The organism is Streptomyces lavendofoliae (genome assembly GCF_014649735.1).
GTDB lineage: Bacteria > Actinomycetota > Actinomycetes > Streptomycetales > Streptomycetaceae > Streptomyces > Streptomyces lavendofoliae.
Genome location: NZ_BMTP01000014.1, coordinates 1 through 112,721, shown reverse-complemented (window position 1 = coordinate 112,721; position 112,721 = coordinate 1). Strand labels below are relative to the sequence as shown.

At 72.2% G+C, this 112,721-nt stretch carries 110 protein-coding genes, 1 tRNA gene and 3 pseudogenes (1 of these 114 running past the window's edge); 67 read left to right on the top strand and 47 right to left on the bottom strand.

Annotated features, from left to right (window positions below; genetic code table 11):
* On the bottom strand, positions 1–415 hold the 5' portion of the coding sequence (locus IE109_RS24875) for an NUDIX domain-containing protein (RefSeq protein WP_189553494.1). 113 nt of this gene lie to the left of the window's left edge; 415 of the gene's 528 nt are visible here — the first part of the coding sequence; its start codon is at positions 413–415; its stop codon lies beyond the left edge, outside the window.
* Between the two features lie 86 nt (positions 416–501).
* On the opposite strand from IE109_RS24875, the gene IE109_RS24870 reads away from it, so the two are divergent.
* Positions 502–2,160 carry an FAD-binding dehydrogenase gene (locus IE109_RS24870; RefSeq protein ID WP_189553492.1) on the top strand — a complete coding sequence of 553 codons (1,659 nt, stop codon included), beginning with the start codon at positions 502–504 and terminating at the stop codon, positions 2,158–2,160.
* Here IE109_RS24870 and IE109_RS24865 read toward each other — a convergent pair.
* From IE109_RS24865 to IE109_RS24850, 4 genes are all read right to left on the bottom strand, one after another.
* Complete coding sequence (locus tag IE109_RS24865; RefSeq protein WP_189553490.1) at positions 2,157–2,534, bottom strand: nuclear transport factor 2 family protein; 378 nt, start codon at positions 2,532–2,534, stop codon at positions 2,157–2,159. The genes IE109_RS24870 and IE109_RS24865 overlap by 4 nt on opposite strands.
* On the bottom strand, positions 2,531–2,956 hold the full coding sequence (locus tag IE109_RS24860; RefSeq protein ID WP_189553488.1) for an ASCH domain-containing protein: 426 nt from the start codon (positions 2,954–2,956) through the stop codon (positions 2,531–2,533). Before IE109_RS24860 ends, IE109_RS24865 begins: the two co-directional genes overlap by 4 nt.
* 53 nt (positions 2,957–3,009) lie before the next feature.
* Positions 3,010–4,407: a GntP family permease gene (locus IE109_RS24855; protein WP_189553486.1), complete on the bottom strand. Its 1,398-nt coding sequence runs from the start codon at positions 4,405–4,407 to the stop codon at positions 3,010–3,012.
* A gap of 320 nt (positions 4,408–4,727) precedes the next feature.
* Positions 4,728–5,240 carry a gluconokinase gene (locus IE109_RS24850; RefSeq protein ID WP_189553484.1) on the bottom strand — a complete coding sequence of 171 codons (513 nt, stop codon included), beginning with the start codon at positions 5,238–5,240 and terminating at the stop codon, positions 4,728–4,730.
* 145 nt (positions 5,241–5,385) lie between these two features.
* On the opposite strand from IE109_RS24850, the gene IE109_RS24845 reads away from it, so the two are divergent.
* The 4 genes from IE109_RS24845 (at position 5,386) to IE109_RS24830 (ending at position 9,614) form a co-directional block, all read left to right on the top strand.
* Positions 5,386–6,087, top strand: a complete 702-nt coding sequence (locus IE109_RS24845; protein WP_189553482.1) for a FadR/GntR family transcriptional regulator — start codon at positions 5,386–5,388, stop codon at positions 6,085–6,087.
* 205 nt (positions 6,088–6,292) lie between these two features.
* Positions 6,293–7,759 (top strand): amino acid permease, encoded by a 1,467-nt coding sequence (locus IE109_RS24840; RefSeq protein WP_189553480.1) that lies wholly within the window; start codon positions 6,293–6,295, stop codon positions 7,757–7,759.
* A 140-nt stretch (positions 7,760–7,899) separates the two neighbouring features.
* Complete coding sequence (locus IE109_RS24835) at positions 7,900–8,988, top strand: S-(hydroxymethyl)mycothiol dehydrogenase (protein WP_189553478.1); 1,089 nt, start codon at positions 7,900–7,902, stop codon at positions 8,986–8,988.
* Positions 8,985–9,614: an MBL fold metallo-hydrolase gene (locus IE109_RS24830; RefSeq protein ID WP_189553476.1), complete on the top strand. Its 630-nt coding sequence runs from the start codon at positions 8,985–8,987 to the stop codon at positions 9,612–9,614. The genes IE109_RS24835 and IE109_RS24830 overlap by 4 nt, the downstream gene beginning before the upstream one ends.
* On the opposite strand, the gene IE109_RS24825 is transcribed toward IE109_RS24830, so the two are convergent.
* Together IE109_RS24825 and xylB are read right to left on the bottom strand one after the other, a co-directional pair.
* On the bottom strand, positions 9,598–10,527 hold the full coding sequence (locus IE109_RS24825; RefSeq protein ID WP_189553474.1) for an RluA family pseudouridine synthase: 930 nt from the start codon (positions 10,525–10,527) through the stop codon (positions 9,598–9,600). The two genes, IE109_RS24830 and IE109_RS24825, sit on opposite strands and share 17 nt — an antisense overlap.
* A 22-nt stretch (positions 10,528–10,549) precedes the next feature.
* Complete coding sequence (gene xylB / locus IE109_RS24820) at positions 10,550–11,989, bottom strand: xylulokinase (protein WP_189553472.1); 1,440 nt, start codon at positions 11,987–11,989, stop codon at positions 10,550–10,552.
* Between the two features lie 83 nt (positions 11,990–12,072).
* Here xylB and xylA point away from each other — a divergent pair, with 83 nt between their 5' ends.
* Entirely contained in the window at positions 12,073–13,242 is a 1,170-nt protein-coding gene (gene xylA / locus IE109_RS24815; RefSeq protein ID WP_189553470.1) for a xylose isomerase, read from the top strand.
* A gap of 77 nt (positions 13,243–13,319) precedes the next feature.
* Here xylA and IE109_RS24810 read toward each other — a convergent pair whose 3' ends face one another.
* Together IE109_RS24810 and IE109_RS24805 are read right to left on the bottom strand one after the other, a co-directional pair.
* Positions 13,320–14,567 (bottom strand): ROK family protein, encoded by a 1,248-nt coding sequence (locus tag IE109_RS24810; RefSeq protein ID WP_189553468.1) that lies wholly within the window; start codon positions 14,565–14,567, stop codon positions 13,320–13,322.
* Positions 14,568–14,646: 79 nt separating this feature from the next.
* Positions 14,647–14,731: transfer RNA gene (locus tag IE109_RS24805), tRNA-Leu, on the bottom strand.
* A 142-nt stretch (positions 14,732–14,873) separates the two neighbouring features.
* On the opposite strand from IE109_RS24805, the gene IE109_RS24800 reads away from it, so the two are divergent.
* The 3 genes from IE109_RS24800 to IE109_RS24790 all read left to right on the top strand — a co-directional run bounded on the left by IE109_RS24800 (position 14,874) and on the right by IE109_RS24790 (position 17,546).
* A complete protein-coding gene (locus tag IE109_RS24800; RefSeq protein ID WP_189553466.1) occupies positions 14,874–16,205 on the top strand; it encodes a M20/M25/M40 family metallo-hydrolase in 1,332 nt (443 codons plus the stop codon).
* Between the two features lie 176 nt (positions 16,206–16,381).
* A complete protein-coding gene (locus IE109_RS24795) occupies positions 16,382–16,615 on the top strand; it encodes a chaplin (RefSeq protein WP_189553464.1) in 234 nt (77 codons plus the stop codon).
* A 139-nt stretch (positions 16,616–16,754) separates the two neighbouring features.
* The gene (locus IE109_RS24790) at positions 16,755–17,546 is read left to right on the top strand and encodes a chaplin (RefSeq protein ID WP_189553462.1); all 792 of its coding nucleotides are present in this window, start codon (positions 16,755–16,757) and stop codon (positions 17,544–17,546) included.
* A 70-nt stretch (positions 17,547–17,616) separates the two neighbouring features.
* Here IE109_RS24790 and IE109_RS24785 read toward each other — a convergent pair whose 3' ends face one another.
* The gene (locus IE109_RS24785) at positions 17,617–17,805 is read right to left on the bottom strand and encodes a DUF5703 family protein (protein ID WP_005319466.1); all 189 of its coding nucleotides are present in this window, start codon (positions 17,803–17,805) and stop codon (positions 17,617–17,619) included.
* A 47-nt stretch (positions 17,806–17,852) separates the two neighbouring features.
* Between IE109_RS24785 and IE109_RS24780 the strand changes: the two genes are divergently transcribed.
* Positions 17,853–18,512, top strand: a complete 660-nt coding sequence (locus IE109_RS24780; RefSeq protein ID WP_189553460.1) for a hypothetical protein — start codon at positions 17,853–17,855, stop codon at positions 18,510–18,512.
* A gap of 151 nt (positions 18,513–18,663) precedes the next feature.
* On the opposite strand, the gene IE109_RS24775 is transcribed toward IE109_RS24780, so the two are convergent.
* Both IE109_RS24775 and IE109_RS24770 read right to left on the bottom strand, forming a co-directional pair.
* A complete protein-coding gene (locus IE109_RS24775; protein WP_189553458.1) occupies positions 18,664–21,042 on the bottom strand; it encodes a helix-hairpin-helix domain-containing protein in 2,379 nt (792 codons plus the stop codon).
* Positions 21,039–22,022 (bottom strand): aldo/keto reductase, encoded by a 984-nt coding sequence (locus tag IE109_RS24770; RefSeq protein WP_189553456.1) that lies wholly within the window; start codon positions 22,020–22,022, stop codon positions 21,039–21,041. The genes IE109_RS24775 and IE109_RS24770 overlap by 4 nt, the downstream gene beginning before the upstream one ends.
* 165 nt (positions 22,023–22,187) lie before the next feature.
* On the opposite strand from IE109_RS24770, the gene IE109_RS24765 reads away from it, so the two are divergent.
* Together IE109_RS24765 and IE109_RS24760 are read left to right on the top strand one after the other, a co-directional pair.
* The gene (locus IE109_RS24765) at positions 22,188–23,240 is read left to right on the top strand and encodes an LLM class F420-dependent oxidoreductase (protein WP_189553454.1); all 1,053 of its coding nucleotides are present in this window, start codon (positions 22,188–22,190) and stop codon (positions 23,238–23,240) included.
* 296 nt (positions 23,241–23,536) lie between these two features.
* On the top strand, positions 23,537–24,322 hold the full coding sequence (locus tag IE109_RS24760; protein ID WP_189553670.1) for a ferritin-like domain-containing protein: 786 nt from the start codon (positions 23,537–23,539) through the stop codon (positions 24,320–24,322).
* Positions 24,323–24,340: 18 nt separating this feature from the next.
* Here IE109_RS24760 and corA read toward each other — a convergent pair whose 3' ends face one another.
* On the bottom strand, positions 24,341–25,339 hold the full coding sequence (gene corA / locus IE109_RS24755; protein ID WP_189553669.1) for a magnesium/cobalt transporter CorA: 999 nt from the start codon (positions 25,337–25,339) through the stop codon (positions 24,341–24,343).
* A gap of 53 nt (positions 25,340–25,392) precedes the next feature.
* On the opposite strand from corA, the gene IE109_RS24750 reads away from it, so the two are divergent.
* The 4 genes from IE109_RS24750 to mshC all read left to right on the top strand — a co-directional run bounded on the left by IE109_RS24750 (position 25,393) and on the right by mshC (position 28,858).
* Entirely contained in the window at positions 25,393–26,079 is a 687-nt protein-coding gene (locus IE109_RS24750) for a histidine phosphatase family protein (RefSeq protein ID WP_189553452.1), read from the top strand.
* A 64-nt stretch (positions 26,080–26,143) separates the two neighbouring features.
* Positions 26,144–26,734, top strand: coding sequence for a DUF3090 domain-containing protein (locus tag IE109_RS24745; protein ID WP_084897554.1), 591 nt, complete (start codon positions 26,144–26,146; stop codon positions 26,732–26,734).
* Positions 26,698–27,525 carry an SCO1664 family protein gene (locus IE109_RS24740; RefSeq protein WP_189553450.1) on the top strand — a complete coding sequence of 276 codons (828 nt, stop codon included), beginning with the start codon at positions 26,698–26,700 and terminating at the stop codon, positions 27,523–27,525. Before IE109_RS24745 ends, IE109_RS24740 begins: the two co-directional genes overlap by 37 nt.
* Positions 27,526–27,628: 103 nt before the next feature.
* Positions 27,629–28,858 carry a cysteine--1-D-myo-inosityl 2-amino-2-deoxy-alpha-D-glucopyranoside ligase gene (gene mshC, locus IE109_RS24735; RefSeq protein ID WP_189553448.1) on the top strand — a complete coding sequence of 410 codons (1,230 nt, stop codon included), beginning with the start codon at positions 27,629–27,631 and terminating at the stop codon, positions 28,856–28,858.
* A 72-nt stretch (positions 28,859–28,930) separates the two neighbouring features.
* On the opposite strand, the gene IE109_RS24730 is transcribed toward mshC, so the two are convergent.
* The 5 genes from IE109_RS24730 to IE109_RS24710 form a co-directional block, all read right to left on the bottom strand.
* Entirely contained in the window at positions 28,931–30,040 is a 1,110-nt protein-coding gene (locus IE109_RS24730; protein WP_189553446.1) for a PAC2 family protein, read from the bottom strand.
* Positions 30,041–30,401: 361 nt separating this feature from the next.
* Positions 30,402–32,012 (bottom strand): glycerol-3-phosphate dehydrogenase/oxidase, encoded by a 1,611-nt coding sequence (locus IE109_RS24725; RefSeq protein WP_189553444.1) that lies wholly within the window; start codon positions 32,010–32,012, stop codon positions 30,402–30,404.
* Between the two features lie 15 nt (positions 32,013–32,027).
* Positions 32,028–33,554, bottom strand: coding sequence for a glycerol kinase GlpK (glpK, locus tag IE109_RS24720; protein WP_189553442.1), 1,527 nt, complete (start codon positions 33,552–33,554; stop codon positions 32,028–32,030).
* A 32-nt stretch (positions 33,555–33,586) separates the two neighbouring features.
* Positions 33,587–34,378: an MIP/aquaporin family protein gene (locus IE109_RS24715; protein ID WP_189553440.1), complete on the bottom strand. Its 792-nt coding sequence runs from the start codon at positions 34,376–34,378 to the stop codon at positions 33,587–33,589.
* Between the two features lie 234 nt (positions 34,379–34,612).
* On the bottom strand, positions 34,613–35,377 hold the full coding sequence (locus tag IE109_RS24710) for an IclR family transcriptional regulator (RefSeq protein ID WP_189553668.1): 765 nt from the start codon (positions 35,375–35,377) through the stop codon (positions 34,613–34,615).
* Positions 35,378–35,613: 236 nt separating this feature from the next.
* Here IE109_RS24710 and metH point away from each other — a divergent pair, with 236 nt between their 5' ends.
* The 4 genes from metH (at position 35,614) to IE109_RS24690 (ending at position 43,723) form a co-directional block, all read left to right on the top strand.
* The gene (gene metH, locus IE109_RS24705) at positions 35,614–39,126 is read left to right on the top strand and encodes a methionine synthase (RefSeq protein ID WP_189553438.1); all 3,513 of its coding nucleotides are present in this window, start codon (positions 35,614–35,616) and stop codon (positions 39,124–39,126) included.
* 166 nt (positions 39,127–39,292) lie between these two features.
* Entirely contained in the window at positions 39,293–39,994 is a 702-nt protein-coding gene (locus tag IE109_RS24700; protein WP_189553436.1) for an HAD family hydrolase, read from the top strand.
* 477 nt (positions 39,995–40,471) lie between these two features.
* Complete coding sequence (locus IE109_RS24695) at positions 40,472–42,070, top strand: ABC transporter substrate-binding protein (protein WP_189553434.1); 1,599 nt, start codon at positions 40,472–40,474, stop codon at positions 42,068–42,070.
* 63 nt (positions 42,071–42,133) lie between these two features.
* Positions 42,134–43,723, top strand: a complete 1,590-nt coding sequence (locus IE109_RS24690; protein ID WP_189553432.1) for an ABC transporter substrate-binding protein — start codon at positions 42,134–42,136, stop codon at positions 43,721–43,723.
* Between the two features lie 88 nt (positions 43,724–43,811).
* Here the strand turns inward: IE109_RS24690 and IE109_RS24685 are convergent, their stop codons facing one another.
* Both IE109_RS24685 and IE109_RS24680 read right to left on the bottom strand, forming a co-directional pair.
* Complete coding sequence (locus tag IE109_RS24685; RefSeq protein ID WP_189553430.1) at positions 43,812–44,483, bottom strand: response regulator; 672 nt, start codon at positions 44,481–44,483, stop codon at positions 43,812–43,814.
* 17 nt (positions 44,484–44,500) lie between these two features.
* Entirely contained in the window at positions 44,501–45,406 is a 906-nt protein-coding gene (locus IE109_RS24680) for a RecB family exonuclease (protein ID WP_229891528.1), read from the bottom strand.
* Positions 45,407–45,641: 235 nt separating this feature from the next.
* Here IE109_RS24680 and IE109_RS24675 point away from each other — a divergent pair, with 235 nt between their 5' ends.
* The 3 genes from IE109_RS24675 (at position 45,642) to IE109_RS24665 (ending at position 48,568) form a co-directional block, all read left to right on the top strand.
* A complete protein-coding gene (locus tag IE109_RS24675; RefSeq protein ID WP_189553426.1) occupies positions 45,642–46,889 on the top strand; it encodes a site-2 protease family protein in 1,248 nt (415 codons plus the stop codon).
* A gap of 18 nt (positions 46,890–46,907) precedes the next feature.
* Positions 46,908–47,795: a tRNA (adenine-N1)-methyltransferase gene (locus IE109_RS24670; RefSeq protein ID WP_189553424.1), complete on the top strand. Its 888-nt coding sequence runs from the start codon at positions 46,908–46,910 to the stop codon at positions 47,793–47,795.
* Positions 47,796–47,980: 185 nt separating this feature from the next.
* Positions 47,981–48,568, top strand: coding sequence for a hypothetical protein (locus IE109_RS24665; protein WP_189553422.1), 588 nt, complete (start codon positions 47,981–47,983; stop codon positions 48,566–48,568).
* 4 nt (positions 48,569–48,572) lie between these two features.
* Here the strand turns inward: IE109_RS24665 and IE109_RS24660 are convergent, their stop codons facing one another.
* A complete protein-coding gene (locus tag IE109_RS24660) occupies positions 48,573–48,884 on the bottom strand; it encodes a ferredoxin (RefSeq protein ID WP_189553420.1) in 312 nt (103 codons plus the stop codon).
* 232 nt (positions 48,885–49,116) lie between these two features.
* Here IE109_RS24660 and arc point away from each other — a divergent pair, with 232 nt between their 5' ends.
* The 5 genes from arc to prcA all read left to right on the top strand — a co-directional run bounded on the left by arc (position 49,117) and on the right by prcA (position 54,843).
* Positions 49,117–50,883 carry a proteasome ATPase gene (arc, locus tag IE109_RS24655; RefSeq protein ID WP_189553418.1) on the top strand — a complete coding sequence of 589 codons (1,767 nt, stop codon included), beginning with the start codon at positions 49,117–49,119 and terminating at the stop codon, positions 50,881–50,883.
* A 269-nt stretch (positions 50,884–51,152) separates the two neighbouring features.
* Positions 51,153–52,664, top strand: a complete 1,512-nt coding sequence (gene dop / locus IE109_RS24650; protein WP_189553416.1) for a depupylase/deamidase Dop — start codon at positions 51,153–51,155, stop codon at positions 52,662–52,664.
* Between the two features lie 168 nt (positions 52,665–52,832).
* Positions 52,833–53,051, top strand: coding sequence for a ubiquitin-like protein Pup (locus tag IE109_RS24645; protein ID WP_016325855.1), 219 nt, complete (start codon positions 52,833–52,835; stop codon positions 53,049–53,051).
* Positions 53,052–53,201: 150 nt separating this feature from the next.
* The gene (gene prcB / locus IE109_RS24640) at positions 53,202–54,047 is read left to right on the top strand and encodes a proteasome subunit beta (RefSeq protein ID WP_189553414.1); all 846 of its coding nucleotides are present in this window, start codon (positions 53,202–53,204) and stop codon (positions 54,045–54,047) included.
* A gap of 34 nt (positions 54,048–54,081) precedes the next feature.
* The gene (gene prcA, locus IE109_RS24635) at positions 54,082–54,843 is read left to right on the top strand and encodes a proteasome subunit alpha (RefSeq protein ID WP_189553412.1); all 762 of its coding nucleotides are present in this window, start codon (positions 54,082–54,084) and stop codon (positions 54,841–54,843) included.
* Positions 54,844–54,897: 54 nt separating this feature from the next.
* Here the strand turns inward: prcA and IE109_RS24630 are convergent, their stop codons facing one another.
* A complete protein-coding gene (locus IE109_RS24630) occupies positions 54,898–55,878 on the bottom strand; it encodes a LacI family DNA-binding transcriptional regulator (protein ID WP_229891527.1) in 981 nt (326 codons plus the stop codon).
* 319 nt (positions 55,879–56,197) lie between these two features.
* Here IE109_RS24630 and IE109_RS24625 point away from each other — a divergent pair, with 319 nt between their 5' ends.
* The 11 genes from IE109_RS24625 to IE109_RS24575 all read left to right on the top strand — a co-directional run bounded on the left by IE109_RS24625 (position 56,198) and on the right by IE109_RS24575 (position 67,533).
* A complete protein-coding gene (locus IE109_RS24625) occupies positions 56,198–57,478 on the top strand; it encodes an MFS transporter (RefSeq protein WP_189553410.1) in 1,281 nt (426 codons plus the stop codon).
* 9 nt (positions 57,479–57,487) lie between these two features.
* Entirely contained in the window at positions 57,488–58,849 is a 1,362-nt protein-coding gene (gene pafA / locus IE109_RS24620) for a Pup--protein ligase (RefSeq protein ID WP_189553409.1), read from the top strand.
* Between the two features lie 189 nt (positions 58,850–59,038).
* Positions 59,039–60,019 (top strand): FKBP-type peptidyl-prolyl cis-trans isomerase, encoded by a 981-nt coding sequence (locus IE109_RS24615; RefSeq protein ID WP_189553407.1) that lies wholly within the window; start codon positions 59,039–59,041, stop codon positions 60,017–60,019.
* A gap of 46 nt (positions 60,020–60,065) precedes the next feature.
* Positions 60,066–60,437, top strand: a complete 372-nt coding sequence (locus tag IE109_RS24610) for an FKBP-type peptidyl-prolyl cis-trans isomerase (protein ID WP_189553405.1) — start codon at positions 60,066–60,068, stop codon at positions 60,435–60,437.
* Positions 60,438–60,573: 136 nt separating this feature from the next.
* Positions 60,574–61,530 carry a helix-turn-helix transcriptional regulator gene (locus IE109_RS24605; protein ID WP_189553403.1) on the top strand — a complete coding sequence of 319 codons (957 nt, stop codon included), beginning with the start codon at positions 60,574–60,576 and terminating at the stop codon, positions 61,528–61,530.
* Between the two features lie 16 nt (positions 61,531–61,546).
* Positions 61,547–62,503: a helix-turn-helix transcriptional regulator gene (locus IE109_RS24600; RefSeq protein WP_189553401.1), complete on the top strand. Its 957-nt coding sequence runs from the start codon at positions 61,547–61,549 to the stop codon at positions 62,501–62,503.
* A 73-nt stretch (positions 62,504–62,576) separates the two neighbouring features.
* Complete coding sequence (locus IE109_RS24595) at positions 62,577–62,825, top strand: hypothetical protein (RefSeq protein WP_308431389.1); 249 nt, start codon at positions 62,577–62,579, stop codon at positions 62,823–62,825.
* A gap of 20 nt (positions 62,826–62,845) precedes the next feature.
* Entirely contained in the window at positions 62,846–63,043 is a 198-nt protein-coding gene (locus IE109_RS24590; protein WP_189553398.1) for a hypothetical protein, read from the top strand.
* Between the two features lie 208 nt (positions 63,044–63,251).
* Positions 63,252–63,533, top strand: coding sequence for a Sec-independent protein translocase subunit TatA (tatA, locus tag IE109_RS24585; protein ID WP_189553396.1), 282 nt, complete (start codon positions 63,252–63,254; stop codon positions 63,531–63,533).
* Between the two features lie 49 nt (positions 63,534–63,582).
* Positions 63,583–64,539: a twin-arginine translocase subunit TatC gene (tatC, locus tag IE109_RS24580; protein ID WP_189553394.1), complete on the top strand. Its 957-nt coding sequence runs from the start codon at positions 63,583–63,585 to the stop codon at positions 64,537–64,539.
* A 174-nt stretch (positions 64,540–64,713) separates the two neighbouring features.
* The gene (locus IE109_RS24575; protein ID WP_189553392.1) at positions 64,714–67,533 is read left to right on the top strand and encodes a DEAD/DEAH box helicase; all 2,820 of its coding nucleotides are present in this window, start codon (positions 64,714–64,716) and stop codon (positions 67,531–67,533) included.
* 63 nt (positions 67,534–67,596) lie between these two features.
* Here the strand turns inward: IE109_RS24575 and IE109_RS24570 are convergent, their stop codons facing one another.
* Together IE109_RS24570 and IE109_RS24565 are read right to left on the bottom strand one after the other, a co-directional pair.
* Positions 67,597–68,049 carry an ABA4-like family protein gene (locus IE109_RS24570; RefSeq protein WP_189553390.1) on the bottom strand — a complete coding sequence of 151 codons (453 nt, stop codon included), beginning with the start codon at positions 68,047–68,049 and terminating at the stop codon, positions 67,597–67,599.
* A complete protein-coding gene (locus IE109_RS24565; protein ID WP_229891518.1) occupies positions 68,046–69,026 on the bottom strand; it encodes a hypothetical protein in 981 nt (326 codons plus the stop codon). Before IE109_RS24565 ends, IE109_RS24570 begins: the two co-directional genes overlap by 4 nt.
* 121 nt (positions 69,027–69,147) lie before the next feature.
* Here IE109_RS24565 and IE109_RS24560 point away from each other — a divergent pair, with 121 nt between their 5' ends.
* Positions 69,148–69,867: a MerR family transcriptional regulator gene (locus IE109_RS24560; protein ID WP_189553388.1), complete on the top strand. Its 720-nt coding sequence runs from the start codon at positions 69,148–69,150 to the stop codon at positions 69,865–69,867.
* Positions 69,868–70,246: 379 nt separating this feature from the next.
* On the opposite strand, the gene IE109_RS24555 is transcribed toward IE109_RS24560, so the two are convergent.
* Together IE109_RS24555 and IE109_RS24550 are read right to left on the bottom strand one after the other, a co-directional pair.
* A complete protein-coding gene (locus IE109_RS24555) occupies positions 70,247–71,098 on the bottom strand; it encodes a siderophore-interacting protein (RefSeq protein WP_189553386.1) in 852 nt (283 codons plus the stop codon).
* Between the two features lie 49 nt (positions 71,099–71,147).
* On the bottom strand, positions 71,148–72,053 hold the full coding sequence (locus IE109_RS24550; protein ID WP_189553665.1) for a 5'-3' exonuclease: 906 nt from the start codon (positions 72,051–72,053) through the stop codon (positions 71,148–71,150).
* A gap of 178 nt (positions 72,054–72,231) precedes the next feature.
* Here IE109_RS24550 and IE109_RS24545 point away from each other — a divergent pair, with 178 nt between their 5' ends.
* Together IE109_RS24545 and IE109_RS24540 are read left to right on the top strand one after the other, a co-directional pair.
* On the top strand, positions 72,232–72,774 hold the full coding sequence (locus tag IE109_RS24545) for a helix-turn-helix domain-containing protein (protein ID WP_189553384.1): 543 nt from the start codon (positions 72,232–72,234) through the stop codon (positions 72,772–72,774).
* Complete coding sequence (locus IE109_RS24540; protein ID WP_189553382.1) at positions 72,774–73,502, top strand: helical backbone metal receptor; 729 nt, start codon at positions 72,774–72,776, stop codon at positions 73,500–73,502. The genes IE109_RS24545 and IE109_RS24540 overlap by 1 nt, the downstream gene beginning before the upstream one ends.
* On the opposite strand, the pseudogene IE109_RS24535 reads toward IE109_RS24540, so the two are convergent.
* Positions 73,420–74,494: pseudogene (locus tag IE109_RS24535) on the bottom strand (TDT family transporter). The gene IE109_RS24540 and the pseudogene IE109_RS24535 overlap by 83 nt on opposite strands.
* A gap of 70 nt (positions 74,495–74,564) precedes the next feature.
* On the opposite strand from IE109_RS24535, the gene IE109_RS24530 reads away from it, so the two are divergent.
* The 4 genes from IE109_RS24530 to IE109_RS24515 all read left to right on the top strand — a co-directional run bounded on the left by IE109_RS24530 (position 74,565) and on the right by IE109_RS24515 (position 79,082).
* Positions 74,565–75,464: a LysR family transcriptional regulator gene (locus IE109_RS24530; RefSeq protein ID WP_189553380.1), complete on the top strand. Its 900-nt coding sequence runs from the start codon at positions 74,565–74,567 to the stop codon at positions 75,462–75,464.
* A gap of 342 nt (positions 75,465–75,806) precedes the next feature.
* Entirely contained in the window at positions 75,807–76,250 is a 444-nt protein-coding gene (locus tag IE109_RS24525) for a hypothetical protein (protein ID WP_189553378.1), read from the top strand.
* Positions 76,250–78,424, top strand: a complete 2,175-nt coding sequence (locus IE109_RS24520) for a DUF6571 family protein (protein WP_189553376.1) — start codon at positions 76,250–76,252, stop codon at positions 78,422–78,424. Before IE109_RS24525 ends, IE109_RS24520 begins: the two co-directional genes overlap by 1 nt.
* Positions 78,425–78,449: 25 nt before the next feature.
* Positions 78,450–79,082, top strand: coding sequence for a hypothetical protein (locus IE109_RS24515; RefSeq protein WP_189553374.1), 633 nt, complete (start codon positions 78,450–78,452; stop codon positions 79,080–79,082).
* A gap of 51 nt (positions 79,083–79,133) precedes the next feature.
* On the opposite strand, the gene IE109_RS24510 is transcribed toward IE109_RS24515, so the two are convergent.
* The 3 genes from IE109_RS24510 to IE109_RS24500 form a co-directional block, all read right to left on the bottom strand.
* Complete coding sequence (locus IE109_RS24510; protein ID WP_189553373.1) at positions 79,134–79,814, bottom strand: gamma-glutamyl-gamma-aminobutyrate hydrolase family protein; 681 nt, start codon at positions 79,812–79,814, stop codon at positions 79,134–79,136.
* Between the two features lie 57 nt (positions 79,815–79,871).
* Positions 79,872–81,314: an ethanolamine permease gene (eat, locus tag IE109_RS24505; protein ID WP_189553371.1), complete on the bottom strand. Its 1,443-nt coding sequence runs from the start codon at positions 81,312–81,314 to the stop codon at positions 79,872–79,874.
* Positions 81,315–81,489: 175 nt separating this feature from the next.
* Positions 81,490–82,236, bottom strand: coding sequence for a FadR/GntR family transcriptional regulator (locus IE109_RS24500; RefSeq protein WP_189553368.1), 747 nt, complete (start codon positions 82,234–82,236; stop codon positions 81,490–81,492).
* 78 nt (positions 82,237–82,314) lie between these two features.
* Here IE109_RS24500 and IE109_RS24495 point away from each other — a divergent pair, with 78 nt between their 5' ends.
* From IE109_RS24495 to IE109_RS24480, 4 genes are all read left to right on the top strand, one after another.
* Entirely contained in the window at positions 82,315–83,685 is a 1,371-nt protein-coding gene (locus IE109_RS24495) for a glutamine synthetase family protein (protein ID WP_189553366.1), read from the top strand.
* A 269-nt stretch (positions 83,686–83,954) separates the two neighbouring features.
* Positions 83,955–85,319, top strand: a complete 1,365-nt coding sequence (locus IE109_RS24490; protein ID WP_189553365.1) for an aldehyde dehydrogenase family protein — start codon at positions 83,955–83,957, stop codon at positions 85,317–85,319.
* Between the two features lie 3 nt (positions 85,320–85,322).
* The gene (locus tag IE109_RS24485; RefSeq protein ID WP_189553363.1) at positions 85,323–86,105 is read left to right on the top strand and encodes a 3-oxoacyl-ACP reductase; all 783 of its coding nucleotides are present in this window, start codon (positions 85,323–85,325) and stop codon (positions 86,103–86,105) included.
* Between the two features lie 75 nt (positions 86,106–86,180).
* Positions 86,181–87,077, top strand: a complete 897-nt coding sequence (locus IE109_RS24480) for a DUF2510 domain-containing protein (RefSeq protein ID WP_189553361.1) — start codon at positions 86,181–86,183, stop codon at positions 87,075–87,077.
* Between the two features lie 83 nt (positions 87,078–87,160).
* On the opposite strand, the gene IE109_RS24475 is transcribed toward IE109_RS24480, so the two are convergent.
* Entirely contained in the window at positions 87,161–88,363 is a 1,203-nt protein-coding gene (locus tag IE109_RS24475) for an amino acid deaminase/aldolase (protein ID WP_189553359.1), read from the bottom strand.
* A gap of 170 nt (positions 88,364–88,533) precedes the next feature.
* Here IE109_RS24475 and IE109_RS24470 point away from each other — a divergent pair, with 170 nt between their 5' ends.
* The 3 genes from IE109_RS24470 to IE109_RS24460 are packed head-to-tail and all read left to right on the top strand — an operon-like array spanning position 88,534 to position 91,848.
* Complete coding sequence (locus IE109_RS24470) at positions 88,534–89,916, top strand: hypothetical protein (RefSeq protein ID WP_268251484.1); 1,383 nt, start codon at positions 88,534–88,536, stop codon at positions 89,914–89,916.
* Positions 89,913–91,091: a type VII secretion-associated serine protease mycosin gene (mycP, locus tag IE109_RS24465; protein WP_189553357.1), complete on the top strand. Its 1,179-nt coding sequence runs from the start codon at positions 89,913–89,915 to the stop codon at positions 91,089–91,091. Before IE109_RS24470 ends, mycP begins: the two co-directional genes overlap by 4 nt.
* Positions 91,092–91,113: 22 nt before the next feature.
* Positions 91,114–91,848: an SseB family protein gene (locus IE109_RS24460; RefSeq protein ID WP_189553355.1), complete on the top strand. Its 735-nt coding sequence runs from the start codon at positions 91,114–91,116 to the stop codon at positions 91,846–91,848.
* 2 nt (positions 91,849–91,850) lie between these two features.
* On the opposite strand, the gene IE109_RS24455 is transcribed toward IE109_RS24460, so the two are convergent.
* Positions 91,851–92,225, bottom strand: a complete 375-nt coding sequence (locus IE109_RS24455) for a DUF1844 domain-containing protein (RefSeq protein ID WP_189553353.1) — start codon at positions 92,223–92,225, stop codon at positions 91,851–91,853.
* A gap of 356 nt (positions 92,226–92,581) precedes the next feature.
* Here IE109_RS24455 and infC point away from each other — a divergent pair, with 356 nt between their 5' ends.
* The 10 genes from infC to IE109_RS24405 all read left to right on the top strand — a co-directional run bounded on the left by infC (position 92,582) and on the right by IE109_RS24405 (position 103,426).
* Entirely contained in the window at positions 92,582–93,217 is a 636-nt protein-coding gene (infC, locus tag IE109_RS24450) for a translation initiation factor IF-3 (protein WP_189553663.1), read from the top strand.
* 101 nt (positions 93,218–93,318) lie between these two features.
* On the top strand, positions 93,319–93,513 hold the full coding sequence (rpmI, locus tag IE109_RS24445) for a 50S ribosomal protein L35 (protein ID WP_041128339.1): 195 nt from the start codon (positions 93,319–93,321) through the stop codon (positions 93,511–93,513).
* A gap of 102 nt (positions 93,514–93,615) precedes the next feature.
* Positions 93,616–94,002: a 50S ribosomal protein L20 gene (gene rplT, locus IE109_RS24440; RefSeq protein WP_064068121.1), complete on the top strand. Its 387-nt coding sequence runs from the start codon at positions 93,616–93,618 to the stop codon at positions 94,000–94,002.
* A gap of 97 nt (positions 94,003–94,099) precedes the next feature.
* Positions 94,100–94,954, top strand: a complete 855-nt coding sequence (locus tag IE109_RS24435; protein WP_189553351.1) for a TrmH family RNA methyltransferase — start codon at positions 94,100–94,102, stop codon at positions 94,952–94,954.
* A gap of 54 nt (positions 94,955–95,008) precedes the next feature.
* Positions 95,009–96,172 (top strand): sensor histidine kinase, encoded by a 1,164-nt coding sequence (locus tag IE109_RS24430; RefSeq protein ID WP_189553349.1) that lies wholly within the window; start codon positions 95,009–95,011, stop codon positions 96,170–96,172.
* Between the two features lie 137 nt (positions 96,173–96,309).
* Positions 96,310–97,437: a phenylalanine--tRNA ligase subunit alpha gene (gene pheS / locus IE109_RS24425; RefSeq protein ID WP_189553347.1), complete on the top strand. Its 1,128-nt coding sequence runs from the start codon at positions 96,310–96,312 to the stop codon at positions 97,435–97,437.
* Positions 97,437–99,965, top strand: coding sequence for a phenylalanine--tRNA ligase subunit beta (gene pheT, locus IE109_RS24420; RefSeq protein ID WP_189553345.1), 2,529 nt, complete (start codon positions 97,437–97,439; stop codon positions 99,963–99,965). The genes pheS and pheT overlap by 1 nt, the downstream gene beginning before the upstream one ends.
* Positions 99,966–100,144: 179 nt before the next feature.
* Positions 100,145–101,203 (top strand): PP2C family protein-serine/threonine phosphatase, encoded by a 1,059-nt coding sequence (locus IE109_RS24415; RefSeq protein WP_189553343.1) that lies wholly within the window; start codon positions 100,145–100,147, stop codon positions 101,201–101,203.
* A 274-nt stretch (positions 101,204–101,477) separates the two neighbouring features.
* Positions 101,478–102,818: an NsdA family TPR-like regulatory protein gene (locus IE109_RS24410; protein WP_189553341.1), complete on the top strand. Its 1,341-nt coding sequence runs from the start codon at positions 101,478–101,480 to the stop codon at positions 102,816–102,818.
* A gap of 77 nt (positions 102,819–102,895) precedes the next feature.
* Positions 102,896–103,426, top strand: coding sequence for an NUDIX hydrolase (locus IE109_RS24405; protein ID WP_189553339.1), 531 nt, complete (start codon positions 102,896–102,898; stop codon positions 103,424–103,426).
* Between the two features lie 8 nt (positions 103,427–103,434).
* On the opposite strand, the gene IE109_RS24400 is transcribed toward IE109_RS24405, so the two are convergent.
* Positions 103,435–103,692: a hypothetical protein gene (locus IE109_RS24400; protein WP_189553337.1), complete on the bottom strand. Its 258-nt coding sequence runs from the start codon at positions 103,690–103,692 to the stop codon at positions 103,435–103,437.
* A gap of 144 nt (positions 103,693–103,836) precedes the next feature.
* Positions 103,837–103,968 (bottom strand): annotated as a pseudogene (locus IE109_RS24395) (3-hydroxyacyl-CoA dehydrogenase family protein); the annotation flags it as partial.
* A gap of 517 nt (positions 103,969–104,485) precedes the next feature.
* On the opposite strand from IE109_RS24395, the gene IE109_RS24390 reads away from it, so the two are divergent.
* Positions 104,486–104,716 (top strand): helix-turn-helix domain-containing protein, encoded by a 231-nt coding sequence (locus IE109_RS24390; protein ID WP_189553336.1) that lies wholly within the window; start codon positions 104,486–104,488, stop codon positions 104,714–104,716.
* 170 nt (positions 104,717–104,886) lie between these two features.
* Here IE109_RS24390 and IE109_RS24385 read toward each other — a convergent pair whose 3' ends face one another.
* Positions 104,887–105,102, bottom strand: coding sequence for a hypothetical protein (locus IE109_RS24385; RefSeq protein WP_189553334.1), 216 nt, complete (start codon positions 105,100–105,102; stop codon positions 104,887–104,889).
* A gap of 151 nt (positions 105,103–105,253) precedes the next feature.
* Here IE109_RS24385 and IE109_RS24380 point away from each other — a divergent pair, with 151 nt between their 5' ends.
* Positions 105,254–105,493 (top strand): GntR family transcriptional regulator, encoded by a 240-nt coding sequence (locus IE109_RS24380; RefSeq protein ID WP_189553332.1) that lies wholly within the window; start codon positions 105,254–105,256, stop codon positions 105,491–105,493.
* 36 nt (positions 105,494–105,529) lie between these two features.
* The gene (locus IE109_RS24375) at positions 105,530–105,694 is read left to right on the top strand and encodes a hypothetical protein (protein ID WP_189553330.1); all 165 of its coding nucleotides are present in this window, start codon (positions 105,530–105,532) and stop codon (positions 105,692–105,694) included.
* Between the two features lie 209 nt (positions 105,695–105,903).
* On the opposite strand, the gene IE109_RS24370 is transcribed toward IE109_RS24375, so the two are convergent.
* The gene (locus tag IE109_RS24370; protein ID WP_189553328.1) at positions 105,904–106,296 is read right to left on the bottom strand and encodes a DUF6221 family protein; all 393 of its coding nucleotides are present in this window, start codon (positions 106,294–106,296) and stop codon (positions 105,904–105,906) included.
* A 164-nt stretch (positions 106,297–106,460) separates the two neighbouring features.
* Between IE109_RS24370 and IE109_RS24365 the strand changes: the two genes are divergently transcribed.
* Entirely contained in the window at positions 106,461–106,799 is a 339-nt protein-coding gene (locus tag IE109_RS24365) for a DUF6233 domain-containing protein (protein WP_189553326.1), read from the top strand.
* Here the strand turns inward: IE109_RS24365 and ku are convergent.
* The 11 genes and pseudogenes from ku to IE109_RS24310 all read right to left on the bottom strand — a co-directional run.
* Positions 106,796–107,689, bottom strand: coding sequence for a non-homologous end joining protein Ku (ku, locus tag IE109_RS24360; RefSeq protein WP_189553325.1), 894 nt, complete (start codon positions 107,687–107,689; stop codon positions 106,796–106,798). The genes IE109_RS24365 and ku overlap by 4 nt on opposite strands.
* An 87-nt stretch (positions 107,690–107,776) precedes the next feature.
* Positions 107,777–107,950, bottom strand: a complete 174-nt coding sequence (locus tag IE109_RS24355) for a hypothetical protein (protein ID WP_189553322.1) — start codon at positions 107,948–107,950, stop codon at positions 107,777–107,779.
* Positions 107,951–108,517: 567 nt separating this feature from the next.
* The gene (locus tag IE109_RS24350) at positions 108,518–108,673 is read right to left on the bottom strand and encodes a hypothetical protein (RefSeq protein ID WP_189553320.1); all 156 of its coding nucleotides are present in this window, start codon (positions 108,671–108,673) and stop codon (positions 108,518–108,520) included.
* A complete protein-coding gene (locus IE109_RS24345; RefSeq protein WP_189553318.1) occupies positions 108,670–109,164 on the bottom strand; it encodes an endonuclease domain-containing protein in 495 nt (164 codons plus the stop codon). Before IE109_RS24345 ends, IE109_RS24350 begins: the two co-directional genes overlap by 4 nt.
* Entirely contained in the window at positions 109,161–109,730 is a 570-nt protein-coding gene (locus IE109_RS24340; protein WP_189553316.1) for a recombinase family protein, read from the bottom strand. The genes IE109_RS24345 and IE109_RS24340 overlap by 4 nt, the downstream gene beginning before the upstream one ends.
* 478 nt (positions 109,731–110,208) lie before the next feature.
* On the bottom strand, positions 110,209–110,346 hold the full coding sequence (locus IE109_RS24335) for a hypothetical protein (RefSeq protein WP_189553314.1): 138 nt from the start codon (positions 110,344–110,346) through the stop codon (positions 110,209–110,211).
* A 1-nt stretch (position 110,347) separates the two neighbouring features.
* On the bottom strand, positions 110,348–110,578 hold the full coding sequence (locus IE109_RS33330; protein ID WP_229891513.1) for a hypothetical protein: 231 nt from the start codon (positions 110,576–110,578) through the stop codon (positions 110,348–110,350).
* A 128-nt stretch (positions 110,579–110,706) separates the two neighbouring features.
* On the bottom strand, positions 110,707–111,150 hold the full coding sequence (locus IE109_RS24325; protein WP_189553309.1) for a hypothetical protein: 444 nt from the start codon (positions 111,148–111,150) through the stop codon (positions 110,707–110,709).
* On the bottom strand, positions 111,151–111,498 hold the full coding sequence (locus IE109_RS24320) for a hypothetical protein (protein ID WP_189553307.1): 348 nt from the start codon (positions 111,496–111,498) through the stop codon (positions 111,151–111,153). It abuts the gene before it with no gap.
* 22 nt (positions 111,499–111,520) lie between these two features.
* Positions 111,521–112,483 carry a peptidoglycan recognition protein family protein gene (locus IE109_RS24315; RefSeq protein ID WP_189553305.1) on the bottom strand — a complete coding sequence of 321 codons (963 nt, stop codon included), beginning with the start codon at positions 112,481–112,483 and terminating at the stop codon, positions 111,521–111,523.
* Between the two features lie 26 nt (positions 112,484–112,509).
* Positions 112,510–112,721 (bottom strand): annotated as a pseudogene (locus IE109_RS24310) (D-glucuronyl C5-epimerase family protein); the annotation flags it as partial.

Genomic DNA, 112,721 nt, shown 5'->3' with positions numbered 1-112,721 from the left:
AGCCGTGCCACGCCACCTCCTCCACCTGCGGGTCCACCGGCAGGTCGCACCGGACCTCGTACACGGCCGACCACCACGACCCGCGCCCGGCGGCGTCCTCGTACAGGAACTTCAGCAGCGGGGTGGGGCGCGGCAGCCCCCGGACGCCCAGCTCCTCCTCCGCCTCCCGCAGCGCCGCCTCGTCGTACCCCTCGCCCGCCCCGACGACACCGCCCACGAACATGTCGTACAGGGACGGGAAGACCAGCTTGGTGGCCGTGCGGCGGTGGACGAACACCCGGTCCCCGGCGTCCCGCACGAGCACGAACACGCACCGGTGGCGCAGGCCCCGCGCGTACACCTCGCCGCGCGGCAGCCGCCCCACCACCCGGTCGTGCTCGTCGACGACGTCCAGGATCTCCTCGGCAGCGCTCATGCGGCCATCAAATCACCGCCCACCTGTTGACGTGTTACCGCCGCGTACCGAAGATCGGAGCACCCTGCCGACGAGGATGAGGACCCATGGCGTACGACGCAGATGTGATCGTGATCGGGGCGGGCCTCGCCGGCCTCGTCGCCACCGCCGAGCTCGTCGACGCGGGCCGCAGCGTCATCCTCCTCGACCAGGAACCGGAGCAGTCCATCGGCGGCCAGGCGCACTGGTCCTTCGGCGGGCTCTTCTTCGTCGACTCGCCCGAGCAGCGCCGGATGCGCATCCGCGACAGCCACGCCCTCGCCCTCCAGGACTGGCTCGGCACGGCCGGTTTCGACCGCCCCGAGGACCACTGGCCGCGCAAGTGGGCCGAGGCGTACGTCGACTTCGCGGCCGGCGAGAAGCGGGCCTGGCTGCACCGGCAGGGCGTCCGCTTCTTCCCGGTCGTGGGCTGGGCCGAACGCGGCGGCTACGACGCGACCGGCCACGGCAACTCCGTACCGCGTTTCCACATCACCTGGGGCACCGGTCCCGGGCTGGTCGCCCCCTTCGAGCGGCGCGTCCGCGCGGGCATCGCCAGGGGCCTCGTACGGCCGGCGTTCCGGCACCGGGTCACCGGCCTCGGCCGCACCGCGGGCGACGTCGACACCGTCAGCGGCGAGATCCTGGAGCCGTCCGGCGCCGAGCGCGGCACCGCCAGCAGCCGACGGGTCACCGGAGCCTTCGAGTACCGCGCCCAGGCCGTGATCGTCACCTCCGGCGGCATCGGCGGCAACCACGACCTGGTCCGCGCCCAGTGGCCCGAACGGCTCGGCACCCCTCCCGCGAAGATGCTCTCCGGCGTCCCCGCCCACGTCGACGGACTGATGCTCGGCATCGCCGAGGAGGCCGGGGCCCACCACATCAACCGCGACCGGATGTGGCACTACACCGAGGGCATCGAGAACTGGAACCCCATCTGGGCGCGCCACGGCATCCGCATCCTGCCCGGCCCGTCGTCCCTCTGGCTGGACGCCCACGGCCGCCGGCTGCCCGTCCCGCTCTTCCCCGGCTTCGACACGCTCGGCACCCTCGAACACATCATGAGGTCGGGGCACGGCTACACCTGGTTCGTCCTCAACCGGCGCATCATCGGCAAGGAGTTCACCCTCTCCGGCTCCGAGCAGAACCCGGACCTCACGGGCAGGTCGGTGCGCGGCGTGCTGGACCGCGCCCGCGCCGACGTGCCCGGACCGGTCAAGGCGTTCATGGACCACGGCGCCGACTTCGTCATCGAGGAGGACCTGCCGTCTTTGGTGCGGGGCATGAACGCGCTGACGAAGGAACCCCTCATCGACGAGGCCGCGCTGCGCCGCGAGATCACCGCGCGCGACCGGGAGATCGCCAACCCCTTCACCAAGGACCTCCAGGTCACGGCGATCCGCGGTGCCCGCAAGTACCTCGGTGACCGGCTCATCCGCACGGTCGCCCCGCACCGCGTCCTGGACCCGGCGGCCGGCCCGCTGGTCGCCGTACGCCTGAACATCCTCACCCGCAAGTCGCTCGGCGGCCTGGAGACCGACCTCTCGTCCCGCGTCCTCACCGCCGGCGGCGCCCCGCTCCCCGGGGTCTACGCGGCCGGCGAGGCGGCCGGCTTCGGCGGTGGCGGCGTCCACGGCTACCGCTCCCTGGAGGGCACCTTTCTCGGCGGCTGTCTCTTCTCCGGCCGCGCGGCCGGCCGGGCCGCCGCGAAGGCCACCGGCGCCTAGGCCGTGCCCTCCGGCACCGGCGTCCCCTGGTGGTAGTACAGCCGCCAGGCGCCGCCGGCGTCCGGGTCACGGCGCCACAGCGAGCTGCGCCGGGCACGACGGCCGGCGATGACCGTCTCGTACGTCAGGTGCACCAGGTCCGGGGCGAGGGGGACGCCCGTCATGCCGGTCACCTCGTACCGGGGGCCGTCCGCCGCTCCGCCCTCCAGCTCCGGCAGCGCGGCGAGCATGTCGTCCCGGCTCCACCGCCGCCCCGAGGCGCCGACCTCCACGAACTCCGGGTGCAGCAGCCGGTCCGCCTCCGCCCGGGACGCCCGTACGACAGGGTCCGCGAGCAGCAACTCGCCCGCGACCGCCTCGTCCACCCCCGTCACCGCGTGCGCTCCACGACGCGGAACCGCTCGGCGACCACCATGGTGCTGTCGTCCACCGTGAAGTCCGGGTCCCCGAGGGCCTGGCGCGTCTCTGCGCCGTGCCAGAAGCGTTCGTGGCCGTCGCGCCACTCGGCGACCGAGGCGTACCCCTCGCCCTCGTCGAGCGCGTGCGTCAGGTCCACCTCGCCGAGCGGCAGCACCCGCACCTCCGTCACCTCGACGACCGCGACCTCGCGGCCGCCGGAGTCGATGAGCGCCAAGCGTTCGCCGGCCCGCGGCAGTTCCTCGCCCTCCGCCTCGTACTCCGCGAGGAGACCGGTCGTCGTCACCTTCCCGCCCGACAGGACGGCGGCGACCAACCGGTCGCGCAAGGGTCCGGGGAAGGCCAACAGGTAGGGCTCGAGCCGTTCGTGGTCCGTCATGGGGCGACAGTCTGGCAAACCGCCGCCCCGCCCGCCACGGGAGGCCGGGGGCGCTACAGCACCAGTGACAGCAGCAGCACGAAGACGATCCCGACGACCGAGATGATGGTCTCCATCACCGACCAGGTCTTGATCGTCTGGCCGACGCTCATCCCGAAATACTCCTTCACCAACCAGAAGCCGGCGTCGTTGACGTGGCTGAAGAAGAGGGAGCCCGCGCCGATCGCCAGCACCAGCAGTGCCGCGTGCGAGGTCGACATGTCGGCCGCCAGCGGCGCGACCAGACCGGCCGCCGAGATGGTGGCGACCGTCGCCGATCCGGTGGCCAGCCGGATCGCCACCGCGATCAGCCAGGCCAGCAGCAGCGCCGGGATCGCCCAGTTCTCGGAGAAGTCCAGGATCATCTGCCCGACACCCACATCGATCAGGGTCTGCTTGAAGCCGCCGCCCGCGCCCACGATCAGCAGGACACCCGCGATCGGGGCGAGCGAGGTCTCCACGGTCGAGGAGATCCGCTCCTTGGTGAAGCCGGCCGCCCGCCCCAGGGTGAAGATGCCCACCAGGACCGCGGCGAGCAGCGCGATGAGCGGCGAGCCGATGACGTCGGTCACCCGCTGGACGCCGTTCTCCGGGTCGTCGACGACGATGTCCACCAGGGCCTTGACCAGCATCAGCACCACGGGCAGCAGCACGGTCGCCACCGTGGCGCCGAAGCCGGGCCGCCGCTCCAGGTCGTCGGACGCCCGCTGCGGGACCATGCGCTCGGGCACCGGCACGTCCACCCACCGTGCCGCGTAGCGGGAGAACAGCGGGCCGGCGACGATCACGGTCGGGACGGCGACGACGATGCCCAGCGCCAGCGTGACGCCCAGGTTGGCCCCGATGGCGTCGATGGCGACCAGCGGGCCGGGGTGCGGCGGGATCAGGCCGTGCATCACGGACAGGCCCGCCAGCGCCGGGACGCCGATCCGCATCAGGGAGTAGCCGCCGCGCTTGGCGACCATCAGCACCACCGGGATCAGCAGCACGATGCCGACCTCGAAGAACAGCGGCAGCCCGATCACCGACGCGATCAGCACCATCGCCCACGGCATGGCCCGGCCGCCCGCCCTGGCCAGGATCGTGTCCACGATCTGGTCGGCGCCGCCGGAGTCGGCGAGCAGCTTGCCGAGGATCGCCCCGAGGGCGATGAGCACACCGACGCCCGCGACGGTCGAGCCGAGCCCCTTGGTGAAGGAGGCGATGGCCGCGTCGAGCGGGGCGCCCGCGAAGGCGCCGAGCGCCAGCGATCCTATGGTCAGCGCCAGGAAGGCGTGGAGCTTGAACTTCGTGATGAGCAGGACGATGACGGCGATGCCCGCCAGCACGGCGATGCCCAGCTGGGCGTTGCCGGCCGAGGTGATCGGCTCGGTGGCGTCCGCTGCCAGCATCTCGACGTTGAGACTGGTCACAGGGGTTCCTCGGGGTCAGGGGCCGGGTCTGGACTGGGTGGGTGGGTGGGTGGGGACGGCGGAGGGGGGAGGGGTGGGAAACCGGGAGCGGAGCCGCCGGAGGCCCGGTGCGACGGACCCCCACGAGCCGTACGGGTCCGCACCGGGTGCACGGGCCGGGTACGACCCCGTACGGCGACCGCGACCGTCCTCCCCATGGCGACGACGCGGGGCCGTACGGCACGGTCCCCGAGCCGGGCCGTCCACCGGCGTACGGGCGGGGCGGGCGGCAGCGGGTGGGCGGACACGGGCGCGACGCGGACGGACCCGCCGACCGGGGCTCAGCGCGGGGCGAACCCGCGCAGGGCGGCGACCGCCCGGTCGGTGATCTCCCGCGGTGAACCGGAGACGTCGACGGCCACCCCGGCCTCGTCGTCGCCGAGCGGCTGGAGCGTCGCGAACTGCGAGTCCAGCAGCGCCGTGGGCATGAAGTGCCCCGTGCGCGCGGACATCCGCCGCTCGATCAGCGACCGGTCGCCGGTCAGGTGGAGGAAGACGACGCCGGGCGCGGCCGAGCGCAGCCGGTCGCGGTACGCCCGCTTCAGCGCCGAGCTGCTCACCACCCCGCCGAGGCCCGCCCGCCCGTGCGCCCACTGCCCGATGGCGTCGAGCCAGGGCCACCGGTCGTCGTCGTCCAGCGGGACGCCGGCCGACATCTTGGCGATGTTCGCCTCCGGGTGGAAGTCGTCGCCCTCGGCGTAGGGCACGCCGAGGCGCTCGGCGACCAGCGGACCGACGGTGGTCTTGCCGGTCCCGGCCACGCCCATCACGACGACGACGGGGGGTTGCTGCATGGGTGGGTGCCTCGCTGTCTTCCTCGACATCGATCCGGACGCCACCGCGGCATCCGTCGCCCGACACTGAAACCCATGGAGTACGACGTATTCAAGAGCCTGTGACATAAAAGTCATACTTATTGGCGGCGGTTACGCTATGCACATGACGACGCAGGCCCAGGGACTCCATACGCATGTGCTGGACACCCTGGGCCTCGCCATCACCGCGGGGGAGTACCCGCCCGGCAGCGTCCTGCGCACCGACGAGCTCGCCCGGCGCTTCGAGGTGTCGCGCACCGTGATCCGCGAGGTCGTCCGCGTCCTGGAGTCCATGCACCTCGTGGAGTCGCGCCGCCGCGTCGGCGTGACCGTGCGCCCCACCGAGCTGTGGAACGTGTACGACCCCAGGGTGATCCGCTGGCGGCTGGCCGGCGCCGACCGCCCCCGCCAGCTCAGGTCGCTGACCGTGCTCCGTTCCGCCGTCGAGCCGGTCGCGGCCGGCCTCGCCGCCACCCATGCCACCCCGGGCCAGTGCCGGGAGCTCACCGAGCAGGCCCTCGGGATGGTCGCCACCTCGCGCGGCGGGCGGCTGGAGGCGTACCTCGTCCACGACATCGCCTTCCACCGCGTCGTCCTCAACGCCTCCGGCAACGAGATGTTCGCCCGCCTCGGGGACGTGGTCGCGGAGGTCCTCGCGGGCCGCACCCACCATCACGTGATGTTCGAGGACCCCGACCCGGCGGCCGTCACCCTCCATGTGCGGGTCGCCGAGGCCGTGCGGGAGCGGGACGCGGCCCGCGCCGAGGAGCTCACCAGGGAGATCGCCGTGGGCGCGCTCCGCGAGCTCGACGTCCTCGCGCCGTAGCCGGACCCCGTAAGCTGCTCAACGCTGATTAACCAGTCGGTAACCTCAAAAACACCTCAGATCAGCCCGTACGTGACATAGGCCACAGCCAAAACGGCGGCGAAGCCGTGACTATGTGCCCTGGCCTTCTGTCGCGGTGACCATCCCCATCACCCGCGTACGGGCCGGCTGATACCGCACGACCCCTCACAAAGGCGACTTCCAGATGAGTGACCGCACCATGCCTGCGGCCGACACCCTGAGCCCCGGTGCCCCGGCGGCGACGGGCGCCCCCCACATCGACGCCGGTGACGCCGGTTACAGCAAGGACCTCAAGTCCCGCCACGTCAACATGATCGCCATCGGTGGCGCGATAGGCACCGGCCTCTTCCTCGGCGCCGGCGGCCGCCTGGCGGGCGCCGGCCCCTCCCTCGCGATCGCGTACGCCGTCTGCGGTGTCTTCGCCTTCTTCGTCGTCCGGGCCCTCGGTGAGCTGGTGCTCTACCGCCCGTCCTCCGGCGCGTTCGTCTCGTACGCCCGTGAGTTCATGGGCGAGAAGGGCGCCTACACGGCCGGCTGGCTGTACTTCCTGAACTGGTCGACCACCGCCGTGGCCGACATCACCGCGGCGGCGGTCTTCGCGCACTACTGGTCGCTGTTCAGCGACGTCCCGCAGTGGGTGCTCGCCATGATCGCGCTCGCCGTGGTCCTCACCGCGAACCTGATCTCGGTGAAGTACTTCGGCGAGATGGAGTTCTGGTTCGCGATCATCAAGGTCGCCGCACTGGTGATCTTCATGTGCGTCGGCATCTTCCTGGTGGTGACCCAGCACGAGGTCGGCGGCCACACCCCGGGCCTCGCCACCCTCACCGACAACGGCGGCATGTTCCCGATGGGCATGCTGCCGATGCTGCTGGTCGTCCAGGGCGTCGTCTTCGCCTACGCCTCCGTCGAGCTGGTCGGCGTCGCCGCGGGTGAGACCAAGAACCCCGAGAAGATCATGCCGAAGGCGATCAACTCGATCATGTGGCGCGTGGGCCTGTTCTACGTCGGCTCGGTCGTGCTGCTCTCGCTGCTCCTGCCGTACACCTCCTTCACCGGCGACCAGAGCCCCTTCGTCACCGTCTTCGACAAGCTCGGCATCCCGGGCACGTCCCACATCATGAACCTGGTCGTGCTCACCGCCGCCCTGTCCAGCCTCAACTCCGGCCTGTACTCCACCGGCCGCATCCTGCGCTCGATGGCCATGGCCGGCTCCGCGCCCAAGTTCACCGCCCGCATGAACAAGGGCCAGGTGCCCTACGGAGGCATCCTGCTCACCGCGGGCTTCGGCGTCCTGGGCGTCGTGCTGAACTACGTCATGCCCGGCGAGGCGTTCGAGATCGTGCTGAACCTCGCCTCGATCGGCATCCTCGGCACCTGGGGCATGATCATGCTCTGCTCGCTGCTCTTCTGGTCCCGCTCCAAGGAGGGCAGGGTCACCCGCCCGTCCTACAAGCTGCCCTGGGCCCCGTACACCCAGATCGTCACGCTGGTGTTCCTGGTCTCCGTCCTGTTCCTGATGTGGTGGGGCGGTGGCGTCGGCCGGTACACGGTGAACTGCCTGCCGCTGATCGCGGCTCTGCTCGTCGGCGGCTGGTTCGCCGTCCGCAGGCGGGTCAACGCGCTGGCGGCCCCGCAGCCGCGGGACTGACCCGCGGGGCGGGCCACGACGCCCCCGCCGGACACCCGTCCGGCGGGGGCGTCGCGCACGCGGCCGAATATGCACCCCGGCAGGCACCCGGGACCGGAATAGTGGTGCCGGACATCCGCACCACGAAGGGAAGAGCCACGATGGCACAGCAGGTCAAAGGGGTCATCGCCCCGGGGAAGAACGAACCCGTGCGCGTGGAGACCATCCTGGTGCCGGACCCCGGCCCCGGCGAAGCCGTCGTGGCGATCCAGGCCTGCGGGGTCTGCCACACCGACCTGCACTACAAGCAGGGCGGCATCAACGACGACTTCCCGTTCCTCCTCGGTCACGAGGCCGCGGGCGTCGTCGAAGCGGTGGGCGAGGGCGTCACCGACGTCACGCCCGGCGACTTCGTGATCCTCAACTGGCGGGCCGTGTGCGGGAAGTGCCGGGCCTGTCGCCGCGGCAGGCCCTGGTACTGCTTCGACACCCACAACGCCCGGCAGAGGATGACCCTGGAGGACGGCACGGAACTGTCGCCGGCCCTCGGCATCGGCGCCTTCGCCGAGAAGACGCTCGTCGCCGCCGGCCAGTGCACCAAGGTCGACCCGGCCGTCGCCCCCGAGATCGCCGGCCTGCTGGGCTGCGGCGTGATGGCCGGCATCGGCGCGGCGATCAATACCGGCCAGGTCGGCCGGGGCGACTCGGTCGCCGTGATCGGCTGCGGCGGCGTCGGCGACGCGGCCATCGTGGGCTCCCGCCTGGCGGGCGCGGCGCGGATCATCGCCGTCGACATCGACGACCGCAAGCTGGAGACCGCCCGGTCCATGGGCGCCACCCACACCGTCGACTCCCGGACCGCCGACCCGGTCGAGGCGATCCGCGAACTGACCGACGGGTTCGGCGCGGACGTCGTCATCGAGGCGGTCGGCCGCCCCGAGACCTATCAGCAGGCGTTCTACGCCCGTGACCTCGCCGGCACGGTCGTCCTCGTCGGCGTACCGACGCCCGGGATGAAGCTGGAGCTGCCGCTCCTCGACGTCTTCGGACGCGGCGGCGCCCTGAAGTCCTCCTGGTACGGCGACTGCCTGCCCTCCCGGGACTTCCCCATGCTCATCGACCTGCACCAGCAGGGCCGCATCGACCTGGGCGCCTTCGTCACCGAGACGATCGGCCTGGGCGACGTCGAGAAGGCGTTCGCGCGGATGCACGAGGGCGACGTGCTGCGTTCGGTGGTGGTCTTCGGATGACCGCCCGCATCGAGCGCCTCGTCACCTCCGGCACCTTCTCGCTGGACGGCGGCACCTGGGACGTCGACAACAACGTGTGGATCGTGGGGGACGGCGCGGAGGCGATCGTCATCGACGCCGCGCACGACGCCGACGCCATCCTGGCCGCCCTCGACGGCCGTACGCTGCGGGCCATCGTCTGCACGCACGCCCACAACGACCACATCGACGCCGCCCCGGCGCTCGCCGCCGCCACCGGCGCCCGCATCCTGCTGCACCCCGACGACCTGCCGCTGTGGAAGCTGACCCACCCCGACAGCCACCCGGACGGCGAACTTGCCGACGGCCAGACCCTCACCATCGCGGGAGCCGACCTCACCGTCCTGCACACGCCGGGTCACGCGCCCGGCGCGGTGAGCCTGTACGCGCCGGACCTGGGCTCCGTCTTCACCGGCGACACGCTCTTCGCCGGCGGCCCGGGCGCCACCGGCCGGTCCTTCTCCCACTTCCCGACGATCATCGACTCGATCCGGGACCGGCTGCTCACCCTGCCGCCGGAGACGGTGGTCCGCACGGGACACGGGGACACCACCACGATCGGCGCCGAGGCCCCGCACCTCCAGGAGTGGGTCACCCGAGGCCACTGAGCGCCAGCCCGCTGACGAACCGCATCGGCACGCCCGTGACCGGGTCGGTGAACTCCAGCCTCCGCGCCAGCAGTTGCAGCGGACGCGTGTAGTCCTCCGGCCCGTCCTCCCGCACCACGGGGTACAGCGGATCGTGCAGGATCGGCACCCCCAGACGGGCCATGTGCACCCGGAGCTGATGGGTCTGGCCGGTCGCCGGCACCAGCCGGTACCGGCCGAGCCCGTCCCGGTGCTCCAGCAGCTCGACACGGCTCTCGCTGTTCGGCTCGCCCGGCTCCTCCCGCGCCGCGAGCACGCCCCGCTCCTTGACGATCCGGCTGCGTACGGTCACGGGCAGCGCGAGCCCCGGATCGTACGCGGCCACCGCCTCGTACTCCTTGCGCACCCGGCGGTCCCGGAACAGCGCCTGGTACGCGCCCCGGTCCCCGGGCCGCACCACGAACAGCGCGAGCCCCGCCGTCAGCCGGTCCAGCCGGTGCGCCGGCTGCAACTCCGGCAGGCCGAGGTCCCGCCGCAGCCGCGCCAGCGCCGTCTCCGTGACATGCCGCCCGCGCGGCGTCGTCGCCAGGAAGTGCGGCTTGTCGGCCACCACGATCCGCTCGTCCCGGTGGACGATCCCCACCTCGAACGGCACCCGTTCCTCCGGCGGGAAGTCCCGGTGGAACCACACGTAGCGCCCCGGCGCGTACGCCTCGCGCGGACCGACCGGCGCCCCGTCCGCCCCGACGAACCGGCCGGCCGCCAGCATCGCGTCCACCCGGTCGGCGCCGATCGCCCCCGCGTACCGCCCGAGCAGGTGGTCACGGACGGTCGGCCACGCCCCCTCGGGGTCGGCGGGCAGCCGCAGCCGCACCGGGTCGATCCCGGCGCGCTGCGGCAGCGGGGCCTGCGGGGGCCTGGTCCTGCGTCTCACCGCCCCACGGTATCCGCCCAGGTCACCGGCGCTCCAGCGCGTCGTAGGCGGGCAGCACGGCGGCGATCCGGTCCCAGGCGGCACGGTCGCGCTCCAGCGGGGGCAGGGTCTCGCCCTCGCCGCCGCCCCACGCGGCCGCGACGGCCACCGCGTCCTCCCCGGACGCGGCGCCCGCCGCCAGGGCCGCGGCCCCCAGGGCGACGAGCTCGGCGGTACGGGGCAGGACGACGGCCCGCCCGGAGAGCCGGCGCACCGTCTCCACCCAGGTCCGCCCCCGGGCGCCGCCGCCGATCAGCCGCAGCGGTACGTCCCCGCTCACGCGCGGCAGCTCGTCGAGGGCCCGCAGCACGCTGAACGCGGCGCCCTCGTAGGCGGCCCCCAGCAGCTGCTGCCGGGTGGTGGTGTGGCGCAGCCCGGTGAGCAGCCCCGAGGCGCCGGGCAGGTCGGGGGTGCGCTCGCCGTCCAGGTACGGCAGCAGGACGGCCTCCCCGCCGGGGACGGCGTCCTCGCGGTCCAGGCCCAGCAGCGCGGCGACCTTGTCGACGGCCAGCGTGCAGTTGAGCGTGCAGCCGAGAGGGAGGTACGTGCCGTCGGTGGCGGCGAAGCCGGCGAGCGCCGCCGTCGCCGGCCGGGTCCGGGTGGCCGCGAAGACCGTGCCGGACGTGCCCAGGGAGACCACCGGGTGGTCGAGCAGACCCCGGCCGCCCAGCCCGAGCCCCACGGCGGCGGCCATGTTGTCCCCGGTGCCCGCGGCGACGGCGATGCCCTCCGGCAGGCCCAGTTCCCGGGCCGCCCGGGCGGTCAGCGACCCGACGCGGGTGGCGCCGGTCGGGGCGACGGCCGGGAGACGGGCGGGGTCCAGCCCCAGCAGGTCGAGCAGCCCGGGGTCGTAGCCGCCGGTCGCGGTGTTGTACCAGCAGGTGCCGGACGCGTCGCCGGGGTCGGTCGCGGCCGTCCCGCCGAGCCGCTCGGTGAGGAAGTCGTGGGGGAGGCGCACGGCCGCGGCGGCCTCGGCGGTACGCGGCTCGTGCTCCCGCAGCCACTCCCACTTGCCGGCCGTCATGGACGCCACCGGTACGGAACCGGTACGGGCCAGCCAGCCGTCGGCGCCGAGCCTGTCGGTGAGGGCGGCGGCCTGGGGCGCGGAACGGGTGTCGTTCCACAGCAGGGCGGGGCGCAGCGGTCGCCCGGCGCCGTCCAGGACGACCAGGCCGTGCTGCTGGCCGGCCACGGCGATGCCGGTGACCACGCGGGCGTCGAAGCCCGCCAGCGCCCCGGCGACGGCCTCGGCGAGCGCCCGCCACCACTGCTCGGGGTCGCTCTCCCGCGCCCCGGCGTCACCGCTCACCGTGTGGGCGGCCCGGCCCATGGCCAGCACCTGCCCGGAAGCGGCGTCCACCAGGACCGCCTTGGTGGACTGGGTGGAGCTGTCCACGCCGATCACGGCCGGGGACGACTGCATCTCGATACCTCTCAGCTTCTTGGCGAAGGGCCGTCCGTAGCGTATTAGTAATGTCAGAAAACAAATAGACCTGGAGGCCGCACATGTCGGAACGCTTCATCCCCACCCCCGAGGACAGGTTCACCTTCGGGCTGTGGACCGTGGGCTGGCAGGGGGTCGACCCCTTCGGCACCGCGACCCGCCCCGCGCTCGACCCCGTCGAATCCGTCGAGCGCCTGGCCGCCCTCGGCGCGTACGGCGTGACGTTCCACGACGACGACCTGATCCCCTTCGGGTCCTCCGACTCCGAGCGCGAGGCGGTGGTCAAGCGGTTCCGCGACGCGCTGGACCGCACCGGCATGAAGGTGCCGATGGCCACCACCAACCTGTTCACCCACCCGGTCTTCAAGGACGGTGCCTTCACCGCCAACGACCGCGACGTCCGCCGCTACGCGCTGCGCAAGACGATCCGCAACATCGACCTCGCGGTCGAGCTCGGCGCCGGCGTGTACGTGGCGTGGGGCGGCCGGGAGGGCGCGGAGTCGGGCGCCGCCAAGGACGTGCGCGCCGCCCTCGACCGGATGAAGGAGGCGTTCGACCTCCTCGGCCAGTACGTCACCGAACAGGGCTACGACCTGCGCTTCGCGATCGAGCCCAAGCCCAACGAGCCGCGCGGCGACATCCTGCTGCCCACCATCGGCCACGCCCTCGCCTTCATCGAGCGCCTGGAGCGCCCCGACCTGGTCGGCGTCAACCCGGAGGTCGGCCACGAACAGATGGCGGGCCTCAACTTCCCGCACGGCATCGCGCAGGCGCTGTGGGCGGGCAAGCTCTTCCACATCGACCTCAACGGCCAGTCCGGCATCAAGTACGACCAGGACTTCCGCTTCGGCGCGGGCGACCTCCGGCAGGCCTTCTGGCTCGTCGACCTCCTGGAGAGCGCGGGCTACGACGGACCGCGCCACTTCGACTTCAAGCCGGTGCGCACCGACGGCTTCGACGGCGTCTGGGAGTCCGCGAAGAACTGCATGCGCAACTACCTCATCCTCAAGGAGCGCGCCGCCGCCTTCCGCGCCGACCCCGAGGTCCAGGAGGCCCTCGCGGCCTCCCGCCTCCCCGACCTGGCCCGCCCCACCGCCGCGGACGGCCTCGCGTCCCTGCTGGCGGACGCCTCCGCGTACGACACGTTCGACCCCGAGGCGGCGGCGGCCCGCTCCATGTGCTTCGAGCGCCTCGACCAGCTGGCGCTGGACCACCTCCTCGCCACCCGCTGAGCCCTCGCCCCGGGGCCCTCGCCCCGGGGCGGCCCCCGCGGCACCGGCGCGCGGGGCGTGGGTGCCGCGGCGGGACGTCACCGCACCGCGCGTACCGCGTATCCCGCCGGGTCGGCGACGACGCCCCGCACCACCGCCGCCGCGGCGCCCCGGGCCGCGTCGCCCGAGGACGAGGAGGCCCGCAGCCGCCCGCTGCCCTCCGGCCACAGCCCCGACACGACCCGCAGGGTCAGTTCCCGGTCCACCGCCGGTCCCAGCCACGGCATCAGCGGCCGGTAGATCCCGCCCAGCACCACGGCCTCCGGGTCCAGCAGGTTCACCGCCCCGGACAGCACGAGCCCCAGCATCCGCCCGGCCCGCTCCAGCGCCGCCACCGTCCGGGCGTCACCGGCGCGGGCACGCCGTTCCAACTCCGCCACTCCCGGCATGCCCGCCGTCTCGTCGAGGCCCGCGCCCCGCAACAGCGCGGCCTGGCCGGCGTACTGCTCCAGGCACCCGCGCGAACCGCACCGGCACCGCGGGCCCTCCGCGTCGGCCACGGCGTGCCCGATCTCCCCGGCGAACCCGTGCGCCCCGCGCATCAGCTCACCGTCCACGACGACGGCGCCGCCCACCCCGATCTCGCCGCTGAGGTACAGGAAGCCGCGCACCCGTTCCGGCCCGGCGCCCACGCCGAACCACAGCTCCGCCAGGGCCGCCGCGTTCGCCTCGTTGTCCGACCCCACCGCCGGCGCCGGCCGCCCGGGACGCAGCGCGCCCAGCGCACGCGCGAACAGTGTTTCCGCGGCGACCCGGTTCCAGCCGAGGTTCGGGGCCTGGCGCACGGTGCCGCCGGACACCAGGCCCGGCAGCGCGAGCCGCGCCCCGGCCGGGTGCAGGTCCTGCCCGGCCGCCGAGGTGAGCGTCCGCGCCGCGATCCGCGCGGCCCGCTCCAGCACCTCGGCGGGGGCGACCCCCCGGTTGTCCACGTGTTCGGTGAGCCGCACCCGGTCGCTGCCGGCCAGGTCGACGACGCAGACGGAGACGTAGTCGATGTTGACCTCGACGCCGAGCCCGGCCGGCCCCGTGCGCGCCACCCGCAGCGCGGTCCCGGGCCGTCCCGCCTGCCCGCTGAACGTCTTGCCCTGCTCGGTGAGGAACCCTCCGGCGAGCAGTTGCTCCACCAGCGACGACACCGCCGCCCGCGTCAGCCCCACCCGCGCCGCGACGGCCGCCCGGGTCGCCTCGCCCTCGTCGTGGACGGCCCGCAGCACCAGGCTCAGGTTGTGCCGCCGCACGGTGTCCTTGTCGGCCTTGGGCTCCAGCGGATCGGCAGTGTTCTTCATCGTGCGGCCGAGCCTATGCGACGCCCGGACACACGGAAGCGCGGGCCCGGTCTGCCGACCGAACCCGCGCTTCCCGCTGTGTCCGAGGGGGGACTTGAACCCCCACGCCCGATAAAGGGCACTAGCACCTCAAGCTAGCGCGTCTGCCATTCCGCCACCCGGACAAGGTGTCTGTCTCGCGGCCCGTGGCCGTTCCGACGTGGAAAACCATAGCAAACATTGGGAGTGCCCGATCACGCCCCCACCCCCGACGGGGGAGGAGGCAGGATGGGAGGACCCAGCAGCAGCTACGCGGGAGGAACCAGCGTGAGCGAGTCGAGCACGGCGCGAACCGCCACCGTCACGGGCGAGGACGAGGTCACCGACCTCTGCCGCGACCTCATCCGGATCGACACCAGCAACTACGGCGACCACTCGGGTCCGGGGGAGCGGGCGGCCGCCGAGTACGTCGCCGAGAAGCTCGCCGAAGTGGGTCTCGAACCGAGGATCATCGAGTCGCACAAGGGGCGTGCCTCGACCGTGGCGCGGATCGAGGGCGAGGACCCCTCCCGGCCCGCGCTGCTGATCCACGGCCACACCGACGTCGTCCCGGCCAACGCGGACGACTGGACGCACCACCCCTTCTCCGGCGAGATCGCGGACGGCTGCGTCTGGGGCCGGGGCGCGGTCGACATGAAGGACATGGACGCCATGACCCTCGCGGTCGTACGGGACCGGCTGCGCAGCGGGCGCAAGCCCCCTCGCGACATCGTGCTGGCCTTCCTCGCCGACGAGGAGGCGGGCGGTACGTACGGCGCCCGCCACCTCGTGGACAAGCACCCGGACCTCTTCGAGGGCGTCACGGAGGCGATCGGCGAGGTCGGCGGCTTCTCCTTCACCGTCAACGAGAACCTGCGCCTGTACCTGGTGGAGACCGCCCAGAAGGGCATGCACTGGATGCGGCTCACCGTGGACGGCACCGCGGGTCACGGTTCGATGACCAACACGGACAACGCCATCACGGAGCTGTGCGAGGCGGTGGGCAGGCTCGGCCGGCACACCTGGCCGGTGAGGGTGACCAAGACGGTGCGGTCGTTCCTCGACGAGCTGTCCGACGCGCTCGGCACGCCGCTGGACCCGGAGGACATGGACGCCACGCTCGCCAAGCTGGGCGGCATCGCCAAGATGATCGGCGCGACCCTGCGCAATTCGGCGGCTCCGACCATGCTCGGCGCCGGGTACAAGGTCAACGTCATCCCCGGTCAGGCGACCGCGCACGTGGACGGGCGCTTCCTCCCGGGGTACGAGGAGGAGTTCCTGGCCGACCTCGACCGGCTGCTCGGGCCGCGGGTCCGGCGCGAGGACGTGCACGCCGACAAGGCGCTGGAGACCGACTTCGACGGTGCCCTGGTGGACGCCATGCAGTCCGCGCTCAAGGCGGAGGACCCGATCGCGCGCGCGGTGCCGTACATGCTGTCCGGCGGCACGGACGCCAAGTCCTTCGACGACCTGGGCATCCGCTGCTTCGGCTTCGCGCCGCTGCGGCTCCCCCCGGAGCTGGACTTCGCCGGGATGTTCCACGGGGTCGACGAGCGCGTGCCGGTGGAGGGCCTGAAATTCGGGGTGCGGGTGCTGGACCGCTTCATCGACGCGAGCTGAGGTCCCGGCCCTATTACCTGGAATAGTCAGGTGAAACGAAACTCCAATAATCGCCCGCGTGTGCACATCTGACCGAAAAGGGTGAACGGCGTCATCGGGTCGTAGCCCGATTACCTCCCTGTCGTTACAAGTGATGCGGTCCGCGGCTGGGACCGCATTGCCAACAAGGAGGAATAATGATCAAGAAGGTCGCCGCTGTCGCGGTCGCCACCGGTGGGCTGGTCCTGGCCGGCGCGGGCATGGCCGTTGCCGATGCGAATGCGGACGGTGCCGCCGTGGGCTCTCCCGGTGTCATTTCGGGCAATGTGGTCCAGGTTCCCATCCACATCCCGGTCAACGTCTGTGGCAACACCGTGGACATCATCGGTCTGCTGAACCCGGCTTTCGGGAACGTCTGCATCAACGACTGACGTCGAGCCTCGACCCCCAGTGGTCTGAGCCCGGCCGGCCCCGGAGCGCGCGCCATGCGTTCCGGGGCCGCTGGACATTCGTACCTCCCGGCGCTGTGCCCGGAGGTATTCGGGAAGCCTAGAAGGCAGGGAACCAGCTATGCGACAGGTCTCGCGAAAGGGCCTGACCATCGTGGCGGCCGCGGGTGGCGTACTCGCCCTCGGCGGCGGATTCGCCCAGGCGCACACCGGCGCCGACGCCCACGGGGCGGCGACGAATTCTCCGGGCGTCGCGTCCGGGAACAACGTGCAGGCACCGGTGAGCGTGCCGGTGAACGCGTGCGGCAACACGGTGAACGTCGTCGGCGCGCTCAACCCGTCGTTCGGGAACAAGTGCGTCAACAAGTCCAGCGGCGCCAAGGCGAACGGGGTGGCCGCGAACTCCCCGGGCGTCGCGTCCGGCAACAACGTGCAGGCACCGGTCAACGTGCCGGTGAACGCGTGCGGCAACAGCGTCGACGTCGTCGGCGCGCTCAACCCGTCGTTCGGCAACGGCTGCGCCAACGGTCACCCGCACAAGCCCGGCCACCCGGGCAACCCCGGGAACCCGGACGAGCCGGGCAAGCCGGATGAGCCCGGGAAGCCGGATGAGCCCGGCAACCCGGACGAGCCCGATGAGCCCGGCAACCCCGGGAACCCGGACGAGCCCGGTACGCCCGACGAGCCGGACGAGCCCGGGAAGCCGGGGACGCCGGACAAGCCGGACAGCCCGGAGCAGCCCGGTTCGCCGATCGAGCCCAACGAGCCCGGTCCGCAGACCGTCACCCCGCCGCAGGCGGATGACGAGCTGGCGCTCACCGGTGCCGCTCCGCTCGGCATGCTGATCCCGGCGGGCGCGGGCCTGCTGCTCGGGGGCACGGTCCTCTACCGCCGCGCCCGGCAGTCCTCGTAGTCCCCGTCCTCGCGGACACGACGGAGCGGGCCTCGCGATCGCGGGGCCCGCTCCGTTCTGCTCGCCACCCTCACCAGGTGGCGCGCACCTGACGGATGATGCGCCGGCGCAGCCGCACACGACGGCTGCCGTCCCGGTGCAGACTCAGTCGGTCCAACTCCCAGTGTCCGTACTCGGCATGGTCGGTCAGCAGACGGGTCGCCTCCTTGCGGGACACCCCGCGAGGTACGTACACGTCGACAAATTCGTATTCCGGCATCGCATCTATTGTGCGGGCACCGGCCCGGTACGGATAGCGTCTGCACTATGTCTGATGCTGCGCAGCCCACCGCTGCCGAGGTACGTGCCGCCGCCGAGGCGGTCAAAGCCGCACTGGACCGTCACCTGGAGGCGGTCGAGAACCGCACGGGTGATGACGACCCGGCCGTCTATGCCGCCTTCAACGCCCTCGCCACCGCTGCCGAGGCCTACGACGAGCGGCTCTACGACCGCTACGACGAGGTCACGCCCTTCGAGATCCCCGGCGTGGAGGACTCCCTCCCGCCCTACGAGGGCCCTGAGGAACCCAACGCGCTGACCGTGCTGATCCGCCGCGACTACTCGGTGGTCGAGCCACAGCGCCTGCTGGCCCAGTCGCAGCGCGTCGCGGACCTGGACCGGGAGGACGGCGGCGGGCAGGCCGCCGCGGTGGTGGGGGCGAGTGTCCACGCGGCCCTGGGCGTGCTGTTCGGCGAGTTCGAGCCGGACGAGATCGCGTCGCGGCACAAGGAGTTCGGCCTGGAGGAGGGGGACTCCACCCTGTGGGTCGCCGCCGCGGACGAGCTCCCGGAACCGGGCGAGTGGCTGAGCACCCCGTTCGACCAGGCGGACCCGGGCCGGGTGATCTGCCGGTTCGACGTGAGCGCGGTGTTCGACGAGGACGAGTTCCACGGCGATCCGGACACCGTCGGCCCGGACATCGCCTGATCCCCCCGGGCGCCTCCGACGGGCCGCGCCCGCCGAGGGCGCCCGCGGCCCGGCCCCGCCCCCAGGCCCCCGTGAGGACCGCCCCAGCGGCCCGCGCGGGGGCCTCGTGCCGTCCCGGGGGACCCGGCCGACCGCCGGGTCCGGTGGGCCGTCACTCCTCCGGGGTGGCCAGGAGCGACTCCAGGAGGGCCCGCAGGCGGGTGGTGCGCGGCCGGGGGAGCGTCTCGGCGACCGCGCGCGGAAGCGCCTGGTCCACACCGTGGACCACCGACAGGTGGCGCTCACCGCGGCTGAATGCGGTGTAGACCCAGGCCCGGTCCAGCGCCCCGGCCGCGTCCCCGGGCAGCACGACCACCGCCGCCGGCCACCGCATGCCCACCGCCTGGTGGGCGGTCATCGCCCAGCCGTGCCGGACCGCCGTCCCGACCCGGTCCTTCGGTACGACGACCCGCTCACCCTCGCAGTCCAGGTGCAGCCCGTCCGCGTCCGCCGAGAGCACGGCGCCCGGCACGGTCCGGCCCGGCGCCGGGGCGTACGCGACGCGGTCGCCCGGGTCGAAGCCGCCGAAGCGGCCCGGCCCCGGGTTCAGCCGCTGCTTCAGCGCGGCGTTGAGCGCCCGTGTGCCCGCCGCGCCGCCATGGCCGACGGTGATCACCTGGGTCTGCTCGGCCGGCACGCCGAGCGCGCGCGGCACCGAGTCCGCGACCAGCTGCACCGTGCGGTGCACCGCCTCGCCGGCGTCGCGCACCGGGACGATCACGACCTCCTTGCCCGGCGCCTCGACCTGGTTCAGCTCACCGATCCCGATGCCGGACACCAGCTCCCCGACCGGCCCGGGGTCCGGCGTGCGCGACGCGACCTGCGGGCACGCCCCCGCCGCCAGGACGTCCGCGAACACCCGCCCCGCGCCCGCCGACCACAGCACGCCCGGGTCGCCGCTGAGCACCAGACGGCACCCGTCCGGCAGGGACTCCACCAGCATCGCGGCCGTCTCGACGTCCAGCTGCGGGGCGTCCAGCACGACCAGCAGGTCCAGCGCGAGGGCCCCGTCCTCGTCCCGTCCCGGCCCGTCGGTGCCGGCCAGCAGCCCGGCGACGGTCACCGCGCCGGCGTCGGGGCCCAGCCTCCGGCGGCCGTTCTCCGTGTACGCGGCCACCGCCGTCCGCAGCCCGATCCCGCGCCCGGCTCCGGCCAGGGCGACCGCCTCGGCCCGCGCCGCCTCACCGCCCGTGTGCGCCACCAGTCCGTGCTCGGCGACGGCCCGGATCAGGTCGGTCGGAGCGGCTTCCCGCCAGCGGGCGTCCGGGCCGCTGCGGGCGAGCCGGGCCAGCCCGTCGGCGAGGCTCTCCTCCGCCAGCGCGTACCGGTCGAGCCCCAGCAGCACCGGCAGCGGCTCCGTGTCCCGCGCCCCGGCCGGCTCCTCCTCGCCGGCCTCGTCCTCGCTGTCCTCCGGCCCGTCGTGGAAGACCAGCACCGCGCCCTCGGCGATCGCGTGCCGCACCGCCTCCTCCGGCGCGGGCACCGCGTGCTCCGCGAGCGCCGTCCGTACGTCCGCCGCGTCCAGCGCCGTGTGGCCCTGGAGGGCGGCCCGCTGGAGCACCCACCCGATGAGCGCTACCGTCCGCCGCTCGTCACCGGGGCCGCACTCCGCGCCGAGCAGGGCCCGGGCGAAGCCGTCGGCCTGCTCCGGGCGCACGCCCGGCACCGACAGCAGCTGCCAGGGGTCCTCGCGCAGCACGTCCGCCGCCGTGTCCCCCAGGAGGTCGGCCACCCGCGCGGCGAGCGCCTCGGGCGCCCCGCCCTCGGCCAGAACCACCCGTACCGCCGCGACCGTCTCCGGCGGCGCCACCCGCGCGGGGCGGACGACCTCGGCGCCGGCCGCCGGCCGCGCGGCCGGGACGGGCGTCTGGGCGGCCTGCCGCGGCGCGGGCGCGGGGGAGCCGAAGAGCGCAGTGCCGGACGACGCGCCGCTCTCCACCGCGCGTACCGCCGCCAGCAGGTCGGCGGCCGTACCGCTCAGCTTGGTACCCGCCTCGATGGGGCCGCCCTTCTCCGCCTTGCGCTGCTCGATACGCGCTCGCAGCTCCCGCTGCGCCACCAGCTCGGCCTCCGCCCCGGACACCCCTCCGGCGCCGCCGCCCTCGGCGCCGCCGCCCTCGGCGCCGCCGCCCTCCGGCGTCGCCCCGGCTTCCGCACCGCCGGCCGGCCCGGGGGTGGCCGCGTCATCGCCGGACGACGCGTCCTCCGGCCCCTCGTCCGCGTCCGCGCTCTCCGGCCCCCCGTCCGCGTCCGCGCTCTCCGGGCCCTCGTCCGCGTCCGCGCCGGCGGGCGTGCCGTCCTCCGGGGTGCCAGGGGCCGTGCCCTCCGCGGCGGCGGGAGTGTCCTCCGCGCCGCCCCGGGGGTTCGGGGCCGCGTCCTCACCGCTCACGCCGCCGCCCTCCGCGGTGGCGGACGTGGTGGCGGACGCGGGGGCGTCCTGGTCGTCGTCGGCCGGGGGGCCGGGGGTTGCCCCCCGGGGAAGCGCGGTCACAGCGTGCTCCAGTCCTGATCGGGATAGCGGTGCACCGGCGCCGACACGTCGTCGAGCGCCCGGCGGATCTCGTCAGGAAGACTAAGGGTCTCCACTGACAACGCGGCCGCGAGCTGCCGCGCGTTGCGCGCGCCCACCAGCGGCGCCGCCACCCCGGGCCGGTCGCGCACCCACGCCAGCGCCACCTGCACCGGGGTGGCCGCGAGCCCGTCGGCCGCGGTGATCACCGCGTCGACGATCCGCGTCGCCGAGTCGTCCAGGTACGGCTCGACGAACGGCGCGAGCCGGTCCGAGGCGCCCCGCGAGTCGGACGGCGTGCCGTGCCGGTACTTGCCCGTCAGCACCCCCCGCCCCAGCGGCGAGGACGGGAGCAGCCCGACGCCCAGGTCCAGCGCGGCGGGCAGCACCTCGCGCTCCACGCCCCGCTGGAGCAGCGAGTACTCCATCTGCGTGCTCGCCAGCCGGGCGCGCGCCCCGCCCGCGGCCAGCTGCCAGGTCGCGGCCTTCGCCAGCTGCCAGCCGCAGAAGTCGGACACGCCCACGTACCGCGCCCGCCCGCTGGTGACCGCGATGTCGAGGGCCTGGAGCGTCTCCTCCAGCGGCGTCCCCGGGTCGAAGGCGTGCACCTGCCACAGGTCCACGTAGTCCGTGCCGAGCCGGTCCAGTGACGCGTCGAGCGCCGCGAGCAGATGGCCGCGCGAACCGTCGACCCGCCGGTCCGGGTCGGGAACGCCGCCCGCCTTCGTCGCGATGACGAGGTCCCGGCGGGGGACCAGCCGCTCCACGAGCCGGCCGAGCAGGTACTCGGCCTCGCCGCCGCCGTACACGTCCGCCGTGTCGATCAGCGTCCCGCCGGCCTCCCAGAACGCCTTCAGCTGGTCCGCCGCGTCGTGCTCGTCGGTGTCCCGGCCCCAGGTCAGGGTGCCGAGGCCGATCCGGGACACACGCAGGCCGGTACGGCCGAGATGCCTCTGCTCCATGGCCGCGAGATTACTGGCCAGAGGCCCACGCGGAGAGAGCCTGTGGACAACCCCGTACGCGGTGCCGGGCCGTCCTCCTCCTGTCGGGGCGCGGGCTCGCGCGCTAGAGTCCGGACCCAGATCGTTACTGATCAGTAAATGAGTCGACGAGTAAGGGGACCGGCTATGCGGCTCGGCATCAACCTCGGCTACTGGGGCGCGGGCATGGACGGCGACAACCTCGCCGTCGCCCAGGAGGCGGACCGCCTCGGCTATGACGTCTGCTGGGCCGCCGAGGCGTACGGCTCCGACGCCCCGACCGTCCTGGCATGGGTCGGCGCCCAGACCGAGAACATCGACATCGGCTCCGCGATCATGCAGATCCCGGCCCGCCAGCCCACCATGACCGCCATGACGGCGGCCACCCTCGACTCGCTCTCCGGCGGCCGGTTCCGCCTCGGCCTCGGCGTCTCGGGCCCGCAGGTCTCCGAGGGGTGGTACGGCGTCAAGTTCGACAAGCCGCTCGCCCGCACCCGCGAGTACGTGGAGATCGTGCGCAAGGCGATGGCCCGCGAGCGGCTGACCCACGAGGGCGAGCACTGGACGCTGCCCCTCCCGGGCGGCCCCGGCAAGCCGATCAAGCTCACCGTCCACCCGCAGCGCGAGCACATCCCGCTCTACATCGCCGCCATCGGCCCGAAGAACCTGGAGCAGACCGGCGAGATCGCCGACGGCGCGCTGCTGATCTTCCCGTCCGCCGAGCACCTGGAGGACACCGCGCTCCGGTACCTCCGCGCCGGCCGCGAGAAGGCGGGCCTGACCATGGACGGCTTCGACGTCTGCCCGACCCTCCCGCTCGCCGTCGGTGAGGACGTCACCGGGCTCGCCGACATGTTCCGGCCGTACACCGCGCTCTACGTCGGCGGCATGGGCAGCCGCAAGCAGAACTTCTACAACCAGCTCGCCCAGCGCATGGGGTACGAGAAGGAGGCCGCCGAGATCCAGGAGAAGTACCTCTCCGGGGACAAGGCAGGCGCCGCCTCCGCCGTCCCGCACCGTCTGATCGACCAGACGACTCTGCTGGGTTCCGTGGAGCGGATCGCCGACCGGATGCAGGCGTACGCGGCGGCCGGGGTCACCACCCTCACCCTCGCCCCGGCCGGCTTCACGCTGGACGAGCGGATCGCGGCGCTGCGGGCGGGCACCGAGGCTCTGGAACGCGCCAACCTGGTCGACTGACCTGCCCCGCCACCCGGACCGTCCCGGCCTCCGGACAAGCCTGCGGCCGTGGTGGGGGCTCGGGGTCATCCCCGCCACGGCCGTCACGCTGCACAACGCTCCACGCCCCTCCGGGGTTACTGCCCCGGCGCATCCGGCTCCCCGGAAGCGCCGTTCGCCACGCGGCGCCCCCGGTGCTCCGCCATCCGGCGGACTTGCGCGCCCATGTGGTTGCCACGCCCTTTCTGCGGCATTTGACTCGTTCGTCGCGGTACTTCGCGGAAGTGCGCACACACGCGCGTATGGAGGTGGCATTGATGCTGTCGGCCCGAAGCCTGTTCCAGGAGATCATCGACAACGACGACTCCTACCGGCTGTTCTGTTCCATCGCGGCCAGCGGGGAGGCGCAGGGCGGCTGGGAGAACGCCCGCATCGCGGCCCTCCTCCCCGAGAGCATGCGCGACCTCGCCCCCAAGGTCACCCGGCACGGTGCCGACGAGGACAAGCACGGCCGGATCTTCACCGCCCTGCTCAAGAAGCGCGGCCTGGAGCCGGTCCCGGTCCCGCCCGAGACGGACTACACGATGCTGCTGGAGCAGCGCGGCATCGGCCTGGCCCACGAGAAGCTGCGCCGGGACCGGCCGCTGACGGAGGAGGACATCCTCGTCTACCTCTCGCACAGCCGGGTCACCGAACAGCGGGCCGCCGACCAGATGGACATGCTCGTCAAGTTCTTCGGCGACCACCCCGAGGTCGGCAAGGCCATCCGGCAGATCTGCGAAGACGAGGAGAACCACCTCGCGTACTGCCACGAGGAGCTGCTGGGCCTCGCGTACGCCGGACACGGCCGGGCCATCCAGCGCACGCTGCGCCAGTGCGCTCTCGCCGAGATCGGCGTCTACCGCGACGTCAGCCTGGCCGTCATGGACCACATGGGCCGCATCCTGAAGTGGCCGGCCGCCAAGCGGACGGCCCTCTCCCTGGGCATCCGGGGCATGTACGCCTACGAAAGGGCCGGCGGCTGGCGGCGCATGGTCGACCTCAGGATGCCGGAGCGGCGCAACGCGCTCGGCGGACCGGCCGAGCCCGCCCCGGCGTACTGAGCGGCCCGGGGCGGCGGCTCACAGCCAGCCCCGGCGCTTGAAGAGCCGGTACAGGCCGACGACCGCCACCCCCATCAGCACGATCACGGCCGGATAGCCCCACACCTGGTGCAGCTCCCACATGTGGTCGAAGTTCATGCCGTAGACGCCCGCGACCATCGTGGGCACCGCGGCCATCGCCGCCCACGCCGAGATCTTCCGCATGTCGTCGTTCTGCCGCACGCCCATCTGCGCGAGGTGGGCGGACAGGATGTCCGACAGCAGCCGGTCGAGCCCCTCCACCTGCTCGGTGGCGCGCGTCAGGTGGTCGCTGACGTCCCGGAAGAAGGGCTGGGCGTGCTCGCTGACGAAGGGCACGCCGCCGCCCGCCAGCCGGGCCATGGGCGCCGCCAGCGGGCCGGTGGCCCGGCGGAACTCCAGCACCTGGCGCTTGAACATGTAGATGCGCGACGCCGTGTTCTTGGCGTCGCCGCCCGCCGGCTGGAAGACCTCGGTCTCCATCTCCTCCAGGTCGACCTGGAGCTCGCCGGCCACCTCGATGTAGTGATCGACCACCGCGTCGCTGATCGCGTACAGCACGGACGTCGGCCCGTGCCTGAGCACGTCGGGATCCGCCTCCAGCCGCTTGCGGACGGCGGACAGGGGCGCGCCCTCGCCGTGCCGGACCGTCACGACGAACGAGTCGCCCACGAAGACCATGAGCTCGCCGGTGCTGACCGTGTCGGTCTCCGGCTCGTACACGACCGGCTTGAGGACCATGAACAGCGAGTCGTCGTACACCTCCAGCTTGGGCCGCTGGTGGGCCTTGAGGGCGTCCTCCACGGCCAGCGGGTGCAGGGCGAACTCGTCCGAGACGTGATCGAACTCCTGCTCCGTCGGTTCGTGCAGCCCGATCCACAGGAACGAGTCACCCGCCTTGGCGGCCCGGGCCGCCGCGAGCGCGTCGGAGAAGTCGGACGGGCCCTCACTGCGGTGCCCGTCCCGGTAGATGGCACAGTCCACGATCACGGCGCGTATTCTTCCCCGGCCCCGGGCGCCTCGCACGCGTCGGGCCGCCTAGGCTGGCAGGCATGGCCACGTTGATCCTCGTACGGCACGGACGCTCCACCGCCAACACCTCGGGGGTGCTCGCGGGCCGGACGCCCGGGATCGCCCTGGACGACCGCGGTACCGCGCAGGCCGCGGCGCTGCCCGGCCGGCTGGCCGGGGTGCCGCTCGCGGCGGCCGTGACCAGCCCGCTCCAGCGGTGCCGGGAGACCCTCCAGCCGCTGCTGGACGCCCGCCCGGGGCTGCCCGTGCACCCCGACGAGCGCATCGGCGAGTGCGACTACGGCGACTGGTCCGGGCGCAAGCTCGCCGAGCTCGCCGACGAGCCCCTGATGGAGGTCGTCCAGCGGCACCCGTCCAACGCGGCGTTCCCCGGCGGCGAGTCGATGCGCGCCATGCAGGCGCGTGCCGTCGAGGCCGTGCGCGAGTGGAACGCGCGCGTGGAGGCGGAGAGCGGGGAGGACGCCGTCTATCTGATGTGCTCGCACGGCGACATCATCAAATCGCTCGTCGCCGACGCACTCGGGATGCATCTCGATCTGTTCCAGCGGATCCATGTCGATCCTTGTTCCGTGACGGCGATCCGTTACACCCGTCTCAGGCCGTCGATTCTGCGTCTCGGCGACACCGGGGACTTCGCGGGGCTGATCCCGCGCGAGGAACCGGGCGGCGAGGCCGCCGAGGTGGGCGGCGGCGCGGGAGCACCGTGATCGAATCGCACAGTAGGGTGGACGGGCCGTAGCGCCGTCCGAACCGAAGCAAGGGAGAGGGAACGTGTCCCGTCAGGTGTTCCTCTATGACCCACCGGAGCGTTTCGTGGCCGGCACGGTCGGGCTGCCTGGCCGCCGTACGTTCTTCCTCCAGGCCTCCGCCGGCGGGCGGGTCACCAGTGTCGCCCTGGAGAAGACGCAGGTGGCCGCGCTCGCCGAGCGGATCGACGAGCTGCTCGACGAGGTGGTGCGGCGCACCGGGGGCAACGCCCCGGTCCCCGCCGTGGCGCCGTCCGACGTCACGGACACCGCGCCGCTGGACTCTCCCGTGGAGGAGGAGTTCCGGGTCGGCACGATGGCGCTGGCCTGGGACGGCGAGGAACAGCGCATGATCGTCGAGGCCCAGGCGCTGGTCGAGCTGGACGTGGAGTCCGAGGAGGACCTCGCGGAGGCCGAGGAGCGGCTGCTCCAGGACGAGGAGAACGGCCCGCCGATGCTGCGGGTCCGGCTCACCGGGGCGCAGGCGAGGGCGTTCGCCAAGCGTGCCCTCGACGTGGTCAACGCGGGCCGGCCGCCGTGCCCGCTGTGCAGCCTGCCGCTCGATCCGGAAGGACACGTATGCCCGCGCCAGAACGGATACCGCCGCGGGGCCTGACGGCGGTGGAGCTGCACGATCTGCTGGCCAAGGGCGAGCTGACGGTCCGGGGCCGGGTCCGCGAGGCGTCCAACGCGGTGCTGCTGTGCTCCGTGGCGTACGAGGACCGGGAAGTCGACTGCGTCTACAAGCCCGTCGCGGGGGAGCGGCCCCTGTGGGACTTCCCCGACGGGACGCTGGCGCAGCGGGAGGTGGCCGCCTACGAGGTGTCCGAGGCGACCGGCTGGGGCCTGGTGCCGCCGACCGTCCTGCGGGACGGCCCGTACGGGCAGGGCATGGTCCAGCAGTGGATCGAGGGCGATCCGTCCGCCTCCCTGCTGGCGCTGGTCGACGGCGAGGAGCCGGGCGAGGGCTGGCGGGCGGTCGGGCTCGCCCAGGTCGACGAGGACCGCACCGCCCTGCTCGTGCACGCCGACGACGTACGGCTGCGGCGGCTCGCCGTGCTCGACGCGGTGATCAACAACGGCGACCGCAAGGGCGGGCACCTGCTGCCCGCGCCGGACGGCCGGCTGTACGCCATCGATCACGGCGTGACCTTCCACGTGGACGACAAGCTGCGCACCCTCCTGTGGGGCTGGGCCGGCGAGCCCCTTCCCGCGGAGGCGGAGGAGGTCCTGGCCCGCCTGGACGGCTCCCTGGCGCCCGGGGAGCCCCTCGCCGCCCGCCTGGCGGAGCTGATCACCCCGGCCGAACTCGCGGCGCTGCGGGTCCGGGTGGCCGCCCTGCGTTCCTCGGGCCGGCACCCGGAACCCTCGGGACAGTGGCCGGCCATCCCCTGGCCACCGGTCTGACCCGGCAACCGCACAGGACGGCCGAAGGCGCAAGAGGGCGTGTTCGGTCATGATTTCCTCATCCGGTTCGTATCCGGAACCGGCGTCCGGTTACGCTCGTGACATGCATGCCTGGCCCGCTTCTGAGGTCCCCGCCCTGCCCGGCAAGGGCCGCGACCTCCGGATCCACGACACCGCGACCGGCGGACGAGTGACCCTCGACCCCGGCCCCGTCGCCCGTATCTACGTGTGCGGCATCACGCCGTACGACGCGACCCACATCGGTCACGCGGCGACCTACAACGCGTTCGACCTCGTTCAGCGCGTGTGGCTCGACACCAAGCGGCAGGTCCACTACGTGCAGAACGTCACCGACGTGGACGATCCGCTCCTGGAGCGGGCGGTCCGCGACGACATCGACTGGGTCGCCCTCGCCGAGAAGGAGACGGCCCTCTTCCGGGAGGACATGACCGCCCTGCGGATGCTCCCGCCGCAGCACTACATCGGCGCCGTCGAGGCCATACCCGGCATCGTGCCGCTGGTGGAGCGGCTCCGGGACGCGGGCGCCGCGTACGAACTCGACGGCGACGTGTACTTCTCCGTGGAGGCCGACCCGCACTTCGGCGAGGTCTCGCACTACGACACCGAACTCATGCGCGCCCTGTCCGCCGAGCGCGGCGGCGACCCCGACCGCCCGGGCAAGAAGAACCCGCTCGACCCGATGCTGTGGATGGCCGCCCGCGAGGGTGAGCCCAGCTGGGACGGCGGCAGCCTCGGGCGCGGCCGGCCGGGCTGGCACATCGAGTGCGTGGCCATCGCCCTGGACCACCTCGGCATGGGCTTCGACGTCCAGGGCGGTGGCTCCGACCTGGTCTTCCCGCACCACGAGATGGGCGCCTCCCACGCCCAGGCGCTGACCGGCGAGCACCCGTTCGCCAAGGCGTACGTGCACGCCGGGATGGTCGCCCTGCACGGCGAGAAGATGTCCAAGTCCAAGGGCAACCTCGTCTTCGTCTCCGCGCTGCGCCGTCAGGGCGTCGACCCGGCCGCGATCCGGCTCGCCCTGCTGGCCCACCACTACCGTGCCGACTGGGAGTGGACGGAGGAGGTGCTCCAGGAGGCCGTGGAGCGGCTGGACCGCTGGCGTGCGGCGGTCTCCCGGCCCGACGGGCCGTCCGCCGACGCGCTGGTCGAGGAGGTGCGCGAGGCGCTGGCCGACGACCTGGACGCCCCGGCCGCCCTCGCGGCCGTCGACCGCTGGGCCGCCCGCCAGCAGGCGGAGGGCGGCACGGACGAGGCCGCGCCCGGCCTGGTCTCCCGCATCGCCGACGCCCTGCTGGGCGTGGCGCTGTAGGGGCGCGGGGCACCGCTGACGACGAAGGGGCGGCACCTCGGCCGAGGTGCCGCCCCTTCGTCGTGCGTCCCGTCAGTCCTCCTGCGCGTCCGGCGAATCCGGCGCGTCCGGCGCGTCCGGCGAACCGGGGGAGTCCGGTGTGTCCGGGGTCCGGGGGGCTTCCGGGGTGCCCGGCGTCTCCGGGGCCTCCGCGCGCTCCGGGAGGTCCGCCAGCTCCGGGGAGCCGCCGTCCGGGCCCGCACCCGCGTCGTCCGCCTTCGTCGGCTTCGGCGGGCGGGTCCGCCCGCTCGACGTGTCACGCAGGTACGAGCTGTCCCCGGTCTCCGTCGCGTGGCCCGGCCCGCCGTCCCGCCGCCGCAGGTACCGCTCGAACTCGCGGGCGATGGCCTCGCCTGACGCCTCCGGCAGCTCCGCCGTGTCCCGTGCCTCCTCCAGCGTCTGGACGTACTCCGCCACCTCGCTGTCCTCCGACGCCAGCTGGTCCACGCCGACCTGCCAGGCCCGCGCGTCCTCGGCCAGCTCGCCCAGCGGGATGCGCAGGTCGATCAGGTCCTCCAGCCGGTTGAGCAGCGCCAGCGTCGCCTTCGGGTTCGGCGGCTGCGACACGTAGTGCGGCACCGCCGCCCAGAGGCTCACCGCCGGTACGCCCGCGTGCGTGCACGCCTCCTGGAGGATGCCGACGATGCCCGTCGGGCCTTCGTACCGGGTCTCCTCCAGGTCCATGGTGCGCGCCAGGTCCGGGTCGGACGTGACCCCGCTGACCGGCACCGGCCGGGTGTGCGGGGTGTCGCCGAGCAGCGCGCCCAGGATCACCACCATCTCCACGCCCAGCTCATGGGCGAATCCGAGCAGTTCGTTGCAGAACGAGCGCCAGCGCATCGACGGCTCGATGCCGCGGACCAGGACGAGGTCGCGCGGCTTGTCACCACCGACCCGGACCACCGAGAGGCGGGTGGTGGGCCAGGTGATCTTCCGTACCCCGCCGTCCAGGTACACCGTGGGCCGGTTGACCTGGAAGTCGTAGTAGTCCTCGGCGTCGAGCGCCGCGAACACCTCGCCCTTCCACTCCCGTTCCAGGTGCGCGACCGCGGTGGAGGCGGCGTCGCCGGCGTCGTTCCAGCCCTCGAACGCGGCCACCATGACCGGGTCGATCAGCTCGGGAACCCCCTCGAGCTCGATCACCCAGGCCTCCTTCCGAAGTTCCGTGCGTACGGACCAACCTTACGGCTTTCCGGGGGCCCGCCCGCAGCCCCTGTACAGGGCCGAGTGCTGTTCCGACCGGGAGCCACTACCCACGACGACCGGGGGAAACACGGCGGGAAGTCAGCCGATCGGTGCGCGCGCCGCCGCCGGCCCGCCCCGCCGCGTGCCGCCGCCCGCACCACCACCCGGCCGCCCGCCGGGCCCCCGACCGGTCCCGCAGCCCGGTCCCGCCCGGCCTCATCCGCGCGCGGCGCCCGGGTTCGTCAAGGCGTACGGCGAGGGCGGCCCCCCTGCGGGGGCCGCCCTCGTGATCCGTGCGGTCGTGGCCTGAATCGTGCGGTCAGGCCTTCTTGCCGAGCATGTCCTCGACCCTGGTGCGGATCTCGTCCGTCGCCAGGCCGCGGATCGTCAGGGTCGTGCGGCGGCGGAGCACGTCGTCCGCGGTCTCCGCCCACTCGTGGTCGCGGGCGTAGGCGACCTGGGCCCAGATCTCCGGCGCGTCCGGGTGGATGCGCTCGGCCAGCTCGGGGTTGTCGTTGGCCAGGCGCGCGATGTCGAAGGAGAGCGAGCCGTAGTGCGTGGCCAGGTGGCGCGCGGTGTCGGCGGACATGCGCGGGCCGGGCGTGCCGCCGTCGACGAGCAGCCGGTGGGCCACCGCGTTGGGGTTGGCTATGCCGGGCAGCGGCAGCTTCTTGGGCAGTCGGGAGACGGGCTCCATGTCCTCGCCCAGCGGGTGGCCGGGCAGGGACGCCAGCTTGTTCATCACCGTACGGCCGATGTGACGGAACGTCGTCCACTTGCCGCCGGCCACCGACAGCATGCCGCCGCGGCCCTCGGTGACGACCGTCTCGCGCTTGGCCTTGGAGGTGTCGCCGGGCCCGCCCGGCAGCACCCGCAGACCGGCGAACGAGTAGGTGATCAGGTCCCGGGACAGCTGCTGGTCGCGGATGGAGAACGCGGCCTCGTCCAGGATCTGGGTGATGTCCTTCTCGTCGACCGCGACCTCGCCGGGGTCGCCCTCGTACTCCTCGTCGGTCGTGCCGAGCAGCAGCATGTCCTCCCAGGGGAGGGCGAAGGTGATGCGGTACTTGTCGATCGGGGTGGCGAGCGCTGCCTTCCAGGGGGAGGTGCGCTTCAGGACGAGGTGCGCGCCCTTGGACAGGCGGATGGAGGGGGCCGCGTTCGGGTCCTCCATCCGGCGCAGGTGGTCGACCCACGGTCCGGTGGCGTTGAGGACCAGGCGGGCGTCCACGCCGAACTCGTCGCCGCTGGTGCGGTCCTTCAGGTCGGCGCCGGTCACCCGGCCCTGGGTGAAGCGCAGTCCGGTGACCTCGGCGTGGTTGAGGACGGTGGCGCCCGCGTCGACGGCGGCGCGGACCGTCATCAGGGCCATCCGGGCGTCGTTCATCTGGTCGTCGCCGTACACGGCGACGGCCTTGAGGTTGTCGGTGCGCAGCTCCGGCACGTCCTGGGCGGCCTTGGCGGGGCTCAGGAGGTGGCCGACGCCGTCGCCGAAGGCGGAGAGCGCCGAGTACGCGAAGACGCCCGCGCCGAGCTTGGCGGCGCCGTGCGGCCCGCCCTTGTAGACCGGCAGGTAGAAGGTGAGCGGGTTGGCCAGGTGCGGGGCGACCTGGCGGGAGACGGCGCGGCGCTCGAAGTGGTTCTCCGCGACCAGCTTCACCGCGCCGGTCTGCAGGTAGCGCAGACCGCCGTGGAGCAGCTTGGAGGAGGCGGAGGAGGTGGCGCCGGCGAAGTCGCCGGCGTCCACCAGGGCCACCCGCAGCCCGGACTGCGCGGCGTGCCAGGCCGTGGAGATGCCCAGGATGCCGCCGCCGATCACCAGGAGGTCGTAGGTGGCCTTGGAGAGCTGCTCCCGCGTCTCGGCACGGCTCGGCAGGGAACCGGCAGCCGGGTGCGTCCCGAGGGCGGGGACGCTCTGCAGGGTGGTCATGTCGATGTCTCCTCGTCAGTTCTCTTCTTCGACCCAGCCCATGGAGCGTTCAACGGCCTTGAGCCAGTTCTTGTACTCGCTGTCGCGCTTGTCGGCGTCCATGCGGGGGGTCCACTCGGCGGCCCTGCGCCAGTTGGCGCGCAGCGCGTCGGTGTCGGGCCAGAAGCCGACGGCCAGGCCGGCGGCGTATGCGGCGCCGAGGCAGGTGGTCTCGGCGACCATGGGGCGCACCACGGGGGCGTCCACGAAGTCGGAGAGGGTCTGCATCAGCAGGTTGTTGGAGGTCATGCCGCCGTCGACCTTGAGCGCGGCCAGTTCGACGCCGGAGTCCTTCGTCATGGCGTCGGTGATCTCGCGGGTCTGCCAGGCAGTGGCCTCGAGGACGGCGCGCGCGATGTGCGCCTTGGTGACGTACCGGGTCAGGCCGGCGATCACCCCGCGGGCGTCGGAGCGCCAGTACGGGGCGAACAGGCCGGAGAAGGCCGGGACGAAGTACGCGCCGCCGTTGTCGTCGACCGAGGACGCGAGCGTCTCGATCTCGGCGGCGGAGTTGATCAGGCCCATCTGGTCGCGCATCCACTGCACCAGCGAGCCGGTGACGGCGATGGAGCCTTCCAGGGCGTACACCGGGGCCTGGTCGCCGATCTTGTAGCCGACGGTGGTGATCAGACCCGAGTAGGAGTTGATGATCTTCTCGCCGGTGTTCAGCAGCAGGAAGGTGCCCGTGCCGTACGTCGACTTGGCCTCGCCCTCGGAGAAGCAGGTCTGGCCGAACAGGGCCGCCTGCTGGTCGCCGAGCGCGGACGCGACCGGGACGCCGTCCAGCACGCCGCCCTTGACGTGGCCGTACACCTCGGCGGAGGAGCGGATCTCGGGCAGGACCGTCGTCGGCACCTCCATGGACTGGGCGATCTTGTCGTCCCACTCCATGGTGTGGAGGTTCATCAGCATGGTGCGGGAGGCGTTGGTGACGTCGGTGACGTGGCGACCGCCCTCCACACCGCCCGTGAGGTTCCAGATGACCCAGGAGTCCATGGTGCCGAAGAGGATGTCGCCGGCTTCCGCCCGCTCGCGCAGGCCCTCGACGTTGTCGAGCATCCAGCGGATCTTCGGTCCGGCGAAGTAGGAGGCGAGCGGCAGGCCCGTCTCGCGGCGGAAGCGGTCCTGGCCGACGTTGCGGCCGAGCTCCCGGCACAGGGCGTCGGTGCGGGTGTCCTGCCAGACGATGGCGTTGTGGACGGGCTCACCGGTGTGCTTGTCCCACAGCAGGGTGGTCTCGCGCTGGTTGGTGATGCCGATGGCCTTGACGTCGGCGGCGGTGATGCCGGCCTTCTCGACGGCGCCGGCGACGACCTCCTGGACGTTGGTCCAGATCTCGGTGGCGTCGTGTTCCACCCAGCCGGGCTTGGGGAAGATCTGCTCGTGCTCCTTCTGGTCGACGGAGACGATGCGTCCGTCGCGGTCGAAGACGATGCAGCGGCTGGAGGTGGTGCCCTGGTCGATGGCCGCGATGAACGGGCCGGCGGTGTGTGCGTCGGTCACGGTTGCTCCCGTAGGTGAGTGAGAAGGACGGCTCAGGCGAACGCGATGGTGTAGATACCCGCGGCGAGGGCTCCGCCCATCAGCGGGCCGACGACCGGGATCCAGGCGTAGCCCCAGTCGGAGCCGCCCTTGTTCGGCAGCGGGAGCAGGGCGTGCACGATGCGCGGTCCGAGGTCACGGGCCGGGTTGATGGCGTAACCGGTCGGGCCGCCGAGGGAGAGGCCGATGCCGACGACGACGAGTGCGGTGATCAGGGCGCCGAGGGTGCCGAGGCCCTTGCCGCTGTCGTTGAGGCCCTGGGTGAGGACCGCGAGGACGAGCACGGTGGTGCCGATGATCTCGGTGGCGAGGTTCTGCCAGACGTTGCGGATCTCGGGGCCGGTGGAGAAGACGCCGAGCACGGGGCCGGCCTTGGCCGCCGCCTCGTCGTGCGGGCCCTCGATCGCCTTGTCGGCGGGGTCGCCCACGATCTCGGGGTCGGTGAGGTGCGCGTGGAACTGCCCGTAGTAGGCGATCCACACCAGCGCCGCGCCGATCATGGCGCCGAGGAGCTGGCCCGCGAAGTAGACCGGGACGTTCTTCCAGTCCCCGTCCTTGATCGCGATACCGACCGTGACGGCGGGGTTCAGGTGGGCGCCGGACAGCGAGCCCGTCATGTAGACGGCGGTCAGCACCGCGAAGCCCCACCCGAAGGTGATGGCCAGCCAGCCGGCGTTCTGCGCCTTGGAGCGCTTGAGTACGACGGCGGCGACCACACCACCGCCGAGCAGGATGAGTACGGCGGTACCAATGATCTCGCCGATGAAGATGTCGGAGCTGGACACCCGCGACTCCTTTGTCCTTCGTCCAGGGGAAGGCGAACCCCGGGTCCCTCCGGTGGTCCGCGCCCTCAGGTGAGAGCGTTAACCGGCCTCCTGGCGTTGTCACACTCTAACGCGTATTGCCGGTAGGTGTTCGACAATGCCGACCGATGAACGGCAGTTTTGCCCCCTGGTAAACGTGACGTCAAGAGTTCTGTTGGCCGAAACTCGTTCGTTACCGACGAGGCGCCCGGGGCGTCAGAACCGCCCGGCGCCCAGATCCCGGGAGACCGCGCGGGCGCAGTCCCGCACCGCCGCGACCAGCTCCTGGCGCAGCTCGCCCCCGTCGCAGACCCGCTCCACGGCTCCGGTGATGGCGACCGCCCCCACGGGCATGCGGCGCCGGTCGTGGATGGGCGCGGCCACCGACGCGACGCCCTCCCAGGTCTCCTCCACGTCCGCCGCCCAGCCGCGCGCCCGCGTCAGGTCGAGCACGGCCTCGAAGTCCTCCAGGTCCGTGACGGTACGCGGGGTGAACACCTTCCGCTCGACCTCCAGGGCCTCGGTGTGCGCCACCGGGTCGTAGGCGGACAACACCTTGCCGAGGGCCGTGGAGTGCAGCGGCTGCATGGCCCCGACCTCGAGGACCTGCCGGCTGTCGTCGGGCCGGAAGACGTGGTGGACGACCAGGACGCCGTGCTGGTGCAGCACCCCCAGGTGGACGCTCTCGCCGCTGGAGCGGGCCAGGTCGTCCGTCCACACCAGGGCGCGGGCGCGCAGCTCGTGCACGTCCAGGTAGCTGTTGCCGAGGCGGAGCAGCTCGGCGCCCAGCTGGTAGCGGCCGGAGGCGGGGTCCTGCTCCACGAAGCCCTCCGCCTGGAGGGTGCGCAGGATGCCGTGCGCCGTACCCTTGGCGAGGTCCAGCGACGAGGCGATGTCCGACAGTCCGAGTCGGCGCTCGCCGCCGGCGAGCAGTCGCAGCATCGCCGCCGCCCGTTCCAGCGACTGGATGTTCTTCGGCATCGCCCGGCCCTTCTCCCGCAGTTCGACAATGCTGAACACTATCGGTCGTTGCCGACCTTGAGCCACATCGAGGAGACCCCCCGGGAACCCGCACGTGCGGACGACGCCGCCCCAGCATGCCGTCCCACCACCTGGAACGAGATGCCCGCCCCGGCGGGTACACGGTTACTCTGGCCCGGTGCGCCCTCCCCCGAAGGCGCAAAGCCGACAGCCGTCGCATCCCTGGGAGCTCATCCATGGCCTCGTCGCCGACCCCTTCCGCAGACAGCAGGACCCGAGCCGCCGCCCTCCGCGAGGCGCTGGCCTCCCGCGTGGTCGTGTCCGACGGAGCCATGGGCACGATGCTCCAGGCGCAGGACCCCACCATGGAGGACTTCGAGGGCCTCGAGGGCTGCAACGAGATCCTCAACGTCTCCCGGCCCGACATCGTCCGCACGGTCCACGAGGAGTACTTCTCGGCCGGCGTCGACTGCGTCGGGACCAACACGTTCAACGCGAACTTCTCCGCCCTCGGCGAGTACGACATCTCCGACCGCATCGGGGAGCTGTCCGAGGCCGGGGCCCGGATCGCCCGCGAGACCGCCGACCGGTTCACCGCGGGCGACGGGCGGCAGCGCTGGGTGCTCGGCTCCATGGGCCCCGGCACCAAGCTGCCCACCCTCGGCCACGTCGCGTACGGGACCCTGCGCGCGGCCTACCAGCAGAACGCGGAGGGCCTGATCGCCGGCGGCGCCGACGCGCTGCTCGTGGAGACCACCCAGGACCTCCTCCAGACCAAGGCCGCCATCCTCGGCGCCCGCCGGGCCCTGGAGGTCGCCGGGCTCGACCTGCCCCTCATCTGCTCCGTCACCGTCGAGACCACCGGCACCATGCTGCTCGGCTCCGAGATCGGCGCCGCGCTGACCGCGCTGGAACCGCTCGGCATCGACATGATCGGGCTGAACTGCGCCACCGGCCCCGCCGAGATGAGCGAGCACCTGCGCTACCTCGCCCGCCACTCCCGCGTCCCGCTGTCCTGCATGCCCAACGCCGGCCTGCCGGTCCTGGGCAAGGACGGCGCGCACTACCCGCTGACCGCGCCCGAGCTGGCGGACGCGCAGGAGACCTTCGTACGGGAGTACGGACTCTCCCTGGTCGGCGGCTGCTGCGGTACGACGCCGGAGCACCTGCGCCAGGTCGTCGAACGCGTCCGCGACCTCACCCCCGCCGAGCGCCGGCCCCGCCCCGAGCCGGGCGCCGCCTCGCTGTACCAGACCGTGCCGTTCCGCCAGGACACCGCCTACATGGCGATCGGCGAGCGGACCAACGCCAACGGCTCCAAGAAGTTCCGCGAGGCGATGCTGGAGGGCCGCTGGGACGACTGCGTGGAGATGGCCCGCGACCAGATCCGCGAGGGCGCCCACATGCTGGACCTCTGCGTGGACTACGTCGGCCGCGACGGCGTCGCCGACATGGAGGAGCTGGCCGGCCGGTTCGCCACCGCCTCCACCCTGCCGATCGTGCTGGACTCCACCGAGGTCGAGGTCATCCGCGCCGGACTGGAGAAGCTCGGCGGCCGGGCCGTGATCAACTCGGTGAACTACGAGGACGGCGACGGACCGGAGTCCCGCTTCGCCAAGGTCACCGCGCTGGCCAGGGAGCACGGCGCGGCCCTCATCGCGCTGACCATCGACGAGGAGGGCCAGGCCCGCACGCCGGAGACCAAGGTCGCCATCGCCGAGCGGCTGATCGACGACCTGACCGGCAACTGGGGCATCCGTGAGGAGGACATCCTCATCGACACCCTGACCTTCACCATCTGTACCGGTCAGGAGGAGTCCCGCAAGGACGGCATCGCCACCATCGAGGCGATCCGCGAGCTGAAGCGACGCCACCCGGACGTGCAGACCACCCTGGGCCTGTCCAACATCTCCTTCGGCCTCAATCCGGCCGCCCGGGTCCTGCTCAACTCCGTCTTCCTCGACGAGTGCGTCAAGGCGGGCCTCGACTCGGCCATCGTGCACGCCAGCAAGATCCTGCCGATCGCCCGGTTCGACGAGGAGCAGGTCACCACGGCCCTCGACCTGATCTACGACCGGCGCGCCGAGGGCTACGACCCGCTCCAGAAGCTCATGCAGCTGTTCGAGGGCGTGAACACCAAGTCGCTGAAGGCCGGCCGGGCCGAGGAGCTGGCCGCGCTGCCGCTGGAGGAGCGGCTCAAGCGCCGGATCATCGACGGGGAGAAGAACGGCCTGGAGGCCGACCTCGACGAGGCCCTCACCACCCGCCCCGCCCTCGACATCGTCAACGACACCCTGCTGGACGGGATGAAGGTCGTCGGCGAGCTGTTCGGGTCGGGCCAGATGCAGCTGCCGTTCGTGCTCCAGTCCGCCGAGGTGATGAAGACCGCGGTGGCCTACCTGGAGCCGCACATGGAGAAGACGGACGACGACGGCAAGGGCACCATCGTCCTGGCCACCGTCCGCGGCGACGTCCACGACATCGGCAAGAACCTCGTCGACATCATCCTGTCCAACAACGGCTACAACGTCGTCAACCTCGGCATCAAGCAGCCGGTCTCGGCCATCCTCGAGGCCGCGGACGAGCACCGGGCCGACGTGATCGGCATGTCGGGTCTCCTGGTCAAGTCGACCGTGATCATGAAGGAGAACCTGGAGGAGCTCAACCAGCGGGGCCTCGCGACCCAGTACCCCGTCATCCTCGGCGGCGCCGCCCTCACCCGTGCCTACGTCGAGCAGGACCTGCACGAGATCTACCAGGGCGAAGTCCGCTACGCCCGCGACGCGTTCGAGGGACTGCGCCTGATGGACGCCCTCATCGCCGTCAAGCGCGGCGTCCCCGGCGCGACGCTCCCCGAGCTCAAGCAGCGGCGGGTGCGCCCGGCCGCCGGCGCCGTGGTGGACGAGCCGGCCCCCGAGGACGGCGTCCGCTCCGACGTCGCCACCGACAACCCCGTACCCACCCCGCCGTTCTGGGGCACCCGGGTCGTCAAGGGCATCCAGCTCAAGGAGTACGCCTCCTGGCTGGACGAGGGCGCCCTGTTCAAGGGCCAGTGGGGCCTGAAGCAGACCCGCGCCGGCGACGGCCCCACGTACGAGGAGCTCGTCGAGACCGAGGGCAGGCCGCGGCTGCGCGGCTGGCTGGACCAGCTCCACACCGGGAACATGCTGGAGGCCGCGGTCGTCTACGGCTACTTCCCGTGCGTGTCCAAGGGCGACGACCTGATCCTCCTCGACGAGAGCGGCAACGAGCGCACCCGCTTCACCTTCCCGCGCCAGCGCCGCGGCCGCCGCCTGTGCCTGGCGGACTTCTTCCGCCCCGAGGAGTCCGGTGAGACCGATGTCGTCGGCCTCCAGGTGGTTACCGTCGGCAACCGGATCGGCGAGGCCACCGCCGAGCTGTTCGCCTCCGACTCCTACCGCGACTACCTGGAGCTGCACGGCCTGTCCGTCCAGCTGGCCGAGGCGCTCGCCGAGTACTGGCACGCGCGCGTACGCGCCGAGCTGGGCTTCGCCGCGGAGGACCCCGCCGACGTGGAGGACATGTTCGCGCTGAAGTACCGCGGCGCGCGGTTCTCGCTCGGCTACGGCGCCTGCCCCGACCTGGAGGACCGGGCGAAGATCGCGGACCTGCTCCGGCCGGAGCGGATCGGCGTCCACCTCTCCGAGGAGTTCCAGCTCCACCCCGAGCAGTCCACCGACGCCATCGTCATCCACCACCCGGAGGCGAAGTACTTCAACGCGCGCTGACCGGCGCCGCGACGTACACTGGTCGGTCCAGTGCAGGCCGGTCGCTCTCCCCGTCGATCCCGGCGGACTCCGGCGGGACCCGGACGGGGCCCCCGCGGGGGTCCCCGCCGGGACTTCCCATCGGGGAGAGCGGTCGGCCTTCTCGTCCCTCCGTGGAGGTGTGCCGATGACCAGTACGGTCCCCGCGTCCTTGACCCGCACGGCCGAGGGCTCCGCCCTTCAGGCGGTCTTCCTCGACATGGACGGGACGCTCGTCGACACCGAGGGGTTCTGGTGGGACGCGGAGGTCGAGGTCTTCGACGAGCTGGGGCACACCCTGGACGAGTCCTGGCGGGACGTGGTCGTCGGCGGGCCGATGACCCGCAGCGCCGGCTACCTCATCGAGGCCACCGGCGCCGACATCACGCTGGCCGAGCTCACCGTGCTGCTCAACGACCGGTTCGAGCAGCGCATCGCGCGCGGCGTCCCGCTGATGCCGGGCGCCGAACGGCTCCTCGCCGAGCTCGCCGCGCACGACGTCCCCACCGCCCTGGTCTCCGCCTCGCACCGGCGGATCATCGACCGGGTCCTGCACTCGCTGGGCCGCGACCGCTTCACGCTCACCGTGGCGGGCGACGAGGTGGCCCGTACGAAGCCGCACCCCGACCCGTACCTCCTGGCCGCCCGGGGCGTGGGCGCGGAACCGGGGAGATGCGCCGTCATCGAGGACACCGCCACCGGGGTCGCCGCCGCCGAGGCGGCCGGCTGCCGGGTGGTCGCCGTACCGTCCGTCGCCCCCATCGCGCCCGCCGCCGGGCGCGTGGTGGTGGGATCGCTGGAAGAAGTCGACCTGCGCTTCCTGCGGACACTGATCACCGGAATGAACTGACCGCGCCCCTGCGGTGCGCCGGTGACGACACGGTGAACCCAGGGCGCCGGATCATGCGTTCCCGGTGACCGCCGCCAGGGGCCGGGCGAGTGACCTTGCTCACTCAGCGTGGCGCGAGGCGCATGGCTGGAAAAGCACGCATGCCCGGAAGGACCGCTTCGCTCCCGTCCATGTGTCCTGATTCATGGAGCGGTGTACGAATCCTTCCGGCGCATAGCGATCGACCCGCGTGCATTACTGATCACTGTCTGATGCGGCCTCAACTCGGCCCCGTTCCCGCGCGCCTGGTCGCGCCGACTAATCTTTCGCCGAGAACTTCGCCGCGGTTTCCGCGTGTCCCGTCCGGCCGACCGAGCCCGCGGGAACACAGGATCGATCGCTCTGTATCCCGGCCCGATCGCCCCGCCCCGACCGGGCGGAAGCGGCGGAGTGTCCGTACGTCGCTGCACCCAGTGCCGGATGAGGAGAACGTCCACCATGAACCGCAAGACCTTGGCGCTGCCGGCCGTGCTCGGCCTGCTCGCCCCCGTGCTCGTCGCCTGCGGCGGGTCGGGTGGCAGCTCCGGCGGCGACGCCATCGTCGTCGGTACCACGGACCAGTTCGCCGCCACCCAGGACGCCTCCGCCCCCTTCGACCCGGCGTTCGCGTACGACACCGGCGTCTGGAACGTACTGCGGCAGACCGTCCAGACCCTGATGCACGTACCGCGCGGCGGTGGCGCGCCGGCGCCCGAGGCGGCCTCCGAGTGCGGCTTCACCGACCGGGCCAGCGAGAGCTACCGCTGCACCCTGCGGGAAGGTCTGACCTTCGCCGACGGCACGCCCGTGACCCCCAAGGACGTGAAGTTCTCCATCGAGCGGGTGCTCGCCATCAACTCGGACAACGGCGCGGCCGGCCTCCTGTCGAACATCGACACGATCGAGACCAAGGGCGACGACCAGGTGGTCTTCCACCTGAAGAGCCCCGACGCCACCTTCCCGTACAAGCTCTCCACGCCCGTCGCCGGCATCCTGAGCAGCGAGAAGTACGAGGCCAAGAAGCTCCGCGAGGGCTTCCAGGTCGACGGTTCCGGCCCGTACACCATGAAGGCCGAGGTCAGCGGCGACCGGGTCACCAAGGTCGTCTTCTCCCGGAACACCCGCTACAAGGGCGACATCAAGCTGCGCAACGACCGGGTCGAACTGCGCTCCTTCGCCGACGCCGACGCGATGGGCAGGGCCCTCGAATCCGGCGACATATCCATGATGACCCGGACCATGTCGCCCGAGCAGGTCAAGGAGCTCAACGAGAGCCCCAAGCCCGGCATCAAGATCACCGAGGTTCCCGGGCTGGAGATCCGCTACCTGGGCTTCAACACCGAGGCCCCCTCCGTCAAGGACAAGGCGGTCCGCCAGGCCATGGCCGCCGTCGTCGACCGCAACCAGCTGGCCGGCAAGGTGTACGGGTCGACCGCGACCCCGCTGTACTCGCTGATCCCCTCCAGCATCACCGCGCACACCAACTCGTTCTTCAACAAGTACGGCGAGCCGAGCGGCAAGAAGGCCGCCGGCATCCTCGGCAAGGCCGGCATCACCACTCCGGTGAAGCTGACGCTGAACTACACCAGCGACCACTACGGGGCCGGCACCGCCCAGGAGTTCAAGGCGCTGCGCGACCAGCTGAACGCCACCAAGCTGTTCGACGTCACCGTCGAAGGCACCAAGTGGTCCGAGTTCCGCCCCGCCCAGAAGCGCGGCGAGTACGCCGTGTACGGCCTCGGCTGGTTCCCCGACTTCCCGGACCCGGACAACTACATCGCGCCGTTCCTCGACGCGGACAACTTCCTCAACACCCCCTACGTCAACAGCGCCACCCGCACCCGGCTCCTCCCGGAGTCGCGCCGCGCGGCCGACCGCAACGCCGCCTCCTCCGCCTTCGCGCAGATCCAGGACATCGTCGCCGACGACGTCCCCGTGCTGCCGCTGTGGCAGGGCAAGCAGTACGTCGCCGCGCGCGACGACCTGACCGGTGTGGAGTGGTCGCTGAACACCTCCTCGGATCTGCAGCTCTGGGAGCTCGCCCGAGGTATCGCCTGACCCTGCTGTACCCGACCGGGCACACGGGCTCGGCCGGCGATGAGATCCAGAGGCAAGGTTCCTGTGAAGGCACACAACAAGTGGCTGACGGCCCCGCTGGCGGCCGGACTCGCGGCCGCCCTGCTGAGCGGCTGCGGTGAGGAGAAGGGTGGCGACGCCGGTGGCTCCGGCGGCTCGGTGATCGTCGGCATGTCCGACGAGGTCCTGGCGACGGACCCCGCCGGCGGTTACGACCCGGGCTCGTGGCTGCTGTTCAACAACGTCTTCCAGTCCCTGCTCAGCTTCCCCAAGGGCGCCTCGGTTCCCCAGCCGGAGGCGGCCGACAGGTGCGGCTTCGACCAGGGCGGCAGCAAGATCTACCGCTGCACGCTGCGCGACGGGCTGAAGTTCAGCAACGGCAACCCGCTCACCTCCGAGGACGTCAAGTTCTCCTTCGAGCGGGCGCTGAAGATCAACGACCCGGCCGGTCCCGCGCCGCTGCTGAGCACCATCGAGAAGATCGACACGCCGGACGACAAGACCGTCGTCTTCACCCTGAAGGTCCCCGACGCCACCTTCCCGAGCAAGATCGCCTCGGGTGCCGGCTCCATCGTCGACCACCGGGAGTACAAGGACGGGGAGCTGCGCACCGACAGCAAGGCCGTCGGCTCCGGCCCCTACAAGCTCGACTCCTTCGAGGGTGACCAGGCCGTCTTCTCGCCCAACCCCGAATACCGGGGCACGGTCAAGGTGAAGAACGGCGGCGTCACGCTGAAGTTCTTCCACGGCGACCGCAAGGCGCTCGGCGCGGCCCTGCAGAAGGGCGACGTCGACGTCGCCTACCGTGGCCTCGGCGCGGCCGACATCGCCGAGATGCAGGCCTCCGGTACGACCTCGGAACGCGAGATGGAGGTCATCGAGGGCTCCAGCGCCGAGGTGCAGCACCTGGTCTTCAACGTCGACGACCCGGTCGTCGGCAAGCTCGGTGTGCGCAAGGCCATCGCGTACCTCGTCAACCGCGACGCGCTGGTCAACGACGTCTACCGGTCGACCGCCACCCCGCTGTACTCGATCATCCCCGCCGGGATCGTCGGCCACAACACGGCCTTCGTCAACGAGTACGGCGACCAGCCGCAGCGCGACAAGGCCGAGCAGGCGCTGCGCTCCGCCGACGTCGACGGCAAGGTCAAGCTCACCCTCTGGTCCACGCCGAGCCGTTACGGTCCCTCCACGGACGACACGCTCAAGGCGATCGCCAAGCAGCTCAACGCCAGCAAGCTGTTCGACGCCACGGTCAAGTCCGTCGAGTTCGACCAGTACGAGAAGGACATCAAGGCCGGCAAGTACGGCGTGTACGTGAAGGGCTGGGTCCCCGACTACCCGGACCCCGACAACTTCACGCAGCCGTTCTTCGGTGAGGGCAACGTCCTGCAGAACAACTACGAGAACAGCAAGATCACCGGCACGCTGGTCCCGCGCACCGCCGCGACCGCCGACCGGACCGCGGCCGAGGAGGACTTCGGCCAGCTCCAGGACCTCGTCGCCAAGGACCTGCCGATCCTGCCGCTGTGGCAGGGCAAGCAGTACGCGGTCGCCCGCGACGGCATCACGGGCCTGGAGTGGACGCTGGACGCCTCCACCGTCTTCCGCTTCTGGGAGATCAAGAAGGGCTGATCCGAGCCAACGACGCGCGAGCGGGGTGCCCGACAGGTGTCGGACACCCCGCTTCCGCGTTCGCCGTGCCACGCCGGGCGGCGACGGCTCACTGCGCGCCGGGACGCACCAGACCGCTCTCGTACGCGTACACCGCGGCCTGCACCCGGTCGCGCAGCCCCAGCTTCGTCAGCACGTGCCCCACGTGCGTCTTGACCGTCGTCTCGCTGACGAACAGGTCGGCGGCGATCTCCGCGTTCGACAGTCCGCGCGCCACCAGCTTCAGCACCTCGACCTCACGGTCCGTCAGCGTGTTCAGCGCGTCCGGCACCGGCTCCTCGCCGGACGGCAGGTGGTCCGCGTACTTGTCGAGCAGCCGGCGCGTGATGCTCGGCGCGAGCATCGCCTCGCCCGCCGCCACCACCCGGATGGCCTGCACCAGCTCGTCGGCCGGCGCGTCCTTCAGCAGGAAACCGCTGGCCCCGGCGCGCAGCGCCTCCACCACGTACTCGTCCAGGTCGAACGTCGTCAGCACCAGCACCTTCGCCGGTCCGTCCCGCCCCGGCCCGGTGATCCGGCGCGTCGCCTCCACACCGTCCATACGCGGCATCCGGATGTCCATCAGCACCACGTCGGGCTGGAGCGCCCGCACCTGGTCGATGGCCTGAAGGCCGTCACCGGCCTCGCCGACGACCGCGATGTCCTGCTCCGCCTCCAGGATCATCCGGAAACCGGTGCGCAGCAGCGGCTGGTCGTCGACCAGTAGGACGCGGATAGCCACAGGTACTCCTCCAAGGCTCAGCTGACCGGGCCCATTCTGCCCTGGCCGCCCGGCCCCGGCTCCGCCGGTCCCGGGGCCGCGCCCCGTGTCGGTACGGAACCGTCCGCTCCGCCCTCAGCACCGCCCCGGTCCCGCACCCGGGGCTCGTCCGTCCGCGGCGCCGGGACGATGGGCAGCGGGTACACCGGGGGAGTGCCGCCGAACTCCGGGCACACCGACCGGTGGTCGCACCACCCGCACAGTTTTGTCGGCCTCGGCCGCCAGTCACCCGTCTCCGTGGCGTGCGCGATCGCGTCCCACAGCGCCTGCAGCTTGCGCTCCACCCGCAGCAGGTCCGCCTCCACCGGGTCGTACGTCAGCACGTCCCCGCTGCCCAGGTACACCAGCTGGAGCCGGCGCGGCACCACGCCCCTCAGCCGCCAGACCACCAGGGCGTAGAACGTCATCTGGAACAGCGCGCCCTCGCTGTACTCCGGGCGCGGCGCCTTGCCCGTCTTGTAGTCGACGATCCGCACCTCGCCCGTCGGCGCCACGTCGACCCGGTCGATCACCCCGCGCAGCCGCAGCCCCGACTCCAGCTCGGTCTCCACGAACAGCTCCCGCTCCGCCGGCTCCAGCCGCGTCGGGTCCTCCAGCGTGAACCACCGCTCGACCAGCTGCTCCGCCTCGGCCAGCCAGCGCGCCAGCAGCTCGCCGTCCGCGTCCCCCTCGAACAGCTCGCCGAGCTCGGGGCGCGACTCCAGCAGCCGCGTCCACTGCCCCGGCACCATCGCCCTGGCCCGCGGAACCGTCCGCTCCACCGCCGGGTCGTCGAAGAGCCGCTCCAGCACGGCGTGCACCAGCGTGCCGCGCGTCGCCGCCGCGCTCGGCTTCTCCGGCAGCCTGTCGATCACCCGGAACCGGTACAGCAGCGGGCACTGCATGAAGTCGCTCGCCCGCGACGGCGAGAGCGACGCGGGCGGCCGCGGGCCCGGGGCGCCACCGCCACCGGGACCGGCGGGCGGGCTCGCGGAGGCGGAGGGGCTCGGGGAGCTGGACGGGCTCGTGGTCATGGTTCCAAACCCTACGGCCCGCCACTGACACCGAGCGGCATACCATCGACGCCAGACCCTCCACACTGCATGATCGTCGTGTGACGCTTCACACCGAAGGGAACCTGTGAACAAGGACGACGAGAGCGGCGAGCAGCCCCGCCCGCGGTCCGAGCCGGCCGGAGCCACCGCTCCCGACAGCGGGAAGCCGCGGCGGCCACAGGAAGGCGGCGGCATCCTGATGGGCCGCGTCTTCGGCGTACCCGTGTACGTCGCGCCCAGCTGGTTCCTGGTCGCGGCCCTCATCACCTGGGTCTTCGGCGGCCAGATCGAGCGGGTCCTGCCCGAGCTGGGCAACGCCCGCTACCTGGTCTCCCTCTTCTTCGCGGTCGCCTTCTACGCCTCGGTGCTCGTCCACGAACTGGCCCACACCCTCGCCGCGCTCCGCTTCAAGCTGCCGGTGCGCCGCATCCAGCTCCAGTTCTTCGGCGGCGTCTCCGAAATCGAGAAGGAGTGCGAGACCCCCGGCCGCGAGTTCGTCCTCGCCTTCGTCGGCCCGCTGCTCTCCCTGGTCCTGGCCGGCGCCTTCTACGCCGCGATGTACGCCGCCGAGCCCGGCACCGTCCCCGGCGTCCTGCTCGCCGGCCTGATGATCTCCAACCTGATCGTCGCCGCCTTCAACCTGCTGCCCGGCCTGCCGCTCGACGGCGGACGCATGCTCCGCGCGGTCGTGTGGAAGATCACCGGCAAGCCCATGAGCGGCACCGTCGCCGCCGCCTGGGTCGGCCGCGCCCTCGCCGTCACCGTGCTCATCGGCCTGCCGCTGCTCACCCACACCGGCGCCCTGGGCAACGACACACGGGACATCAGCGGCCTGGAGACGGTCATGGACGCGCTCCTCGCCGCCATCCTGGCCGCCATCATCTGGACCGGCGCCGGCAACAGCCTCCGCATGGCGCGGCTGCGCGAGCACCTGCCCGAACTGCGGGTCCGCACCCTCACCCGGCGCGCCGTCCCGGTCGAGTCCGGCACCCCCCTCTCGGAGGCGCTGCGCCGGGCCAACGAGGCCGGAGCCCGCGCCCTCGTCGTCGTCGACGGCCAGGGCGAGCCCACGGCCCTGGTCCGGGAGACCGCCATCGTCGGCGTCCCCCAGCACCGCCGCCCCTGGGTCGCGGTCGGCGGCCTCGCCCAGGAGCTCACCGAGGGCATGAGGGTCCCCGCGGACCTCGCCGGCGAGGCGCTCCTGGAGCGGCTGCGCGCCCATCCGGCCACCGAGTACCTGGTCGTCGAGGAGTCCGGCGAGATCTACGGCGTGCTGTCCACCGCGGACGTCGAGCGGGCCTTCGTCCAGGCCATGGCACGGCCGGGTTCCTGAAGCCCATACACTGGTCACATGTCCGAACCGACCGGTGCCGCCCGCCGTCGCGGGCCCTTCGAAGTCGGGGACCAGGTCCAGCTCACCGACCCCAAGGGACGCCACTACACGTTCACGCTCGAGGCCGGGAAGAATTTCCACACCCACAAGGGTTCCTTCCCGCACGACGAGCTGATCGGTGCTCCCGAGGGCAGTGTTGTCCGTACCACGGGAAACGTCGCCTACCTCGCGCTGCGCCCCCTGCTCCCCGACTACGTCCTGTCCATGCCCCGCGGCGCCGCCGTGGTCTACCCCAAGGACGCGGGGCAGATCCTGGCCTTCGCCGACATCTTCCCCGGCGCGCGCGTCGTCGAGGCGGGTGTGGGCTCCGGCTCGCTCAGCAGCTTCCTGCTGCGCGCCATCGGGGACAGCGGCATGCTGCACTCCTACGAGCGCCGCGAGGACTTCGCCGAGATCGCCAAGGGCAATGTCGAGCGCTACTTCGGCGGCCCGCACCCCGCCTGGCAGCTCACCGTCGGCGACCTCCAGGACAACCTCTCCGACACCGACGTCGACCGGGTCATCCTGGACATGCTGGCCCCGTGGGAGTGCCTGGAGGCCGTCTCCAAGGCGCTCGTCCCCGGCGGCATCCTCTGCTGCTACGTCGCGACCACCACCCAGCTCGCCCGCACCGTCGAGTCCATCCGCGAGATCGGCTGCTACGCCGAGCCGCAGCCGTGGGAGTCGATGATCCGCAACTGGCACGTGGAGGGCCTGGCGGTCCGCCCCGACCACCGGATGATCGGCCACACCGGCTTCCTGGTCACCGCCCGCCGCCTCGCGGACGGCGTGGAGCCCCCCATGCGCCGCCGCCGCCCAGCCAAGGGCGCGTACGGCGAGGACTACGAAGGCCCCAACAAGGGCTGACGCGGAATGCGACAGGGGGCCGACGCCCCCGCAACGCGACGACGCCGCCGTCGAGTTCCCGCCACCGGCGGAGAACTCGGCGGCGGCGTCCTCACGTTCGCCCACCGGCCCCCGGTTCCGCCGCGGTGTGACGTATGGCACGATGCTGGCCATCCCCACCGCACAGCTCATGGGAGACACTCCGCGTGCAGACCCCCGCCGTCCCGGACCTCGCGCACACCCACGCCCGACCGGTGCACTGGCTCGCCACCGCCGTGGCGATGGCCGCTGTCGTCGCCGCGGCCGCGCTGCTCCAGCCCGGTTCCGCCACCGCCACCCAGGCGGGCGGTGTCCGGACAGCGGCGGCCCCCGCGCCGGCCCCGGCTCCCGACCCCGCCGCCGTGACCTACCCGCTCGAATGCCGCGGCGCCCCCGGCGTCGTGGCGAGGCGGGCGACGGGCGACCTCGACGGGGACGGCAGCCCGGAGACGGTGGTGGCGGCACACTGCCGAGCGGGTTCCGGTACGCCGCCGAGCGGCGTCTACGTCCTGGCGCGCGGCGCCGGCGGTCCGGCCGGGGGAGCGCCCCGCGTGGTGGCCACGCTGGTGGACCCGGGGGAGCGGCGCAGCGTCGGCGGGCTCGCCGTGCGTGACGGCGCGGTCACCGCGACCCTCTTCGGTTACTCCTCGCCGGACGTACCGAGCTGCTGTCCCGATCAGAAGGAGACGGTCAAGTGGCGGTGGGAGGGCGACAAGTTCGTCCGGTCCGCCGCGGCCGAAGCCATGGGTGCCTGACCGGTCACTCCGCGTCAGGGCCGTAGACCTCGACCCTGTCCGAAACGCGCCGTACGTGAATGCAGTCGCCGGGGCACTCCTTGGCGGAGTCGACGACGTCCTGGAGCAGGGGCAGCGGTACCGGCGTGGTGGCGCCCCGGTCCTGCAGCAGTTCGTCGTCGGAGCTCTTCACATACGCGAGGCCGTCGATGTCCAGCTCGAAGACCTCGGGGGCGTACTGCGCGCAGATCCCGTCGCCGGTGCAGAGGTCCTGGTCGATCCAGACCTCCAGGGCCTCGCCGGCGCCCGTGGTCGGAGCCTCGTGCTGCACGGTCATGTTCCTGCCTCTGGTGTGGTAAGTCGGGCCAACCCTGACGGGTGTTGACCACACCGACGATACAACCGCCCGCTTTCAGATGTTGATGGGTGGGTATCCCCCTGATGCGAGGGAGAGCGCAAGGGTGAAGATCGGACACACCCCGAGAGTCTTTGTGATCTAGGGGTTTCAATCTTCACCCACCCAGGTAGGGTCAGAAAGCGTCCAGCTCCCCTTGGAGGAGGTGAGGACCGTGGCAGCCCACGACGACGACATCAACCGCGGCATCCGGCCGGGGCGGGGGTCTGAAGACCCTGCCGGCCAGGTTGCCTATCTCGAGCAGGAAATCGCCGTCCTGCGACGTAAGCTCGCCGACTCTCCGCGTCATACGAGGATTCTCGAAGAGCGGATCGTCGAGCTGCAGACCAACCTGGCCGGCGTGTCCGCGCAGAACGAGCGACTCGCCAATACGCTCCGTGAGGCCCGCGACCAGATCGTGGCCCTCAAGGAGGAGGTCGACCGGCTCGCGCAGCCGCCGGCCGGCTTCGGTGTCTTCCTGAAGGCGAACGAGGACGACACCTGCGACATCTTCACCGGGGGCCGCAAGCTCCGGGTGAACGTCAGCCCCAGCGTCGAGCTCGACGAGCTCCGGCGCGGCCAGGAAGTAATGCTCAACGAAGCGCTCAACGTGGTCGAGGCCATGGAGTTCGAGCGCGCCGGGGACATCGTCACCCTCAAGGAGATCCTCGAGGACGGCGAGCGGGCCCTGGTGATCGGGCACACGGACGAGGAACGGGTGGTGAGGCTCGCCGAGCCGCTGCTGGACATCACCATCCGCCCCGGCGACGCCCTGCTGCTGGAGCCCAGGTCCGGCTACGTCTACGAGGTGATCCCCAAGAGCGAGGTCGAGGAGCTGGTCCTCGAAGAGGTCCCGGACGTCGACTACACGAAGATCGGCGGCCTGGGGAACCAGATCGAGCTGATCCGCGACGCGGTCGAGCTCCCGTACCTCTACCCCGACCTCTTCCAGGAGCACGAACTGCGGCCGCCGAAGGGCATCCTTCTCTACGGCCCGCCCGGCTGCGGCAAGACGCTCATCGCGAAGGCCGTCGCCAACTCCCTTGCCAAGAAGGTCGCCGAGGTGACCGGGCAGCCCGCGGGGAAGAGCTACTTCCTCAACATCAAGGGCCCCGAGCTCCTCAACAAGTACGTCGGCGAGACCGAGCGGCACATCCGCCTGGTCTTCCAGCGCGCTCGTGAGAAGGCGAGCGAGGGCACTCCGGTGATCGTCTTCTTCGACGAGATGGAGTCCCTCTTCCGCACCCGCGGGTCCGGTGTCAGCTCGGACGTGGAGAACACCATCGTCCCGCAGCTGCTCGCCGAGATCGACGGTGTGGAGGGCCTGGAGAACGTCATCGTCATCGGCGCCTCCAACCGCGAGGACATGATCGACCCCGCCATCCTCAGGCCGGGCCGGCTCGATGTGAAGATCAAGATCGAGCGCCCGGACGCGGAGGCCGCCAAGGACATCTTCGCCAAGTACCTGACACCTTCGCTGCCGCTGCACGCGGACGACCTCGCCGAGCACAATGGGTCCAAGGAAGCCGCGGCCCAGGCGATGATCCAGTCGGTCGTGGAGCAGATGTACGCGGAATCGGAGGAGAACCGGTTCCTCGAGGTCACGTACGCCAACGGTGACAAGGAAGTCCTGTACTTCAAGGACTTCAACTCCGGCGCGATGATCCAGAACATCGTCGACCGGGCGAAGAAGATGGCCATCAAGGCCTTCCTCGACCACAACCAGAAGGGCCTCAGGGTTTCCCACCTCCTCCAGGCTTGCGTGGACGAGTTCAAGGAAAACGAGGACCTGCCGAACACCACCAACCCGGACGACTGGGCCCGTATCTCCGGAAAGAAGGGCGAGCGGATCGTCTTCATCCGCACGCTCGTCACCGGAAAGCAGGGCGCCGACACCGGTCGGTCCATCGACACGGTGGCGAATACCGGTCAGTACCTGTAGATCGCATTCCGGCTGCGGGTGCCCCGGGAATCCCCGCCCACGGCGGGGGAGGGCATCCGCAGCCGGTTGCTTTCACCGGTACCTGGCCATCGTTCCGACCACACCGCAGCAATGACGCAATTGATCTCCCCACCAGCGCAGAGGCGTTCTAGGCTCTTCCGTACCGCCCAGTCGCGCAGTGCGGGGACGGGCACCGCACACGCATCGGAGAAGCAGCGGTACTTGAGCGCCGTTCCCGGACGGGGACGCCGCCGGGCAAGGAGGGCCGCATGACTGTACGGCGAGTAATGGGCATCGAGACGGAGTACGGGATCTCCGTCCCCGGCCACCCGAACGCCAATGCCATGCTCACCTCGTCCCAGATCGTCAACGCCTACGCGGCGGCGATGCACCGGGCGCGACGCGCCCGCTGGGACTTCGAGGAGGAGAACCCGCTGCGGGACGCCCGCGGCTTCGACCTCGCCCGCGAGGCCGCCGACTCCAGCCAGCTCACGGACGAGGACATCGGCCTGGCCAATGTGATCCTCACCAATGGCGCACGGCTCTACGTCGACCACGCGCACCCCGAGTACAGCTCCCCGGAGGTCACCAATCCCCGGGACGCCGTGCTGTGGGACAAGGCCGGCGAGCGGATCATGGCGGAGGCCGCCGAGCGCGCGGCCCAGCTGCCGGGCGCCCAGCCGATCCACCTCTACAAGAACAACACCGACAACAAGGGCGCCTCCTACGGCACGCACGAGAACTACCTGATGAAGCGGGAGACCCCCTTCTCGGACATCGTGCGCCACCTGACGCCCTTCTTCGTCTCCCGGCAGGTCGTCACGGGCGCCGGCCGGGTCGGCATCGGCCAGGACGGCCACGAGCACGGCTTCCAGCTCAGTCAGCGGGCCGACTACTTCGAGGTCGAGGTGGGGCTGGAGACCACCCTCAAGCGGCCGATCATCAACACCCGGGACGAGCCGCACGCCGACGCCGAGAGGTACCGCCGGCTCCACGTGATCATCGGGGACGCCAACCTCTCCGAGATCTCCACCTACCTCAAACTCGGCACGACCGCCCTGGTCCTGTCCATGATCGAGGACGGCTTCATCACGGTCGACCTCGCCGTCGACCAGCCCGTACGCACCCTGCACCACGTCTCGCACGACCCCTCGCTCCAGTACCTGATCACGCTGCGCAGCGGCCGGACACTCACCGCCGTACAACTGCAGATGGAGTACTTCGAGCTGGCCCGCAAGTACGTCGAGGAGCGGTTCGGCGCGGACGCCGACGAGCAGACCATGGACGTGCTCGCCCGGTGGGAGGACACCCTCAACCGGCTCGAGAACGATCCGATGAGCCTGGCGGGCGAGCTGGACTGGGTCGCCAAGCGGGAGCTCATGGAGGGCTACCGGCGTCGTGACGGCCTGGACTGGGACGCCGCCCGGCTCCACCTGGTCGACCTGCAGTACGCCGACGTGCGCCCCGAGAAGGGCCTGTACAACCGTCTGGCGGCCCGGGGGAGGATGAAGCGGCTGCTGGACGAGGAGGCCGTCACACGGGCGCAGGCGAAGCCACCGGAGGACACCAGGGCCTATTTCCGGGGCCGCTGCCTGGAGCAGTACGCCGACGACGTGGCCGCGGCTTCCTGGGACTCGGTGATCTTCGACCTGCCCGGCCGGGACTCCCTGCAGCGGGTGCCCACGCTGGAACCGTTGCGCGGTACACGTAATCATGTGAAGGAGCTCCTGGACCGCTGCCGCACGGCGGAGGAGCTGGTCCGCGTGCTGTCCGGCCGCTGACGACGGCCGAGTACGCGTGCGAAAAGGCGCTTGGCCCGTGGATCTCCCGGGAATCATGGGACTACTCCCTGGACGTTCGAGAAAGTGCAGGGCCGATGTCAGACCGTCCTTGTAGGGTCTGATCTTGAGAGACCGAACCAAGCGGGCAAACCGAGCGGGGTGAGGGATATGGCGACCAAGGACACCGGCGGCGGGCAGCAGAAGGCCACACGTTCCACCGAGGAGGTCGAGGAGCAGGCGCAGGACGCGCAGGCCTCCGAGGACCTCAAGGAGCGCCAGGAGAAGCTGTCCGACGACGTCGACTCCGTGCTCGACGAGATCGACGACGTCCTCGAGGAGAACGCCGAGGACTTCGTGCGGTCCTTCGTGCAAAAGGGCGGACAGTAGAGGCTCGTCGTCCCTCCCGGTGCCCTCGGCGAAAGCCGGTGGCATCGGGGCGGATGACCGGCGACGGCACGGGTAAGGTCCGTGCACAGCACGCATGATCGGCCCGACCGCCGCAGCGGCGGGCCGCCGCCTCATTTCGGAAGGAAACGCGTGGAAGCCAACCCTCGTAGCATCGGGCGTCTGCCGGCGGCCTTCCTGACGCCCGGCTCCTCCTCGTTCATGGACTTCCTGGCCGACCACTCGCCCGAGCTGCTGCCCGGCAGGCGCACCCTGCCGCCCCTTCAGGGCGCCATCGAGGCCCCGCACGGCACCACCATCGTCGCCACCAGCTTCCCCGGCGGCGTGGTGCTCGCCGGTGACCGGCGCGCCACGATGGGCAACATGATCGCCCAGCGTGACATCGAGAAGGTGTTCCCGGCCGACGAGTACTCGGCCGTCGGCATCGCCGGCACCGCCGGTCTCGCGGTGGAGATGGTCAAGCTCTTCCAGCTGGAGCTGGAGCACTTCGAGAAGGTCGAGGGCGTCCAGCTCTCCCTGGAGGGCAAGGCCAACCGCCTGTCCACGATGATCCGCAGCAATCTGGGCATGGCGATGCAGGGACTGGCCGTGGTGCCGCTCTTCGCCGGCTGGGACGTCGAGCGCGAGAAGGGCCGGATCTTCAGTTACGACGTGACGGGCGGCCGTTCCGAGGAGCACGGCTTCGCGGCCACCGGCTCCGGATCGATCTTCGCCCGGGGCGCCATGAAGAAGCTCTACCGCGACGACCTGACGGAGCAGCAGGCCATCACCCTGGTCGTGCAGGCGCTGTACGACGCGGCGGACGACGACTCGGCGACCGGCGGCCCGGACGTGGCCCGGCGGATCTACCCGATCGTCACCGTCATCACCGACGAGGGCTTCCGGCGGCTCACCGAGGCCGAGTCCTCCGAGACCGCCCGCGCGATCCTGGAGCGCCGCCTCGAACAGCCCGACGGCCCCCGCGCCGCGCTGCTCTGATGATTGCCCACCTGAAGAAAGGGACGGATAGCCGGTGACGACGCCGTTCTATGTCTCGCCCGCACAGGCCATGCAGGACCGGGCGGAATACGCCCGCAAGGGCATCGCCCGTGGACGCAGCCTGGTTGTGCTGCAGTACGCCGACGGCATCGTCTTCGTCGGTGAGAACCCGTCCCGCGCGCTGCACAAGTTCAGCGAGATCTACGACCGGATCGGGTTCGCCGCCGCCGGCAAGTACAACGAGTACGAGAACCTGCGGATCGGCGGCGTGCGCTACGCGGACCTGCGCGGTTACACCTACGACCGCGACGACGTGACGGCCCGCGGCCTCGCCAACGTGTACGCCCAGACGCTGGGCACCATCTTCTCCAGCGCGGGCGAGAAGCCGTACGAGGTGGAGCTGGTCGTCGCCGAGGTCGGCACCTCCCCCGAGGGCGACCAGATCTACCGCCTGCCGCACGACGGCTCGATCGTGGACGAGCACGGCTCGGTCGCGGTCGGTGGCAACGCCGAGCAGATCAGCAGCTTCCTCGACCAGCGCCACCGCGACGGGATGTCGCTCGCCGAGGCGCTCAAGCTGGCCGTGCAGGCGCTGTCCCGGGACACCAACGGCAGCGAGCGGGAGATCCCCGCGGAGCGGCTCGAGGTCGCGATCCTGGACCGTACGCGTCCGCAGGCCCGCAAGTTCAAGCGGATCGTCGGCCGCCAGCTGTCCCGCCTCCTGGAGGCGGACGCCTCCGCGTCGACCCCGACGGACGCGCCGTCGGACGAGGAGCCGGAGACGCCGGAGGGCTGACCCCGGGCCGAGCGGTGCCCCGGACGCGCGCCGTCCGTCCGGGGCACCGGCGTGTCAGGGGGCCGGGGGCGGGCCCGTGGAGCCGCGGGGCATCAGGGTGACCGGGAGGTCGCCCCGCTCCGGCGGACGGCCCGCCAGGACGTCCAGGAGGGCCGTCATCCCGCGCTCGCCGATCCGCTCGGCGGGCAGCCGCACCGTGGTCAGCTCCGGCTCCACCGCCGTGGCCAGCGCCAGGTCGTCGAACCCGGTGACCGAGACGTCCTCCGGGACCCGCAGCCCCAGCCGCCGTACCGCCTTGCAGGCGCCCGCCGCCACGATGTCGTCGTCGCACACCAGGGCGGTCGGCCGGGGCCCCGGCGCGGTCAGCGCGCGCTCGGCGGCCTCGCGGGCGCCGTTCACCTCCAGCGGCGCCGGGACGGTCCGTACACGGACGCCGGGAAGGCCGCCCAGGCACGCCTCCAGGGCCCGCCCGCGCACGTCGAAGGTCCACGACGGCACGGCGGACGAGAGGTGGACGAAGCGCCGGTGACCCAGTGCCAGCAGATGGCCCGTCACCTGCCGCATGCCGTCCGCGATGTCGAGGTTCACCTGGGCGGCGGCGCCCGTGTCGGCCGGGTCGCTGTCCAGCATCACCAGGGGCAGGTCCGTGCCGCGGATCGCCCGCAGAGCGTCGGCGGCCATCGAGGAGGCGATCACCCCGTCCAGCGCCGCGCGCGCGGAGGCGAACGGGTCCCTCGCCGGGCCGACGCCCTCGGGGGAGGGGTACAGGACCACACCGAAGCCGTGCCGGGCCGCCACCGCGGCGGCGCCCGTGTAGACGCGGGCGAAGAACTCGTTGGTCAGGGCGGGCACCACCAGCAGCGCGGTGCGCGTGCGGCCCAGGCGGAGGTTGCGCGCCGCGAGATTGGGCCGGTAGCCGAGCTCGTCGGCCGCATCCCGCACCAGCCGGGCGGTGCGCTCCGAGACCCGCCCGCGCCACTTGTCGCCGAGCACGAGCGACACGGTGGCCTGCGAGACCCCCGCCGCCCGTGCCACGTCACGGCTGGTGGGCCGCGCGGCGCCGGGGCCGCTGTCCCGGGAGGAGCCGGTGTCCCGGGAGGTGCCGGCCGCCCGGGAAGCGCCGGCGGCCCGCAGGGAGCCACCGGCCGGTTCCCCGGGGGCGGGCCGCCGGTGGCCGGGCTCCGCCGCCCGCCCGGGCGCCGGGTCGGGGACCACTGGGTCCGGCTGGTGCACGCACGCCTCCGCTTCGACGATCACGACCGCGAGGTGGACCCGCGGGATGCCGTCATGGTACGTATGACGACGGACGTTATACGTAAAACCTCGGCCGGGTGCCGGGGGAGAGGGGCAGCACATGGCCGCCGCACCGGGCGGGTACGCCGACATCCTGAAGGCACCCCATGCCGCCAGACTCCTCATAGGCACCCTGGTGGGGCGCCTCCCCAACGGCACCGGCCCCATCGCCATCATGGTGTTCACCCGGGCCGATGGCGGCAGCTACAGCCTCGCCGGCGGGCTCGCCGCCGTGTACGGCATCGGCAACGCCGTCGGGCAGCCCCTCCTCGGCCGGGCCGTCGACCTGTACGGCCAGCCCCGCATCCAGCTCCCGGCGGCGCTGGTGTCCGCCCTGGGCATGGTCCTGCTGGTGCTGACCGGCACGGACCCGCTCCCGCTCGCGTACGCGGCCGTCGCGGTCGCCGGGCTGTTCACCCCGCCCCTGGAAGGCGGCCTGCGGGCCCTGTGGCCGGACATCCTGGGCCGCGAGGACCGGGTCCACCGGGCGTACGCCCTGGACGCGGTCGCCCAGGAGATCATGTTCACCGTCGGGCCCCTGCTGGTCACCCTGCTCGTGGCGCTCCGGTCGCCCGCCGCCGCCCTGCTGGTCATCAACGCCATCGGGGTGCTCGGCGCCCTCTCCGTGGTCCTGGCCGAGCCCTCCAGGGCCTGGCGCTCCGCACCCCGCGAGGCCCACTGGCTCGGCGCCCTGCGCTCACCCGGGCTGCTCGCCCTGCTCGGCTCGTTCTTCTTCGTCGGCCTCGCCATGGGCTCCATCACCGTCGCGGGGATCGCGTACGCGGAGGAGCGCGGCGACCCCTCCGTCTGCGGCTGGCTGATGGCCGCCCTGGGCCTCGGCGCGCTGCTCGGCGGCGTGGTGTACGGGGCGCGGCACTGGGCGGGCGCGCCGGAGGGCCGGCTTCGGGTCCTCGTCGGCCTGCTGGCGCTGGGATATCTGCCGCTGACGCTCACCCCGGGCGTGGTGGCGATGACCGCCCTGGCCGCCCTGGCGGGCGTGTTCCTGGCGCCGGCCATCGCGTGCGCGTTCCTCGTCGTCGACCGCCACGCCCCGCGCGGCACCGTCACCGAGGCGTTCTCCTGGCTGGTCACCACCTTCGGCGTGGGTGCGGCGGCCGGAACGGCCGTGGCCGGGCCGGTGGTCCAGCTCTCGGGCACCGCGGCGAGTTTCTCCGTGGCGGGCGCGGGGGGATGCGTCGCCCTGCTGGTCCTCCTGGCCACCCGGCGCGTACTGGCGGTTCCTCTTCGCGGGGCGCAGCACGCGGGAGATGTCGTGGCGGCTTCGGAAAATGATCGAAACGGTGCTGTCGAACCCGGTTTCAGCACAGGCCATCAGGCGTAATGTTCAGTCATGGACCGCCGCATTTTCGGGCTGGAGAACGAGTACGGCGTCACGTGCACGTTCAGGGGACAGCGCCGACTGTCTCCTGACGAAGTGGCGCGCTACCTCTTCCGCCGTGTCGTGTCATGGGGCCGCAGCAGCAATGTCTTCCTGCGGAACGGCGCCCGCCTCTACCTCGACGTGGGTTCGCATCCGGAATACGCAACGCCGGAATGCGACAACGTGTCCGAACTGGTCACCCACGACAAGGCCGGGGAGCGCATTCTCGAAGGTCTGCTCGTCGACGCCGAACGCCGCCTGCACGAGGAGGGAATCGCGGGCGACGTCTATCTCTTCAAGAACAACACCGACTCGGCGGGAAACTCCTACGGCTGCCACGAGAACTATCTCGTCGCCCGCCACGGGGAGTTCTCGCGGCTCGCGGACATCCTCATCCCGTTCCTCGTCACCAGGCAGCTGCTCTGCGGCGCCGGCAAGGTGCTGCAGACCCCGCGCGGCGCCGTCTACTGCGTCAGCCAGCGCGCCGAGCACATCTGGGAGGGCGTCAGCTCCGCGACGACCCGCTCGCGACCCATCATCAACACCCGGGACGAGCCGCACGCGGACGCCGAGCGGTACCGCCGCCTGCACGTCATCGTCGGCGACTCGAACATGTCCGAGACGACCACGCTGCTGAAGGTCGGCGCCACCGACCTCGTCCTGCGCATGATCGAGGCCGGCACGGTGATGCGCGACCTCACCCTGGAGAACCCCATCCGGGCGATCCGAGAGGTCAGCCACGACATCACGGGACAGCGCAAGGTGCGGCTCGCCAGCGGGCGCGAGGCGTCGGCCCTGGAGGTCCAGCGCGAGTACTACGAGAAGGCCGCCGACTTCGTCGACCGGCGCGGCATCCGCACGGGCACCGTGGCGCAGGTCCTGGAGCTGTGGGGCCGCACGCTGGACGCGATCGAGGCGGAGGACCTCGACCGGATCGGCACCGAGATCGACTGGGTCATGAAGTACAAGCTGCTGGAGCGGTACCGGGCCAAGCACAACATGACCATGTCGCATCCGCGGGTCGCCCAGATAGACCTCGCCTACCACGACATCCACCGCCGGCGCGGGCTCTACTACCTGCTGGAGAGGAAGGGGCAGGCCGCCCGGATCTGCAACGACCTGAAGATCTTCGAGGGCAAGTCGGTGCCCCCGCAGACCACCAGGGCGCGGCTGCGCGGCGACTTCATCCGCCGGGCGCAGGAGCAGCGGCGGGACTTCACCGTCGACTGGGTGCACCTCAAGCTCAACGACCAGGCGCAGCGCACCGTGCTGTGCAAGGACCCCTTCCGGTCGGTCGACGACCGGGTGGAGAAGCTCATCGCCGGCATGTGAGCCCGGCGGCAGGCCGGGCCCCCGGGCCCGGCGGGGCGGGATCAGCGCTGTGAGGCGCCGTGCGTGCGTTGCTCGTGCGGCGCCTCACGTACGTCGTAGAGTCACGCCGTAGAGTGACGCGACACCCTCGCGAACTCGATTGCGAAGACCTGCAGACCCCGAGATCCCGACCAAGATACGAGGCATTCCGTGCGCCGTCGCTCCCTCCTTCTCGCCGTCCCCGCCGGCCTGCTCACCCTCGCGGGCTGCGGCGACGACAAGTCCGACAAGGCCAAGACCGACGAGAGCCCGTCCGCGTCCAAGGACCCCTCCACGAAGATCGTGGAGGGCCCGCTGCCCGCGGTCACCGCGGGCACGAAGTTCGGGCAGAAGCCGACCGTCGCGAAGGGACCGGGCACGCCGTCGGCCGACCTCGCGGTGAAGACGCTCATCCCCGGCGCCGGCCAGACGGTCGCCAAGGGCGACTACCTCCAGTTCGACTACCTCGGTCAGATCTGGGACACCGCCAAGGTCTTCGACAACTCCTACGACCGGAAGGCGCCCCTGACCAGCGCCATCGGCGTCGGCCAGCTCATCCCCGGCTGGGACCGGGCACTGCCGGGCAAGAAGGTCGGCAGCCGCGTCGAGCTGGCGATCCCGCCGGCCCTCGGCTACGGCACCCAGGGCAACCCGCAGGGCGGGATCAAGGGCACCGACACCCTGGTGTTCGTCGTCGACATCCGCGGCACCTTCAACGGCAAGAGCTCGTCGAAGGGCCGTGAGGTCGCCCAGGACAACATCGACCTGCCCAAGGTCGGCACCAACACCGACGGAGCGGCCCCGTCCATCGACGTACCGAAGAAGCCCGCCCCGAAGGGCCTGGTCGCGAAGTACGTCCTGGAGGGTGACGGCCAGGTGGTCAAGCCCACGGACAAGCTGCTGCTCCAGTACAAGGGCGTTCTGTGGGACGGCGGCAAGGAGTTCGACGCCAGCTACAAGCGCAGCGAGCTCGCCGAGTTCCCCCTGCAGAGCCTGATCAAGGGCTGGCAGCAGGGCCTCGCCGGCAAGAAGGTCGGCAGCCGTGTGATGCTCGTCGTCCCGCCGGAGCTGGGCTACGGCGCCCAGGCATCCGGGGACATCCCCGCCAACTCCACCCTGGTCTTCTCGCTCGACATCCTGGCCGTGATGTAAGACTGTCCCGGTTGATCAGTACATCGTCTGAGGAGCACTGTTTTACGTGAACATCGAGAAGCCCGAGGTCGACTTCCCGGGTGGCGAGCCGCCGAAGGACCTGGAGATCAAGGACATCTGGGAGGGCGACGGCGCGGAGGCCAAGGCCGGCGACACGGTCAAGGTCCACTACGTGGGCGTGGCCTTCTCCACCGGCGAGGAGTTCGACTCGTCCTGGAACCGCGGCACCCCGCTGCAGTTCCAGCTCGGTGTCGGGCAGGTCATCGCGGGCTGGGACCGCGGCGTGCAGGGCATGAAGGTCGGCGGCCGCCGCCAGCTGATCATCCCCGCGCACCTCGCGTACGGTGACCGCGGCGCGGGCAGCGCCATCGCGCCGGGCGAGACGCTGATCTTCGTCTGCGACCTGGTCGGCGTCTGACCGCACCTTTCCTTCACCCCGAGGGCCCGCGCCTCCCGGCGCGGGCCCTCGGTCGTGCCGCGACTTTTGCCGCGACACCCCGGGGCGGTACGTTGAGCGGGAAAAGTGACTCCATAAGAAGAGGTGCAGGGCGTCGATGGCCATTGCCAAGGCCGAGCGGCTGATGAATCTGGCGCTGTGCCTGCTGGGAACCCGGCGCCCGCTCAGCAAGCGGGAGCTGCGCGGCTCCATCGAGGCCTATCTGGAAGCCGGCTCCGACGACTCCTTCAACCGCATGTTCGAGCGCGACAAGGACGACCTGCGCGAACTCGGCCTGGTCATCGAGACGGTGGAGAACCTGGACGGGGAGACCGGTTACCTCGCCCGCCGCGACTCCAACCGGCTGCCCCCGATCCAGCTCGACGCCGAGGAGGCCGCCGCGCTCGGCCTGGCCGCCAAGGTATGGCAGCAGGCCCGGCTCGCCGGCGCCGCCAGCGGGGCCCTGCAGAAGCTGCGGGCCGCCGGCATGCCGGAGGCGGAGGACGCGTACGACACCCCGCACAGCGCCCTCGAACCGCGCATCCCCGTCCACGAGGCGGCCTTCGAGCCGCTGATGCTGGCCTGCCGCGACCGGCGTCCCGTCGTCTTCGAGTACCGCAAGGCCAACGCGGCGCGTCCCGAGACCCGTCATGTCGAACCCTGGACGTTGGAGTGCTGGCGCGGTCACTGGTACCTGGCCGGCTGGGACCGCGAGCGGGGCGCCGAGCGCGTCTTCCGGCTCTCCCGGATCACCGGCAAGGTCCGCTCGCGGGCCGGCGCGTTCACCGCGCCGGTACCGGACGTGTCGACCGTCCGCGAGACCGTCGAGAGCTGGGCGGGGGAGACGGCGACCCGGTCCGCCCTGATCCGGCTGCGCACCGACTGCGGTTACCCGCTGCGCGCCCGTGCCGTGTCGGTGCGGGAGCTGGGGGACGGCTGGGACGAGCTGGAGATTCCGTACGGGCACGGTCTGGACGCCTGGCTCGTGGAGTTCGGACCGGACGTCGTCGTACTGGAGCCCGCCGATCTGCGGGCCGACGTGGTGGACCGGCTGCGTGCCGTGGCCAAGGGCTGAGGGGGACGGGGACACGATGGCCGCGAACGCGATCGACCAGACCAGGCGGATGCTCTCGCTGGTGACCTACCTGCGGGAGCGCCCCGGCGCGCATGTCGGCGACGTCGCACGGGCGTTCGGCATTACCGAGGACGAGCTGATCTCCGACCTCGACGTGCTGCCCATGTGCGGGACCAGCTTCCGGGGCGGCGATCTGCTCGACATCGACACGGACGGCGAGCGGATCTGGTGGCACAACCCCGACGACGTCGCCGAGCCGCTGCGGCTCGCCGCCGACGAGGCGACCGCGCTGCTGGTCGCGGCCCGGGCCGTCGCCACCCTGCCCGGTCTGCGGGAGGGCGACCGGGAGGCGCTGCTGCGCGCCACCGCCAAGCTGGAGGCCGCGGCGGGTGAGGCGGCGGGCGCCAGCTCCCGGCTGTCGGTGACCTTCGAGTCCGAGGGTGGGGTCTTCGCCGAGGTCGACCGTGCCATCTCGGAGCGGCGCCGGCTGTGGCTGCGCTACTACTCGCCCGCGCGGGACGAGCTCACCGAGCGGGAGGTCGACCCGATCCGGCTCTTCGCCGTCGGCCACACCTACATGGAGGCCTGGTGCCGCCTGTCGGAGGCGCGGCGCACCTTCCGCCTCGACCGGGTGGCCGAGATCCGGCTGCTGGACGACCCCTCCGCGCCGCCCGAGATCGAGCTGCGCGACCTGTCCGAGGGACTGGTCCACCCGTCGGCCGACGACCCGGAGGTCGTGGTGGAGGTGGGGCCCGGCGGCCGGTGGGTGGCCGAGTACTACCCGCACGACAGCGCCGAGGAGCTGCCCGACGGCGGCCTGCGCATCACCCTGCGCACTCCTGACCCCGCGTCGCTCCGGCGGCTGGCGCTGCGGCTGGGCGGGGAGGGCCGGATCGTCTCGCCGCCGGAGCTGGCCGCGAGCGCCCGGCAGGCGGCCCGCGAGGCCCTGGCCGCGTACGAGGCCCGGGCGTAGGCGGCCCAGCCGGCCGGGCCGCGGTGGCGGGCAGCCGGCGAGGTCGCAGATGGAATGGAGGGATGTGTCCGTGATGCCCGGAATGGTGTCGTCGCCTTCGGCCCCGGTCCTCTTCAGGGCGGCCTGCCCCCGGTGCCAGGCTCGCTTCGAACTCTCGGCCGGTTCCTTCCGGCTCGCCATCGGCGCCAGCCCTCGGACCACCTTCTACTCCTTCACCTGCCCGGAGTGCGGCTCCGCCGTGCGCAAGCCCGCCGGTGAGCGCATCGTCGAGCTGCTCACCGGCGGCGGCGTGCGGACACTGCGCCTCCACTCCACCGTCTGAGCGTCGTCTAGGCTCTGCGCATGTTCTGGCCCATGCTCGCCATCGCCCTCGGGTTCCTCGGTATCGCCGTTCTCGGTGTCCTCGGCATCCGGGTGTTCATCGAAGCCGAACGGCTCGGCCGTCAAGTGACGCACACCACACGGCGCATCAACCGCGCCGCCGAGGACCTGGAGCGGGCGGCCACCGATCTCGCCCGCACCGGAGACGGCCTGCGCTGACGCGCGGTCTCCTCGCTCGCGGACGCGAGAGGTACGCTGCTGGCTCGGGCGCAGGTGCTGAGCGCCTGCCCGGAACGCGGAGTATGCACAGGGATTGCCCGACGTTTACCCGTGCGAGTTACGATCCTTGCAGCATGGGGCTGGACAACCGTCCGGTCGCACAGGTAGGTCCCACTCCCCCCAGCCGCCTCGGTGAGAAGGAAGCCACATGATCGGCAATCTGAAGCCTCTCGAGATCGTTCTGATCATCGTCGTCATCCTGCTGCTCTTCGGCGCCAAGAAGCTTCCGGAGATGGCGCGTTCGCTGGGCAAGTCGGCTCGCATCCTCAAGAGCGAGGCGAAGGCCATGAAGAAGGACGACGCCGAGTCCGCCCCGGCCCCCACGGACACCACGGCCCAGCAGCAGCCCGCGCCGCGCACCATCCAGGCCGCCCCCGGCGACGTGAGCAGCGCCCGCCCGGTCGCCGAGCAGAACACCACCAAGAGCTGACGCACACGCGCTGACGGCTGCCGCACTCGCACGAGACAAGGGAAGTGGGTTGCTCAAGTCTGCCCGCAAGCGGGAGAAGGACGACGAGGGGCGGATGCCCCTTGTCGATCATTTGCGTGAACTGCGGAACCGGCTGCTGAAGTCGGTCATCGCGGTGGCGGTAGCGGTGATCGTCGCGGCCTTCTTCCAGAAGGACATCTTCGAGTTCCTGATGCGGCCGATCCTGGAGTCGGTGGGCTGCGCACAGGGTCAGCTCGTGACCAGGGACGGCAGGCCGTGCGCGGACATGACGACCAACGGTCTCCTGTCGCCCTTCACCATCGCGCTGAAGGTCGCCCTGATGGCCGGCGTCCTGGTGGCGACCCCCGTCTGGCTCTACCAGCTCTGGGCCTTCGTGGCCCCGGGGCTGCACAAGAAGGAGAAGCGTTACGCGCTGGGCTTCGCGGCCCTCGGCGTCCCGCTCTTCGTCCTCGGGGCGTACGTCGCGTACACGATCCTTCCGCAGACCGCGGAGATCATGCTGAGCTTCACGCCGGAGGGCGCGAAGAACCTGCTCCCGCTCGACGACTACCTCGACCTGATCACCCGCATGGTCGTCGTCTTCGGTCTGGCCTTCGAGTTGCCGCTCCTGCTCATCCTGCTCAACTTCACCGGTGTCCTCACCGGCCGGCGCATGCTGCACTGGTGGCGCGGCATGATCATCGGCCTCACCGCCTTCGCCGCGATCGCGACCCCGGGGGGCGACCCCCTCTCGATGCTGCTGCTGGCAGGACCGCTCGCGGTGCTGTACTTCATCGCCGTCGGTATCTCCCTGCTGAACGACCGGCGCCGGCAGTTCACCAACCCCGACCGCGGCCTGAGCGAAGACGAAGCCTCCGAGCTGGACCTCACGCCCGAGGCCATCGGGGCCGTCGAGCCCGTCCCCTCGGCCCCCGCCCTGCCCGAGCAGGCGGACGGCGGCCGCTCGCAGCGACTGAACGGCAGCGGCTACGACGACATCACCTGACGAGTGCGCCCCGGCGCACGCCCATGCGGAACGAAGGCCCTCCAGGCGACCTGGAGGGCCTTCGGACGTGCCGGCGAGCCCGCGTCCCCGGGCCGGAGCTGCGTCAGGAGGCGTCCGGGGAGCTGGTTAAAGATCGGCTGACTGTCAGTGGCGGCGGGTAGGCTCGATAACAAGATGACAGAAGAACTCACACCCGCGGAAGCGTACGCAGCCGCCCGGCGCCGCGCCGCCGAGGAGGCGACCGCGCTCGCTCCATTCCGCGCCCTGTACGACTTCGAGCTGGACCCGTTCCAGATCGAGGCATGCCAGGCCCTCGAGGCCGGCAAGGGGGTACTCGTCGCGGCACCCACCGGCTCGGGCAAGACCATCGTCGGTGAGTTCGCCGTGCACCTCGCCCTCGCGCAGGGGCGCAAGTGCTTCTACACCACGCCCATCAAGGCCCTGTCCAACCAGAAGTACGCGGACCTCGTCAAGCGGTACGGGGCGGACAAGGTCGGTCTCCTGACCGGCGACAACAGCGTGAACTCCGAGGCGCCGGTGGTCGTCATGACCACCGAGGTGCTCCGCAACATGCTGTACGCGGGCTCCCAGTCCCTCCGGGGCCTGGGCTATGTGGTGATGGACGAGGTGCACTACCTCTCCGACCGGTTCCGCGGAGCCGTCTGGGAGGAAGTGATCATCCACCTCCCCGAGTCCGTGACCCTGGTGTCGCTCTCCGCGACCGTGTCCAACGCCGAGGAGTTCGGTGACTGGCTCGACACGGTGCGTGGCGACACCGAGGTGATCGTCTCCGAGAGCCGGCCCGTGCCGCTGTGGCAGCACGTCCTGGCGGGGCGCCGGATCTACGACCTCTTCGAGGAGGAGACCGACCACGGCGGCCGCGGGTCCGGCCGGCGGGAGGTCAACCCCGACCTGGTCCGCCTCGCGCGCATGGAGAACTCGCGCCCCATGGGCGGCCGTGACCGGCGCCGCGGCCGCGAGGCGGACCGCGAGCGCGAGCGGCGCCAGCGCTCGCGGATCTGGACGCCCGGGCGGCCCGAGGTCATCGAGCGACTGGACGCCGAGGGGCTGCTGCCCGCGATCACGTTCATCTTCAGCCGGGCGGGTTGCGAGTCCGCCGTACAGCAGTGCCTGTACGCGGGGCTCCGCCTGAACGACGAGGAGGGGCGCGCCCGCGTCCGGGAGATCGTCGAGGAGCGGACCGCCTCGATCCCCACCGAGGACCTGCACGTCCTCGGGTACTACGAGTGGCTGGAGGGCCTGGAGCGGGGCATCGCCGCGCACCACGCGGGCATGCTGCCGACCTTCAAGGAGGTCGTCGAGGAGCTCTTCGTACGCGGCCTGGTCAAGGCCGTGTTCGCCACGGAGACGCTGGCGCTCGGCATCAACATGCCCGCCCGCTCGGTGGTGCTGGAGAAGCTGGTCAAGTGGAACGGCGAGCAGCACGCCGACATCACGCCGGGCGAGTACACCCAGCTCACCGGGCGCGCGGGCAGGCGCGGCATCGACGTCGAGGGCCACGCGGTCGTGCTCTGGCAGCGCGGCATGGACCCCGGCCACCTCGCGGGCCTGGCCGGCACCCGTACGTACCCGCTGCGTTCCAGCTTCAAGCCGTCGTACAACATGGCGGTCAACCTGGTCGACCAGTTCGGCCGGCACCGCTCGCGCGAGCTGCTGGAGACCTCGTTCGCCCAGTTCCAGGCGGACCGGTCGGTGGTCGGCATCTCCCGCCAGGTCCAGCGCAACGAGGAGGGGCTCGACGGCTACCGGGAGGGCATGACGTGCCACCTCGGCGATTTCGAGGAGTACGCGCGGCTGCGCCGCGAGCTCAAGGAGCGTGAGACGGAGCTCGCCAAGCAGGGCGCGGCGCAGCGCCGGGTGGCCGCCGCCACGTCGCTGGAGCGGCTCAAGCCGGGGGACGTCATCCATGTGCCGACCGGCAAGTTCGCCGGACTGGCGCTGGTGCTGGACCCCGGCCTGCCGGCCGGCCGGGCCAACGGGCACCGCGGCTTCGAGCACCAGGACGGGCCGCGCCCGCTGGTGCTCACCGCCGAGCGGCAGGTCAAGCGGCTGGGGTCGATCGACTTCCCGGTGCCGGTCGAGGCGCTGGAGCGGATGCGCATCCCCAAGTCGTTCAACCCGCGTTCCCCGCAGTCACGGCGCGACCTGGCGTCCGCGCTGCGCACCAAGGCGGGGCACATAGAGCCGGAGCGGCACCGCAAGCAGCGCTCGGCCGCCGCCGACGACCGCGAGATCTCCCGTCTGCGTACCGCGCTGCGGGCGCACCCCTGCCACGGGTGCGACGAGCGGGAGGACCACGCGCGGTGGGCCGAGCGGTACCACCGGTTGCAGCGCGACACGCGGCAGTTGGAGCGGCGCATCGAGGGGCGTACGAACACCATCGCCCGCACCTTCGACCGGATCGTCGCGCTGCTGACGGAGATGGACTACCTGCGCGGCGACGAGGTCACGGAGCACGGCAAGCGGCTCGCCCGCCTCTACGGCGAGCTGGACCTGTTGGCCAGCGAGTGCCTGCGCGACGGCGTCTGGGAGGGCCTCAACCCGGCCGAGCTGGCCGCGTGCGTCTCGGCCCTGGTCTACGAGGCCAGGCAGGCGGACGACGCCGTCGCGCCCAAGCTGCCGTCCGGCAAGGCCAAGGCGGCGCTCGGCGAGATGGTGCGCATCTGGGGACGGCTGGACGCCCTGGAGGAGGACTTCCGCATCAACCAGGCGGAGGGCGTCGGCCAGCGGGAGCCCGACCTCGGGTTCGCCTGGGCCGCCTACCAGTGGGCCTCCGACAAGGGCCTCGACGAGGTGCTGCGCGAGGCCGAGATGCCGGCCGGCGACTTCGTCCGCTGGTGCAAGCAGGTCATCGACGTCCTCGGCCAGATCGCGGCGGCCGCGCCGAAGGAGAACAGCACGGTCGCCAAGAACGCCCGCAAGGCGGTCGACGCGCTGCTGCGGGGCGTCGTCGCCTACAGCTCCGTGGGCTGACCCCCTGTCGTACCCCGCACGAGGCCCGGCCGGGCTCCCCGGCCGGGCCTTCGTCATGTTCCGTCAGCGTAGGGCGGGGTGTGCGGGGTGGTGGGCCGGGGTCGGGGGTCTGGTCGCGCGGACGGCCAGGAAGAGCAGCAGTCCGACGGGGGACAGCAGGACGGTCAGGACCAGCAGCGGCCCGGTCAGCAGTGGGTGGAGGCCGAGGCGACGGGCTTCGAGGTACATCCACTGGCCGATCAGCAGGTCCCACGCGATGATCTGGGCCCAGACCGCGCCGGCGCCGTCGGCGAGGGCGACCAGGGCGCGGAACGTGTCCAGGTCCGGTTCGCGTACGGCGGTCCACAGCTCGGGAACCACCGATGCGGCCAGGCCGAGGTAGACCAGCAGGATGGGCACGACGGTGAGGGGGGAGGCGGCGATCCGGCGCGTCCAGGCCCAGTTGGGGGCCAGGATCATCAACAGCCAGACCGGCGCGGCCAGGTGGAAGGAGAGCTCGAAGAGGAAGACGGTCATGCCGCGTGCTCCCGTTCTCTGGGGGTGGGATGCATGGGGGCCGGGGGAGAGGACGGGTTGGGGGCGGGGCGGCGCAGCGCGGCCCCTGTCGCCGTCGCGATGACGGCCGAGGCCAGTGCCGCCGCCGTGAGCGTCACGCCGTCGGGGTGGACCAGCGGCTGCCCGCGCAGCGCCTGCCAGGTGAGCAGGGCGAGGACCGCCGCGTACGCCGCCGAGGCGACCAGCACCAGCCGGAGCCGGAGCCGCTCGTCGCGCAGCCGGGTGAGGCGCGGGGCCATGGCGAGGAGCAGCAGGGCCACCAGCGGGAGCACCTGCAGCGCGTGCATGCCCACGAAGTGCGGGACGCGCAGGTCGCCGCCGGTCGTCGACCAGCCGGTGAGGGGCATGCCCGGCCCGCCGTCCGGGACGCCGACGCTGTGCGCGCCGACCGTGTCGGAGGCGCTGTCCCGCTGGCCGGGCGACGGCAGCGTCATCAGGAAACCCAGCCCCGCGCCCGTCAGGGTGAGCACCGTGCTCAGCCTGATCGCCCAGGCGGAGGCCCGGTCCGCGAGCGGGGTGCGGAAGAGCAGGACGGCGACGACGAGCGTCGCGACCCACAGGGCGACGATGGTCGCCCCCATGACGTCGAACAGCGCGGCGTCGAAGGGCGTTTCGCGGTTGAAGTGACTGCGCTTGCCGCGGACCGCCTGTCCGGTGATGACCACCATCTCGACCGCGCCCGCCACCACGACGACCGTCCCCGCCCACCAGCCCGTCCGCCGGAAGCGCGGGAGCAGCGAGAGCATCCATGCCAGCGAGAGGCAGTAGGCGACGAAGGAGACGGAGAACTTCAACGGCTTGGACCACACGGGCGCGCCCACGACCACCCGGTCGTCGAGAACCAGACCCGCCGCTGACACGACGGCGAGGACCACCATCGCTGCCGAGAAGAGCGTCAACGGCCGGTGGAGGCCGGAAATCCGGCTGCGTAAGGACATGATCCCTGATCCCCCTGTGAGAAGAATGGATAGTGGCACTCTCCGCTATCCGGTAGTGGAACTATCTATGATGGACGGGGACCTGGCAAGGCCGGACGACGAAGAAGAAGGTGAGCGCCGCGTGCGCATCGGCGAGTTGAGCCGCAGGACCGGGGTGTCGGTGCCGACGATCAAGTACTACGTACGGGAAGGGCTCCTCCCGGCCGGACGCTTGAGCAGCCCCAACCAGGCCAGCTACGACGAGGGGCACGAACGCAGGCTGCGGCTCATCCGCGCGCTGCTGGACGAGGGCGGCCTGTCGGTGGCCGCGATCCGTGAGGTGCTGGCCGCGGTCGACGACACCGGCCGGCCGGTGCACAAAGTGCTGGGCGAGGCCGCCGACCGCCTGGCGTCACGCCCCGTCGGCGAGCCCGACGCCGCGCTGGAGGCGGCGCGGAACGCGGTGGCGGGGCTCCTCGCGCGGCGCGGCTGGCGGGTCGGCGTGAAGAGCCCGCAGGCGGAGGCCCTGGCCGGCGCGCTCGCGGCGCTCCAGCGGGTGGGGCACGGGGCCTTCCTGGAGATGCTGGACGACTACGCGGACGCCGCCGAGCGGGTCGCCCGCGCCGACCTGGCCTACGTGGCGCGCAACGCCAGGCGCGAGGACCTGGTGGAGAGCGCCGTGGTCGGAACCGTGCTGGGCGACGCGGTCCTGGCCTCCCTGCGACGGCTCGCGCACGTGGACGCGTCGGCCCGGGCGTACGGGGACGGGCCGGGGGACGGAAACGCGGGCGGCGGCGCGGTCGGGGGAGGCGACGCGGGCGGTGGTCGCGTCCAGGACGGTGGCGGTGGCGGTGGACGGTGACCGGGGCGGCGTCACGGAGCGGGGCGGCGGCGCGAGCCACGGTCAGGACGCGAGCGCCGGGGAGCCGGGAGCGGGGGCGGCGGCTGAACCCGCGCGGGCTCGGCCGGCCCTGGGGCGAGGCCCGGCGGACCAGGGGGCCGGCCGGGCGGCGGCCCGGCCGGTCGCCGCCTGCCCGGGTGGGGTGTCGCGACCGGACACGAGGGCGGCATGGGCAGGAGCCGCTGCGAAGTGATCCAGGGGTTCGCCCGGCTGGAGCCGGGCGAGCGCCGGACAGGGGGTCGAGCCCCGGCCGGGCGCCGGGGCGCGGGAAAGCCCCGGGGTGGCCGGGCCGCGCCAGGGGGCGTCGTGCCGCCGGTCGCGCCCCCGCCCGGCGCGTGGGTCAGGCGGCGGCCGACGGGGTCTCCTGCTCCCGCTCCACCTGCTCGTTCCAGTCGCGCTTGATCGCCCGCCAGTCCTCGTCCGTCTTGCCCAGGCGCCAGTAGCCCGAGATGGAGAGCCGCTCGCGGGGGATCCCGCGCTCCAGACGGAGGTGCCGGCGCAGGTCCTTGACGAAGCCGGCCTCGCCGTGGACGAAGGCGTGCACGTCGCCGGGCGGGATGTCCAGGCCCTGCACCGCGGCCAGCAGTGCCTCGCCCACCGGACGGCCGGCGCGGTGCAGCCAGCGGAGTTCCACGCCCGGCGGAACGGCGACCTTCTGCTCGTCGTCGGGGGACTCCACCTCGATCAACGCGTGTCCCACGGCGCCCCCGGGCAGCCGCTCCAGCGACGCGGCGATCGCGGGCAGCGCGCTCTCGTCGCCCACCAGCAGGTGCCGGTCCGCGGCCGGGTCCGGGGCGTAGCCGCCGCCCGGCCCCAGGAAGCGCACCGTCTCACCCACCCGCGCCCGGGCCGCCCACGGGCCGGCCAGGCCCTCGTCGCCGTGGACGACGAAGTCGACCGTCAGCTCCCGCTGGGCGGAGTCCCACGCCCGCACCGTGTACGTACGCGTGGTGGGCCACTGCTCGGGCGGGAACTCCTCGCGGATCCGCGTCATGTCGAACGGCTCCGGGTAGGTCACGCCCGGCGCAGCGAAGATCAGCTTGATGTAGTGGTCGGTGAACTCGTCCGCGGCGAACCCGTCGAGCCCCTCACCGCCGAGGACGACGCGCACCATGTGCGGCGTGAGCCGTTCGGTGCGCACGACACGCGCCTCGCGCGCCTTGGGTGCCTTGCGGGCCGGCTGTTCCGCCACGGTGGTCTCCCCGAAAGTGTGGTTGCTTAGGCTTACCTAAGTTAACACTTCAGCCCTTGAGCGTCGTGAGGAGCCGGTCGAGCGACCCGCCCAGCCCCCAGCGCGCCGCCAGCCTCTCCAGCTCGGCCGGGTCGCGCGGCCGGGTCGGCAGCGCCGGGTCGTGCTCCGGCAGCGGTACGTCCCCGGCGACCCGGACCACCTTGGGCGCCACCGCCACGTAGTCCCGCGCCTCGTCCAGCCGGCGGCGCTGCGCGGGCGTGAGCTTCGACGCCGGATCGTCCACCGCCGCCATGATCCCGGCCAGGTCCCCGTAGGCGTCGAGCAGCTTGGCCGCCGTCTTCTCCCCGATGCCCGGCACGCCCGGGAGCCCGTCGCTCGGATCGCCACGCAGCAGCGCCAGGTCCGCGTAGCCGGGCCCGTCCACGCCGTACTTGGCGCGCAGCCACGCCTCGTCCGTGACCTGGAGCGTGCCGACCCCCTTGAGCGGATACAGCACCCGCACCCCCCGGGCGTCGTCCACCAGCTGGTACAGGTCCCGGTCGCCCGTCACGATGTCCACCGGGCCGGCCGCCCGCCCCGCCAGTGTCCCGATGACGTCGTCCGCCTCGTAGCCGGCGACGCCCACCCGGGCGATGCCCAGGGCGTCGAGCACCGCCTCGATCACCGGGACCTGCGGCGACAGCGTGTCCGGGACCTCCTCCTCGTCCGGCCCGGTCTCCGTCTCCTCCGCGACCCGGTGCGCCTTGTACGACGGGATCAGCTCCACCCGCCAGGCCGGGCGCCAGTCCGCGTCCATGCAGGCCACCAGGTCGTCGGGCCGCCGGTCCTGCACCAGCCTGGCGATGAAGTCCAGCAGCCCGCGCACGGCGTTGACCGGCGTGCCGTCCGGGGCCTTCACGGAGTCGGGGACCCCGAAGTAGGCGCGGAAGTAGAGGGAAGCGGTGTCGAGGAGCATCAGGCGTCGCGTCACGTCCCCGATCATGCCGCACCCCGCTGACAGCCGGAGCCCCACGACGTGGCGGGGCGGCACTCACGCCCGCCGGGCCCCACCGCTTCGCGTCTTTCCCTCCCGTTGCGCTACTCGGTGGTACCGCCGCTGCGTATGGTGGTCGCAGAGGGAGGGAGCCGAGGAGATGGACGAGAAGGAGACGCTCCGGGTGGGCGTGGCCGTCCGCAGGAGGCGAAGAGCCATGGCGCTCACCCTCGCCGCGGTGGCCGAGCGCAGCGGGCTGTCCGTGCCCTTCCTGAGCCAGATTGAGAACGAGCGCGCCCGCCCCAGCGAGCGCTCGCTCCAGCAGATCGCCGACGCCCTGGACACCACCACCGTGGCACTGCTCGACGCCGCCGACCCGGCGCGCACCGTCGACGTCGTACGCGCCGCCGACGACCCGGGCCGGCCCGGCGCGCGGGCCCTGGTGCGGGGCCAGCACCAGATGCACGCCGAGGAGTTCACCGGCGAGCACGACGCCGGACGCGAACTGGTGCTGCGCAACGACGCCATGCTGTACGTCGCCGACGGCGCCGCCCAGGTGGAGGCAGAGGGCCGGGCGTACCGGCTGGAACGCGGCGACACGCTGTACCTGTCCGGTGGCGTCCGCCACCGCTGGCGGGCGGGCGACCCGCACACCCGCATCCTCGTCGTCTCGGTCGCCGAGCACATCGAGACCAGCACCTGATGCGGGTGGTGTCGCTCGTCCCCTCCCTCACCGAGGCCGTCGCCGTCACCGCCCCCGGCCTGCTGGTCGGCGCCACGGACTGGTGCACCCACCCCGCCGGACTGGACGTCACCCGTATCGGGGGCACCAAGAACCCGGACGTGGCCGCGATCACCGCCCTCCGCCCGGACCTCGTCGTCGCCAACGAGGAGGAGAACCGGGCCCCCGACCTCGCCGCCCTGCGCGCCGCCGGGCTGGACGTCCTGGTCACCGAGGTACGCGGACTGGACCAGGCGTTCGCCGAACTGGACCGGGTGCTGCGCGCCTGCGGCGTACCGGAGCGCCCGGACTGGCTGGCGGAGGCCCGGACGGCCTGGGCGCGCCTGCCGCCCCCGGGCGCGTACCGCACGGCCGTCGTGCCCGTCTGGCGCCGCCCCTGGATGGTGCTGGGCCACGAGACCTTCGCGGGCGACCTGCTGGCCCGCCTCGGTGTGGTGAACGTGTACGCGGACCACCCCGAGCGCTACCCGCGCGTACCGCTCGACGAGCTTCGCGCCGCGGGCGCCGACCTCGTCGTGCTGCCGGACGAGCCGTACCGCTTCACCGCCGACGACGGGCCCGAGGCGTTCGGCGGCCTGCCCGCCGCGCTCGTCGACGGCCGGTACCTCACGTGGTACGGGCCGTCGCTCGCCCAGGCCCCGGCGGCGCTGCGAGCAGCGCTCCTGCGGCCAGTCCCCGGACCGTCCTGACCGCCGCCGTCAGCCACGCCGCCACCAGCAGCACGTACAACCCCACCGCCAGCCAGCGCAGCGCCGCCAGCCCGGTGTGCTGCGCGAGCCCCTCCGCGCCGGTCACGCACGTCCCCACCGGGAAGGTGAACGCCCACCACGTCAGCGCGAACCCCATGCCCCGCCGCCGCGCCCGCACCACCATGGCCCCCGCCAGCGTCAGCCACAGCAGGGCGAAGCCCATGACCGGCACCCCGTACAGGACGGCGGCCTCGCCCGCGTACGGCACGCCCGGCGCCGCGTCGGCGAACTTGGCGGCGGCCGTCGTGGACTGGCCCAGCGGCCCGAGCACCAGGAACAGCGTGGGCGTCAGGGCGAGCGGCAGCGGGCCGCCGGTCATCAGCCGGCCGAAGACCAGCGGCAGCACCACCAGGGTCGCGAGCAGGCTCAGCCCGAACATGCCGTAACAGGCGGTCAGCAGCGTCAGGCGCCACTGCCCGGGCGGCAGGTGCGGCACCAGCAGGGGCCCCAGCGCCGCCGAGACCATGGGCGACACGACGGGCAGCAACCACACCGGGGAGGGGGAGTCGACCGTGTGGTGCACCACCATCAGGTACGGGACGGTCACCGCGACCGCCAGGCCGATCACCGTCCCGGTCAGGAAGAGCGCCGCGTCGAGGGCCACCGCCGCCCCCGACCGAGACCAGCGCCATCGCCAGGCACCCGTAGAAGGGGGCGACGGCCGGATCCAGCAGGTGGGCCCGGGCCTGGTCCCGGTGGTGCGCCCAGTGCAGGGCGCGGGCCGCGAGCAGGACGAGCAGCATCAGCAGCGACAGGGCCCACACGGCCGCGCAGGCGGTGCGCAGGCCGGGGAGGCGGACGGGCAGCGCGGCACCCGCGTTGGCGACGATCGCGGTGCCCATCACCGTCGCGTACCAGTTGGGTCCGAGGTGCCGCACGGCCATGGTGCGGGGAACGCGGCGGAGGGGGAACTGGTGCGCGAGGGTTGCCATGGACCCACCCTCACCTGCGCGGATGAGACTCACCAGAGATCATGACCCTATGACCCCATAAACTGAATTTATGAGTCTCTCGCATCGTGTGCCCGATCTCGGGGCCCTGGAGCTGCTGCTGGCCGTCGCCCGGCACGGCAGCCTCGGCCGGGCCGCGCGCGACGTCGGCATCACCCAGCCGGCCGCCAGCAGCCGCATCCGCTCCATGGAACGGCAACTGGGCGTCGCGCTGGTGGACCGCTCCCCGCGCGGTTCCCGGCTCACCGCCGCCGGCGCCCTGGTCACCGACTGGGCGCGGCGGGTCGTCGAGGCGGCGGAGGCGTTCGACGCGGGCGCCCAGGCGCTGCGCGACCGGCGCGACTCACGGCTACGGGTGGCGGCCTCGATGACCATCGCGGAGTACCTGCTGCCCGGCTGGCTCATCGCCCTGCGCGCCGAGCGCCCCGACACGGCCGTCTCCCTCCGGGCCGGCAACTCGACCGCCGTCGCGGCCGGTCTGCTGGCGGGGGAGGCCGACCTGGGGTACGTCGAGGGCCTCGCCGTCCCGGAGGGCCTGGACGCGGTGGTCGTCGCCCACGACCGGCTCGTGGTCGTCGCGGCCCCCTCGCACCGCTGGGCCCGCCGCCGCGCCCCGCTGACGCCCGCCGAACTGGCGGCCACCCCACTGGTGCTGCGTGAGTACGGCTCGGGGACCCGGCAGGTGCTGGACGCGGCACTCGCGGAGTACGGCGGACTGGCCGACCCGCTGCTGGAGCTGGCCTCCACGACGGCCGTGAAGGCGGCGGCGGTGACCGGGGCGGGCCCGGCGGTCCTCAGCGAGCTGGCGGTCACCGAGGAGCTGGCCTCCCGCCGCCTCGTCGAGGTCCCCGTGGAGGGCGTCCACCTCCACCGGGCCCTCCGCGCCGTCTGGCCCACGGGCCCGCTGCCCACCGGCCCGGCCCGTGACCTGCTCTCACTGGCGCGGGGCTAGGGCGGATCTTCGGGTCAGACCGGATCAGGGAGGGGATGGTGCGTGCGGAGGCAAGGCGAAGGAGGGAGCCGCCGCGGTGGGGCCCTGGTCGAGCGAAGCCGAGACCTCGGGGGAGTCGGCGGCCGACGACAAAGCCGCAGACGCGCGCAAGGGCGGGCGAGCCGGGCGGGATCCGTAAGACCCGCCCCCAGGGGGCATCGGGCGGTGAGCGCCAGGCTGCCCGACCAGCTGTCGCAACTCCTTGTGTAGGGTCGTCCTTTGACGTGTCCGGGACGCCTTGCTGACGTTTCCACCTGGAACGTCGATCATTTGCTTGTCCGTACGGGGGAAGGAGCCCACCCAATGGCGTGGGACGAATGGGAGCGGCTGAAGGCCGACGCCAGCGCCAGAAGCTCCTCGCGAATGCAACTGAACGAGGCGCCGGGCGGCAAGGGCGGGGGCGGGCAGGGCGACCTCACGGTCAACCAGCAGGACCTCGCCGCGGTCGGCGACAGCGCGTTCAAGCTGTTCGAGGACCTCGGGCGTTACGGCCGTGACGCCTGGTCCAGCAGCCAGACTGCTGCCAAGGACCTCACGACGCAGGAGTTCGAGCTGGGCGGCGCGCTGCACACGGTGCAGGAGCGGTGGGAGAAGTCGCTCACGACCCTCCTCGACGCCTGTGCCCACATCTCCAACCACATGGACTTCACCAAGAAGGCACACGCGGGCGACGAATACCACATCGCGTCGACCACCAGCAGCATCTCGGCCCTGCTCAAGGGATTCGACGAGGGGGTGAAGCGCTGATGGACCTCGAGGCACTGCGCCACGCCAACTTCTCGGCGCTCAGCACCGCGATCACCGACTGGTCCACGGTGGTCAAGAATCTGAAGACGCTGGAGAAGCGGTCGCGCGACGACATGAAGGCCAAGGCCGACAAGGCCAACTGGACCGGCGTCAACGCCACCGTCTCGCGCGAGTTCATCGCCAAGACGGCCGGTGAGTTCTCCGACGCCCTGACGCAGGCCACCTCGATACGCGACATTCTCAGGGACACCCACGACGAGCTGGTCGGGTACCGGGACGAGCTGAGGAAGGCCCTCGACGACGGCTTCGAGAAGGACAAGCTGTCCGTCTACGGGGAGAAGGGCGGCGGCTTCCGCGTCATGGCCGCCGTCCACCCCGAGCCGCCCGGCACTCAGCAGAAGGTCGACGCACTGAGGGACAACATCCAGCGCATCCTCAACCAGGCCACCACGAGCGACTCCACGGCGGCTCGCGTCCTGCGCGCGATCGCCGAGCAGGCGGACTACGGCTTCTCCGGGGTGAAGCACGCCGACCGCGACTCCGCCGCCGACGCGCTGAACAAGGCCGACGCGATGGCGAAGCTGGCGAAGGACGCCAAGAAGATGTCGCCCGAGGAGCTCGCCGAGTTCCAGCGGACCATGGCCCAGTACAAGGACGACGAGCTGTTCGCCGCCACGTTCGCATCGAAGTTGGGCGGTAAGGAGACACTCCAGTTCTGGAACGACGTCGCCGAGCTCCACGCGGGAGCCACAGGCGACGAGCTCAAGCAGCTCCAGAGCCTCCAGCGCGACCTGAGCATGACGCTCGCCACCGCCACGCTCTCCGACTCCGACGGTATGGAGAAGTGGAAGCAGAAGGTCCTCGACGAGGCGACCACGGCCTTCAGGACGAATGCGGCCGACCCCCTGCGGCCGAACGGGGCCATGGGCTACCAGGTCATGAGCAGCCTGATGCACCACGGCAAGTACGACGCCGAGTTCCTGGACGCCTACGGCAAGCAGCTCCTGAAGATGGACATGGCCCCGGCCGGCCTGACCGGCATGGGCACCAACGACCTCTGGAAGGCCGGCAACATCACCGATCTCGTCTTCGGCAAGGACGACGGCCGGGACCCGCTGGTCGGCTACATGAAGGCCCTGTCGCACAATCCGGAGGCCGCACTCCAGACCTTCGACGACAAGAAGGTCTTCGAGCACATGCTGGAGAGCACCCGGTACACCGACCGTGACGGTGCCGTGGCGCATGCCCTAGAGGCGGCGGTGACGGGCTACGGGGACGGCGAGAAGGCGACCGACATCCGGCCGCACAGCAGGGAGCAGGTCGCCCTGATGAAGGAGGTCATGCACGCGGTCGCCCAGCCGGAGACCGGCGCCGAGCTGGTGAACAAGGCCACCGGTGAGAGCTTCGGCGACATGGCCGCCGCCTACATGCCCGAGATCAGCCGGTCGATCGCCGGCCAGGGAGCCGAGTCGATCTTCTGGAGCAACAGCCAGGACCCCGATGGCCTGGACAAATTGGACACCACGCGCTTCCTGTACGAGACGGCCAGGGACCCCATGGGCCGCGCCGCGATCATCGTCGGGGAGAGCGTGTACACGGCCAGCTCCCTGGAGGCGCACATCGCCCAGCCGGAGCTCTTCGACGGAAAGACGGAGGACGCGGTCACGGCCATCGCCAAGAATGCCGGCATCATCGAGGGCATCGTCGGACACTCGGTCGCGGACGCCGGGATCACCGGCGACCTGGAGGCCGAGAAGGACGCGAACACCGCCCTCAAGACCAAGGGTGACGTCGTGAAGTCCATCCTGTCCGCCGGTGTGGGCGTGGGTACCGTCGCCCTGGTCGGAACAGCACCGGCCGTGGCCGCTACGGCCGCCGCGGCGAGCGGCTTCTTCGGGGGCATCGCCGGTATGTCCGTCGACCGCCTCATCGATGCGCAGCAGATCGACGGGGCGCTGGACCAGGCCCTTTACGACACCGCCGGGGACCTGAACGACGCCCAGGCATCGGCCAACCACCAGACGCAGGAGAGCGCCGTGAAGGCCATCGAGGAGCACGGGTCCAAGGAACTGACGGAAGGCGCCACGCGGAACACGATCCGCCTGGCGATCGAGGACGGATGGGATGCCAGCGACTCCATGCTGGAGGACTCCCACGCCCGGCCGGCCGCGTAACGCCCGAGTGGATGTGGGAAGCCCCATGCAGGCACGTCGAAAGAGGAACGCCGTCATCGCCGGGACATGTTGTCTGGTGGTGATCGCGGCGGTGTTCGGATACCTGGAGATCTTCACCAGGGGTGTCGACCGACTGCCCGACCGGCCGTGCGACGGCGCGGTGGACCGGGCGACGGCGGCGCGTGCCCTGCCCTCGGCGCGTTCGGCCGAGGAGCGGGGGAAGCTCCGTCAGAACCGGTCGGACGGCAACTTCCACTTCGCCTGCTACGTACGCACCAGCGGTGGCTCCGTCATCTCGGGAGAGGTGGAGTCCCGTGACTCGGCTTCCGGCCCGTGGCGTGACCACTACGCGAAGCAGGGGTACGTGGTGGACCCGGTCGAGGTGTCGTCCGGCGACATCAGGGCCGTGGTGCACCCGGACCACGCCTACGTGTACGTCCCCTGCACCCCGCCCGGCAAGAAGCCCGGCGAGGCGCGGAACGCCTATGCGCTGAGCGTCGACGCCCGCACCATCGGCAAGACCCGGGTTCACGGGGACGAACTGCGGCAGGTCCTTGCCGACTTCGCCTACCAGCTCGCCCGCCACACCTACAAGGCCGCCGACTGCCAGGAGGCGCGGACTCTCCCGGAGGAGCTGCCCCGGCTCCCCGCGGCATGAGGGACACGAGAGCCCGGACCGCCCCCGTGAGCGGTCCGGGCTCTCGGGCGCTCAGGACGAGGCCGCCGCGACCAGCCCCTCCATCACCCGGGGGTCGTCACCCATCTCCGGGTGCCACTGCACGCCCAGCGCCCACCGGCCGTCCGCCGACTCGACCGCCTCCACGGTGCCGTCCTCCGCGTGGGCCGAGGCGATCAGCCCCTCGCCCAGCCGGTCGACGGCCTGGTGGTGGTAGGTGGGGACCGCCGTCGCCTCGCCGACCAGCGCGTCGTACCGCGTCCCCGGCACCGGCTTCACCGTGTGGGTGTCGAACACGCCGACCCCGCCGGTATGGCCGTCCAGGTGCTGGATCAGCGTGCCGCCGAGGGCCACGTTCAGCAGTTGCATGCCCCGGCAGATGCCGAGCAGCGGTGTGCCCGCCGCCAGCGCGGCCCCGATCAGCGCCAGCTCCCACGCGTCCCGCTCCGCCGCCGGCGGCCCCGTACGGGGGTCGCGGTCGGCCCCGTACCGTACCGGGTCGACGTCCGCGCCGCCCGCGACGACGAGGGCGTCGAGGCGGGCGACCACGTCGGCGGCGAGGGACGGCGCGTCCGGCGGGAGCATGACGGCGATACCGCCCGCCGCCTGGACGAGGCGCGGGTACGCCTCCGGGAGGAGCGCGGCGGGCAGCTCCCACACGCCCCACCGGGCCGGGTTCAGGTAGGTCGTGACGCCGATGAGCGGCTTGGGCACGGCGGGTCCTCTCGGTATCGGTATCGGTCCCGGTCGCGGGCGGGTTCGGTCCCGGTCTCAGTCGCGGGCGAGCTCGGCCTCGGCCGCCGCCAGCGCCGCGAACTCCTCCTCGGGCGCGCTCGCGACGAGACGGTGCCGACTGTAGAAGGCGAAGTACGCCAGGGCGACCGCGTAGACGCCCAGCGCGATGAACGCCGCGTCCTTGTCCACCAGGAACGTCGCCACCAGCGCGGACAGCGCAAGCACGAAGGCGACCGACGAGGTGACGATTCCGCCGGGTGTCCGGTACGGGCGCGGGAGGTCCGGCTCGCGGCGCCGCAGCACGATGTGGGACAGCGCCATCAGGGCGTAACTGATGGTGGCGCCGAACACCGCGATGTTCAGCATGCGCGCCCCGTTCCCGGTGGCCGCCGCGAGCGCGAACCCGATCGCACCGGGGATGAGCAGGCCCAGGTACGGGGACTTGCGGCGGCTGGTCAGCGACAGGAAGCGGGGCAGGTACCCGGCGCGGGACAGGGCGAACAACTGCCGCGAACCGGCGTAGATGAGCGAGAAGAACGACGCGACCAGCCCCGCGAGGCCCGCGTAGTTGATGAACCGGCTCAGCGCGGTCGGGTCGCCGTCGCCCTGTAGCGCCACCACCAGCGGGTTGCCGGCGTCCTGGATCGCGGCCGACCCGCGGACCCCCGTCGACGCGAAGAACGTGAGCACGGCGAGGAGCACCAGGATCATCAGCGACAGCGAGAGCGCCCGCGGCATCGAGCGCACCGGGTCCTTCGCCTCCTCGGCGGCGAGCGGCACGCCCTCCACGCCCAGGAAGAACCACATCCCGAAGGGGAACGCCGCCCAGATGCCGAGCAGCCCGTACGGCAGCCAGGAGTTGGACCCGAACGCGCTCGCGTCGACCGGGATGTCGTTCAGCCCGTCGGCCCGGAACTCGGTGAAGGCGCCGGCCGCGAAGATCAGGAGCGCGGCCACCGCGACGGCGGTCACGACCAGGCTGAAGCGCAGTGCCTCGCCGACGCCCCACAGGTGGATGCCGACGAAGACGACGAAGCAGGCCAGGTAGACGGGCCAGCCGGACTCCAGGCCGAACAGGCCCAGGGACTCGACGTAGTCGCCGATGAAGATCGAGATGGCGGCCGGGGCGAGGATGTACTCGATGAGGATGGCCGTCCCGGTGAGGAACCCGCCCCAGGTGCCGAGCGCCCGGCGGGCGAAGCCGTAGCCTCCGCCGGCGGCGGGCAGGATGGCGGACAGTTCGGCCAGCGCGTAGACGAGGCAGGCGTACATCACGCCCATCAGGACGGTCGCCGTCGCCAGCCCGCCGAATCCGCCCTCGGCGAGGCCGATGTTCCAGCCGGAGAAGTCGCCGGAGACGACGTATCCCACCCCGAGGCCGGTGAGCAGCAGCCAGCCGGCGCTGCCCTGCCGCAGGGCCCGGCGCTTCAGGTAGTCGTCCGTGGCGGGTGAGGGGTCCTTGGTTTCTTCCAGCGTCATGGCAGCAGTGCTCCCGCGTCAGCGATCGGGGCCCAATGGAGTGGACCCATACCTTTGCGGTGGGCGGGCATGAGCGCAAGACCCCTGCGTTACTTTCGCGTTACGCCGACGGCCCGCCCGCGGCCCGCCCCGGCACCTCCCCGCCCGCGCGGCAGCCGGCATCCGGCGTCCCGCGTCACGTCAGGAACCCGCGCAGCAGCGCCGCCGTCCCCGCGCAGTGCTCCCGCATCACCTCGCGGGCCGCGTCCGCGTCGCCCTCCAGGACGGCCTCCACCAGCGCGGTGTGCTGGTGCTGCGAGTGCTCCAGATTGCGTACGAGCAGGGGGATGCAGTCCAGCAGGTCGTTCACCGACGCCCGCACCGCCGCGTACTGCGCGGTCAGCGTCGGGGAGCCGGACAGCTCCGCCAGCGTCAGGTGCAGCAGCGTGTCCTGGCGCCGGTAGTCGTCCAGCGGCGCGTCGTGCGTGGCCCGCAGCGCCGTGCGCAGGCGCTCGGCGCCCGCCTCCGACAGCCCGTGGGCGGCGCACAGCCCCGCCGCGCCCACCTCCAGCACCTCGCGGAAGCGCAGCGTGTCCTCCACGTCCACGGACGCGATGCGCCGCCGCAGCTCCGCCTCGCCCGTGTCGCCGGGTGTCCGGTCGCGGTGGAGCACGAACGTTCCGCCGTACCGGCCGCGCCTGCTCTCGACCAGGCCCTGCTCCTGGAGGACCTTGAGCACCTCGCGCAGCGTGACCCGGCTGATCCCCATGCGCTCGGCCAGGTCCCGCTCGGCCGGCAGCCGTTCGCCACCGGGCACCAGACCGAGCCGGACGACCTGGAGAATCTGCTCCAGGGCCTCCTCGAAGCCGTTGCCCGCCCGCACCGGCCGCAGCACTGGGGCCAACCGGTCCCCGGGCGCACGGCCCTGGCTCTTCTTCGCCACCTCGCGGTTTCCCCTTCCCAAGCAATGGTCTCACCTAATACCTTATGGCTTCCGGCTGACCGAAGGAGGAGCAATCCCGTGGCAGACCGCAAACCCCCGCTCGAGGTCGAGGAACTCCGTGCCCTCGTCGCGAGCGGTGAGATCGACACAGTGGTCCTGGCCTTCCCCGATATGCAAGGGCGGCTCCAGGGCAAGCGGTTCGCCGCACCCTTCTTCCTCGACGAGGTTCTGGAACACGGCACAGAGGGCTGTAACTACCTCCTTGCCGTGGACGTGGAGCTCAACACCGTCGACGGCTACGCCATGTCCTCCTGGGCCACGGGCTACGGCGACTTCGCCATGCGCCCGGACCTGTCCACCCTGCGCCGGATCCCCTGGAACGAGGGCACGGCCCTGCTCGTCGCCGACCTCGCCTGGAGCGACGGCTCGCCGGTCGTCGCCGCGCCGCGCCAGGTCCTGCGCCACCAGCTGCAACGGCTCGCCGAGCACGGCTTCACCGCCCACGTCGGCACCGAGCTCGAGTTCATCGTCTTCAAGGACACCTACGAGCAGGCGTGGAACGCGGACTACCGCGGCCTCACCCCGGCGAACCAGTACAACATCGACTACTCCATCCTGGGCACCGGGCGCATCGAGCCCCTGCTGCGCCGCATCCGCAACGACATGGCCGCCGCCGGTCTGACCGTCGAGTCGGCCAAGGGCGAGTGCAACCCCGGCCAGCACGAGATCGCGTTCAAGTACGACGAGGCCCTGGTCACCTGCGACCAGCACGCCATCTACAAGACCGGTGCCAAGGAGATCGCCTCCCAGGAGGGCGTCTCGCTCACCTTCATGGCGAAGTACAACGAGCGCGAGGGCAACTCCTGCCACATCCACCTGTCGCTCCAGTCCGCCGACGACCCCGGCCGCAACGTCATGGCGGGCGACGGCCCCCACGGCATGTCCCGGGTCATGCGGCACTTCCTGGCCGGACAGCTCGCCGCGCTGCGGGACTTCTCCCTGCTCTACGCGCCCAACATCAACTCGTACAAGCGCTTCCAGCCGGGTTCCTTCGCACCGACCGCCGTCGCCTGGGGCCACGACAACCGCACGTGCTCCCTGCGGGTGGTCGGCCACGGCCGCTCGATGCGGTTCGAGAACCGCCTCCCGGGGGGTGACGTGAACCCGCACCTCGCCGTCGCGGGCCTGGTGGCCGCCGGACTGTACGGCATCGAGCACGAGCTCGAACCGCCCGAGCCGTGCGACGGCAACGCGTACACCGCCGACTACGCCCATGTCCCCACCACCCTGCGCGAGGCCGCCGAGCTGTGGGAGAAGAGCCCCATCGCCCGGGCCGCCTTCGGGGACGAGGTCGTCGCCCACTACCGCAACATGGCGAGGGTCGAGCTGGACGCCTTCGACGCCGCGGTGACCGACTGGGAGCTGCGCCGCTCCTTCGAACGCATGTGAGCCGAGCCGAGAGCACGTGGGGCCGCGCGCGTGCGGGCCCGGCACATGTGGGCCGCGCACGTGCCTGCCCCGCACATGTGGGCCGCGCACGTGCGGGCCCGGCACATGTGGGCCGCGCACGTGCCTGCCCCGCACCCATACGCCCGGCCCATGCCGGCCCGGCACGTGCCCCCTCAGCACATGCCGCCCGAACCCATGTGGGCCCGGCCCATGTAAGCCCCGCCCACGTCACCCGAGCACATGTCACCCGAACGTCCGCAAGGAGCCATGTGAGCACCGAGCACCTCGTCCTCGACCCCGCCACCGAGGAGGTCGTCGCCACCGTCCCGGCCGCCACTCCCGCCGACGTCGACGCCGCCGTCACCCGGGCCGGGGCCGCGCAGCGCACTTGGGCGGCAGCGGCCCCCGCGGACCGCGCCCGCCTGCTGCGCCGCTTCGCCGCCGTCGTCGACGAGCACGTCGAGGAACTGGCGCGGCTGGAGGTCCGCGAGGCGGGCCACACCCTCGGCAACGCCCGCTGGGAGGCCGGCAACGTCCGCGACCTGCTCGACTACGCCGCCGGGGGAGTGGAGCGCCTCAACGGCCGCCAGATCCCCGTCCCCGGGGGGCTCGACGTCACGATCCTCGAACCCCTCGGCGTCATCGGCGTGATCGCCCCGTGGAACTTCCCCATGCCCATCGCCGCCTGGGGCACCGCACCCGCCCTGGCGGCGGGAAACGCGGTCGTCCTCAAACCCGCCGAGGCCACGCCCCTCACGGCCCTCCGGCTCGCCGAACTCGCCCTGGAGGCCGGGCTCCCGGGACATCTCTTCCAGGTACTGCCCGGAGCGGGCGCCGTCGCCGGGAACGCGCTCGTCGAGCACCCCGGCGTAGCGAAGATCGTCTTCACCGGCTCCACCCGCGTCGGCAAGGCCATCATGGCCAAGTGCGCCGACCGCGTGAAGCGCGTGACCCTCGAACTGGGCGGCAAGAGCCCCAACATCGTGTTCGCCGACGCCGACATCGAGGCCGCGGCCGCCGCCACCCCCATGTCCTTCCTGGACAACTCCGGCCAGGACTGCTGCGCCCGCACCCGCATCCTCGTCCAGCGCTCCGCCTACGACCGCTTCCTGGAGCTCCTCGCGCCCGCCGTCGAGGGGGTCGCCGTGGGCGACCCGTCCGACGAGAGGACGCAGATGGGCCCCCTCATCTCCCGGGCCCAGCTGGACCGGGTCCGCTCCTACGTCCCCGACGACGCGGAGGGCATCCGGGGCAAGGCCCCCGAGGGACCCGGCTTCTGGTTCCCGCCCACCGTCCTCACCGGCCTCGCGCCCGACGCGCCCGCCGCCGTCGAGGAGGTCTTCGGACCCGTCGCCGTCGTCCTGCCCTTCGACGACGAGGCGGACGCCGTCCGGCTCGCCAACGCCACCGAGTACGGCCTGTCCGGCTCCATCTGGACCCGGGACGTCGGCCGGGCGCTGCGCGTCTCGGGCGCCGTCCGGGCCGGGAACCTCTCCGTCAACTCCCACTCCAGCGTCCGCTACTGGACCCCGTTCGGCGGCTACCAGCAGTCCGGCCTCGGCCGGGAGCTCGGCCCCGACGCCCTCACCGCCTTCACCGAAACCAAGAACGTCTTCATCAGCACGGAGGCCTGACCCATGACCGACAACACCGTGTGCCGCCGTCTCACCGGCCGGACCGCCGTCATCACCGGCGCCGGCAGCGGCATCGGCCTCGCCACCGCCCGCCGCCTCGCCTCCGAGGGCGCGAACGTGGTCTGCGGCGACATCGACGAAAGGGCCGGCAAGGCGGCCGCCGACGAGGTCGGCGGCACCTTCGTACGCGTCGACGTCACCGACGCCGACGAGGTCGAGGCGCTCTTCAAGACCGCGTACGACACTTACGGCAGCGTCGACATCGCCTTCAACAACGCGGGCATCTCGCCGCCCGACGACGACTCCATCCTCACCACCGGGCTGGACGCGTGGCGGCGGGTCCAGGAGGTCAACCTCACCTCCGTCTACCTGTGCTGCAAGGCCGCCATCCCCTACATGCGGCGCCAGGGCAAGGGCTCCATCATCAACACCGCCTCGTTCGTGGCCATCATGGGCGCGGCCACCAGCCAGATCTCCTACACCGCCTCGAAGGGCGGCGTCCTCGCCATGTCGCGCGAGCTCGGGGTGCAGTTCGCCCGCGAGGGCATCCGCGTCAACGCCCTGTGCCCCGGTCCGGTGAACACCCCGCTCCTCCAGGAGCTGTTCGCCAAGGATCCCGAGCGCGCCGCCCGCCGCCTCGTCCACATCCCGGCCGGCCGCTTCGCCGAGGCCGACGAGATCGCGGCCGCCGTCGCCTTCCTGGCGAGCGACGACTCGTCGTTCGTCAACGCCACCGACTTCCTGGTCGACGGCGGTATCTCCGGCGCGTACGTCACCCCCCTGTAGTCCGCCCGGTCCCGGGGCCGGTACCGGCGCGGGCCCGGACCGGACCTGCGCCGCGCCCGCCCCTAGAGTGACCGCATGAGCATGACGCCCCCGGGCTGGTACCCCGACCCCGGCAACCCGGCCGTCGAGCACTGGTGGGACGGCACCGCCTGGACCGGGCACACCCGTGCCGCCGGCGCCGCCGCCGTCATGGCGGCGCCGCCGCCGGGGCACAGGCGGACCGGCCGCGCCGTCGCCGCCGCGGCGGGGGTCGCGGTGGTGGCCGTGGTCGCCGCGGCGGCGGTCGTCCTCGGCTCGGGCGACGAGCCTCCCGCGGACGCCGCGAACAGCCCCGCGCCCCCACCGGCGAGCTCGGCGGGGTCCTCCGCGTCGCCCGCGCCGGCCTCGGGCTCCCCCGGCGAGGAGGACCCCTCGGTCGTCGTCGACCAGCTCAACGGCATCACCCTGCCCGTCCCCGCCGGCTGGGAGGAGCCGGAGTTCGGCACGGGGAACCTGCCGACCGTGGCGACGGTCGCCGCCGACCCGTGCCCCGCCGCGAGCAGCCGCTCGTGCCGACGCGGCTCGGTGTCCTCCCTCACCGCCACGGCCACCGGCACCGATGACCCCCGCGCCATCGCCCGGGGCGACATCGCCGAGGCCGCCGACCGCGCGTTCGAGGAGGACGGTCTCGGCGTCAGGCCCCACGGCGGCATCCGTTCCCACGAGGTGGTCGCCGAGCGGTCGACCGTCGTCGCCGGACGCACCGGCCACCTGGTCCGCTGGCGGGTCACCACCCACCAGGGACCCGGCGGCTACGTCCAGTCCCTGGTCTTCCCCTCCCCGCTGGGCAGCGAGTCGCCGGTCATCGTGCGGTTCGTCCTGTCCGCCGGGCCGGGCGCCCCGCCGCCGTCCGTGATGGACGACATCACCCGGGGCATCCGTCCCGTCGGCAGCTCGACCGGCGGGGGAGTCGGCAGCTCCATCGGCCCCTGAGGACACCGGGGCACAGGAAGCCGGTCATTGGACGCGGGAGCACCGGGCACCGGCGCACGGGCCACCGGCGCACGGGCCACCGGTCACAGGAACGTCCGCCCCTCGCCCCGGTACGTCGGTACGGTCGCGGTGACCCGGTCGCCCTCGATCAGGTGCAGCACGTCGAACCGCTCGCACAGCTCGCCCGCCTTCGCGTGCCGGAACCACACCTTGTCGCCGATCAGCAGGTCGTCGGCGGGGGCGCCCAGCAGCGGGGTCTGCACCTCGCCCGCCCCCTCCCGCGGGTCGTACCGCAGGCCCTCGGGGAGGTACGGGACCGGCAGCCGGTCCGCGCCCGCCGCGCCCGACGCCGGGTAGCCGCCCCCGAGGACGGTCACCACCCCGAGGCCCGGCCGGCGCACCACGGGCTGGGCGAACAGCGCCGCCGGACGGCCCGTGAACGACGTGTAGTCGTCGAACAGCCGCGGCACGTACAGCCCGGACCCGGCCGCGATCTCGGTCACCGCGTCCTCGGCGGCCGTGTGCTGGACGCTCCCCGTCCCGCCGCCGTTGACGAACTCCAGGTCCGGCGCCACCGCCCGTACCGCCGCCACCACGGCCGCCCGGCGCGCCGCCAGCTCCCGCCGCGCGGCCGCCTGCATCAACCGCACCGCCCGCGAGCGCACCGGCCGCCCCGCGATCGCGTCGCCCACCCCGGCGACATGCCCCTCGTACGCCATCAGCCCGACCAGCCGGAACCCCGGACGGCGCGCGACCGACCGCGCCAGCTCCGCCACCTGGGCGGGCGTCCGCAGCGGCGAGCGCCGCGCGCCGATCCGCACCCGGCCGCCCAGCAGCCGCAACGACGTGTCCAGCTCCAGACAGACCCGCACCTCCTCGGTGCCGCCCTCACGCGCCCGGTCGATCAGCTCCAGCTGCGCCGGGTCGTCGACCGTCACGGTCACCGCGCCCGCGAGCTTGGCGTCCCGCGAGAGCTCCGCGAACGCGGCACGGTCCGCCGAGGGATACGCGAGCAGGACGTCGTCGAAGCCGGCGCGCGCCAGCCACAGCGACTCGTCCAGCGTGTACGACATGATCCCCGCGAACCCGTCGTGCGCCAGCACCCGCTCCAGCAGGGCGCGGCAGCGTACGGACTTGCTCGCCACCCGGACCGGCTTCCCGCCGGCCCGGCGGACCAGATCGTCGGCGTTCGCGTCGAACGCCTCCAGGTCGACGACGGCGACGGGCGCGTCGAGGTGGGCGGTGGCCCGGTCGTACCGGGCTCGGTCGGCGGCACGCGGAGTCATGGCCAGAGCCTGCCAGAAGGGCCTACCCGGGGGTAGGGGGACGTTCCGGTCAGATCCGCCCCGGCCCTCGGCCTCGTTGCCGATCGGACGGGCGCAGCCCGTAGAGTTACCCACGCGCTGACGAACGGGCCTGCCCCGCAAGGCGATCCGGACGACACCGAGGGGGGCGGATGAGCACCGAGGCACGACACCCTGCCTCCCGCGCCACGGACACCGCACGCGTCACCTCACCCTCCTCCCCGATACCGGCCCCCGCCTCCTCGGCGGCGCCCGGCACCGCTCCGGTACGCGCCACCCGGTCCGCCCCGCCCGCCGGTACGCCGATGCCGGCGCCCGCCGCCGACACCCCGGCCCCGCCGGCCCCCGGGACCACCGCCCGGCTCCGCCCGTCCCGCGGCTCCGCGACCGCCCCGCCGCACCCTTGGACCCCGCCCACCGCGCCCACCGCGCCCCCGGCGACCTCCACCGTGCCCGCGTCGCGACCGGCCCCGCCCACCGCGCCTCCGGCGACCCCCACCGCGCCCCCCGCGTCGCGACCGGCCCCGCCCACCGCGCCCGCGTCGCGACCGGCCCCGCCCACCGCGCCCCCGGCGACCCGCGCCGCACCCCCCGCCCCGCCCACCACGGACCCCGCCGCGCCGCCCGCGCCGACCGCCCCGCCCACGCGGCGGCGGCCCGTCGGCGCCGTCGACCTCACGCCCCGCCCCGGGGCCGGCGCGCCGGCCGCCGCGCGGCCCCACTGGGTGCCGCCGGAGACGCCCGCCGAGACCACCACGCGCCTGCGCCCCGTCCCCGGACGACACCCCGCCCGCGCTGCGGCCGCCGTCGCCTGCCTCGTGCTGGGCCTCGGGCTCACCGGCGGGGCCGCCGCCGGGGCCTGGCTCGTGGGCGACTCGGCCGCGCAGACCTCGGACCGCTACACCGAGGCCCGCCGCCTGTGGCACAGCGTGCCCGTCGACTCGCTGTTCCCCCGCACCCTCGACGGCGAGGGCGCAGGACCCGGGCGCGCCGACCGGACCTGGACGCGCGTCGCGGTGGCGCCCGACGGCCCGTGCGCCGGTGCCCTCGACCCGCTGCTGGTCAAGGCCCTGCGGCCGGTCGGGTGCGCGCGCCTGGTGCGTGCCACCTACACCGACGCCACCGCCACCAGCGTCACCACCGTCGGCATGGTCTTCACCGACGCCGACCGGCCCGGCATGACCGCCCTGCGCGAACGCTTCGCCGACGAGAGCCTCGACGAGCGCACCGACCTGCTGCCCCGGACCCTGCCGGCCCCCGGCACCGTCGCCGCCGGCTTCGGCGACGCGCAGCGCGCGAGCTGGCGGGTCAGCGTCCTCACCGACGTGCCCGTCGTCGTCTACGCGGTCTCCGGCTTCGCGGACGGCCGCACCGTCACGGACCCGCAGCCCGCCGCCGAGGCGATGGCCGAGGGGCAGACCAGCACGCCCGCCCAGGCCGGGCTCGGCCACGACGCGGACGGCGTCGCCGACCGGATCGAGCGCGGCCTGCGGAGGACGGCGAAGACCGGCGAGGCCGTCCGGGAGTCCCGATGAGCCACCGCCGCCGTCGCGCCGCGTTCACCGCCGCCCTCGCCGCCACGCTGTTCACCGTGCTCCCCGCCGCCCCGGCCCACGCCGACGGCATCCGCGCCCAGCAGTGGGGCCTGGAGGCGATGCACACGGCCGAGACCTGGCGCACCACCAAGGGCGCGGGCGTCACCGTCGCCGTCCTCGACACCGGGGTCGACGACAGCCACCCCGACCTCGTGGGCAACGTCCTGCCCGGCAAGGACCTGATCGGCTTCGGCGCCCGGCGCGGCGACCGCGCCTGGGCCCGCCACGGCACCTCCATGGCCGGGATCATCGCGGGCCACGGCCATGGCCCCGGCCGCGAGGACGGCGTCCTCGGCATCGCGCCCGAGGCGAAGATCCTGCCGGTCCGCGTCATCCTCGAAGGCGGCGACCCGGCCCGAACCAAGGCCCGCAACACCCGCGGTACCGCCCTCGCCCAGGGCATCCGCTGGGCCGTCGACCACGGCGCCGACGTCATCAACCTCTCCCTCGGCGACGACAGCGAGTCCGCCCACCCCGACGCGGGCGAGGACGCCGCCGTCCAGTACGCCCTGTCCAAGGGCGCCGTCGTGGTCGCCTCGGCCGGCAACGGCGGCGACAAGGGCGACCACATCTCGTACCCCGCCGCCTACCCCGGCGTCATCGCGGTCACCGCCGTCGACCGGTACGGCACCCACGCCGCCTTCTCCACCAGCCGCTGGTACGCCACCGTCAGCGCGCCCGGTGTCGACATCGTGATCGCAGACCCGGACCGGAAGTACTACCAGGGGTGGGGCACCAGTGCCGCCTCGGCGTTCGTCTCGGGAGCCGTCGCCCTGGTCAGGGCCGCCCACCCGGACCTGACCCCGGCGCAGGTCAAGAAGCTCCTCGCGGACACCGCCCGCGACCGCCCCCGGGGCGGCGGGCACGACGTCGACAAGGGGTACGGGACGGTCGACCCGGCCGCGGCCGTCGCGGCGGGCGCGAAGCTGCGTCCCGCCGACCTCAAGGCGGCCGCCGCCGGCTACGGCAGGCGCTACTTCGGCACCGGCCCGGCGGCCGAGCGGGGCGGGGACGACGGGGTCGGCCCGCTCGCCCCCGTCACCGGGGCCCTCGGCGTGCTGCTGCTGGCCGCCGCGGTCGTGCTGTGGCGCGGGGGCCGGGCCACCGGACGCTGAGCGGCGCCGTTAGGCTCGTCGCGTGGCGCTCAAGAACATCCCGGACCCCGGTTTCTCCGACGACGACGGCACCGCCGATCCCCGGCTCACCGAGGCCCTCGCGGCCTGGGCGCAGGACCGGGCGGCCGAGCCGCGCGTCCTCGCGGCCCTCCGGGATGCCCGGCTGCTGGTCCCGGTCGTCGCCGTCCTCGGCGAGGTCGAGGAGGACGCGGAGACCGGCCTGCGCCGCGAGAAGACCAGCGACATGGCGGTGCCGACGCTCACCGCCGGTGATCGCCGCGCCCTGCCGGCGTTCACGTCCCTGGCGTCCCTGGCGCTGTGGGACCCGGACGCCCGGCCCGTCGCCGTCCCCCTGCACCAGGCGCTCCGGGCGGTCGCCCATGAGAAGGCCGACACGCTGGTCCTGGACCTCGCCGGGCCGGTGCCGTACCAGCTGACCGGGCGGGCGCTGCTCGCCCTGGCCGAGGGCCGCACCTCCACCGACCCGCTCGCGGACCCGGCCGTCACGGCGGCGGTGCGCGCCGTCGTCGCCGCGGAGCCCGGGGTGCTCCGCGCCCACCTGGGCCCGGGATCGGCGGACGGCACCCTCGCGCTGGTCCTCGACCCCGACGCGTCCCCGGCCGAGGCCGGCCGGCGGGTGGCCCGAGCCCTGGCGGCCGACGAGACACTGAGGGCCCGCCTGGTGCGGGGCCTGGACCTGGCACTCCTGCCGGCCGCGGCCACGCCCCCGGGCGAGCCCTTCTGGGTACGACCCTGAGGTCAGCCGAAGACCGGCCCGGTGTACTTCTCGCCCGGGCCCTGGCCCGGCTCGTCGGGGACGACCGACGCCTCGCGGAAGGCCAGCTGGAGGGACTTCAGCCCGTCCCGCAGGGGTGCCGCGTGGAACGAGCTGATCTCCGTGGCGCCCGCGTCCAGCAGCCCCGCCAGGGCGTGGACCAGCTTGCGCGCCTCGTCGAGGTCCTTGTACCGGTCGCCCTCCTCGGTGAGGCCGAGCTTGACCGCGGCGGCGCTCATCAGGTTGACGGCGACCGTCACGATCACCTCGACCGCGGGGACCTCCGCGATGTCGCGGGTCATGGTCTCGAAATCGGTGGTCTGTGCGGCGGAGGCGTTGCTCGGCGTGGCGTCACTCATGACGCCCACGATAGGCGCCCCGTCCCCGTTAGCCGCACCCGGCCGGAGCTGGTAACCTGGTGTGACGACCGGCCGGACGCGACTCGTGTTCCGGCCCACAAGTGGAGGCTCCGATCTCCCACCTGGCCGTCCCTCGGGACGGCGGGTCACCGGTCAGGTGGCGACCATCGTTCCGTACGGACGATGGAGCCGCCCGATGTGCGCCCCGCGGTACGCCGTGGCGGTGCTCCGGTATCACGAGGAGCCCCGCCTGTGTCCCGTCCGGGGCGTTTTTCATGCGCCGGCGCGGGTGGTCTTGAAACAGACGTTACGCGTCCGTCCGCCAGGCGGTCGCGTGGTGCTACCGAGGAGGATCCATCAGCGCCGAGCCCCGCATCAACGACCGGATTCGCGTTCCCGAGGTGCGACTTGTCGGTCCCAGCGGCGAGCAGGTCGGGATTGTTCCGCTTGCCAAGGCCCTGGAGCTTGCGCAGGAGTACGACCTCGACCTCGTCGAGGTCGCGGCGAACGCCCGTCCGCCGGTCTGCAAGCTCATGGACTACGGCAAGTTCAAGTACGAGTCGGCCATGAAGGCCCGTGAGGCGCGCAAGAACCAGGCGCACACGGTCATCAAGGAGATGAAGCTCCGGCCGAAGATCGACCCGCACGACTATGACACCAAGAAGGGTCACGTCGTCCGGTTCCTCAAGCAGGGCGACAAGGTCAAGATCACGATCATGTTCCGTGGTCGCGAGCAGTCCCGGCCGGAGCTCGGCTACCGGCTGCTGCAGCGGCTCGCGGAGGACGTCCAGGACCTCGGCTTCATCGAGTCGAACCCGAAGCAGGACGGCCGGAACATGATCATGGTTCTCGGACCGCACAAGAAGAAGACCGAGGCGATGGCCGAGGCCCGCGAGGCGCAGGCCGCCCGCAAGGCGGAGCGCCAGGGTCAGCCCGCCCACGCGGACGAGTCCGCGGTGGACGAGCCCGCCGACGAGGCCGCCGAGGCCTGATTCCCGGGCATCCGCCCAGGATTCAACCGACACACATGACGCTCCCGAGCGCCGGTCCCCGGACCGGCTGGGAGCGCCACTGACGAGGAGAGAACGGCGCCATGCCGAAGAACAAGACGCACTCCGGTGCCAAGAAGCGCTTCAAGGTCACCGGCTCCGGCAAGATCCTGCGCGAGCGCGCCGGCAAGCGCCACCTGCTCGAGCACAAGTCGTCCAAGCTGACGCGTCGCCTCACCGGCAACGCCGAGATGGCCCCGGGTGACAGCGCCAAGATCAAGAAGATGCTGGGCATCTGATTGACCTCCCGCCCTCGGCGACGAGGGCAGCCCGACACCGGGACCCATATCGTTTCCGGGCCGTGTGAGTCCAACCACGGCCCCGCTACAAGGAGTTAACAAGTGGCACGCGTCAAGCGGGCAGTCAACGCCCACAAGAAGCGCCGGGCGATCCTCGAGCAGGCCAGCGGCTACCGCGGTCAGCGTTCGCGCCTGTACCGCAAGGCCAAGGAGCAGGTCACCCACTCGCTGGTCTACAACTACAACGACCGCAAGAAGCGCAAGGGCGACTTCCGTCAGCTGTGGATCCAGCGCATCAACGCCGCTGCCCGCGCCAACGGCATGACGTACAACCGCCTCATCCAGGGTCTGAAGGCCGCCAACATCGAGGTGGACCGCAAGATCCTGGCCGAGCTCGCGGTCAACGACGCCAACGCGTTCGCCGCGCTCGTCGAGGTCGCCCAGAAGGCGCTGCCGAGCGACGTCAACGCCCCGAAGGCCGCCGCCTGATCTTCCAGGCCGCAGTTCTTCCTCCCGGACCCGCAGGCCCCGAGCCTGCGGGTCCGGTCTGTTCCGCACCCACGACGAGAGAGCCGCCGACCACACCATGGGCACCCCTGAGCTGATCTCCCCCCGTTCCCCGCGCGTCATCGCGGCGCGGCGGCTCGCCAAGCGCAACTTCAGGGGCAAGGAGCGCCGGTTCATCGCGGAGGGCCCCCAGGCCGTGCGCGAGGCCGTCGCGCACCGCAGCGGCGGCGAGCCGACCCTGCTGGAGCTGTTCACCACCGTCGAGGCCGCCGAGCGGTACGCCGACATCGTCGAGGCCGCCCGCGCGACCGGCGCCCGCGTCCACCACGCCTCCGACGCCGTGCTCGCCGAGGTCTCCCAGACCGTCACCCCGCAGGGGCTGCTCGGGGTGTGCCGGTTCCTGGACTCGCCCTTCGAGGAGATCCTCGCCGGCCGCCCCAAGCTCGTCGCCGTCCTGGCCCACGTGCGCGACCCCGGGAACGCCGGGACCGTGCTGCGGTGCGCCGACGCGGCCGGTGCCGACGCCGTCGTCCTCACGGACGCCTCCGTGGACCTCTACAACCCCAAGGCGGTACGCGCCTCCGTGGGCTCGGTCTTCCACCTCCCGGTCGCCGTCGGCGTGCCCGTCGAGGAGGCCGTCGCCGGGCTGACGGGCGCGGGCCTGCGGGTCCTGGCCGCCGACGGGGCGGGCGAGGACGACCTGGACGCCGAGCTGGACGCGGGCACCATGGGCGGTCCCACCGCCTGGATCTTCGGCAACGAGGCCTGGGGCCTGCCCGAGGAGACCCGCGCCCTCGCGGACGCGGTGGTGCGCGTCCCGATCCACGGCAAGGCCGAGAGCCTGAACCTCGCGACCGCCGCGGCCGTATGTCTCTACGGCTCCGCGCGTGCGCAGCGTGCTGCCGGAGGGTGCCGCTCCGTCACCTCCAGCTAGTAGGGTGGCGTGCTCGGGGGCCCACTGCGTCACACGGAGGGGTGGGAGACGGGGATGACGGTCGGCACCAGCAGGCCCGCGGCGCGGGAGGGCGCCTTAGTGGGCGGGGGCGCGGGCGCCTGCGCAGGACCCGCCGCGCCCGGCACCGGCGCGTCCGGCGCCGCCGCGCCCGCGATCGACCCCGACGACCTTCCCGACGGCCTCGTGATCGCCGACGAGCACGGCCGGGTCGTGTGCTTCAACGCCGCGGCCGTGCGCCTCACCGCCGTCCCCCGCGTCGATGCCATCGGCCGGCCCCTGGAGCAGGCGCTGCCGCTGGAGGACCTCAAGGGACGTCGCTGGTGGGCGCTGACCGACCCGTACGGGGGCCTCGCCATCCGCGCCGGACAGCCCGAGCGCAACCTGCTGCTGCCCGGCAACCGCGAAGTGCTCGTCGCCGCCCGCTACGTCCGCGAGGAGCCCCTCGGCCCGGTGCGGCAGGTCGTCGTGACCCTGCGCGGCACCGAGGCGCGGCGCCGCACCGAACGCAGCCACGCCGAGCTGATCGCCACCGTCGCCCACGAACTGCGCTCGCCGCTGACCTCCGTCAAGGGCTTCACCGCGACCCTGCTGGCCAAGTGGGAACGCTTCACCGACGACCAGAAGCGGCTGATGCTGGAGACCGTCGACGCCGACGCCGGCCGCGTCACCCGGCTGATCGCCGAGCTCCTCGACATCTCCCGAATAGACTCCGGCCGCCTCGAGGTGCGCCGCCAGCCCGTCGACATCGCCGCCGCCATCGGCCGCCACATCCAGGCGCACACCGCCCGGGGCCAGTCGCCGGACCGGTTCTTCGTGCGCGTACGCCGCCCGCTGCCCGATCTGTGGGCCGACCCCGACAAGATCGACCAGGTCCTCGGCAACCTGCTCGAAAACGCCGTGCGTCACGGCGAGGGAACCGTCACCATCGAGGTGGCACCCACCGGCCCGCACGACGACGAGAAGGGAACGGCCGTCACCGTGAGCGACGAAGGCCCCGGCATTCCCGAGGAGTCGATGGGCCGCGTCTTCACCCGCTTCTGGCGGGGGAGCAAACGCGGCGGGACCGGCCTCGGCCTGTACATCGTCAAAGGCATCGTCGAGGCGCACGGCGGGACGATCACCGTCGGCCGCGGACCCGCCGGCGGGGCCCAGTTCCGATTTACGCTGCCCGTGGGCGCCCCGGCCTATCTGAGCTAGCTCGGGCCGCGCGTGTCCACGGGCTGATCCGCGGCTCATCCGCCTGCCCGCACCCCGTTAGACTCGTCCTTTGGCACCTTTGCGTCCTCGGTCGTCGAGCGGGGGCCCCAGCCAGCCCATCGGAAGTACGGGAAGAGATGTCGGCACCGAACAAGTCGTACGACCCAGTCGAGGTCGAGGCACTGAAACCGGAAGAGATCGAGCGCATGCGGGACGAGGCGCTCGCCGCCTTCGCCGCCGCCGGCGACCTCGACGCGCTGCACGAGGCCAAGGTCGCGCAGACCGGCCCCACCTCGCCGCTCGCGCTCGCCAACCGGGAGATCGGCGCCCTGCCGCCGCACGCCAAGGCGGAGGCCGGCAAGCGCGTCGGCCAGGCCCGGGGTGCCGTGAACAAGGCGCTGGCCGCCCGCCAGGCCGAGCTGGAGGCGGAGCGCGACGCGCGCGTGCTCGTCGAGGAGGCCGTGGACGTCACACTGCCCCACGACCGCACCCCGGCCGGCGCCCGCCACCCGCTGACCACCCTCATGGAGCGCGTCGCGGACGTCTTCGTCTCCATGGGCTACGAGGTCGCCGAAGGCCCCGAGGTCGAGGCGGAGTGGTTCAACTTCGACGCCCTGAACTTCGTACCGGACCACCCGGCGCGCCAGATGCAGGACACCTTCTTCGTCGAGGGCCCGGAAGGGACCTCCGGCGACGAGTCGGGCATCGTGCTGCGCACCCACACCTCCCCGGTGCAGGCCCGCACGCTCATCGACCGCGAGCCGCCCGTGTACGTCGTGTGCCCCGGCCGCGTCTACCGCACCGACGAGCTCGACGCGACGCACACGCCGGTCTTCCACCAGATCGAGCTGCTCGCCGTCGACGAGGGCCTGACCATGGCCGACCTCAAGGGCACCCTGGACCACATGGTCCAGGCGCTCTTCGGCCCGGACATGAAGACCCGGCTGCGCCCGAACTTCTTCCCGTTCACCGAGCCGTCCGCCGAGATGGACATGCTCTGCTACGTCTGCCGCGGCGAGTCCGTCGGCAACGCGGACCGGCCCTGCCGCACCTGCGGCAGCGAGGGCTGGATCGAGCTGGGCGGCTGCGGCATGGTCAACCCCAAGGTGCTCGTCGCCTGCGGCGTCGACCCCGAGAAGTACAGCGGATTCGCCTTCGGGTTCGGCATCGAGCGGATGCTGATGTTCCGCCACAACGTCGAAGACATGCGAGACATGGTCGAGGGTGACGTCCGGTTCACCCGGCCGTTCGGGATGGAGATCTGATGCGGGTCCCGCTTTCGTGGCTGCGGGAGTACGTCGACCTGCCGGCGACGGAGACCGGCCGTGACGTACAGGCCAAGCTGGTGTCGGCCGGGCTGGAGGTCGAGACCGTCGAGCAGCTCGGCGCCGGTCTGACGGGCCCGCTCGTGGTGGGCAGGGTCCTCACCATCGAGGAGCTGACCGAGTTCAAGAAGCCGATCCGCTTCTGCACCGTCGACGTCGGCGCGGCCAACGGCACCGGCGAGCCGCAGGAGATCATCTGCGGCGCCCGGAACTTCGCCGAGGGCGACAAGGTCGTCGTGGCGCTGCCCGGCGCCGTCCTGCCCGGCGACTTCCGGATCGCCGAGCGCAAGACGTACGGCAAGGTCTCGCGCGGCATGATCTGCTCCGGCGACGAGCTGGGCATGGGCGACGACGGCTCCCACGGCATCATCGTGCTGCCCCCGGAGTACGAGGTCGGCATCGACGCCACCGAGCTGCTGGAGCTGTACGACGAGGTCCTCGACATCGCCGTCACGCCCGACCGCGGCTACTGCCTGTCGATGCGCGGCATCGCCCGTGAGGTCGCCACCGCGTACGGCCTGCCGCTGCGCGACCCGGCGCTGCTGGACGTGCCCGCGCCCAACTCCTACGGCTACCTGGTCAAGGTGTCCGACCCGATCGGCTGCGACCGCTTCACCGCGCGCACCGTCGTCGGGCTGGACCCCGAGGCCCGCTCGCCGATCTGGCTCCAGCGCCGCCTCCAGAAGGCCGGCATGCGCCCGATCGGCCTGGCGGTCGACATCACCAACTACGTGATGCTGGAACTCGGCCAGCCGCTGCACGCCTATGACCGCACCCGGCTCGACGGCCCCATCACGGTCCGCCGCGCCGAGCCCGGCGAGAAGCTCACCACCCTCGACGGCACCGTCCGCGTCCTCGACCAGGCCGACCTGCTCATCACCGACAACCGCGGCCCCATCGGCCTCGCGGGTGTCATGGGCGGCGCCAACACCGAGATCGCCGACGCCGTCACCGATCCGGAGACCGGCGAGGTCCGCGGCACCACCGAGGTGGTCATCGAGGCCGCGCACTTCGACGCGATCTCCATCGCCCGCACCGCGCGCCGCCACAAGCTCTCCTCCGAGGCGTCCAAGCGCTTCGAGCGCGGCGTCGACCCGCAGGCCGCCGCCGCTGCCGCGCAGCGCACCGTCGACCTGCTGGTCCTCCTCGCGGGCGGTACCGCCGAAGTCGGTGTCACCGAGGTCCTCGCGCCGTCCGCGCCGCGCACCATCACGATGCCGGCCGACCACCCCGACCGCGTGGCGGGCGTGGCGTACGGCCGCGAGACCGTCGTCCGCCGCCTCCAGGAGGTCGGCTGCGACGTGTCCGGGCAGGACGAACTGGTCGTCACCGCCCCGTCCTGGCGCCCCGACCTCACCGAGCCCAACGACCTCGCCGAAGAGGTCATCCGGCTGGAGGGGTACGAGAACCTGCCCTCCACGCTCCCCAAGCCCCCGGCCGGCCGCGGGCTCACCGAGCGCCAGCGCACCCACCGCCGCGTGGGCCGCGCCCTGGCCGGAGCGGGTTACGTCGAGGCACTGAACTACCCGTTCATCGGCAAGGAGATCCTCGACCGGCTCGACATCCCGGCGGACGACCCGTGCCGCCAGGTCGTCACGCTCGTCAACCCGCTCTCCGACGAGGAGCCCGCGCTCCGCACGACGCTGCTGCCGGGTCTGCTCGCCGCGCTGCGCCGCAACGACGGGCGCGGCAGCCACGACCTGGCGCTCTTCGAGACCGGTCTGGTCTTCCGGGCCGCCGGCGAGCCGGGCGTCGCGGTGCGGCTGCCCGTCGACCGGCGCCCGACCGACGAGGAGATCGCCGGCGTCAACGCCGTCCTGCCCCAGCAGCCGCGGCACGCCGCCGTGGTGCTCGCCGGTGCGCGGGAGCAGGCCGGCTGGTGGGGCGGGGGCCGCCCGTCCGACTGGGCCGACGCCGTCGAGGCCGCCCGGACCGTCGCCCGTGAGGCCGGTGCCGAGCTGATCGTGCGCCAGGGCCAGTACGGTCCGTTGCACCCGGGCCGGTGCGCGGAGCTGGCCGTGGTGGTGGACGGTGAGGAGCGGGTCGTCGGCCACGCCGGTGAGCTGCACCCGCGCGTCATCAAGGCGCTGCACCTGCCGGCCCGTACGTGCGCGATGGAGCTGGACCTCGACACCGTCGAGCGGGCCTCGGCCGGCGCCGTGCGCGCGCCGCGGATCTCGGCGTTCCCGGTCGCCACGCAGGACGTCGCCCTGGTGGTGGACCGCCAGGTTCCGTCCGCCGAGGTGGGCAGGGCACTGCGCGAGGGCGCCGGAGAACTGCTGGAGTCCATCCGCCTGTTCGACGTCTTCGAGGGCGAGCAGATCGGCGAGGGCAGGAAGTCCCTCGCCTACGCCCTGCGGTTCCGCGCCGCCGACCGCACGCTGACCGTCGAGGAGGCCTCGGCCGCCCGGGACGCCGCGGTGGCCGTCGCCGCCGAGCGGACCGGCGCGGTGCTGCGCGGCGCCTGACCGATCCGAGCGCGACAGGGGGCACGGCCGGAACACCGGCCGTGCCCCCTGTCGTTCCCGCGGGCGTGGGTCCCCCATCACTCGTTCGAGTGGGAAGTCTGGTGGACCTTCCCTCCGGCCATGGACGATCGACTCAGTCGTCCCGACCGCGAGGAGGGGCCTGGAGAAGGACGGTCCGCATGCCGCGTACGCGAACCTGCATTCGTCGCCTCGCCCCGCTCGCGCTGCCCGCCCTCTGGGGCGCGGTCGCCGTCGTGTGGAAGCTCGCCTGCCCCATCGCCCAGCAAGGGGGCACGGCCGCGCGGATCGCCACCAGCGCCGTCTTCTTCACCGCGGGCACCGGACTGGTCCTGGGCGTCCACCACGGCCTGGCCAGGGAGCTGAAGCAGGTCCGGGCGGTGGCCCACGCCGCCCAGCGGGTGTTGCTGCGGCCGCCACCGCCCTCGCTGGACGGCCTGTCCCTCGCCGCCGCCCAGCTGTCGGCCGCCCGGGGCGCGGCCGTGGGCGGCGACCTGTACGAGGCGGTGGCCACCCCGCACGGTGTGCGGATCGTCATCGGCGACGTACGCGGTCACGGGCTGCCCGCGCTCGGGGCGGTCGCCGCCGTGCTCGGCAGCTTCCGGGAGGCCGCGCACGACGAACCCGAACTCGGCGGTGTGCTGCGGCGCCTCGAGCGGGCCCTCGGGCGGCACCTGCGGGACCGGGCGCGGGAGGAGCACCCCGCGCCGGGCGGGTGGGACCCGGCCGGCGCGTCGGCGGAGGAGTTCGTCACCCTGCTGCTGCTGGAGATCCGCCGGGACGGCACGGTGCTGGCCCTCAACTGCGAACACCCGTGGCCCTACCGGCTGGGCCGCACGGGCGCCGAGCCGGTCCCGGCGGGGGAGCCGCTGCCGCCGCTGGGGGCCTTCCCGCTGCCGGACGAGCTGCCGGTGCACCGGGGCGTGACGCTCCCGCCGGGCGAGGCCCTGCTCCTGTACACGGACGGAGCGGAGGACGCCCGGGACGCCGCGGGGCGGTTCTTCCCCCTCCAGGACGTGCTGGACGCGGCCCTGGACGGGGGGCCGGTGCACCCGGCGGCCCTGATCCACCGGGTGCACGCGGCGCTGCTGCGCCACACCGGCGGGCGGCTGACCGACGACGTGGCGCTGATGGTCGTGCGCAACGACCGTTGCCGGGTGCCGGCACAGCCCGCGGGCCAGGGACTGTGCCGCACCCCTATCGCACCCTCCCCTCGCTGACGGCCGGCAGGGACATGGACGGTGCGGCCGGCGCCGTCCGTCCTGCCGGGGAGTGTCGGGCAGATCCGGCAGGACGGACGACGCGGGAACGGGCCGCCGCACTGTACGAGGGGGGAGCCGGCGGCCCGGCCGCCTCTGTGAGAGACCGCCCAGTCAACCGGCGCCCGGCGCATGGCGGCAGAGCGCGCGGGGCACGGATACGGGCATTCCGTTCACACCCCGTGCGAACCGGGCTCCACTATTCTGGGCACACCGAGTCACCGGAGGGGCCCCCATGCAGCCCAACACCCTGCTCGACGCCCTGCTCGACGAGGCGGGGATATCGCACGCGGGCCTGGCCGCCCACGTCAACCAGGCCGGACGGAGCCGTGGCCTGGCCCTGCGTTACGAACACACCGCCGTGGCCCGCTGGTTGAAGGGTCAGCGACCGCGCGGCCAGGTGCCCGACCTGATCTGCGAGGTGCTGGGAGCCCGGCTCCGCAGGCCGGTCACCCTCGACGACATCGGGCTCGGCGTCCCCGGCGGAGGGGCCGTCACGCACGGTTCCCCGCTGTCCGGCTTCGTGGAGCGGGCCACCGCGCTCTGGCGCTCCGACGAACAGCAACGGCCGCACATACTGGGCGCGCAGGCGGTGACCGGTACCCCGGCGGTGATGCCGGTCTGGGAGTGGGAGAACCCGCCGGAGGACGCGGACGTCTCCCGCGAGGGCCAGACCCGCGTCAGCATGTCCGACGTCACCATGCTCCGCGCGGCCCGCGCCCACTACGAGCTGATGTACCGCCGGGCGGGCGGGATCGCCACCCGCGCCCGGATCGTGGGATTCCTGAACGCCGAGACCGCCCCGCTGCTGCGCGGCGGCTACAACGACGCCCTGGGACGCCAGTTGCACCGGGCGACCGGCGGGCTGGTGGCGGTCGCCGGCATCTGCGCGTACGACTCGGACGCGCACGGCCTGGCGCAGCGCTACTTCCACCAGGCGCTGCGGCTGGCGAAGGCGAGCGGCGACCGGGGGCTCGGCGGCTATGTGATCGCCCTGCTGGTCAACCAGTCGCTGTTCATGGGGGAGTACCGGCAGGCGGTGGCGTTCGCGGAGGCGGCGCTGCGGACCGCCGGCCGGCAGATCACCCCGGCGCTCGCCGCCGACCTGTACGCGATGCAGGCGAAGGCGTACGCCCACCTCGGCGACGGCTCCGGCGCGCTGAGATGCATCCGGCGCGCCGAGTCGGAGGCGGACCGCATCCGCCCGGGCCACGAGCCGGACGAGACCGGTTACGTCCAGCCGGGCCTGGTCAACGTGCAGGTGGCCGAGGCGCTGCTGAGCCTGGGCGACCTGAACGGCGCGCGGGAGCACGCCGCGGCCGCCGTGCGCACCCCGGCGCACGACCGGGGGCGGGTGCACCGGCTGGCCATGCTGAGCCAGATCGAGCTGCGGCAGGGCGAGGCCGACCGGGCGGCGCGGACGGCGGCCGAGATGGCCGAACGGGCCCGGGGGATGGAGTCGCAGCGGCTGCGCGACCGGCTGCGCGAGGTGCGCGGGCACCTGGTGGCGAGCGGCTGCAGTGAGGCGAGGGAGGCGGCCGGCCTCATCGACGGGGCGCTGCGCGTGCCGCTGTGACCTTCCCGCGCGACGTTCCGCCCGGTCCGTAGGACTGCTGCGATATTGCCATCTACTTGTCGGAAGGTGGCAGAAAAGTGCAGTGGACGAACCTGAGCGAACAGACGATCTACGAGAACCGCTGGTTCAAGGTCAACCTCGCGGACGTCGCACTCCCCGACGGCCGGCACCTGGACCACTTCCTCATCCGGCTGCGGCCGGTGGCGGTCGCGACGGCCGTCAACGAGGCCAACGAGGTGCTGATGCTGTGGCGGCACCGCTTCATCACCGACAGCTGGGGCTGGGAACTCGCCGCGGGGGTGGTCGAGGACGGCGAGGACGTCGCCGCCGCCGCCGCCCGTGAGATGGAGGAGGAGACGGGCTGGCGCCCGGGCCCGTTGCAGCACCTCCTGACCGTCGAGCCGTCCAACGGACTGACCGACGCCCGCCACCATCTGTACTGGACGGAGGAGGCGACCTACACCGGCCCGCCCCAGGACGACTTCGAGTCGTCGCGGCGCGAGTGGGTACCGCTGAAACTCGTGCCGGACATGATCGCCCGCGGAGAGGTCCCGGCCGCCAACATGGCGGCCGGGCTGCTGATGCTGCACCATCTCCGGCTGGGCTGACGCCCGGATCAGTGGCCGAGCGCCTGCCAGACCGCCACCGCCAGCGCGCCCACGGCGGTGCACGCGGACACGGCGGGCAGCGGCCACCTGGTCTGCTCCAGTGTGGTGACGCGCGCGGCCAGATCGGTGAGATCGCGGTCGATCTGGCCGTGGCGCTGGGCGAGCAGCGCGAGCTGCCCGTCGATCCGGGCGAGCCCCACGTCGAGACAGCGGCGCAGCTCTGCGAACTCCTCGACGGCCGTTAAGTGTTCGGGGTCGGTGTGCACGGTTTTCCGCTCCTCTTCGTCGACTCGGCACGACCGAGTCAACCCTCCCGGAGAGGACGGGGGGAGCGTGTGCGCAGGGCATATGCGAACACGCTCCGCACACCCCGTGCGAATCTTCGTCGCTCCGCGTGACGAGCCCGGGTGTTACGCGCCGTAGGGGTAGAAGCCGGAGCCCGTCTTGCGGCCGAGGCGCCCGGCGTCCACCATGCGCTGGAGCAGCGGGGGAGCGGCGTACAGCGGCTCCTTGTACTCGGCGTACATCGAGTCGGCGACCGAGCATGTGACGTGAACCTGTCGAGAGGTTGTCTGACCTGTTGTTATTTACCTTGCTGCACCTTGCTTCGCCATGCCAAGTCATGCGGTTTTGCTCTCCCTGAATACTCCCTGACCGGGGCGCTCTCCCTGCCGGCTCCCTGGGTTGAGCGGCTTCGAGGGAGTCCGCGTATAAAGAGTGGGCCGCCGCGACCCCTGCAATCTGGATCTGCGGCGGCCCTGGCCCGTCCGGTGCTTTTGCCTCCCACAGCGACTGCGCCGGACGGGCGGCTTCGTGGTGCTCCCCTCGTTCCCTTCCTTGCTCAACCGAAGTGCCGGAGGGGGCGTTGTTCGCCTCTTCGGGTGAACGCGCGTTCGATTGCTGGACACTACACAGAACCCTGCGGCATATGCCAGACCGCAAGGCTGGCCATCTGGAGTTCATGCGTCCGCTTCCTGAACGCGTCACGTGCTGACCATGATCACAAAAAGCTCGGATTCTCGTGCTGACACCGCAACATGATCACTCCAGCGTGTACCTGTGCACGCCGATCAGCCCGAGTGGATCCTCCGAGCCCAGCAGGCGATCGGCAGACGCGTCCAAGGGGCGCGCATGGATGCCGACCTGACGCAGGAGAAACTGGCGGAGCGCACCGGCATCAGCCGCACCACGCTCCAGTCCATCGAGGCAGGGCGTAACGACCCCAAGCTCTCCCACCTCCTGCTCATCGCCACCGCCGTAGGCGTGTCGATCCATGACCTGCTGCCGTGACCCGCTCAGGCGTGTGCCTCACGAACGGGCCTCATCAGACATCGTGTCGGCATATTCCACTTCACGAAAGTGTGCGTGGCAATAGTTGCGAGGTAAAACGTGCGCGCCCCGTGCGAATCGGTGACGCACAGTATCCGCCCGCCGGGTCCGCCGAACCGGCGGGCGGAGTCTTAGGGGCAGCACGGGCCGGCGTACACGGGGGCGTCGAGGACGTGGGCGCCGTCCCGGCCGCGGGTGACGCCAACCGGCCGGCCGCCGTGAGTGAGGGGCGTGCCGCACCACACGCAGCTCCAGCCCTTGTACTGGCTGGCGGTCAGCTCGCCGGGCGGCGGGATCTCGCGCCCGCCCTCTGCCGTGTCCGTCGCGGCGTCGGTAGCCTCGCTCATGCCGTCAGCCCTCCAGCTGGTGGCCACGCCCCCGGGCCGGTCACACGGCCGCGGGGGTCCTTGCTTGGCCGCAGACTACGGCAGGCGTGCTATGGCGTGCTAGGTATGCCATGTCTCGCGTAGTGCGGTGTGCCATGCCTAGCGTGGCTAGGTGATCGAGTTTGCCCCTGACCAGCCACGATGGCGGCAGGTCGCCCAGGTGATCCGGGACCGGATCGCTGACGGCACCTACCCGCCACGGTCCCGAGTGCCCAGCGTTCTCCAGCTGCAGGCCGAGTTCGGGATCGCCGCGGCTACGGGGCAGAAGGTGCATCGCGCGCTGCGCGAGGAGAAGCTCATCTACACGGAGCCCGGCCTGGGCAGCTTCGTTGCCGACCGCCCGGCTGACTAGCCCCCGATGTCAGACCGGCGCCGTACCCTGAACGGCATGACTGGGGTGGGGCGTACCGCAGACGAGCTGAACACGGCGATCCGGGCCCTGTGGCCGGCGGGCGCGGAGCAGCCAACAGACCTCGACGAGTACCAGCGGCTGCTGGTGGAGTGGGCGGCGGCCAGCCGTGCCGAGCGCGGAGAGCAGCGGCTCGCGGCATAGGATCCGCCCGTGGCAATCGAACTAACCCCCGAGCTGATGCAGCTCGAATAACGCGCATGGGCCGAGCAGAAGGCCGGCGCGCTGACCGTCGAGACGGCGCTCGCCGTATAGCAGGCCGTGACCGCGCACGCCGAGGCGACCGGCGAGAACCGGTACGAAGTCGAGCGGGAGCTGAAGAAGCGGGTGCGGCACCCGGAGCCGGACGCGGGCTAGGGCCGCCACTCGTCGCGGTAGTCCGGATGGTCGGCGTAGGGCAGGGCGAGTAGCGGCAGGACGAAGTAGCCGAGCTTGTCGATTCCGCCGTTCCACTCGTTTGGGCACTGCTCTGCTTCGGCAGCCGCTGCGTTGCGCGCGTAGTCGTCGACCATTTGCCGCTTGGCGTCGACCTCGGCGAGGATGCGGGCCGGGTTATGGCGGGCGATGTGGGCGGTCGTGGCGCGGAGCTGTTGGCCGCTGAGGGCAAAGCCGTCTGCCACGGCGATGTCGTCGACGGCGAGCACCTCGTCGCTCTCGGCGTTCACGTGCCATGGCCCAGGGCTCGCCGCGCTGGCGGTGTCGGCGTCTTCGTCGAGCCGTGCGCGTAGGAAGTCGACGAGTTCCATAGCCCCTCCAGGTACGTCTCCGCCCGTCGGTCGCTGTCCCCTGTCGGGGCCGACGGGCGGGTCCGGGTAGCGCTGCGCTGCAGCCAGCAAGCGCGGATGTGGTGGCACCAGGGTACGAGCAGGCACTGACAACGGCGGGGCGGTCCGGGACTAGACTCGAACGCATGTCCGATCTGCCGCCTCCGCTGCCTCCCGACGAGCCGCGCCTCGCCGCCCTGGAGACGTGGCTCCAGGTACAGCTGCTCTACGTCCGCGAGGCCCGCGCGGCACTGCAGCGGCAAGCGGCGATCCAGGCCCGGACCGCGCCGCCGCCTCCCCCGCCGTACCGGATCCAGCGCGGCCTCACCGCCGAGCGCACACCGGTGAAGGTCCACCTCGGCGACTGCGCACTGGCGAAGAAGGGGATCGGCTGCGACGAGCATGATGCGCGGCGGGCCATCGTCGAAGGCGTCGAAGCCTGCGCCGTGTGCCGACCGGACAGCGAGCTCGGGATGCTGGACTAGCCGGCCTTCTTGCGCCGGGCCGGGGTCTTCTTCGCAGCGGTCTTCTTGGCGGCCGTCTTCTTCGCAGCCTTCTTCGGCTTTGGCATCTCGTGCACCGTGGCGTCCTCGCCGCGGCTGGCGCGGGCCTTCTCCACGGATGCGTTCAGGGCGGCCATCAGGTCAACCACCTGCCCGGCCGGCTCCTCCTCCGTCTCCGGGCGCTCCACCCCGTGGCCTTCCGCCTTGGCGTGGAGGAGTTCCTCGAGCGCGGTGCGGTACTCGTCGTGGAAGCCGCTCAGGTCGTCGGTGGTCATGGCGTCGATCAGGGCGATGGCGCCGTCGACCTCCGAGTCGTCGATGTCCATGGCCGGCGGGGCGACGGCGGCGGGGTCGCGGATCTCGTCTGGCCAGCGCATCGAGTGCAGGGCGATGACCTCGCCGTCCAGGACCTGGAGGAGGCCCAGTCGCTCGCGGTTGTGCCAGGCGAATTTCGCGATGGCCACCCGGTCCGAGCGGTTGAGGGCCTCGCGGAGGAGCTTGTACGGCTTGGCGGCGACCTGCCCGTCGGCGGCCAGGTAGTAGGAGTCGCTGATGCGGATGGGGTCGATGCTGGAGGCGGGGACGAACGCGACGATCTCGATGGCCTTTGCGGTCGGCAGCGGCATCCCGTCCAGATCGGCGTCCGTGACGGGGATGACGGTGTCCTTGGAGATCTCGTAGCCGCGGCCGATCTCGTCCTGGCTCAGGACCTTGTCGTCCAGGGTGCAGACCTTCTGGTAGCGGATCCGGCCGCCGTCCTTCTCGTGTACCTGGTGGAAGCTGATGTTGTGCGACTCGGTCGCGGACAGCACCTTAATCGGGATGGTGACCAGGCCGAACGAGATCGCGCCGGACCAGACGGGGCGGGGCATCGCTACCTCCCAGGCGTCCCCCCTGGGGTGGATCCTCAGCCTAAGACGAGGCAGGTCAGGGGGCACGTGGAGTCGGTCACCTGGTGGTCAGGCGTCCTTCTCCCGGCCCTCGGCAGCCCACCGCTCCATGATCTCCCGGATCACGGGGTTCTTGTCGAAATACTCCTCGTCGGTCAGGTGCGGCTCGGAGTCCGGGGCCATCGTGCGGACGGTGGTCCCGGCCGAGGTGCGCAGGTACCGGAAGCAGTACTGAGTCGACATCGCTCGCCTCCACAGAGTCAGGGCGTGCGCCTGCCCTCCCGTGGGGAGCCGGGAGGCGGCGTGGCCCCGCCCAGGGCGTGGGAGGGCGGGGCCGTTACGGTCCCCCGGACGGGGGTTACGGGGAGGCCGTGCGCAAAAGGATGCACCCGAACCAGCCATGAGCAACAGGGTGATGACCGAAAAAGATCGGTGCCGCGCGGGGGCTGACAGTCGGCCGGGGTTCCGCCTACCGTGGCCACACCCGCACCGAGGAGGCGACATGCGACGCGACAGTATCTGGGGCTGACTCCACACACGACGACGCCCCCGCAGCACGTGGCTGCGGGGGCGTTCGCCTTGCGTCAGCGGGACAAGGTCGGCGCGAGCGCGGCGAGGGCGAGCGTCATCACCACGACGAACCCGTAGGCCGCCATCTCGTAGTTGCGGTACAGCCAGCGGAACATCCTCACGGCGGCCTCCTCGGGGTGTGCCCTCAGTGTGGCAGGCGATGACTCTTTGAGTCGGGGGCTGTACTGCAAGACCAACCCCAAAGGGACCTCAAAGCCTGGACCAGCGCATAACGTTCCCCTACTCGCTGGCCGCCCGCTCGCGGCGTGCCCGCTGCCGCTCGGTGCAGCGGTGTGGGGGCAGGCTCGTCAGGTTGCTACAGCGGACGAGCGTGCCGCAGTCGTCGCAGCGGAGCTTCCCCGTGCGGTACCACGCCTCGTACTCGGCGTCGGTCACTTCTCCTCCTCAGTCTGGAGCCGTTCACCCAGCTTGGCGGCGAGAGTGTAGGCGGGGTGGTTGCCGAGCTGGCCACCGTGACGATCCAGGTACGCGATCGCTTGGCGGAGGCGCTCGACCGAGTCCTGGGCGTTGCCGAGCAGCAGATTGCAGTGGTGGCAGAGCAGATCGCGGAGCTTGCCCGTGGCGTGGTCATGGTCGACATGCATCCGGCGATCGGTCTGCGGTATGCACCTGCAGAGACCGCAGCGGCCTTGCTGCTCGGCTTCCTTCGCTCGGTACTGGTCGATGGTGATGCCGTACAACCGCCTCAGGCTCTGGTCGAAGACTCGATCCTTCCCGTTGGTGGCCTTGTACCGATCGCGGTCCTTCTGCCGCACGCAGGCCTTGCAGTGGCGGAGTCGCCCCTTCCCTTGTCGGTAGAACTCGTCGGCCGGCTTCCTCTCGTCGCACGTCCAGCAGGTGCGCGCCTCCTCGTCGGTTGCCGTCACGCGCGCTCCAGGTACCGATAGATGGTGGTGCGGGCTACGCCGAGTTCGTCGGCGATGTCCTGCACGGTGTGCTTGCGTTTGCCGTCGTCCCCGAGCTCGTCGTACATCCGCTGCGCGAGTTCCACTTGGCGGGGGCGCAGGGCCTTCTTCCTTCCGCCGACCCTGCCGCGGGCGCGTGCGGCGGCGAGGCCGTCGTGAGTGCGCTCGACCATCATCGAGTGCTCGAACTCGGCGATGGCGCCGATGATGGTGAAGAAGAGGCGGCCGGCCGGGTTCGAGGTGTCGATGCCCTGGTCGAGGACGACGAGGGTGACCCCGTGGGAGCGGAGGTGCTCGGAGAGTTCGAGCAGGTTCTTCGTGGAGCGGCCAAGCCGGTCGAGCTTGGTGATGACGAACTGGTCGCCTTCCCGTGCCGTCAGCAGGGCCTTGTCGAGCTCGGGGCGCGAGGCGAGCTTGCCGGACGCCTTGTCGATGAAGATGCGGTCGCAGCCGGCCGCCGTGAGGGCGTCCTCCTGGGCGTCGGGGTTCTGGTCGCGGGTGGAGACCCGGCCGTATCCGATTCTCATATGGAGAGCGTAGCTGTAAGGGGGGTTTGCGCGACATAGTTAAGGACACGAGTTCTCGTCAAATCGGTGCTGTAGCGATGCCGTAGACACCCCAAGTGTCGACAGACGTTCGTTTGTGGACACCGCCGGTACGTGTGGGTTATCGAGACTGCGACCACCCGGACATGAAGAAGGCCCCCACCCGAAGGTGGGGGCTGATCTACTCGTGCTCCGTCTCGGGTGAGTAGCGGTCTACCGGCGGCGGGGGGCGTTGAGACGCTCAAGGAAGGCCGGCGGTACTCGTCGCTCGGTCCCTGGCGGAACTTCGTACCGGCCTGGCGACAGGATGGCGGGCACACTGTCGCCGTCCGGCCTGTAAGGAGGAAGTGTCCCGCCGGAGGCATGCCCGCGCTGCCGGAATAGGGCCTTGACTAGTCGGCGAAGCATGGCGCCCTCCTTTGGTCCACATCAGTCTGCCAGGTCAGGTGACGGCAGCCCGTCATTCCTTGGGCACCGTCTCGGGTGCCGGCGGTTCGGGGTCGGGCTCGCGCCAGCCGAGGTCGACCTGGGCGTCGACGTCGGCCGCGCCCGGCTCGACCCTGCGGACCGCGGGCCGCTCCGTGGGCATGTCGGTCACGTCAGACTCCAGTTCGGTTGTACTCCTGGACCCGCTCGGGCGGGGGTGGGGGCTCGATGCCGTGGACGCGCATCTGGGTGGTCAGGTCCCCCACGTAGTAGACGAAGGCTCTCACCAGCGACCGCAGCGACCGTAGCTCCTCGCGTGTCTCTCGCAGTTCTTCCTGCTGCTTCTCGCGGATCTCCTTGAACGCGAGCAGGTCGGCTTGCCGCTGCGCCGGCTCCGACGACACGACAGCCGCGACCTCGGTTGCCCGAGCCGAAGCCGTGGCTGCCGCCCGGGACGATCGCGCCGTGTATACCGCGCCGATCAGCATGAGCACCGCGCCGCTGACCGTAGCGATAGCTGCCCATACGCCTGTCATCCGCCCTTACCTCTCCGGGCACGGCGCGGAGCTGGGGGGACCGAGTACTCGGGCACCGTCGCGGCCCACATGATGACCCCGACGTGGGAGGTCAGATACCAAGTTGCGAACCAGAGGCCTTGCGAGTACTCGCCGAGAATGATCCCGGTCAGGTACGCCACGGTCCACACTGACGGCGGAATCAGTGCGGCCACGAAGCCGAAGCGGTCACGACCGACCGGCAGGATGGACGATGCGGCGGTGATGAGCCCCGCCGTGATCCAGAGCCATGACCAGTGCCGGATGTCGCAGAAGCGGGTCAGTAGCTGCAGCCCTTGCGTTCCTGGGGGGTCTGTTAGCCACATGATCCCGAAGCAGGTTTTGCCGATGCCGAGCAGCAGGAGGAAGATGCCGCGGCGGCCCAGATGCTGATGCAGCCGCCGGGCCGCACGGCACGGCACCTACACCCCTCGGACCGGCGCGTCCGCGCGCGTTGGGGAGACCTGGCCGCGGGTGATGAGGCCGAGGGTCGCGAGGACGACGGCGTTGAGGGCGCCGACGGTCTCGGCGCCGACCTCAAGTCCGTAGGCGGCGAGCAGGGTGGCGCCGGCGGCGACGAGTCCGGTGAACGCCGAAGGTGCGATCGGGCGGGTCATCGCGGCGGTGAGCGCGGCGAACACGGCGCTGACGGCGGCGACGATAGCGCCGGCCTGCTGGGCATTGAGGTTGAAGCCGAAGCTGACGATGAGGCTGAGCGTGGCCGACAGGGCGGCGATGACGAGCGCAGGCTCTCTGCCGAAGATCTTCATTGGTCTCTCGTTTCTGCGAGGGTCAGGCGATGTAGTCGCCGGTGACGGCGCGGTGGGTGAGCTTGGCGGTCGTGCCGTTGTCGGTGCGGGCCTTGACCTGGAACCGCAGCGTCTTGCCGGTGGGGATGTCGTGGTTGTGGAGGAATTGCGGCAGGCGCAGGGCGTCGAATTCGCCGAGATCGCCGTAGCCGGAGGCGCCGGTGCCGTCGGGGTTGGTGAGGATGAAGCGGCCGGTCACGAACGCCTGAGTGCCGGGGGCGAAGGTGAGCTGGACGTAGGTGGGGCCGACGAGCTGGCGGGGGCCGGAGTGGATGACGGCGTCGGTGAACGCGAGGGTGGTCCACTCGTTGTCGGCGAGGTCGACGTCGACGGGGTTCGATTCGTCGACCTTGGCGATTGCCATGTCGGTCTCCTGTTCGGGCGCGGGGCTGGTCGGAGGGCTGGGGGGCGGAATCTGGACGGTGGCCCGGCGGACGATCCCGGGGAAGACGACCTCGCGGAACTGGCGCACACGGGCGTCGCCGGGGCAGGCGGTGCCGGACACGGCCCAGGCGGAGTGGAGGCGGTGGTAGCCGAAGCCCGGGTCGTCGTGGGTGCGGCAGATCCGCAGCGGGATGCCGTGCCGCTGGTGGAGCCAGACGCCGAGGCGGATGAGCATTTCGACCTGATCGTCGGTCCACGGATCGGTGCCCTTGGTGTTCGACGCGGTCTCGATACTGACGGCGCCGGTGCCGTCCGGCCGCCGGTTCGCTGCGGCGTTCGCGTCGGCGCGGGTCTCGGTGCCGATGAACTGGCCCAAGTCGCCCGCGTAGCCGAGACCGAAGTGGCTCTCAAGGTTCGTGCTGTCTCGCCAGTATTCGTAGGTCCGCTTCGCGGTCCAGGGGGCGATGATCGAGTGGACGATGAACTGCGTCGGCCGGATCGCGGGCTGGGCGTCCGACTCGGGTTGCAGTTCCATTCTGGTGGCGAAGGGGCACCAGGCCATGGGTCCTCCAGGGGGGATGGTGCGGCTCAGCCCACGGCGGGTGCGGAGTCGACGGTGACGGCGGAGGCGGGCACCCAGTAGCCGGTGAGCCCGCCTGCGGTGATCTGGAACATGGGCCTGCCGTTGACGACGGCCCGCCTGTCAGTGGGCGCGTTGGACGGCGCCGGGAAGGCGACGATCTTCACGCCGGTCTCGGTGCCGTCGCTGGCCACCCGGTAGGCGGCCACCGGCTCGTTAC

Coding starts and splice junctions, on each gene's coding strand:
- IE109_RS24365 (WP_189553326.1), top strand. CDS start 106,461: ATGTCCGATCTGCCGCCTCCGCTGCCTCCCGACGAGCCGCGCCTCGCC.
- IE109_RS24645 (WP_016325855.1), top strand. CDS start 52,833: ATGGCGACCAAGGACACCGGCGGCGGGCAGCAGAAGGCCACACGTTCC.
- IE109_RS24760 (WP_189553670.1), top strand. CDS start 23,537: ATGCTGTCGGCCCGAAGCCTGTTCCAGGAGATCATCGACAACGACGAC.
- IE109_RS24485 (WP_189553363.1), top strand. CDS start 85,323: ATGACCGACAACACCGTGTGCCGCCGTCTCACCGGCCGGACCGCCGTC.
- IE109_RS24710 (WP_189553668.1), bottom strand. CDS start 35,377: ATGCCGAAGAACATCCAGTCGCTGGAACGGGCGGCGGCGATGCTGCGA.
- IE109_RS24410 (WP_189553341.1), top strand. CDS start 101,478: ATGCAGCCCAACACCCTGCTCGACGCCCTGCTCGACGAGGCGGGGATA.
- IE109_RS24595 (WP_308431389.1), top strand. CDS start 62,577: ATGCCCGGAATGGTGTCGTCGCCTTCGGCCCCGGTCCTCTTCAGGGCG.
- IE109_RS24430 (WP_189553349.1), top strand. CDS start 95,009: ATGACGGTCGGCACCAGCAGGCCCGCGGCGCGGGAGGGCGCCTTAGTG.
- IE109_RS24590 (WP_189553398.1), top strand. CDS start 62,846: ATGTTCTGGCCCATGCTCGCCATCGCCCTCGGGTTCCTCGGTATCGCC.
- IE109_RS24625 (WP_189553410.1), top strand. CDS start 56,198: ATGGCCGCCGCACCGGGCGGGTACGCCGACATCCTGAAGGCACCCCAT.
- IE109_RS24780 (WP_189553460.1), top strand. CDS start 17,853: ATGTCTGATGCTGCGCAGCCCACCGCTGCCGAGGTACGTGCCGCCGCC.
- IE109_RS24600 (WP_189553401.1), top strand. CDS start 61,547: ATGGCCGCGAACGCGATCGACCAGACCAGGCGGATGCTCTCGCTGGTG.
- IE109_RS24415 (WP_189553343.1), top strand. CDS start 100,145: ATGCCGCGTACGCGAACCTGCATTCGTCGCCTCGCCCCGCTCGCGCTG.
- xylB (WP_189553472.1), bottom strand. CDS start 11,989: ATGCAGTCGTCCCCGGCCGTGATCGGCGTGGACAGCTCCACCCAGTCC.
- mycP (WP_189553357.1), top strand. CDS start 89,913: ATGAGCCACCGCCGCCGTCGCGCCGCGTTCACCGCCGCCCTCGCCGCC.
- IE109_RS24770 (WP_189553456.1), bottom strand. CDS start 22,022: ATGGAGCAGAGGCATCTCGGCCGTACCGGCCTGCGTGTGTCCCGGATC.
- pafA (WP_189553409.1), top strand. CDS start 57,488: ATGGACCGCCGCATTTTCGGGCTGGAGAACGAGTACGGCGTCACGTGC.
- ku (WP_189553325.1), bottom strand. CDS start 107,689: ATGCCCCGCCCCGTCTGGTCCGGCGCGATCTCGTTCGGCCTGGTCACC.
- IE109_RS24375 (WP_189553330.1), top strand. CDS start 105,530: ATGACTGGGGTGGGGCGTACCGCAGACGAGCTGAACACGGCGATCCGG.
- IE109_RS24315 (WP_189553305.1), bottom strand. CDS start 112,483: ATGGCCTGGTGCCCCTTCGCCACCAGAATGGAACTGCAACCCGAGTCG.
- IE109_RS24355 (WP_189553322.1), bottom strand. CDS start 107,950: ATGTCGACTCAGTACTGCTTCCGGTACCTGCGCACCTCGGCCGGGACC.
- IE109_RS24660 (WP_189553420.1), bottom strand. CDS start 48,884: ATGACCGTGCAGCACGAGGCTCCGACCACGGGCGCCGGCGAGGCCCTG.
- IE109_RS24540 (WP_189553382.1), top strand. CDS start 72,774: ATGCGGGTGGTGTCGCTCGTCCCCTCCCTCACCGAGGCCGTCGCCGTC.
- IE109_RS24435 (WP_189553351.1), top strand. CDS start 94,100: ATGGGCACCCCTGAGCTGATCTCCCCCCGTTCCCCGCGCGTCATCGCG.
- IE109_RS24850 (WP_189553484.1), bottom strand. CDS start 5,240: ATGCAGCAACCCCCCGTCGTCGTCGTGATGGGCGTGGCCGGGACCGGC.
- rpmI (WP_041128339.1), top strand. CDS start 93,319: ATGCCGAAGAACAAGACGCACTCCGGTGCCAAGAAGCGCTTCAAGGTC.
- IE109_RS24765 (WP_189553454.1), top strand. CDS start 22,188: ATGCGGCTCGGCATCAACCTCGGCTACTGGGGCGCGGGCATGGACGGC.
- IE109_RS24475 (WP_189553359.1), bottom strand. CDS start 88,363: ATGACTCCGCGTGCCGCCGACCGAGCCCGGTACGACCGGGCCACCGCC.
- IE109_RS24700 (WP_189553436.1), top strand. CDS start 39,293: ATGACCAGTACGGTCCCCGCGTCCTTGACCCGCACGGCCGAGGGCTCC.
- pheS (WP_189553347.1), top strand. CDS start 96,310: ATGTCGGCACCGAACAAGTCGTACGACCCAGTCGAGGTCGAGGCACTG.
- IE109_RS24695 (WP_189553434.1), top strand. CDS start 40,472: ATGAACCGCAAGACCTTGGCGCTGCCGGCCGTGCTCGGCCTGCTCGCC.
- IE109_RS24480 (WP_189553361.1), top strand. CDS start 86,181: ATGAGCATGACGCCCCCGGGCTGGTACCCCGACCCCGGCAACCCGGCC.
- IE109_RS24570 (WP_189553390.1), bottom strand. CDS start 68,049: ATGACCGTCTTCCTCTTCGAGCTCTCCTTCCACCTGGCCGCGCCGGTC.
- IE109_RS24370 (WP_189553328.1), bottom strand. CDS start 106,296: ATGGAACTCGTCGACTTCCTACGCGCACGGCTCGACGAAGACGCCGAC.
- dop (WP_189553416.1), top strand. CDS start 51,153: ATGACTGTACGGCGAGTAATGGGCATCGAGACGGAGTACGGGATCTCC.
- IE109_RS24320 (WP_189553307.1), bottom strand. CDS start 111,498: ATGAAGATCTTCGGCAGAGAGCCTGCGCTCGTCATCGCCGCCCTGTCG.
- IE109_RS24840 (WP_189553480.1), top strand. CDS start 6,293: ATGAGTGACCGCACCATGCCTGCGGCCGACACCCTGAGCCCCGGTGCC.
- tatA (WP_189553396.1), top strand. CDS start 63,252: ATGATCGGCAATCTGAAGCCTCTCGAGATCGTTCTGATCATCGTCGTC.
- IE109_RS24530 (WP_189553380.1), top strand. CDS start 74,565: ATGAGTCTCTCGCATCGTGTGCCCGATCTCGGGGCCCTGGAGCTGCTG.
- IE109_RS24565 (WP_229891518.1), bottom strand. CDS start 69,026: ATGTCCTTACGCAGCCGGATTTCCGGCCTCCACCGGCCGTTGACGCTC.
- IE109_RS24385 (WP_189553334.1), bottom strand. CDS start 105,102: ATGAGCGAGGCTACCGACGCCGCGACGGACACGGCAGAGGGCGGGCGC.
- IE109_RS24740 (WP_189553450.1), top strand. CDS start 26,698: ATGCCCGCGCCAGAACGGATACCGCCGCGGGGCCTGACGGCGGTGGAG.
- IE109_RS24830 (WP_189553476.1), top strand. CDS start 8,985: ATGACCGCCCGCATCGAGCGCCTCGTCACCTCCGGCACCTTCTCGCTG.
- IE109_RS24340 (WP_189553316.1), bottom strand. CDS start 109,730: ATGAGAATCGGATACGGCCGGGTCTCCACCCGCGACCAGAACCCCGAC.
- IE109_RS24520 (WP_189553376.1), top strand. CDS start 76,250: ATGGACCTCGAGGCACTGCGCCACGCCAACTTCTCGGCGCTCAGCACC.
- IE109_RS24455 (WP_189553353.1), bottom strand. CDS start 92,225: ATGAGTGACGCCACGCCGAGCAACGCCTCCGCCGCACAGACCACCGAT.
- IE109_RS24575 (WP_189553392.1), top strand. CDS start 64,714: ATGACAGAAGAACTCACACCCGCGGAAGCGTACGCAGCCGCCCGGCGC.
- IE109_RS24790 (WP_189553462.1), top strand. CDS start 16,755: ATGCGACAGGTCTCGCGAAAGGGCCTGACCATCGTGGCGGCCGCGGGT.
- IE109_RS24785 (WP_005319466.1), bottom strand. CDS start 17,805: ATGCCGGAATACGAATTTGTCGACGTGTACGTACCTCGCGGGGTGTCC.
- IE109_RS24670 (WP_189553424.1), top strand. CDS start 46,908: ATGTCCGAACCGACCGGTGCCGCCCGCCGTCGCGGGCCCTTCGAAGTC.
- IE109_RS24725 (WP_189553444.1), bottom strand. CDS start 32,012: ATGACCACCCTGCAGAGCGTCCCCGCCCTCGGGACGCACCCGGCTGCC.
- IE109_RS24750 (WP_189553452.1), top strand. CDS start 25,393: ATGGCCACGTTGATCCTCGTACGGCACGGACGCTCCACCGCCAACACC.
- IE109_RS24835 (WP_189553478.1), top strand. CDS start 7,900: ATGGCACAGCAGGTCAAAGGGGTCATCGCCCCGGGGAAGAACGAACCC.
- IE109_RS24470 (WP_268251484.1), top strand. CDS start 88,534: ATGAGCACCGAGGCACGACACCCTGCCTCCCGCGCCACGGACACCGCA.
- IE109_RS24545 (WP_189553384.1), top strand. CDS start 72,232: ATGGACGAGAAGGAGACGCTCCGGGTGGGCGTGGCCGTCCGCAGGAGG.
- eat (WP_189553371.1), bottom strand. CDS start 81,314: ATGACGCTGGAAGAAACCAAGGACCCCTCACCCGCCACGGACGACTAC.
- metH (WP_189553438.1), top strand. CDS start 35,614: ATGGCCTCGTCGCCGACCCCTTCCGCAGACAGCAGGACCCGAGCCGCC.
- IE109_RS24525 (WP_189553378.1), top strand. CDS start 75,807: ATGGCGTGGGACGAATGGGAGCGGCTGAAGGCCGACGCCAGCGCCAGA.
- IE109_RS24605 (WP_189553403.1), top strand. CDS start 60,574: ATGGCCATTGCCAAGGCCGAGCGGCTGATGAATCTGGCGCTGTGCCTG.
- IE109_RS24680 (WP_229891528.1), bottom strand. CDS start 45,406: ATGCAGTGCCCGCTGCTGTACCGGTTCCGGGTGATCGACAGGCTGCCG.
- IE109_RS24795 (WP_189553464.1), top strand. CDS start 16,382: ATGATCAAGAAGGTCGCCGCTGTCGCGGTCGCCACCGGTGGGCTGGTC.
- IE109_RS24550 (WP_189553665.1), bottom strand. CDS start 72,053: ATGCTCCTCGACACCGCTTCCCTCTACTTCCGCGCCTACTTCGGGGTC.
- xylA (WP_189553470.1), top strand. CDS start 12,073: ATGTCGGAACGCTTCATCCCCACCCCCGAGGACAGGTTCACCTTCGGG.
- mshC (WP_189553448.1), top strand. CDS start 27,629: ATGCATGCCTGGCCCGCTTCTGAGGTCCCCGCCCTGCCCGGCAAGGGC.
- IE109_RS24515 (WP_189553374.1), top strand. CDS start 78,450: ATGCAGGCACGTCGAAAGAGGAACGCCGTCATCGCCGGGACATGTTGT.
- IE109_RS24870 (WP_189553492.1), top strand. CDS start 502: ATGGCGTACGACGCAGATGTGATCGTGATCGGGGCGGGCCTCGCCGGC.
- IE109_RS24845 (WP_189553482.1), top strand. CDS start 5,386: ATGACGACGCAGGCCCAGGGACTCCATACGCATGTGCTGGACACCCTG.
- IE109_RS24860 (WP_189553488.1), bottom strand. CDS start 2,956: ATGACGGACCACGAACGGCTCGAGCCCTACCTGTTGGCCTTCCCCGGA.
- IE109_RS24810 (WP_189553468.1), bottom strand. CDS start 14,567: ATGAAGAACACTGCCGATCCGCTGGAGCCCAAGGCCGACAAGGACACC.
- pheT (WP_189553345.1), top strand. CDS start 97,437: ATGCGGGTCCCGCTTTCGTGGCTGCGGGAGTACGTCGACCTGCCGGCG.